The sequence below is a fragment of the Paractinoplanes tereljensis genome (assembly GCF_016862435.1).
In the GTDB taxonomy this organism is placed as follows: Bacteria; Actinomycetota; Actinomycetes; order Mycobacteriales; family Micromonosporaceae; genus Actinoplanes; species Actinoplanes tereljensis.
Genome location: NZ_BOMY01000024.1, coordinates 1 through 113,693, shown reverse-complemented (window position 1 = coordinate 113,693; position 113,693 = coordinate 1). Strand labels below are relative to the sequence as shown.

The window sequence follows — 113,693 nt, the reverse complement described above, 5'->3', positions numbered from 1 at the left end:
CCGGCGGGTCCACTCGCCGTCGTGTGCCACGAGCAACACCGTGGTTTCGGTCACGGTCGTGCGCGGCTCGATGAACGCCTCCACGCCACGCCGACTGCGGACGAACTCCGCCAAATACTCAAGATCGGCACGATCGACCGGCCGCCCCGCCGGTCGTCCCGGCTTGCTGCCCCGCCGAAACCACGCCACCGCCCGCTCCTCACAGTCAATTGCGGCAAGGGTACGACGCGCGGGCACGCTGGTGGGCACCTGACTGCATCGAGCGGTTCCATAAGTGACAAGATGGCTTGGACATACTGTGACCGTTTCCATTGTGTGACCCACATGGCGACGATGCGACCACTGGAGTCAACGTGAGCCAGCCGAACGGCGGAACCTTCGACATCGTCATCCTCGGTGCCGGCAGCGGTGGTTACGCGGCCGCCCTGCGCGCCGCCGAGCTCGACCTCTCCGTAGCGCTGATCGACAAGGCCGAGCTGGGCGGCACCTGCCTGCACCGCGGCTGCGTCCCGACCAAGGCGATGCTGCACGCCGCCGAGATCGCCGATCAGACGCGCGAGGCCGAGCAGTTCGGCATCAAGGCCGAGTTGCTGGGCATCGACATGGCGGCGGTGAACTCGTACAAGGACGGTGTCGTCGCCCGTCTGTACAAGGGTCTGACCGGCCTGCTCACGCACAACAAGAACATCACCGTGGTGGCCGGCGAGGGCAAGCTCGTCGCCAAGGACACGGTCGAGGTGGCCGGCCGGCGCTACACCGGTCGCAACGTCATCCTGGCCAGCGGCTCCTACTCCCGCTCGCTGCCCGGCCTCGAGGTCGACGGCCGGCGGGTCCTGACCAGTGAGCACGCCCTCAAGCTCGACCGGGTGCCCACCTCGGCGATCGTGCTCGGCGGCGGCGTGATCGGCGTCGAGTTCGCCAGCGTGTGGAAGTCGCTGGGCGCCGACGTCACGATCATCGAGGCTCTCCCCCGCCTGGTCGCGCTCGAGGACGAGGACGTCTCGAAGCAGCTCGAGCGCTCGTTCCGGAAGCGGAAGATCAACTTCAAGGTCGGCAAGCCGTTCGAGAAGGTCGAGCCGACCGACGGCGGCGTGAAGGTCACCATCCAGGGCGGCGAGACCGTCGAGGCCGAGATCCTGCTGGTCGCCGTCGGCCGGGGCCCGACCACCGCCAACCTCGGTTACGAGCAGCAGGGCGTCAAGCTCGAGCGCGGCTTCGTGATCACCAACGAGCGGCTGCACACCGGCGTCGGCAACATCTACGCGGTCGGCGACATCGTCCCCGGCCTGCAGCTCGCGCACCGCGGCTTCGCGCAGGGCATCTTCGTCGCCGAGGAGATCGCGGGCCTGCGCCCGCCGGTCATCGACGAGGCCGGCATCCCCCGGGTCACCTACTGCGACCCGGAGATCGCCTCGATGGGCCTGACCGAGGCCAAGGCCAAGGAGAAGTACGGCGACGACAAGGTCGAGACGTACAACTACAACCTCGGCGGCAACGGCAAGAGCCAGATCCTCAAGACGCAGGGCTTCGTGAAGCTGGTGCGCCAGAAGGACGGCCCGGTGATCGGCCTGCACATGATCGGCGCCCGGATGAGCGAGCAGGTCGGCGAGGCCCAGCTCATCTACAACTGGGAAGCCTTCCCGGAAGAGGTCGCCCAGCTGGTGCACGCCCACCCGACGCAGAACGAGGCACTCGGCGAGGCGTTCCTCGCACTCGCCGGCAAGCCCCTGCACACACACGCCTGACCTTTAGAGACGACGCGGTAGAAGGAGTTCTGAGACATGCCGGTATCGGTCACCATGCCGCGGCTGGGTGAGAGCGTCACCGAGGGCACCGTCACTCGCTGGCTCAAGCAGGAGGGCGAGCGCGTCGAGGCCGACGAGCCGCTGCTCGAGGTCTCCACCGACAAGGTCGACACCGAGATCCCGTCGCCGGCCGCGGGCGTGCTCACCCGCATCGTCGTCGGCGAGGACGAGACGGCCGACGTCGGCAGCGAGCTCGCCGTGATCTCCGGCGACGGCGAGGACGCGGGTTCCGCCGCGCCGGCCCCGGCCGCCGAGCCCGAGGCTGAGGCCGAGCCGGAGCCCGAGCCCGCCGCCCCGGCCACTCCGTCGACGGAGAAGCCGGTCGAGGAGGAGGCCCCGGCCCCGCAGACCGCTTCCGCGTCCTCGGGTTCGAGCGAGGGCACCGAGGTCAAGATGCCCGCGCTCGGCGAGAGCGTCACCGAGGGCACCGTGACTCGCTGGCTCAAGCAGGTCGGCGAGGAGATCGAGGCCGACGAGCCGCTGCTCGAGGTCTCCACCGACAAGGTCGACACCGAGATCCCGTCGCCGGTCGCCGGCACGCTGCTGGAGATCAAGGTGCCGGAGGACGAGACGGCCGACGTCGGTGCCGTCCTCGCCGTGATCGGTGCTGCCGGTGCCGCCCCGGCCCCGCAGGCCGAGGCCCCGAAGCCGGCTCCCAAGGCCGAAGAGGCCCCGGCGCCCGCGCCGAAAGCGGAGGCTCCCAAGGCCGAGGCTCCGAAGGCCGAGGCTCCGAAGATCGAGTCGGCTCCGGCTCCGGACATCGCACCGTCTGCCCCGTCGGCTCCCCCGGCCCCGGCTCAGCCGGCCGCCCCGGCCGCCGAGTCGGTTCAGGCCAACGGGGCCGGCGACGCCGGTTACCTGACCCCGCTGGTGCGCAAGCTCGCCGCCGACAAGGGCGTGGACCTGTCCACCCTGACCGGCACCGGCGTGGGTGGCCGCATCCGCAAGCAGGACGTGCTCGACGCGGCCGAGGCCGCCGAGGCGGCCAAGGCCAAGCCGGCACCGGCCCCCGCGGCCGCTCCGGCCGCCGCCGCTGCCCCGAAGGCCACGGCGGCCAAGCCGGCGCCGAGCCCGCTGCGTGGCCGCACCGAGAAGCTGACCCGCACCCGGGCCACCATCGCCCGCCGGATGGTCGAGTCGCTGCAGATCTCGGCCCAGCTCACCACGGTCGTCGAGGTCGACGTCACCAAGGTCGCCCAGCTGCGCACCAAGGCCAAGGCCGACTTCCAGGCCAAGCACGGGGTGAAGCTCACCTTCAACCCGTTCTTCGCCCTGGCCGCCGTCGAGGCGCTGCAGCAGCACCCGGTGGTCAACTCGTCGATCGACCTGGAGGCCGGCACGGTCACCTACCACGACGCCGAGCACCTGGGCGTCGCGGTGGACACCCCGAAGGGCCTGATCGTCCCGGTGATCCGGGACGCCGGCGACCTCAACCTGGCCGGCCTGGCCAAGCGGATCGCGGACGTCGCCGACCGCACCCGCAACAACCGGATCGGCCCGGACGAGATCTCCGGCGGCACGTTCACGCTGACCAATACCGGCAGCCGGGGCGCGCTGTTCGACACCCCGATCATCAACCAGCCGCAGGTCGGCATCCTCGGCACCGGCGCGGTGGTCAAGCGGGCCGTGGTCGTCGAGGACCCCAACCTGGGTGAACTGATCGTGCCGCGCTCGATGGTCTACCTGGCACTCAGCTACGACCACCGGATCGTGGACGGCGCCGACGCCGCCCGCTTCCTGGTGACCCTGAAGGAGCGCCTGCAGGGCGGCCAGTTCGAGTACGAACTCGGCCTGTAAGGCTTTTCACGAAGAAGGGGGCGCGGTTGCGCCCCCTTCTTCGTTTTGAACGGGTTCGAATCCGGGCATCATGGGTGTCATGCGGATTCTCCTGGCCGGTGCTTCCGGCTTCCTCGGCACGCGCCTGACCGACCGGCTCGCGGCCGCCGGCCACGAGATCACCCGGCTCGTCCGGAAGAGCGATCCCGGCCCCGGTGAGGCCGGCTGGCAGCCGTCGCAGGGCCAGCTCGACCCGGCCGTGGTGGCCGGCACCGACGCGGTGATCAACCTGGCCGGGGCGAACATCGGCGACAAGCGCTGGACCGGCCACTACCGCAGCGTGCTGCGCTCGAGCCGGGTCGACACCACCGGCACGCTGGCCCGGGCGATCAAGAACCTGCCGGCCGGCGACCGCCCGCGCACCATGCTGCAGGCCTCCGGCGCCGGGTGGTACGGCGACACCGGGGACACCCCGACCACCGAGGAGGCCCCGGCCGGCAAGACCTTCCTGGCCGACCTGTGCCGGGTCTGGGAGGCTGCCGCCCGCCCGGCCGAGGACGCCGGCACCCGGGTCGTGCTGCTGCGCACCGCCCCGGTCATCGACCGCGAGAGCGAGCTGATCAAGCAGCTGCTGATCCCGTTCAAGCTGGGCGCCGGCGCCAAGCTCGGCGGCGGCAAGCAGTGGATGGCGTGGATCGCCCTGGCCGACTGGCTCGGGGCCGCCGAGTTCCTCCTCGACCACGACGACGTCGCCGGCCCGGTCAACATGGTCAGCGCCGAGCAGTGCACCAACGCCGAGTTCACCCGCGCGTTCGCCCGGGCCCTGCACCGCCCGGCCCTGCTGGCGGTGCCCGGCTTCGCGCTCGACCTGGCGCTGGGTGGCCTGGCCGAGGAGTTGCAGGTGAGTCAGCGGGCGGTCCCGGCGGTGCTGCGGCGGGCCGGTTTCCACTGGGCGTACCCCGATATCGAGGGTGCTCTGCAGGCTGCGGTCGGCCGAGAGGCTGTCGCTCCTAACTGAGCTTGCTAACCTGCGCGTGATGTCCGTCGCAGCTCCCACCTCCGCGTCCGAAGAAGAACAGCCGACGCCGCCCTTCGCGGCCCGCACGGTGGTGCGGAGGCTGCGCTCCCACGCGTTCGTCGCGGTGGCCGCGCTGGCCATGGCGGTCTACGTGACCCACGGGCTGTGGCAGCAGCCATACACCAACGTGATCGCCGACAACGTCGGCGATCAGGCCTTCTTCGAGTGGGTGCTGTCCTACGGCGTGCACCTGCTGCGGGACGGCGGCGACCCGTTCTTCACCACGCTGATGAACACCCCGCTCGGGGTCAACCTGGCGGCGAACACCTCGATCACGGTCTTCGCGATCCTGTTCGCCCCGCTGACCGTGCTGGCCGGCCCGCAGGTCACGTTCGTGACGATCCTGACGCTCAACCTGGCCGGGTCCGCCTTCGCGTGGTACCTGTTCCTCAACCGCTGGCTGACCCACAACCGGGTCTCGGCCGCGGTCGCCGGGCTGTTCTGCGGCTTCGCCCCGGGTTTCGTCTCGCACGCCAACGGCCACCTGAACTGGACGTCCGGCTGGATCGCCCCGGTGGTGCTGTGGCGACTGCTGAAGTTGCGCGAGAAGGGCCACTGGCTGCGCAACGGCGCGATCCTCGGAGTCCTGCTCGGCGGTTTCTTCACGATCGCCGCCGAGGGCCTGTTCTTCACCGCGCTGGCCGGTGGCGTGTTCCTGATCGTCTGGTCGCTGTCCCGCACCACCTGGCCGGAGGCGCGGGCCGCGCTGCCCACCGTGCTGGCCGCGCTCGGGGTGACCGCGGTGGTGGCCGGTGCCCTCCTGGCGTACCCGTTGCACATGCACTTCGCCGGCCCGCAGACGTTCAAGGGCACCGGCTTCAACCAGCGGCACTACGCCGAGGACCTGGGGTCGTACTTCTCGTTCTCGGAGCGCAGCCTGGCGGCCACGGTGGGCCTCGGCAGCGACCTGGCCCCCAACCCGACCGAGGCGACCTCGTTCTTCGGGATGCCGCTGATGGTCCTGGTCATCGCGTCGCTGATCATGCTGTGGCGGCGCGCCGATCCGGGACGCCGGGTCACCCTGCGCGCGGTGACCGTGGTCGGCGTGGCGTTCCTGCTGCTGTCGCTCGGGCCACGGTTGAACTTCATGGGCGACGAGACCGACATTCCCCTCCCGTACGCGTTGATCCAGTCTTGGCCGTTGTTTGATTCGGCTCTGCCGTTGCGTTTCGCGCTGGTGCTGGTCGGGGTGATCGGAATCGTCCTGGCGCTGACCGCCGACACGCTGCTGGACCGCACCGTGGTGCCGCATCCGGCGCACACCGCGTTCGCGACGGCGTTCGCGTTCGCGCTGATCCCGATCTTCCCGCTGCCCCTGGTCTACCGCGAGCGGGCGCCGGAGCCGGCCTTCATCGCCAACGGCACCTGGGAGCAGTACGTGCCGGACGGCGGCACCCTGTCCGCCCTCCCGTTCGCGATCAACGTGGCCGCCGACGGGCAGCGCTGGCAGGCTTACACGATGGCCCGGGGTGGCCGGCAGTTCCTGATCCCGGACGGCTACTTCCTCGGCCCCGACCTGGACGGCGCCGAGGGCAAGGGCCGGATCGGGGCGGTGCCCCGGCGCACCGACTGGCTGTTCCTGCGGGCCGCGCTGTACGGCCACATCACCCAGGTGAGCAACGCCGACCGCGCCTACGCCCGCGCCGACCTGCAGTACTGGGACATCGACGCGCTCTTCCTGCCGCCGACCATCACCGGCCCGACCGGTCCGCTGTACCGGGCGGCCCTGGAGATCGTCGCGACCGATCTGCTCGGCGAGCCCGAGCGGGTCGACGACGTGCTGGTGTGGCGCATCAGGCCCGGCACGGATCCGGTCGACCGGTAAGGGCGGAGTTAGGGTGGAGCACGTGACAACCTCCACGCTCACCGTGCTGCGTTCCGGCCTGGTCGACTACCGCGAGGCCTGGGACGAGCAGCGCCGCCTGCACGACGCCGTGGTGGCGGGCGACCAGCCCGACACCGTCCTGCTGCTGGAGCACCCCAGCGTCTTCACCGCCGGCAAGCGCACCGAGCCGGCCGACCGCCCGATGGACGGCACCCCGGTCGTCGACGTCGACCGCGGCGGCAAGATCACCTGGCACGGGCCGGGCCAGCTGGTCGGTTACCCGATCCTGCGCCTGCCCGACCCGATCGACGTGGTCGCCTACGTGCGGCGCACCGAGCAGATGCTGATCGACGTGTGCGCCGAGTTCGGCGTGACCGCCGCCCGGTCCGAGATCGCCGGTCGCAGCGGCGCCTGGGTGCTGGCCGACGAGCGCGGCCCCGACCGCAAGATCGCGGCGATCGGCATCCGGGTCGCGCGCGGCGTCACCCAGCACGGCTTCGCCCTGAACTGCGACTGCGACCTGACGGCGTACGACCGGTTCGTCCCCTGCGGCATCCGCGACGCCGGCGTCACCTCGCTCAGCGCCGAGTTGGGCCGCGAGGTCACCGTGGCCGAGGTCCTGCCGGTGCTCGAGAAGCACCTGCCGACGCTGCTCTGATGGCCCTCTACCGCGATCCGCGCGACAAGCGGGTGTTCGTGCCCAAGAAGGGCGGCGGGGTGGCCCTCAACTTCGGCCATCCCATCGCCTGGACCATCTTCCTCTGCATGACGGTGATCCCGCTGGCCATCGTCGCGGCGGTGACCATCGCGGTCATCGCCTGACGTTCCACACCGTCACCGTCTGGCCGGCCGTCGAGCAGGCCAGGTAGGGGCCGGCCGTCTCGCACGGGGTCGGGCCGATCAGCGGCAGCACGCCGATGATCTCCCCGTCGGCCAACCGGGTCACCCAGGTGCGATCCCGGTCGTACCGCATGAGCAGGTCGCCGATCACCCCGCCCCGGCCGAGCTTCTCGACGACCCGGCCGGTCGCCGGGTCGAGCCGGACGGCGGTGAAGTCGCCGGCCACCGCGAGGCCGTCCGGGGTGATCGACCGCCACCCCGCATTCGACCAGCCGATCTTGCCGGTCGCCGGCTCGAACGCGATCAGCCCGCGCGGCCCGGCGACGCAGACCATCGGGCCGCAGCCGTCGATGACCTGCGGGTCGTAGACCGGGGCACGCCACAGCGGCTTCAGATCCCGCAGCCGGAAGGCCGCCACGGACGTCTGCGAGTGCACATAGAGGTTGTCCCCGATGATCTCGGTGGTGCTGGCGCCCTGGTCGTCGAGGATCCCCCACTCGTAGGGATCGACTCCCAGGTTCCGCCCGCCGGCCAGGGCATGACCGTCGGCCACGGAGTAGACCGCCCCGATCCCGTCCTGGTCGACCGAGAGCACCAGCTGCCGCCGCTCGTCGACGTCCAGCGCCATCGGCTGCGCCGACTGCTTCCAGAGCACCCGGCCGGTGTCGACCTCCGCCATCCGCACCCACTCCGGCGGCGCCTCGACCCCCTCGGCGATGGCCGGGTCCCAGTAGACGACCCGGTCGCCGAGCAGCTTGGCCACCGCGAAGTCTCCGATGCGCCAGCGCAACTTCCCGGTCCGCGCGTCCAGGAACGTGATCTGACCCTGCTGGCCCGGCCACACCACAAGCGTTGTCCCGGCGTCGTTCAGGGACAGGCTCGGCCGGTCCGCGCCGATCGTCACCCGCCAGCGGGGACCACCCGGGACCAACGGGACGGCCTCGACCACGCTGCGGTCCACCCCGCCCTGCAGATGCGCCGTGTAGAGCGCGGTCGGCGTGAGCAGCTGGGTCGAGACCGACGTGCCGCCGGTATCGGCGACCTTGGCAATCACCCGGGCGTGCGCCGGCGACGCCGCCCCGCCGATGACCAGCAGGAGCAGCGCCGCCAGCGCCGCGGGCTTCAGCAGCCGTCTGACCGGCCACGGCCGCCGTCGGGCCGGGGCCGGTATCGCATCGAGATCGATGAGCACGCCGTCAGTCGATCCCATCCGGCGTCAAACTGCGGTTAAGGCGTGATGCGGTGCAGGTCGCGCGGGAACGCGGTGGCCTCGCGCACGTTGGCGATGCCGAGCAGCCGGGCCACGAAACGCTCCAGGCCGATCGCCCACCCGCCGTGCGGCGGCATCCCGTACCGGAACCCGTCCAGATAACCGCGATAGGGCTCCAACGGCTCGCCGGCCGCCGCCAGGGCCGCGACGTAGTCCTCGTACCGATGCAGCCGCTGTCCGCCGGTCACGATTTCCAAACCCCGAAAGAGCAGGTCAAAGCCGTTTGAGTACGCCGGGGAAGCCGGGTCGGGGTGGGTGTAGAACGGCCGCTTCCGCATCGGGTAGCCGGTCACGTACAGGAATTCGGAGTCGTGCTCGCGCAGCGCCCACTCGCCCAGCGCCCGCTCGTGCGCCGGGGCCAGGTCCTCCTCGCCGTCGGCCGCTCCGGCGATCCGCAGCGCCTCGGCGAACGACACCGCCGGAATCTCCGGCAGCACCTTCGGGGTCGCCACTCCGGTACGGGCCGCGACGGTCGCGATCATCACGCTCAGCGTGCGGGTCAGCGCGGCCATCACGTCGCGGTGGTCGGTCACGAACCCCATCTCGGCGTCCAGCGACGTGTATTGGGCCAGGTGACGGGCGGTGTCGCTGGGTTCGGCGCGGAACACCGGGCCCACCTCGAAGACCCGCTCGAAGACGCCGACCATCAACTGCTTGTAGAACTGCGGCGACTGCGCCAGGTAGGCCGGGCGTCCGAAGTAGTCGATGCCGAACACGCTGGCGCCCGACTCGGTGGACGATCCGACGATCTTGGGCGTCTGGATCTCGACGAACCGTTGTTCGCTCAACGCCGTACGGAAGCCTGCTGTTGCCGCGGCCGCGACCTGGAGGGCGGCGCGCCGCGAAGGGTGACGCAAGGCCAAGGCCGCGTGGTCCAGCTGGGTGGGCAGGCTCGCGCTCAGCGCGGGCCGATGCAATTCGAACGGCAGCGGTACGTCGACCGCAGAGAGAACCCGGATGCTCGGACCGGTCAGCTCGACGCCGCCCGGGGCCTGCTCGTTGCGGGTGACCGTGGCGGTCACCTCGACGACGCTCTCCTCGGTGAGTTCGTCCAGCTGGGTTCGGGTCGCCGGTTCCTCGACGACGACCTGGCTCAGCCCTTCGGCGTCCCGGACGATCAGGAAGGCCACCGACTTGAGCAGCCGGCGGCGATGGATCCAGCCGGCGACCGTCACGGTCTCGCCGATGTGCTGGGCCAGTTGGGTGGAGAGGATGCGTTGCATGGCTTTTCCTCCTCTGGGTCTGCAACGCGGCCCCAGGGAGGTGTGGGCGAGCGGGATCCTCGCGGTGCCACCACACCTTCACGCCCCCGGTTTTTCGGCGGGGGCGCCTCTTTTCGTGCTCGGCTCGGGAGTGTCTTCACGCCCCGGCGCACGGGCCACCTTCACAGCTTGTGGTGGCTCTCTCGGCCGGCGTTGCGGGGCGTTACTCGGTTCCGTCACTGCCGTCGCCGGACGTTAACAGCACGTGTCCCCTGGGAGAAAGCTAATTAGCTCCCGACTCGTGACCGCGGTCACACCAACTGCCACGTGAGCCTCGTCGCCCCTGTCTAGGCGGAGGCCTATTCAGGCGTAATCTCGGGGCTGTGACTATTGCTCCCGAGGGCCGCCGCATGCTGCGCATCGAAGCGCGCAACGCCGAAACTCCCATCGAGCGGAAACCTCCGTGGATCAAGGTCAAAGCCAAGATGGGCCCGGAATATACCCAGATGCGGGGCCTGGTCCAGAAGGAAGGCCTGCACACGGTCTGCCAGGAGGCTGGCTGCCCCAACATCTACGAGTGCTGGGAAGACCGCGAGGCCACCTTCCTGATCGGCGGCGACCAGTGCACCCGGCGCTGCGACTTCTGCCAGATCGACACCGGTAAGCCGGCCGAGTTCGACGCCGACGAGCCCCGCCGGGTCGGCGAGTCGGTCGCCACGATGGGCCTGCGCTACGCGACGGTCACCGGCGTGGCCCGCGACGACCTGCCGGATGGCGGCGCCTGGCTCTACGCCGAGACGGTCCGCCAGATCCACAAGCTCCAGCCCGGTTGCGGCGTCGAGCTGCTGATCCCCGACTTCAACGCCGACCCGACCCAGCTGGCCGAGGTCTTCGGCGCCGCACCCGAGGTGCTGGCGCACAACGTCGAGACGGTCCCGCGCATCTTCAAGCGCATCCGCCCCGGCTTCCGCTACGAACGCTCGCTGGACGTGATCACCCAGGCCCGCGCGGCCGGCTTGGTCACCAAGAGCAACCTGATCCTGGGCATGGGCGAGGAGCGCGCCGAGATCTCCCAGGCCTTGCGCGACCTGCACGGCGCCGGCTGCGAACTGATCACCATCACGCAGTACCTGCGCCCGACCCCGCGGCACCACCCGGTAGAGCGCTGGGTAAAGCCGGAGGAGTTCGTCGAGCTCCGCGAGGAGGCCGAGCAGATCGGCTTCGCCGGCGTAATGAGCGGCCCCCTGGTCCGCTCCTCCTACCGCGCAGGCCGCCTTTACCGCCAGGCGCTGGACGCCCGAGGCTGACCCTCTCGCTCCTTCCACTTTCGCGATGCCCCGGCCCCAGTTGGCCGGGGCATCGCCGCGTCTCGGCCCGGTGACCGGGGAATCGGCCGTGGCCAGGCCTGGCAGCCGTGGCCAGGCCCGGTGGCCGGGGCATCGCCATGGCCAGGCCTGATGGCCGTGGCCAGGCCCACCGTAACCTGACCGTTCCGCCCATTGGCGATGCCTATTTGTCCGCCTTAACCTTGATCAGTCAGGGCAAATCGCCCCGGCGGGGAGATGCAGACCCGGGCCGAGCAACAATCGGTCACCGTCACACGGCCCGGTGAGTCAGTGGTGAGACCGCCCCCAGGCACCATTCTTGGGGGCGCGCCCGTGCGTCGGTTTTTGCTGATCCTGTCCGGCCTGGTCGCCACCACGCTGGGCCTTGCCGCTCCCGCAGCGGCCCTGGCCGCGCCCGCTGCGGCCCTGGCCGCGCCCGCCACTGCCTGCGTCTCCCCTGCCGCTGCTACTTACCGGCACAGCTTCAACGGCGCGGCCGGCACCACGACGATCACCGCTATCCGCCCGCTCTGCTCCGGCCAGTCCCAGACTTTCACCCTGGCCTCCTACACGACCGGCGCCCTCAACTCGGCGTCCGGCCAGTTCATCTACGACAGCGCCCAGGCCACGATCACCGCGACGAACCGCAGCGTGACCCTCAAGGTCGCCGTCCCCGCCTGCTACACCCAGGTCGAGGCATTCTTCGGCAGCACGGTCCAGACCGAGGCGACCAGCACGAAGTCCCTCTACGGCAGCACCAAGCTGGGCGCGTCGGCCCGCTCGACCGGCCCCCTGGCCTGGTACGCCGGCGGCTCCACCACCTGCGCCGCCCGCCCCGCGGTAACCATCACCAACGCCTGCGACGGCACCTTCACGGCCCGGCTGTCCAACACCGGCACCATCCCAGCCGTCTTCGTGACCGACTCCCGCCGGATCCGCCTCTCCCCCGGCGCGACCACCACCCTGACGACGGCCAAGGGCGGCACCCTAACCATCCGCGACAGCAGCTACACGACCCGCATAGCGACCTGGCGCGCCCCCACCACCGACTGCGCGACCGCGGCCCCGACGTCGTCCCCCATCACCGCGGCTCCGCTGCCGACCCAGCCCACCACGCCGACCGCTACCCCGTCCGCCACGGCAGCGACGTCGGCCTCCCCCTCGGCGTCGACCTCGCCCAGCCCCTACGAGTCCCCCAGCCCGGCGTTCTCCACCAACCCCGCCGCCCTGGCCACCGCCGACTCCAACATCTCCGACAAGGGCATGGGCACCACCAGCATCATCGCGATCATCATGGGCCTACTGATGATCGCCACCGGCGCCGCCGCCATCACCTGGCTGGTCCGCCTGAACCGCCAGCCCGCCTGACCAACGCAAGGCCGACCCGCCTCCCCAACCCGACCCGCCTCCCCAACCCGACCCGCCTCCCCAACCCGGCCAGGCGACCGACCCCGGCCAGGCCCGGCGACCAACCCAGCCCAGCGACCAACTTCAGCGCGGCCCGGCGACCAACCCGGGCCCAACGGCCAAACCGGCCAGGCGACCAGCCTCAGCGCGGCCCAGCGACCAACCCGGGCCCAGCGACCAACCCGGCCAGGCCGGGCGACCAACCCCGGCCAGGCGACCAAACCCTCGCTCAGTCCGACAGCAAGCCGAGACGATGGGCTACTGCGGCCGCTTCCGTCCGGTTGGCGACCTCGAGCTTGGCGATGATGCGGGAGACGTGGACGCTGGCGGTCTTCGGGGAGATGTACAGGCTGGTGGCGATCCGGCTGTTGCTCTGGCCCTCCGCCACCAGCCGCAGCACCTCGCGCTCCCGCGCCGTCAGCACCGCCGCGCCGGCCACCGTCGAAACCGCCGCCCGCACCCCCAGCCGCCGCCCCAGCGTGTCGGCCGCCTCCAGCAGCGGCCCGGCACCGAGCGCCTCGGCAAGACTGCTGACCTCGCCGAGCGTCTCGGCCGCGGCCCCCCGATCAGCGGCCTGGGCCTCTGCGAGGCCAAGCAGCGCGAGCGCCAGCTCATACCGATGACCATCGGCCCGCCACGCCTCGACCGCGGCCCGCCACCGCGAGACCCCGCCCTCCAGCACCGCCCGCACATAGGTCGCGTAGGCCAGCTCGGCCGGATGCCGGGCAGGCACCCGCGCGGCCACCGTCAAAATCGACGAAACCAGCTCCGAGTCGCCGGCTGATGCGGCGGCCCGGGCCGCTGACGCCAGCAGCGGCCACGAATATCGAGGCTGCTCGAACACGCACGGCTCGGCCACCGCCGTGCGGGCCACCGTCACCGCCGCGTCCAGGTCGCGTGCAGCCAGCGCGCGCAGAATGTGCAGTTCGAGCAGGTAGAGCCGGTTCTCCGCCTGCAGGTAGGCCTTGCCCAGCCACATCGCGGCCTGCCGCACCAGCGGCTCGGCGCCGTCCTGCCCCCGGGCCAGCCGCAGCCAGGCCCGCTGCCGCACCCACGGCAGGGCGAGCCGGCCCGGCGGATCGTGCCGGGCGGCCTCGGCCAGGCGTGCGTCGGCCTCGTCCCAGCGGCCCAGCGCGATCAGCGCCTCGGCGTGGTTGGCCCGCAGGAACACGCCGGTGGTGCGGCTGACCCCGACCCGGTCGGCGTGCGGCACCCCCTCGGCGGCCGCGGCGGCGGACTCCTCGTAGTGGCCCAGCGCGTACAGCGCGTCGGAGATGGTGACCAGCGCGTAGGTAAGACCGGAGACGTCACCGGCGGCACGGGCGCGGTCGGCGGCCGCCTGAAGGGTCGGCATCGCGTCGGCCGGCGACAGCCGCCCGGAACACACGGCGCCGTGCGCCACCTCGACCGCCACGATCGCCGAAAGGTCGACCGGGGTCTCCGAAACCGCGGCCGCCTGCGCCTCCAGCGCCACCCGGCCGGCCTGCTCCGGGTCGATGCTCGCGTAGACGTACACCAGGTCGGCCAGCAACCGCACCCGCTCGGCCCCGGGCGGCGCGACCCCGAGCAGCCGGTAGGCCTCGGCGCACTCGGGCGCGCCGTCGCTCTTGCCGGCGTTGCGCAGCAGTTTGACCCGGCGCAACAACAGCCGGGCCGCGCGCAGGGGCGAGCCCTCGGCGTCGAGGTCGCCGAGCGCCGCCCGGGTCAGCGACAGCGCCCGATGGTGGTCACCCGAGTCGATCGCGACCAGCGCCGCTTCCTCGAGGAGGTCGAGGTGCTCGATCCCGAGCAGGTCTCCGGCCTGCGGCACGTCTTCCCACAACTCGAGGACCCGCTCAAGAAGGCGAGCCTGTTCCCCGTACGCGAAGGAGCGGCCGGCGGCGTCGGCAGCGAGCTTGGCCGCCGTCAGTGCCTTTGGATGATCGCGGGCGGCGAGCCAGTGGTGGGCCAGCTCGGCGGGGGCGCGGCCGGCCGGCACCAGCTGCGGTTCGGCCTCGATCGCCTCGGCGTAGCGGCCGTGCAGCCGGGCGTGCTCACCGGGCAGCAGGTCGTCGTGCACGGCCTCGCGGACCAGGGCGTGCCGGAACTCGTAGCCCCCGTCGGGGTCGAACACGATCAGCTGGGCCGCGACGATCGTGCGCAGCGCCGACTCGAGCGCACCCTCGTCGATGCCGGCCACCCGGGCGAGGAGTTCGTGCCCGAACCGGGTGCCGCCCACCGCCGCCACCCGCAGCACCCGCTGGGCGGGCTCGGGCAGCAGGTCGACCCGGGACAGCAGCAGGTCGCGCAGGCTGGTCGGGATGTCGCCGCAGGCCGGGTCGGCGGCCGCCGCGAACTGCTCGATGAAGAACGGGTTGCCCTGGGCGCGCTCGTTGACCGCGTCGACCGTGCTGGCGCCCGGCTCGACGCCGAGAAGCTGGGTGAGCAGTTCGGCGGTGCCCTCCCGGTCGAGCCGGTCGAGCTCGTGCCGTTGGACGCCACGAACCCGATCGAGCTCGGCCAGGAACGGCCGCAGCGGATGCCCCCGTTGCAATTCATCCGTGCGGTAGGTGCCGATCAGCAGCAGCTGCGGCACCCGGGCGGAACGGGTCAGGTAGCCGATCAGGTCGCGGGTGGCCCGGTCGGCCCAGTGCAGGTCTTCGAGGACCAGAACGATCGGCTGGTCGGCGCCGACTCGCTCGAACAGCGCGCCGACCGACTCGAAGAGCAGCCCGCGCCGGGCGTCGCCGGGCGGACCCAGCTCGGGCAGCAGCCGGGCGAACTCCCGCTCCCGGCCATCCAGGACGGCCGGGCCCTCGGCGCGGACCAGAGCCCGGACCGCGGCCGCGAACGGCGCGAACGGCAGGCCTTCCTCGCCGAGCTCGAGGCATTGCCCGGTGAGCACCCGGACCTGCTCGCCGGCCAGGGTGCGGCAGAACTCCTCGACCAGGCGGGTCTTGCCGACCCCGGCCTCGCCGCCCACCAGGAGGGTGGACGGCTCGGCGCTGCGTGCCCGTTTCAGCGCATCGCGCAGCAGGGTGAGGTCGGCCTCGCGGCCCACCAGAACCTCGCTGTGCACGTGCGCTGTCATGGGGTCGAGCATGTCACGGGGGTACGACAGAAATCGGCCCCCGTTCATGGGGTGCGGATACCTCTCCAGCGGAACCGGCGATGCCGGCTATGCCGTCCGCCGGACGCGGTGGTGCGGGCCAGCGAGTGCTCACCGGCCTCACGAATCATCTCGGCCACCCGCTGGCGGTGGATATCGAGCTGGATGGACGGGTCGGACATCGGAAACATCTTGGGCACCTTTCGAAGAGCCATTGACGATGACTCTTCGCCCGAAGGCACCCCCGCCACATGGGGAACACTCCTCATCTTGACCCCCAACCCGCCTTACAAGACCCGCCCGCCCCGCGTAAGGCACCGCCGCACCACTACACTTCCGGGTTATGGCAAAACCCCAGGAGAAGGTGTCGTTCGGCGAGCGCCTGAAGCAGATCGGCCAGGTGTTCTCGTTCACGGCGAAGCAGGACAAGTGGTTCATCCCGCTGCTGGTCGCGGCGGTTCTGATCCCGGCCGCGCTCACCGTGCTCGTCGTTCTCCTGACCGGTGGCTACATCTGGATCCCGATCGGGGTCATGCTCACGCTGCTGGCCGCCGTGATCGTGCTCAACCTGCGCTCCAACACCGCGATGATGAACGCGGCCGAGGGCCAGCCCGGCGCCGCCGCCAGCCTGATCGAGAACATGCGCGGTGACTGGCGGGTTCGCCCGGCCGCCAGCTCGACCACCCAGTTCGACATGGTGCACGTGGTGATCGGCCGTCCCGGCGTCATCCTGCTCGGCGAGGGCAACCCGCAGCGGGTGCGCGGCCTGCTCGGCCAGGAGAAGAAGCGCCTGTCGAAGGTCATCGGCAACGCCCCGCTCTACGACTTCGTGATCGGCACCGACGAAAAAGAGCTGTCGATCCGCAAGCTGCGTTCCACCCTGATGCGCCTGCCGCGCAACATGACCGGCAAGGACGTCAACGCCCTCGACAAGCGGCTCGGCGCCCTGATGGCCCGCCCGCAGATGCCAAAAGGCGCGATCCCGAAGAACATGCGGCCGTCCAAGGGCGCGTTCCGCCAGCAGCGTCAACGCTGAAAAAGGACTAACCGCGCGGTACGGCCGCCATGACCGACCCGGCGGCCCGGTCGTGCACTCCACGACCGTCCCCATCGGAGATCACCGCGGGGATCACCAGCGCCAGCAGCACGCCACGCAGCAGCGCGCGGGGGATGCCGATCGCGCCACCGTCCGCGATGGAGACGCACCGGATCCGGGCCACCGCCATGCCCAGCGTCTGTCCGAAGAGTCCGACGAAGAACGCGTGGGCCAGCACGAAGACCCCGAGCTGCGGCCAGGGGTTGGTGCGCAGGTCGTCGACCAGGAAGCTGGCGACAAGCGAGCAGGCCGCCCAGTCGATCAGCAGCCCGATGAACCGTCGCCCGAACGAGGCCACCTCGGCCCGGGCCAGATCGGGGGCCGGCGGCTGGTCGCTGGTCGTTGCCATGGCGTCAGCGTAACCGGGGCGGTTTCGGCGACCGGGCGCGCGGGCACTCGCCACCGCGATAGCCTCGCGTGTGTCGGGGCTTACTCACAGGCGCCGTAACACGAAGGAAACAATGAGGATACGGCTGGGCAACTCCGTACCCATAGCGTCGCGACCAGCCTAGCCACGCGGCGGATCCACGCCGCCCCGGTATCGAAATCATGTGCCAGGAGGACGTGTTGTTCGCCAATCCCGAGGAACTCCTGCGATACCTCAAGGACGAGGACGTCAAATTCGTCGACGTACGGTTCTGTGACCTGCCCGGCGTCATGCAGCACTTCAACATGCCGGTCGAGTCGTTCGACGACAGTGTCGTCACCGACGGTCTCGCCTTCGACGGATCCTCGATCCGCGGGTTCCAGGCCATCCACGAGTCAGACATGATGCTCCTGCCGGACGTCAACACCGCCTTCATCGACCCGTTCCGCGGGCAGAAGACGCTGGCGCTGAACTTCTTCATCCACGACCCGTTCACGCGTGAGGCCTACTCGCGTGACCCGCGCAACGTGGCGAAGAAGGCGGAGACCTACCTGGCCTCCTCCGGCATCGCCGACACCGCGTACTTCGGTGCCGAGGCGGAGTTCTACATCTTCGACTCGATCCGCCACTCCACCGCTGCGAACGAGGCGTTCTACCACATCGACTCGATCGAGGGCGCCTGGAACTCCGGCAAGGAGGAAGAGGGCGGCAACCGCGGTTACAAGACCGCGTACAAGGGCGGCTACTTCCCGGTGGCCCCGCTCGACCACTACAGCGACCTGCGCGACTTCATGGTCCGCCGGCTGCTGGACGCCGGCTTCACCGTCGAGCGCTCGCACCACGAGGTCGGCACCGCCGGTCAGGCCGAGATCAACTACAAGTTCTCGACCCTGCTGCACGCCGGCGACCAGATGCAGATGTTCAAGTACATCATCAAGAACACTGCCTGGGAGCACGGCAAGACCGCGACGTTCATGCCGAAGCCGCTCTTCGGCGACAACGGCTCGGGCATGCACACCCACCAGAGCCTGTGGATGAACGGCGAGCCGCTGTTCTACGACGAGACCGGCTACGCCGGCCTGTCCGACACGGCCCGCTGGTACATCGGTGGCCTGCTGCACCACGCGCCTTCGCTCCTGGCGTTCACCAACCCGACCGTCAACTCGTACCGGCGCCTGGTGCCCGGCTACGAGGCCCCGGTCAACCTGGTCTACAGCCAGCGCAACCGCTCGGCCTGCACCCGCATCCCGGTAACGGGAAGCAACCCGAAGGCCAAGCGCGTCGAGTTCCGCGTACCGGACCCGTCGTCCAACCCGTACCTGTCGTTCGCCGCCCAGCTGATGGCCGGCCTGGACGGCATCAAGAACAAGATCGAGCCCCCGGCCCCGATCGACAAGGACCTGTACGACCTGCCCCCGGAGGAGTGGGGCAGCGTCAAGCAGGTCCCGGGTTCCCTGGACGCAGTGCTCAACTCCCTGGAGTCCGACCACGAGTTCCTGACGGCCGGCGGTGTCTTCACCCCCGACCTGATCGAAACCTGGATCGAGTGGAAGCGCGTAAACGAGATCGACCCGGTCCGCCTGCGCCCCACCCCCCACGAGTTCGAGATGTACTACAACGTCTGACCTGACGTAACTAGAACGGCGGTCGCGCTTGGCGCGGCCGCCGTTTCTTATTGCTGCTGGTAGAGCTTCTGGTCGAAGCCTGTTCGGGCTCGGAAGTCGTCCAGCAGGGCGGCGGCTGGGCGGTTGTCTACCTCGGCGACTATCAGCAGCATCGCGGCGAAGGTTGCGGCGGCGAAAGCGCCCTCGGGCAGCGGGATGCTTACCGCCAGGCCGTTGTCGTCGGTGGTCTGCTCGATCTGCATCGTGGCCAGGCCGGCGGCCCGGACCGCCCGGACCAGGCCCAGCAGCTGGGCGTCGTCGGGGATTAGATCGATGTAGAGGCCGCGGTGGTCGATTCGTGCGCGCATGTCCGCATCCTCCCAGGCGGGCGTTGCGGGCACGGCAAAATGGCTATGCCGGGGACCTAGGCTGGCCTGGTGATCAACCAGACGGCCACGGGGCGGCGCAGCGTGGTCGCGCTGGCGGCTCTGATGCTGGCCGGGTTTGCGTTCTTCACGGTGGAGATGTTGCCGGTCGGGCTGCTGTCGGTGATCGCGGATGACATCGGGGTTTCCGAATCGACCGCGGGGCTGCTGGTCACCGGGTACGGGGTCACCGTGGCGATCGTCTCGCTGCCGCTCACCCACCTGGTTCGCCGGATTCCGCGCCGGCACCTGATCGCCGGACTGCTGGCCGTCTTCGTCGCGGCTACCTGCGTGTCGGTGACCGGCGGCTACTGGACTCTGCTGGGCGGGCGGGTCGTCACCGCGCTGGCGCAGGCGGTGTTCTGGGCGGTCGCCCCGCCGGCCGCGGCCGCGCTGTTCTCGCCGCAGGTGCGGGGACGGGTGACTGCCGCCCTGATCGGCGGCGGGTCGCTGGCCTCGGTCCTCGGCGTACCGACCGCTACCTGGCTCGGCCAGCAAACCAGCTGGCGCACCGCGTTTCTCGCCGTCGCCGGGCTCGGCCTGCTGTCGCTGGCAGGGGTCGCGCTGCTGATGCCGACGTCCTCTCCGGACGGAGGTCACGCGGCCACCGGATCCGCTCCGGACGCCCGTCGTTACTGGACCATCGTGGCCGCCACGGCGGTGGCGATCACCGGCGTGTTCGCCGCGTACACGTACATCTCTCCGTTCCTCACCGAGGTCAGCGGCTTCGGCCCGGAGTCCGTCAGCCTGCTCCTGCTGGTCTACGGGCTGGCCGGCCTGGGTGGGGTGGCCGCCGGCGGCGCCCTGGCCGACCGGGCGCCCCGGGCCGCCATGCTGGCCCCGCTCGCGATCCTGACCGCCACACTGCTGGCCCTCTACCTGTTCGGCACCGGCCAGGCCGCGACGGTGGCCTGCGTCGCCGTGTGGGGCTTCGCCATGCCGCAGATCCCGGCCACCTTCCAGAGCCGGGTGCTGCAGGTCGCCCCGGGCAGCACCGACATGGCCTCGGCGGTCTTCTCGGCCATGTTCAACGTCGGCATCGCCTCCGGCGCCCTGATCGGCAGCATCCTGCTGGCCCACACGGGCGTGCGCAGCACTTTCCTCACGGCCGCTCTGCTGACCGCCGTGGCTCTGCTGATCCTGCTGAGCGAGCCCCGCCGCCGGCCTGGTTAGGCCCGGCCGCGGTCAGCAGGGCGAGCAGGCGCAGGTTGTCGTGCGAGCTGCTGCCCGGGTCGGGGTGGTAGAGGAACAGCACCTGCTCGTCGTCGCCGGGCAGGGCCAGGGCCTCGTATCGCAGGGTGATCGGGCCGACGGCCGGGTGCGTCATACGTTTGGTGCCGTTCGTCCGCTCGTGCACCTGGTGACCGCTCCACCACGTACGGAAATCTGGATTCTTGGTGGTCAGCTCTTCGACCAGCTGATCGAGCCGGTCGTCGTCGGGGTTGCGGCCCGCGTAGAGGCGGAGCGTGCCGACCACCTCGGCCGCCACCGTCGGCCAGTCCAGGAAGATCTCCCGGGCGGCCGGGTCGAGAAAGATCCAGCGGGCGTAGTTGCGCTCCCGAGTCATCAGGGCTCGGGCCAGCGCGTTCGACGCCAGGATGTCGGTGCGGCGGCCCAGGATCAGCGCCGGGTGCTCGGTCAGCGACGCGACCAGCTGCTGCATCGCCGGGCGGACCCGCTGGGCCGGGGCCGGGGAGACACGGCGCCGGGTGGGGTGGGCCAGATCGGCCAGATGGGCCCGGGCGGCCGCGTCGAGCTGGAAGACACGCGCCAGCGCGTCGATCACCGCGGCGGACGGGCTGGTGTGCCGGCCCTGCTCCAACCGGGTGTAGTAGTCGACGCTCACCCCGGCGAGCTGGGCGACCTCCTCCCGGCGCAGCCCGCGGACCCGCCGGCCGGGCTGGTAACCGTCGATGCCGACCGCCGCGGGGCTCAGGTCGGCCCGGCATTTGCGCAGGAAGTCGCCGAGGTTCACACCTCAATGGTCCGCCTGCGGACCGGGCTGCGGGTAGGCGTTGGGTGGGCATGCCGTTCCCCGGTACGGCTGGGCCTGCTCGACCATGTGCCCGGGCAAACTCCGGAAGCAGCATTGACGCATGACATATCCCACCGACCGCCCGGCCACCTGGTTCGTCACCGGCACCTCCCGCGGCCTCGGCCGCGAGCTGGTCGATCAGCTCCGCGAGCGGGGCGACAACGTGGCCGCGACCAGCCGGACCGCGGACCGGCCCGGCACCCTCCAGCTGGATCTCACCGACGAGCAGGCCGTCATCAAGGCAGTCCGCGCGACCGAGGACCGGTACGGCCCGATCGACGTGGTCGTGAACAACGCCGGCTACGGCTTTCTCGGCGCGGTCGAGGAGGTGAGCGACGCCGAGGCCCGGCAGATGTTCGACGTGCAGGTCTTCGGCGTCTGGAACGTGCTGCGCGCCGTCCTGCCGTCGTTCCGGGAACGCCGGAGCGGCCACATCATCAACGTCTCGTCGATCCTCGGTCTGACCGCGTTTCCCGGCTGGGGCCTGTACTGCGCCGCCAAGTACGCCCTGGAAGGACTGACCGAGTCGCTGGCGGCCGAGCTCGACGGCATCCAGGTCAACCTGGTCGAGCCGGGCTACACCCGTACCGACTTCCTGCGCGCCCATTCGCTCGGCCTGCCGGCGAGGACCATCGACGGTTACGGCGCGATCCGCGAGATGACCGAGGCGCACCTGGCCATGCCGGGCACCCAGCTCGGCGACCCGGTGAAGGTCGCGGCCGCGATCATCCAGGTCGCGGTCACCGGCAACGCACCCCTGCACCAGCTGCTCGGCTCGGATTCCTACGGCCTGGCCAAGGCTCGGGTCGACTCCCTGACGGGTGACGTCGAGGCCGGCCGCGAGCTGACCTTTACGACGGACGTCTGATGCGATCTTGCCGGGTGCCCCCGTAGCGTCGGCCGGGTGACCTTGCGGGTGTTTCTGTCGCACACCTCGGAGCTGCGGCGGCTGCCGGAGCCGAAGTCCTTTGTGGCAGCGGCCGAGGCGGCGGTGAACCGGGCGGGCGACGCGATCACCGACATGGCCTACTTCTCCGCGCAGGACCTCCCGCCGGCCCAGGTCTGCCGGGAGGCGGTCGCGGCCGCCGACGTCTATGCGCTGATCGCCGGCTTCCGCTACGGCTCACCGGTGCGCGATCAACCCGAGGTGTCCTACACCGAATTGGAATTTCTCACGGCCGGCGAGCTGGGCAAACCCCGGTTGGTCTTCCTCCTGGCGGAGGACATGCACGGCCCCCGAGACCTTTTCACCGATTTACGGTACGCCGACAAGCAGGAAGCCTTCCGCTCCCGGTTACGCGACAGCGGCATCACCGCAGCCACCGTGAGCAGCCCGGAAGAGCTGGAGACGGCGCTGCTGCACGCGCTGACCAGGATGCCGCGGACCCAGGTGCGGCAGGTGCGAAACGTTCCGGCGCGGTCGGGGTTGTTCACCGGCCGCGCCGGTCTGCTCGCCGCGCTGGAAAAGGCGCTGGGCACGCGGGGCGCGGCGGTCGTGCACGCCATGCACGGCATGGGCGGGGTCGGAAAGACAACCACAGCGATCGAGTACGCCCATCGGCACGCCGATGCCTACGACGTCGCGTGGTGGGTGGCCGCCGAGGACCCGGAGCTGATACCGGAGCAGCTGGCCGGGCTGGCCAAGGCCCTCGGCCTGGCGGGCACCGCGGAGCCGGCCGACACAGCGGTCGCCCGACTACTGGGGACTTTCCAGAGCCGGAATCGGTGGCTGCTGGTGTTCGACAACGCCGAGGACCCCCAGGCGCTGCGCCGCTTCCTTCCCGGCGGCGGCGGGCACGTGCTGATCACCTCGCGAAACCCGGACTGGTCCCGGCTGGCTGTTCCGGTCGAGGTGGATATCTTCGCTCGACCGGAGTCGGTTGCGTTGCTGCAGGCCGGCCTGCCTCAGCTGTCCGATCGGGACGCCGATCGGATCGCCGAGGTCCTCGGCGATCTGCCATTGGCGGTCGACCAGGCGGCCGGGTTGCTGGCCGACACCGGCCTAAATGCCGACACGTACCTGGACCTGGTGGAGCAACGCAGCACCGAAGCGCTCGGACAGGTGCTGGGCAGCTTGTATCCGACGTCGGTAGCGGCCTCCTGGGCGGTGGCGTTCGACCAGTTGGCCATCGATGACCCGGCTGCCCTGCAGTTGGTGACGCTGCTGGCGTGGCTGGCGCCGGAACCGGTGCCCAGGACACTGGTGTCCGAACACGCCGACCTGCTGCCGCCACCGCTGACGGAGGTGGCCGCTGATCCGCTGCGGCTGGCGGCGGTGACCAGGCTGCTGCGTCGCCGCGGGATAGCCGGGGTCAACGCCGACGGCCTGCTGTTGCATCGCGTTCCGGCGACACTGCTGCGCGATGGCTCTCGCGACGACGAGGGTTGGCCGGGGTTGGCGGTACGCCTTGTCACCGCCGGGCGCCCGCCCGACCCGTGGGAAAACCCGCCGACCTGGCCAGCATGGCAGCGCCTGCTTCCGCACGTGCTTGTCGTCACCGACTCCACCCGATCTCTCAATCAGGTAGCCGACGATGTTGTGGCGCTGCTCAACGGGGCCGCTTCATATCTGAACACCCGGGGCGACTCCGGGACCGCACTGCCACTCGCCGAACGCTCATACCAGCTGAGCCAGAACCGCTTCGGCGACAACCATCCCAACACGCTCGTCGCGGGCATCATCCTCGCCAACGTCCTGGGCGAGTTGGAAGAACACGAGCAGGCACGAAACCTGAACGAAGTCATGCTCGCCCGCTATCGACAAACTATGGGCGACGACCATCCCTTTACGCTCACCGCAGCCAACAACGTGGCCGTCGAATTGCGTAAGTTGGGGGAATACGAGCGGGCTCGTAAGTTGGGCGAGGACACGCTAGCCCGTCGTCGACTAATCCTCGGCGACGACCACCCCAGCACACTCCAATCGGCGAACAACGTCGCCAGCCTCCAAAGCTGGATAGGGGAAGACGTGCAAGCACGTGACCTGCACATGGACACCCTCGCCCGTCGCCGACGAATCCTCGGCGACGACCACCCCAGCACACTCTCATCGGCGAACAACTTCGCCGACGCCCTAAGCTGCTTGGGGGAAGATGAGCAAGCACGAGACCTGCACATGGACACCCTCGCCCGTCGCCGACGAATCCTCGGCGACGACCACCCCAGCACACTCTCTTCGGCCGAAGGTCTCGCCATCGTGCTCCGCCGGCTGGGTGAGAACGAGCGGGCGCAAGAACTCGAAGACGAAGTCCGGCGGCGTCAGCGCAAAGAGCCCACCTAGATACCCGCGGCGGGTCGAATCGCGTTCGACAGAGCAGGCAGAATCGTACGGGTGGAGATTGCGGTGCTCGGGACGGTTGAGCTGCGCTCCGGCACCGGAGACTCGGTGCCGGTGGCGGGCGCCCGCCTGCGTACCCTCCTGCTTCTTCTTGCCCTCGACGCCAACCGGGTGGTCACCGCCGGGCGTCTCATCGACGGGGTCTGGGATGACGAGCCGCCGCAGGCGGCCGGGAATGCGCTGCAAGCGCTGGTCTCCCGCCTGCGCCGCACCGCCCCGGAGCTCACCGTCGAGGCCGCCGCGAACGGCTACCGCCTGGTCATCGACGCCGAGAACATCGACGTAAATAGATTCATAAAGCTGGCCCAAGACAGCCCCGAAGAAGCCCTCAAGCTGTGGCGCGGCGACCTCGATTTCCCCGAGGTGGCGCGGGGTGACGCCCGGCGCCTGGAGGAGCTGCGGCTGAATGCGCTGCGCCGCAAGCTGGCCGCCCAGCCCGACGCCGTCCCCGAGCTGGAGGGTCTGGTAGCCCAGCACCCGCTGGACGAGCCGCTGGCGGCGCTGCTGATGCGGGCGCTGCGCGACCAGGGCAACCCGGGCCGAGCGCTGGAGGTCTTCGAAACCGTAAGAAAACGGCTGGCCGACCAGCTCGGCACCGATCCCTCCCCGGAGCTGGCCGAACTCCACCTGGACCTGCTCCGGGCCGCCCCGAAGGGCAATCTGCCGGCCGAGGTGAGCAGCTTCGTCGGCCGGGAGAACGACGTGAAGGCGGTCTGCGCGCTGCTCGCGAACCACCGCCTGGTCACCCTGCTGGGGCCGGGCGGCAACGGCAAGACCCGGCTGTCGGTCGAGGTCGGCTCGCGGGTGCCGGGTGAGGTGTGGCGGGTCGAGCTGGCGCCGGTGACCGACCCGGCCGAGGTGCCGCATGCCGTGCAGACCGCGTTGCGGCTGCGCGGGCAGGTGCTGATCGGGCCGACAAGGCCGGGCCCGGCCCTGTCGGCTAGCGAACGGCTGGCCGAGGCGCTGGCCGGCCGGGAGATGCTGCTGATCCTGGACAACTGCGAGCATCTGATCGGGGCGGCCGCCGAGCTGGCCGACACCCTGCTGCGGGCCGCGCCGGGGCTGCGGCTGCTGACCACCAGCCGGGAACCGCTGGCGATTCCGGGCGAACGACTTCATCCGGTCGAGCCGCTGGCTCTCCCCCCGGTGGGTGCGGATGCCGCGACGGCGATGGCTTTCCCGGCCGTACGCCTTCTGCTGGATCGCGCCCCCGCGACCCTGCTCACCAGCGACAACGTCGAGCCGGTGAGCCGGATCTGCCGGGCCCTGGACGGTATGCCGCTGGCGATCGAGCTGGCCGCGGCCCGCTTGCGTACGCTCCCCGTCACCGTGCTGGCCGACCGCCTGGCCGACCGGTTCCGCCTGCTCACCGGCGGTAGCCGGACCGCACTCCCCCGGCACCAGACGCTGCGGGCCGTGGTCGATTGGAGCTGGGATCTGCTCGGCGAAGCCGAGCGGCGGCTGTGGCGCCGGTTTGCGATGTTCCACGGCGGCGCCGATGTGGCCGCGGCCGAGCAGGTCTGCGACGCCGATCCCGACCTGATCGGCGCGCTGGTGGACAAATCCCTGCTGGTGCTGGGCCCGGACGGCCGCTACCGGATGCTGGAGACGATCCGGGAGTACGGGCTGGAACGGCTGGCCGAGGCGGGCGAGAGCGAGTCCCAGCGGATGGCCCTGGCCGGCTGGTTGCTGGCGCTGGCCACCGCGGCCGAGCCCCGGCTGCGCACCGCCGACCAGCTGGTCTGGTTGCGCCGGATCTCCGACGAGCACGACAACTTCCACGCCTCCACCCGGGCCGCGATCGACGCCGGCGACAAGGCCACCGCGGCCGCGTTCGTGGCCCGGCTGGGCTGGTACTGGTGGTTGCGCGGGCACCGGATGGAGGGCGCGGGCCTGTCCGCCGAGGTGGCCGCCATGACCGGCGAGGCCGACCGGGAGGACGTGGCGCTCACCCACACGTTCGCGTCGATCAACGGGCTGGAGGGTGCCCTGTCGATCGAGGCGGTGCAGGAGCATTTCCGGCTGGCCGAGGCGAGCGGCGCCGGGCCGGACGCCGCACATCCGGCGTTGCGGCTGCTGCGGCCGCTGGCCGCCATCTTCGACAACTTCGATCCGGAGTCCGGGTTCCGCGCGGTCGAGCCGCTGTTCGAGGACCCGGATCCGTGGCTGCGGGCCTCGGCCAAGATGATCGTGGGCCATCTGCGGCTGAACTTCGGGTACAGCGGTGAGTCGGTGATCGCCGAGATGCGGGACGCCCTGGCCGGGTTCCGGTCGGTCGGCGAGCGCTGGGGCATCGGTTTCACGCTGAGCGCGCTCGGCGACCTGGTCTCCGCCGACGGCGACTTCGCCCAGGGGGTGCGGTTGCAGCGGGAGGCGATGGCGCTGGTCCGCGAGGTCGGCATCCGGGAGGACCTGCCGCAGCTGGAGGTGAAGATGGCCCACCAGCTGTATTTGGCGGGCGAACACGACGAGGCGCGGCGGGTGCTGAAGCAGTCCTGGGAGGAGGCCGAGGAGATCGGCCTGCCCGACGTGCTGGCCTCGGTGCAGTACGGCTACGCCACCATCGCCCGGCTGGAGGGCGATCTGGAGGTGGCCCGGGAGATGATCGGGCGGTCGGCCGAGATGCTGTCGAACCCGTCGTTCGCCCCGCAGTTCGGGTCGATGACCCGCAGCACCCAGGGCCTGATCGAGGCCGCGGCCGGCAACCTGGAGCTGGCCGGCCGCTACCACGCGGAGGCGGTGCGGATCGCGGTCGACGCCCGGGACGCCCCGGTGATCGCGATGGCGGTGATCGGGCTGGCTGACCTCGCCATGCGCACGGGTGATCCGGACCGGGCCGCGTTCCTGCTGGGCGCGGCCGACGCGGTGCGCGGCGGGCGGGACCGGACGGTGCCGGACACCGAGCGGATCACGTTCGAGGCCCGCGCCGCACTGGGCGACGCGGGCTACGAGACGGCCTACCGGCGGGCGGCCGGGATCACCCCGGCCGAGGTGAAAGACCTGCTAGACCCGGCGGCGGAAGGCCCAGACGGACAGCGGTCCGAAGGCGACGAGCAGGATCGCCGCCCAGATCAGTGACTGGGTGACCGGGGTGGCGACCGGGCCGCCGTTGAGCAGCCCGCGCACCGCGTCGGCCAGGATCGAAACCGGATTGACCTTGACCCAGGCCTGCAGCCAGCCGGGCATGGTGGCGGTCGGCGCGAACGCGTTGCTGGCGAAGGTGAGCGGGAACAGCAGCACGAACCCGAAGATCTGCACCTTCTCCGGCTCGCTGACCAGCATCGCCACCAGCACCGACATCCAGGACGTGGCGAACGCGAAGACCAGCAGCAGGGCGTACATGACGATTACCTCGGCCGGGCCGGTGGCGATCCGGAAACCGAGGATGGTGCCGACCACCAGCAGCAGGGTGACCGCCCAGGCCTGCTTGATCACGTCGGCCACGATCCGGCCGGCCAGCGGCGACCAGCGGGAGATCGGCAGCGACCGGAGCCGGTCGAAGACGCCCTTGTTGATGTCGGTGTTCAGGCCGACGCCGGTGTTCAGGGTGGCGAACAGCAGGTTCTGCACGATGATGCCGGGCAGGCCGAACGTCAGATAGTCCCCGGTGGAGCCGGAGATGGCACCGCCGAAGACGTAGGTGAACAGCACCAGGAACATGATCGGCTGGACACTGAAGTCGAGCAGCTCGAACGGGTTGTGCTTGATCTGCACGAGGGTGCGCCAGGCGAGCGTGCCGGTGTTGCGCACGGCCACGATCGGGCTGACCCGGGCTTCCACGGTGGCGGTCATGATTCCTCCGTGGTGTGGCCGGTCAGGGTCAGGAAAACCTCGTCGAGGCTGGGGCTGCGCAGCGCGAGCTCGCTGACCGCGAGGCCGCTCTCGTCGAGCCGCCGCACCAGCTTGGCCAGCGACGTCGGGTCGGTGACCGGGGCGCTGATGATCGGGCCGCGGACGTCGACCGGGCCGGCCGCGATGCTGCCGACCAGGGCGGCAACGGCATCAAGATCAAATTCCAAGGCCGGGCGTACGGTGACCGTCTGCGCTCCGGTGCGCGACTTGAGCTCGTCCGATGTACCGGTGGCGATGACCAGGCCGTGGTCGATCACCACGATCTCGTCGGCCAGTTGGTCGGCCTCGTCCAGGTACTGCGTGGTGAGCAGCACGGTGACGCCGTCCCGGACCAGCTCGCGGATGATGTCCCACATGTCGTTGCGGCTGCGCGGGTCGAGGCCGGTGGTCGGCTCGTCCAGGAAGAGCAGTCGCGGGTTGCCGACCAGGCTGGCGGCCAGGTCGAGGCGGCGCCGCATGCCGCCGGAGTATTTGCCGGCCGCGCGGTCGGCGGCGTCGTCCAGGTGGAATTTGCCGAGCAGTTCGTGGGCGCGGGCCCGGGCGTCGCGCCGGGACAGGCCGAGCAGCCGGCCGATGAGCAGCAGATTTTCCACCCCGGTCAGGGTTTCGTCGACCGAGGCGTACTGGCCGGTGAGGCCGATCAGGGTGCGGACCTGATGGGCCTGGCGGACCACGTCGTACCCACCGACGGTGGCGTGCCCGGCATCGGGCCGGATCAGAGTGGCCAGCACGCGGACCGCGGTGGTCTTGCCGGCACCGTTCGGGCCCAGCAGGCCGAGGACGGTCCCCTCGCGTACGGCAAGATCGACGCCGCCGAGGGCGATCGTCTCGCCGAAGCGTTTGACCAGCCCCTCGGCGACAATGGCATTAGTCATGAGGGCAGCGTGCCCCGAGCCGCTGACATGGCGCTGACATTTTCAGCCGCGCCATGTCAGCGACTGTTCAGAGCAGACGACCGAGGCGGAAGAACTGCGTCTCGCCGGTGGCGTCGTCGATGGCGTCGTTGTCGGTCACCGCGTACGTCTGGTGGTTTCCGGCGATCGCGAGGCCCTCGAGCTTGTCCTGCACCCAGCCATGGTCCGACTTGAGTAGCGGCAGCATGTCCTTGACCAGGCGCTTCTGGACCGTCGGGAAGCCGGTCCACTCAGCCGGGACGTCGAACTCGTAGATCTTCTTGAGCGACGCCTGCGGGCCGCGCTGGTTGTCCCGCTCGATCACGGCGAACGTGTTGCCGTCGACCGCGACGATCTCCGACAGCCCGGCCCAGCCGAGCGGCACCGCGTCGACCGGGTAACCCAGCCACGCCCACTCGCCGGTCTTCGTGTTGTAGCGGCCGATCCGGTTGACGGTCTGCGGGTCGGTCTTGAGCGATCGCTGGATCGCCACCCACACGTGGTCACCGACCTCGGCCACGCCCTCGAAACCGTTGGTGGTGACGGCGGCCGCGATCTCGGCGGGCAACGCGATCTCCTGCTGTACAGCACCCTTTGCGTCGAGCCGGACCAGCAGGTTCGGCTTGGTGGCCGACCCTTCCGACGCGATCCAGTAGCCGCCGGCCTTGCGGGCCACCAGCCCTTCGGCGTCGTACCCGACCGGTTTGCCGTCCTTGGTCACCGCGAGCTGCTTGAAGATCTTGGCGGGCGACGAGGCGGTGTCGATCGACAGGATCCGGGTCGGGACATACGCCGCGTCGGTCGAGGCCACCAGCTGCGACGGCCTACCCGGCACGGCCGACAGCGAGGAGAGCGTGCCCCACGGGATCAGGTCCTTCGACACGATCGACGGGAACTGGTCGTGCCCGAGCCGGTAGATGTTGACCGCCCCGCGCAGGTTGACCGACGCGTCCTCGGTCTCGCTGGACACAATGACCAGGCCGCGGGACGGCACCGCGACGACACCCTCGGGCCCGGCCGCGGTCGGCAGGATCTGGGTGAAGCGCGGCTTACGCGGGTTGGACACGTCGTAGACGGCGGTGAAGTTGCCCCGCTCGGCGTTGACGAAGACGTAGGGGACGCCGTTGATCCGGGCATACGCGACGTTCTCCGGCTCGATGCCCTTGGCGTCCGAGCGCCCATCCGGGTAGAGGCCGTACTGCACGGCGATGTGCTCGAGCGAGTTGCCCGCGTCCCAGACAATTTTGCCTTCGCGGGAGACGATGGTCCAGCCGCGCGAGCCGCCCTCGTAGTCACCCTCGTTGGCGCTGGCGAACAGGTCGTCGCTGATCCAGGCGACCCCGTCCGGCTCCCGCTTCGCGGTGATGGTCCCGTCCAGGACGATCTGGTCGTCGTCCTTGGTGTCCACCCCGGACACCGTGACGGAGCCCGCGGAAAAGTCCCGCACGACGCGGCGAGAAGCCAGCGAAACAACCGCGAAGTGGTTGTTCTCCTGCAGCGACACCACAGCCTCGTCACGCGAGTTGATGCTCACATACTCGGGCTCGGGGTCGGTCGGCGCCACCGCCGCGAGGCCGCTGAGGGAGACCGCGGAGGCCTTCCAAGTGCGAGTGTCGATCACCGACAGATAACCGGCCGGCGCCTGCGGAAGAGCACCGTCGTTAAGGTCCTCGTCCCGCTCGTTCTCGATCGCCACCGCGATGTACCGGCCGCTCGGCGCCACCGCCACCGAGTCCGGCTGGCCGCCCAGGTCGATCTCGCGCACCACCGTGCGGGTGCGGTCGTCGATCACCACCAGCTTGCCGGACGGGGAGACGAAGCTGGCCCCGGTGTTGACCCCGGCCAGCAGCAGGTGGCCGAGGTGCGCGACCGACGTGGGCTCGCCACCCACCGCCAGGGTGCCGCCCGGCTTTGGCTTGGCCGGGTCGGTGATGTCGACGAAGCCGAGGCGCTTGCCCGGGCTGTCGGTGTAGACGACCGTCCGGCCGTCCTCGGTCACCGTGGAGATCTCCGCGGCGGCCGTGTCACCGATCGACGAGTTCAGATATGCAGGGAACGTGGCGACACGCTGAAATTCGGTGCGGCCGTGCGCGTCGGCGGAGGACGGAACCGCGACCGCGAGGCCGATCAGGGAAAGAGCCGAGACAGTGGGGCGTAAACGCATGCCCTCTGCCTATGCGACTACCCTGTCCGGTTCCTTGACGACGGACGAACGCCTGGTGCCGATGGGTGTCCAGATCAACAGGGCCAGGCTGAAATAGACATACAGATTGCCTCCGATGAGCTCCAGCGGTGGCCGCGGCCGCTTCTCCCACAGCCAGGTGAGCCGGGACGTCATGACTACGTAGGCGGCACCGGCCAGATAGAGCGGCCGGCGCTCCCGGCCCACCGCCGACCATCCGGTGTCGACACAGCGCACCAGCGCCGGAATCAACCAGACACAGTGGTGGATCCAGGTCACCGGGCTGATCAGGCAGCCGACGATGCCGGTGAGCGCCAGCCCGCCGATGACGTCCTCCCGGGCCCGGACGATGCGCCAGGCCCAGAACGCCAGGGTGAGCAGCACGCAGGCCAGCCACACCTTCGACTCGACCCGGTCGATCGGCAGCCGGGCCAGGAAGCCGCGCTCGGACTGGTTGGACAGGAAGGACAGCACGCCGACCCGGTTGGTGTCCCACAGCGCCGACGTCCAGAACTCCCGGGTCTCGTCCGGGAAGACCGCCCCGGCCACCAGCGTCGCGCCGGCGGCGGTGCCGGCCGCGGTGGCCGCGTCCCGCCACCGCCGGGTGACAAGCAGGTAGACGATGAAGATGCCCGGGGTCAGCTTGATCGCGGTGGCCAGCCCGATCCCGACGCCGGCCCACCGGCGCCCCTTGGCCACCCCGAACAGCATGTCGCCGGCCACCAGGGTGAGCAGCAGCGTGTTGACCTGACCGAAGGTGATCGTCTCGCGGACCGGCTCGAACGAGAGCGCCAGGCAGATCGCCACCCCCAGCGCGAACCAGCGCGGCTGTCCCATCCGCGCGATCAGCGGCCCGGCCAGCCAGTACATCAGCAGCGCGGTGGTGAGCACGGTGGCGATCACCGCGGTCACCACGACGGCCCCGAACGGCAGCACCGACATCGGCGACATGACCAGCCCGGCGAAGGGCGGATAGGTGAAGCCGTACGGCGTGTCCGGCCGCAGCCAGTCGTAGACCATGCCGCCGTCACCGTTGAACCAGTACTGGATCGCGCCGTAGTAGACCTTCGAGTCGAAGTACCCGTTACGGGTCTCGGCGAGATAGTTGATCACCAGCGTGACCAGGCCCAGCAGGCTGAGGATCAGAACTTTTAACCGCATGAATCGCCTTAAAACCGAGATAGCCGAGGAGGACGGTCATCGCGACGGCCCCCTGAGTCTTGACCGCGAGAGCAAGGTTGTAACCGTCCGGCAGGCACAACGCCGAGGCCACCGCCGCCGGCGCGACAAGCCACCGGGTCTCCTCCCGCACGGTCACCGCGAGCAGGGCCAGGGCCCAGGTCAAATACCAGGGATGAAAAACCGGCGAGAGTACGACGGTGGCCGCCATCGCCAACCCGGTGTTCCGCCAGACGTCGCCGCCGCGCAGCGCCCGCCACCACAGCCAGACCAGCACCGCCGCGAGCAGCACGATCCCGGCCACCCGGGTGACCGGCACCGCGTTGATTCCGAACAGCCCGATGGTCATGCCGACGGCGGTAGGCGGCGAGGTCCACTGCACCGACACCCCGCTACCGGTGAGCCCGGTGATCCACCCGAATCCGCGCCCGGACACCAGCGACACCACCGCCAGCGCCGCGACCACCCCACCCAGCAGCGCCGCCGCGGGCCGCCACTTCCGGGGCGCGAACACGAGCAGCACCGCGAAGGGCACCACCACCACGGCCGTCGCCTTGACCCCGATCGCCAGCCCGAACAGGACGCCGGCCAGCAGCGGCCGACGAGCAGCGGCCAGCGCCAGGCCGGCCAGGATCAGGCCGACCATGACCGCGTCGTTGTGGGCGCCGGAGACCAGGTGGATCGGGACCAGCGGGCAGGCCAGCGCCAGCCACACCGCGCGCTTCAGCGGCACGCCGGTGTGCCGGGTGAGCGCGGGAAGTGACACCGCGATCAGCAGCACGCCCAGCACCGCCACGATCCGCAACCCCGCGACGGTCGCGGTGAGTGATCCGCCGCCGACCTTGGCCGCCAGGCCGGCCAGGAGCAGAAACACCGGGCCGTACGGCGCCGGGCTGTCGGTCCAGGTAGGCGCGACGGCGTCGGCCCAGGGACAACCCAGAAGATCGACCCCGCCGGCGTACGGGTCGAGCCCGGCCGACTGCTGCCACCCCTGACACGCGTACGAGTAGACGTCGTAACTGCCCAGCGGAAGAAACGGCAGCAGCGGCAGCACCCACAGCCCCGCCGTCAGGTAGGCCCAGCGAGCCGACGGCACCACCCGGCGTCCCGCCCACCAGGCCCAGATCAGCAGGGTGATCCCGGCCAGCCACGACACCGGCAGCAGCACACCGTCATCGCCCGCGACGATCGTGCCCGGCGTGATGGTCGGCGCCCACGGACGGTTCGCGCCACCGAGATAGGCGGACACGGCGAGCAACAGACTGCCGGCGAACCCCGCGTATCGGACCTGGGCGGGGCTGGGCATGGCGTGCACCCTACCGTGACGCGCTGCAACCTTTCGGCAGCCCGGTAGGGTCGGGCGGGTGTTGACCCGGCATCGGCTCGAGTGGGGCACCGCCGGGATCGCGGCGGTGCTCGGTGCCGTCTACCTCCTGCTCCCGCCGATGGGCTCGGACCTGTCGGCCCAGGTGGCCCGGGCCGAGTTCTTCGCCGCCCACGGTTACACCCCGATCGACCTCCGGTGGTACGCCGGTGTGGACCAGCTCGGCTACAGCCTGACCTCACAGCCCGTGATGGCTCTGCTCGGCGTACGGGTAACCGGGGTCCTGTCGTTGATCTTCGCGGCCACCCTGCTGGCCGTGCTGTTCCGGCGCACCGGCGCCCCGCGTCCGTGGCTGGGCGCGCTGGCCGGCACGGTTTGCGTGGCCGGAAACCTGGCGAGCGGCCGGGTCACGTACGGCCTCGGGGTCGTCTTCGGTCTTGCCGCGCTGACCCTGCTCACCGCGCCCCGGCTGCGTTTTCTCGCCGCCCTGGCGGCGGTCCTGGCCGGCGCGACAAGTCCCGTTGCCGGCCTGTTCCTCGGCCTGGCCGGCGCCGCCCTGCTGCTCTCCGGCCGGGTGGTCAACGGTCTGCTGGTGGCGGTGCCGGCCGCGGTGCCGCTGGCGCTGAGCGCGCTGTGGTTCGGCGACGGTGGCTGGATGAACATCAGCCACACCGACACGCTGAAGGCGGTGGTGGCGAGCCTGGTCGTGGCCCTGCTGGTGCCGCATCGCGCGGTCCGGATCGGCGGCGTCCTGTCGGCGCTGGGCGTGCTGGCGGCGGCGCTGATCCACACCCCGGTGGGCCTGAACGCGACCCGCCTGTCGGTGATGTTCACCCTGCCGCTGCTGGCCGCGTATGCCGCCGAGCCCGGCCGCCGGGAGCCGACCGGCGTGCACGAGAGTGCCGGCCGGCCGCCGGCGCCGCTCTGGGCGGTGCTCCCGCTGCTGGCCCTGGCCTGCTGGTGGCAGCCCCCGGTGGTGACCGGCGACGTGCGCGACATCGGCAATCCCACCGCTTCGCAGTCCTACTTCACTCCCCTGCGATCCCGCCTGAGCCAGGAGACGCTGACCGGCCGGGTGGAGATCCCACCGACCCGCGACTACTGGGAGTCAGCGCATCTCGGTGACGTGCCGCTGGCCCGCGGTTGGCTGCGCCAGGCCGACATCGACCGCAACCCGCTGTTCTTCGCCGACATCCCCGGCACGACGGGCACCGGCGTAGCCCTGACCGCCGACAGCTACCGCACCTGGCTGGCCGACACCGCGGTGCAGTTCGTAGCCGTCCCCGACGCCGACCTGACCTGGTCGGGCCGCCCGGAGGCGGCCCTGGTAACCGGCGGCCTGCCCTACCTGACCGAAATCTGGCAGGACGCCCACTGGCACCTCTACCGAGTGGCCGATCCGCAGCCGATCGTGGCCCCGCCGGCCACCCTGGTCAGCCAGACCGCCACCTCGGTGACGTTCCTGGCCGAGCGCCCCGGCAACCTGGTGATCCGGGTCCGGCACTACCGCTGGCTGAAGGCGTCCGGCGGCGCCGTCGTCTCCAAGAGCGGCCCATGGACCCTGGTCCGAGTCCCCGAAGCCGGCCAATACACCCTGACCAGCTAGTCGAGCGACTCAATGACCGGCTTGCGGTGGTGCTGGTAGATCACCGAGCTGCGGAAGCCGACGATCTCACGGCGCCCGGTGAACTTGTCCATCAGGAACGAGTGCAGCGCGTCCACGCTCGGCACCGCCACGTGCACCAGGAAGTCGTCGCCGCCCGCCACCACGAACACCGACAGGACCTCGGGCAGCCCGGTCACGTACGCCTTGAAACCCTCGATCACGTCCCGGCTCATCGGCCGGAGCTGCACATGCAGGAAGGCCTGCACGTGCCGGTTGAGCGCGGCCAGGCTGATCTCCGCGTGATAGCCGGTGAGCACCCCTCGATCCCGCAGCAGCCGCACCCGCTCGAGACAGGTCGACGGCGCGATCCCGACCGCCCGCGCGAGGTCGCGGTTGGTCTGCCGGGCGTTGCGCTGCAGTTCCCGCACGATCGCCGAATCAACGTCGTCCACGGCCGCTTCTTTCCCCCACTGACCGAACTTCGTTCGGCCGAACCCGGTTTACCTCAGCCAGTCGCTTAGCTTTCGCTCACTACTTCAAGCAACTGTACGGAGGAAAGCGATGTTCTCGCATGAGCGGGTAATCGTGCGCCGCGGCCCGGAGTCCGGCCTGCCCATCGTCGTGGCCGTCCACTCCACCGCCCGAGGCCAGGCAATAGGTGGCTGCCGCCTGGCCACCTACCCCCACTGGCAGGACGCCCTGGCCGACGCTCTACGCCTGTCCGCCGCAATGACCGACAAGTGCGCCCTGGCCGCCCTCCCCAACGGCGGCGGCAAAACGGTGATCGCCCTGCCCCCAGCCGGCGGGACCGCTGCGGAGCCGCTGGGCGCCGCGACCAGTCCGGCCGCTGGGATCGACCCGGAGTTGCGGCGTGCTGCCCTGCGGGACGCCGGGCTGACGATCGCCGAACTCGGCGGTGTCTATGCGACCGGACCGGACGTCGGCACCGGCCCGGACGACATGGCCACCATCGGCGAACGCACCGAGCACGTCTTCTGCCGCCCGACCGAAAACGGCGGCAGCGGCGACTCCTCCCGCGCCACCGCGATCGGCACGGTCGCCGCCCTGAAAGCGGTCTGCGCCGCCCTCTTCGGCTCGCCCGATCTGTCCGGCCGCAGCTTCGCGGTTCTCGGCCTGGGCCGGGTCGGCGCCCACGTCGCCCGCCTGCTGGCCGACGCCGACGCCCGCCTGGTCGTGAGCGACCTCGACGAGTCGAAGCGATCCGTGATCCCCGGCGCCACCTGGACAAACCCGGCCGATTGTCGGCGCGCTCAGGTGGACGTCCTGGTCCCGGCCGCTCTCGGCGGCCTGCTCACCCCGGCGAGCGTCGCGGAACTGCGCTGCCGAGCGATCGCCGGCCCGGCCAACAACCAGCTCGACGCGCCATCAACCGCCGCCCGGCTGCACGAGCGCGGCATCCTCTGGGCCCCCGACCCGGTGGTAAGCGCCGGCGGCATCATCCACGCCACCGGCGTCGAGCTGCGCCACGAGTCCGAGGCCGAGGCCCTAGCCCGGGTGGAGACCATCGGCGACACCCTGACCAGGCTCCTCCGGTCAGCCGCAGCCGAGGGCGCATCCCCAGCCGAGATGGCCGCCCGATCAATCAAGATCTGAACGCCACCGCCCCACGCCGGACCCCGCCAACAAGCCCCGGAGGAACAAGATGGCCGAGCGGATGCTGCGGCAGCACCGCGACCTTGACGGAGCAGATGCTGCGGGCGGGCCGCGATCTTGAGCAACGGATGCTGCGGGCGGGGCCGCGGACCGAGGACGGCACACCGCAACACCCAGGCAGGACCCGGTATACGGGAAACACGGCTGCCGGGCCTGAATCTGATTCCTCAGAGGATCTAAAGTGCGCTGCGTGTTCACGGGGCTGGACGATCTCGACTGGGCCGCGATGCGGCATGCCTACGGCACCGCCGAGGAGGTGCCCGACCTGCTACGCGGGCTGCTCGATCCGGATCCGGCCACCCGCGAGGTAGCGCTCGACGCGATGTACGGCGCCGTCCACCACCAGGGTTCCGTCTACGACTCCACGGTGGCCGCGATCCCGTTCCTGCTGGAGGCATTGCGGACGCCGGGCCTGCCGGGCCGGGCCGGCATCGCCAAATTCCTGGCAAGCGTGGTGGAAAGCTGCAGCCCGGCCGAGGCGGAAGGCCTCGGCCCGGCCAAAGCGGAAGGACCCGGCCCAGCCGACGCGGAAGGCCACGGCCCGGCCAAGGCGGAAGAGCCTGGCCCAGCCGAGGCGGAGGAGCGCGGCACAGCCGAGGCGGAAGGCTTGGGTGCGGCGGGCGACGCGGTCGCGGTGGCTCGGGCTGCGCTTCGGTCGATCGTGCGGGCGGCGCCCGGGTTGATCGGGCTGGTCTCGGACCCGGATCCGCAGGTGCGGGCGGCCGTTTCCCCGCTGCTGGCGCTGCACCGCGACGGCGTCGCCGCGCTGATCGAACGGGCCGCGGCCGAGACCGACCCGGAGGCCCGCAACGGCATGATCGAAGGGCTCGGCCGCAGCGCCGACCCGGTCGTGGCCGAGCACCTGATCGGCGTGGCGGCCGAGGCTCCGCTGGCGTCGGTGTCGGTGGCCGCGCTGATCGCGGCCGCGCACATCGCCCCGGAGCGGGTCCCCACCGGCGGCGTCGTGGATCTGCTGAAACGCGCGTATGCCGAGGGGGCCGAGCCCGCCGAACCGGCCGGGTTCGAGACCGACACCCTGATCGGGGCGATCCGGGTCCGGCGGGAGCGGGATGACCAGGGGCGGCGGAACCCCAATGTGGCCCGCTCGATCGACGGTTTTGCCCGGCTGCTCGGGCCGCGGGTGGCCGAGCGGACCGCGATCCTCACCGAGCTGCTGCGCGATCCGCACCCGGACATCGTGCAGGACGCGCTGTTCGGCGCCGGGCACCTGATCGAGCGGTGGCGCGGCGACTACCGGGAACTGATCCAGCTGGTCGCCGCCCAACTGCCGAACCCGTGGGCCGAACGCGGACTGGACCACTGGGTCCCGCTCTGCGCCCCGGCCGCCGACGCCCTGGCCGCGCACCTCGCGCGGGGCGACGGCCTGGTCCACCACCAGATCGGGCCGCCGAGCCTGTCCCCGGCCCTGTCCGCGCTGATCAGCCTGGGCGACGAGCGGGCGTTCGAGCCGCTTGTCGCGATCGTCGAGCGGGCCGAGCGCCCGAGCGGCGCGGTCCAGCGGTTGCGGCGGTTCCCGCAGCACGCCGAGCGCATCCTGGACCTGCTCCTCGCGTCGGACGCCGCACCGGACGACCTGGCGACCGCGCTGGGCACCTGTGGCGCCGCGGCCCGGCCGGCGGTGCCGCGCATTCTCTCGGCACCGGTGCGGAGCTGGAACGTGCAGGCTCTCGCCCAGATCGGCGGCGACCAGGCGATCGACGCGCTGCGGACCGTCCTGCGCGGCGCGGACGTGCCGTCCGCCGTGGCCGCGGCCGGGGAGCTGGCCCGGCTGGAGTCCAGTTCGGAGGCGATCGAGGTGCTGGGTGCCCACCTCAAGGAGCCGGGCACGCTGCCCAAGGTCGCGGCGGTCGGCCCGGCCGCGGCGAGTCTGCTGCCGAAGATCCGGCGGCTGCTTAAGTCCCCGGACAAGACCCGCTGGACGTCGGTCAACGCGGCGATCGCGGTCTGGCGGCTCGCCGGCGACGCCGAATTGGCCACCCCGGCGCTGGTCGCGGGCTGGCAAGCAAACGAACACACCCGCCGCCGGATCGCCGAGCAGGCGGCCGGCATCCCCGCCCTGACCCCGCTGTTCGAGGCCGAGCTGGCGTCGGTGAAAAGGGCCGGCACCGACGAGTTCAGCTTCTCGACCTCGCAGGTGGCCGACGACGAGAAACTTCAGGACTCCATGACGCGTTCCATCGCGGCCCGGGAGCGACGGGTCAGCCGCAGGTAGCGGTCGACGAACTCGCCCGGGTCGCCGCCGCCGAGCAGCTGCACGGTGCCGGCCAGTTCGACGCCGTGCCTCGGCAGCTGGTCGGTGGGGCGGCCGCGCACCAGGGTCAGCGCGTTACGCACCTGGGCGGCCAGGGTCCAGCCGGCCGCCATCGCGGCCGCGTCGACCTTGTCGACAAGCTTCGCCTTCACCGCGGCGTTCAGCGCCTCCAGGGTGCGCGTCATCCGCAGCGCGGGCAGCGCGTACGCGTGCCGCAGCTGCAACAGCTGCACCGCCCACTCCACGTCGGACAGCCCGCCCCGGCCCAGCTTGGTGTGCGTGTTCGGGTCGGCGCCGCGGGGCATCCGCTCGGTCTCCACCCGGGCCTTGATCCGCCGGATCTCGGTGACCTGCTCGCGGCTGAGCCCGCCGGACGGGTAGCGCATGGTGTCGGCGAGCTGTTCGAACTCGCGGCCCAGCGACTCGTCGCCGCAGACGAACCGGGCCCGCAGCAGCGCCTGCGCCTCCCACACCCGCGACCAGCGGGCATAGTACTGCTGGTAGGCGCCGAGGCTGCGGACCAGCGGCCCCTGCCGGCCCTCGGGGCGCAGGTCGGCGTCGACGCCGAGCGGTGGGTCGGGGGCGGGCGCGGCGAGCATCCGGCGCAGCTCCTCGGCGACGGCGTGCGCGGCCGAGCTCGCCTCGCTGTCGGGACAGTCCACACAGTCATAGACGAACAGCACATCGGCGTCGGACGGGTAGCTCATCTCGTACCCGCCGAGCCGGCCCATCCCGATGATCGCGAAGCGCATCCCGTACGGCCCGGGTTTGGCCTGCCGGGCCACCTGCAGCGCGGCGTTCAGGGTGGCGTCGGTGACGTCGGACAGGGCGATGCCGAGCTTGTCGACGTCGATCGGCTGGGCCGGCGCGAGGTCACCGGCCTTGCTGAGGATGTCGGCGCTGGCCAGCCGGAACAGTTCACGCCGGCGCAGCGCGCGGACCGCGACGGTGGCCTTGACCGGGTCGTCGTAGTGCCGTTCGGCGGCCGACGCGAAGCCGACCATCAGCGATTCCCGGCTGCGCGGCAGCAGTTCGGCGTCGTCGGCGAGCAGGCGCAGCGCTTCCGGGTCGCGGGTCAGCAGGTCGGTCGCGTACCGGGAGAGGCTCAGCACCCGGGCCAGCCGGCGGGCCACCGGGCCGCCGTCGCGCAGCAGCCGCAAATACCACGGCGTGCTGCCCAGCTTGTCGGACACGTGCCGGTAGCTGAGCAGGCCGCGGTCGGGTTCGGGGGCGTCGGCGAACTCCTGCAGCAGCATCGGCAGCAGGGTGCGCTGGATCGCCGCGGTGCGGGTCACCCCGCCGGTGAGGGCCTGCAGGTGCCGGATCGCGGCGGCCGGGTCGGCGAAGCCGAGGATGGTGAGCCGCTTGGCGGCCGACTCGGAGGTCATCCGCAGCGCCTCGGCCGGCACCCGGGCCACCGCTTCCAGCAGCGGCCGGTAGAGCAGTTTCACGTGCAGGCGGCGGACCTGCGCGGCGTGGCCGACCCAGTCGGAGCGGAACGCCTCGACCGCTGCCCGGCCGGGCAGCGCGGTGTAGCCGAGCGAGGCCGCGAGCCAGCGCAGTCCGGCCGGATCGTCCGGCACGGTATGCGTACGCCGCAGCTGTTGAAGTTGCAGTCGGTGTTCGACGCCGCGCAGGAAGCGGTAGCCGCGCAGCAGCGTCTCGCCGTCCTCCCGGCCCACGTAGCCGCCGGCCACCAGGGCGCGCAGCGCCGGCAGGGTGCCGCCGCTGCGCAGCGTCTCGTCGATCCGGCCGTGCACGAGCTGGAGCAGCTGCACCGCGAACTCGATGTCGCGCAGGCCGCCCGGCCCGCGCTTGATCTCCCGGTCCTGCTGGCCGGGCGGGAGGTTGTCGATGATCTTGCGGCGCATGTCGCGCACGTCGGCGACCGCCTCGGGCCGCTCGGCCGCGTGCCACACCAGCGGCGCGAGATCGTCGATCCACTCCTGCGCCAGGACCAGGTCGCCGGCCGCCGGCCGCGCCTTGAGCAGCGCCTGGAACTCCCAGGTGCGGGCCCACCGCCGGTAGTAGGCCTGGTGGCTGGCGAGCGTGCGGACCAGCGGGCCGCGGCTGCCCTCGGGGCGCAGCGCGGCGTCGACCGGCCAGGCCACCTGGCCGCCGATCTCGATCAGCCGGGCCGCCACGGTGGTGCCCGCGCTCAGATCTTCGTCGCCGGCGGCGACGAAGATGACATCCACGTCGGAGACGTAATTGAGCTCGTTACCGCCGCATTTGCCCATCGCGACAACGGCAAGACGCGGTTCGGTCGCGCTTTGCGGCAGGCCGGCCACCGCGATGTCGTACGCCGTGGAAAGCGTCTCGTCGGCCAGGCGGGACAGCGCCGCCATGGTCGGTTCCAGGCCCCGCCCGCCGGTGAGGTCGGCCGCCGCGATCCGGAGAAGCTGGATCCGGTACGCCCGCCGCAGCTCCGGCACGGTCGGTTCGCCCTCGAGCTCCAGGTGCCCCTCGGCGCTCGGTGGCAGCCCGGTCTTGCCGGTGGCCAGGACCTGCCAGTCATCGGGGTTGGCGACCAGGTGATCGCCGAGCGCGGAGGACGCGCCGAGCACCGCGACCAGTCGCCGCCGCAGGCCGTGGTCGCGGTAGACGGCCTCGAACAGCGCGCCGGTCGCCTCGTTGGTGCTGATCTCGCCGCCCGGACCGGTGGCCGGCCCGCCGTTGGCCCGGTCGGCGGCCCGGCCGGCCGCGTCGACGAGCCGGTGCAGCTGGCGCAGCGCGAGATTGGGGTCGGCGGCCCGGGACAGCGAGTGGATCAGCTCGGCCGCGTCGGTGCCGGTCGGGTTCTGCGCCTCGGCGTCCCACAGCCGCAGGCCGGTCGGCCCGAGCAGGTCGGCGGCGCGGGCACCGTTGTCGGCGAAGCCGTACCGGGCGAGCCGGCTGGGCCGCGTCATGTCAGTGTCCTAGCAGTGGCAGGGTGCGGCCGGTGCCCGGGTTGGGTATGTCGGCGTCCGGCAGCGTGCCCAGCGCGAGCGAGGCGAACCGGGCCGCGAACGGCTGCCACACCTCCTCGACGTCGGCCAGGATCTCGGCGACCGCGTAGACCACCGCCTCGGCGTCGTAGCCGAGCTCGTCGAGGGTGGCCGCGTCGCTCGCGGCCCACTTCTCGATCATCTCGACGTCGCACTCGATGTGGAACTGCACCGCCCAGGCCCGGTCGCCGAGCCGGAACGCCTGGTTGGGGTAGCGGCTCGAGGCGGCCAGCAGCACCGCCTTGAGCGGCAGCTCGGTGATCTCGTCGCGGTGCCACTGGATCACGTCGGGGAGCAGCGTCACCCACTTGAACAGCGGGTCGGTGTCGGCCGCGTCGCGCTTGCCGACCAGGCCGGGCCCGATCTCGGGGCCGGACGTGCTGCGCTCGACCAGGCCGCCGTGCGCCTGGGTCAGCAGCTGGGCGCCGAGACAGACCGCGAGGGTGGGCACCCGGTTGCGGACCGCCTTGCGCAGCAGGCCCTCCAGCTGCGGGAACCACGGCGCTCCGGGGGTGCCGTCGGGCGCCGCGTAAGCGTTCTGGTCACCGCCCATCACCACCAGCGCGAGGTAGTCGTCGAGCGTCTCGGGCAGGGCGTCCCCGGCGTGCGGCCGGAGCACGGTCAGCTCGAGGCCGGCCTCGGTCAGCCAGTCCCCCAGCCGGCGCGCGTCGTCGGACGGGTCGTTCTCGATGACAAGTGCGGTTCCCACGCCCCGAGGCTAGTCCCACGTTCGCCCGGAAACACCGACAGGAGGTTGTCGCCACCGCCGGTGAGGGTGGAACCCATCAGCTTTCAGCGAGAGGGAGCAACGCGATGTCCGCAACCAACCAGGTCGACTGGTTCCAGATCGGCACCGACCAGCCCGCCGTGGCCGAGCGTTTCTACGGCGACGTGTTCGGCTGGAGCTTCGGCAACGACGACGACTCGCCCGGCTATCGCCTGGTCAGCACGGACGGCACCGGCCGGCCGGGCGGCGGCCTGGCCGACACCTCGGGCGAAGGCCCGGGCCAGCACGCCGTCTTCTTCGTCCGGGTGGCCGACACCGCCGAGACCTGCCGTCAGGCCGAGGCGGCCGGCGGCAAGATCCTGGTCGCGCCGCGCGACGGTGGTGGCGGCCTGGTCTTCGCCCACGTGCTCGACCCGGCCGGCAACCGGGTCGGCGTCTACACCCCCGCCGACCACTAGACCAGGCTGAGCGCGCTCGCCTCGCCCGGCACCCGGAGGTCGTCCATCAGGTCGCGCTGGGGCGCCTCCTCGGCGGTCACCACGACGGACGCGATCCGGTCGGTGCGGAAGACCCGCACCGACCGGCGCAGCCGGCACCAGGCCACCAGGTACCAATACGTGGGCATGCCGACGAAGGCGAGCGGCTCGATCTCGCGCTCCGAGCCCACGCCGGTCTTGTCGGCATAGCGGATGCGCAGCACCCGCCGGATCGACAGCGCGTCGGCCAGCAGGCGCGGCATCTCGGCCGCGGGCGGCTGCGCGACCAGGCGCACCCGGCCGGCCAGCAGCCGGGCCCGGGCCACGTCGTCGGCGTGCATGGCGGCGACGAGCTTGCGCAGCGCGGCCGCCGCGGCCCCGTGGAACGGCGAGCCGGTCAGCCCGTGCAACCCGACCGCCATCGCCACCGCCTCGCTCGGGGTGAAGTTGACCGGCGGCAGCGTGTGCTGCTTGTCGAGGCAGTAGCCGCCGGTGCGGCCCGGCTCGGCGTAGACCGGCGTGCCGGACTGCTGCAGCGCCGAGATGTCCCGCTCGACGGTGCGCACGCTCACCTCGAACCGCTCGGCCAGCCAGCGCGCGCTGCGCGGCCGCGGCGAGATCGCGCGCAGCTCCTCGACGAGGGCGTAGAGACGGTCAGTCCGATTCACGCTGGCACCGTACGGCGTGGGTACGACAAAATGCCGCCATGTCCGAGCCCACCCCCGCCGTACGGGTGTCGACGTTGGAATTGTTCTTCGACCTCGTCTTCGTTTTCACCATCACCCAGCTGTCCGAGACGCTGGCCGAACAGATGACCTTCGGCACGCTCGGCAACGTGCTGCTGATCCTGGCCCTGGTCTGGTGGATGTACTCGGGTTACGCCTGGCTGACCAACGCGGTGGCGCCCAACTCGACGACCCGGCGCACCCTGCTGCTGACCGGCATGGCCGGGTTCCTGGTGATGGCGCTGGCCGCCCCGGAGGCCTTCGGCGAGTACGGCTGGCTGTTCGGGGTCAGCTATCTCGTGGTCAACGTGGTGCACTCGGCTCTCTTCCGCACCGCCGGCCCGGGCGCGCGCGACGCCATGAAGATCCTCACCCCGCTGAACATCGTGGCCGCGCTGCTGGTGCTGGGCGGCAGCCTGGTCGACGAGCCGTGGCGGCACCTGCTCTGGGTGCTCGCCCCGATTCTGCAGATCGCCGGCGGTTACCTGCACAAGGCCGAGATGCACACGATCGCAGCCGGCCACTTCGCCGAGCGGCACGGCCTGGTCGTGATCATCGCGATCGGCGAGTCGATCCTCTCCATCGGCGCCGGCTTCCACGGCGTGCACCTGGGCGGCGGCGCGGTGCTGACCGCGGTGCTGGCTCTCTGCGTCGCCTACTACCTGTGGTGGTTCTACTTCGCCGGGGACGACGCCCGGGCCGCCCAGGCACTGGCCGCGGTGGCCGAGCCGGCCCGCCGCGCCCGGCTGGCCCTGAACGCGTGGGGTTACGCCCACTACCCGATCCTGCTGGGCATCCTGATCACCGCGGTCGGCATCAAGAAGACGGTCGGGCACGCGTTCGAGGGCATGCACTGGGAGCAGGCCGTCACGCTCAGCGGCGGCGTCGCGATCTACCTGCTCGGCCACGCGGGTTTCCTGGCCCTGCTGCACCTGCGCGGCGTCTACCACCGGCTGGTCACGGCCGCGGTGGTCCTGGCCGTGATCCCGCTGGGCCACCTGGTGGCGATCGCTCAGCTGGGCGCCGTGGTGGTCATCATGATCGCCGCCGCCATCATCGAGGACGTCCCCGAGATGCGCCGCACCGGCGGCACGGCAATCAGCGATTTCGGGCGCACCGGAGGGTGAGCGGCGCGACTGCCCGGACCACCCGCGAAGGCCGGCCGGCCCGGCCGACGGGCCCGCCCGGATGGCGGCGGCAGGGAGGGTGAGTGGGCACTGCCCGGCCCGAAAACCACGGGACCGGGCAATGCCGTACTCAAAAGGGTTTGGTCGTCAGCGCGACCCGACCACCTAGAAAGTGTGTTCCGCGGTGGGGAATTCGCCGCCGCGGACCTCGGCGGCGAATTGCCGCGTGGCCTCGCCGAGGGCGCCGGCCAGATCCGCGTATTGCTTGACGAAGCGCGGCATCTTTCCGGTGCGCAAGCCGGCCATGTCCTGCCAGACCAGCACCTGCGCGTCGGTGTCGGGGCCGGCGCCGATGCCCACGGTGGGGATCGGCAGTTCCTTGGTGACGGTCTTGGCTACCTCGCCGGGGACCATCTCCAGGACCACCGCGAACGCGCCCGCGTCGGTCACCGCGCGGGCGTCGGCCAGCACCTCGGCGCCCTCGTTCTCGCGGCCCTGGACGCGGTATCCGCCCAGCGTGTGCTCGCTCTGCGGGGTGAAGCCGATGTGTGCCATCACCGGGATGCCGGCGCCGGTCAGCGCCTCGATCTGCGGGGCCACCCGGCGGCCGCCCTCGAGCTTGACGGCGTGCGCGCCGCCCTCCTTCATGAACCGGACGGCGGTGCGCAGGGCCTGGGTGGGGCCCTCCTCGTAGCTGCCGAACGGCATGTCGGCGACGACCAGCGCGGTCTTGGTGGCCCGCACGACCGCCCGGACCAGCGGGAGCAGCTCGTCGACGGTGATCGGCAGGGTGGTCTCGTGGCCGAACACGTTGTTGGCGGCGGAGTCGCCGACCAGCAGGACCGGTACGCCGTTCTGGTCGAAGATCGACGCGGTGTACTGGTCGTAGGCGGTCAGCATCGGCCAGCGGTCGCCGCGGGACTTGGCGGCGATGAGATCACGGGTGCGCACGCGTCGCGTGGCCGGCCCGCCATACAGGGTGGGAATCTCCTGCATTGCCTTCTCCTTCCCTCGAGGCCGCTCGGCTGCGGTCCCCGGGTGCCGCAATGGTGGCACCCGGGAAGGGCCGAAGGTCAGGGTTGAGTGGAGGTTTTCACACCTTCTCGAAACCTGTTGGTAATAGGCAGGCGACGATCGCGGCCGAACGCCTTGCCGGAGATCTTGGGCCCGGGCGCGGATTGCCGGCGCTTGTATTCGGCCAGGTCAACCAGCCTGAGCACACGGTCGACCAGGGCCGGGTCGTTGCCCGCCGCGATCAGCTCGGCGCGGCCCAGGTCATCATCCACATACCCCTTGATGATCGGATCAAGCACCGCGTAGTCGGGCAGTGAGTCGGAGTCCTTCTGGTCGGGCCGCAGCTCGGCGCTCGGTGCCTTGGTGATCGAGTTCTCCGGGATCGGCGGGTCGCCCTGGGTGTTCCGCCAGCGGGCCAGCTGCCACACCATCGTCTTGGGTACGTCCTTGAGCGGGTTGAAGCCGCCGACCGAGTCGCCGTACAGCGTCGAATAACCCACCGCGAGCTCACTCTTGTTACCGGTGGTGAGCACGAGGTGGCCCTCCTGGTTCGACAGCGCCATCAGGATGACGCCGCGCACCCGGGCCTGCAGGTTCTCCACCGCGAGCCCGGACAGCGCCATGTTGGCCAGGAAGCCGTCGACCATAGGCTGGATGGCCTCGGTGCGGTAGTCGATCCCGGTCCGTTTCGCGAGCTCGGCGGCGTCGTCCTTGGAGTGGCTGCTGGAGTAGCCGCTCGGCATCGAGACCGCGAAGACCCTTTCCGGCCCGAGAGCGTCGACCGCGATCGCGGCGACGACCGCCGAGTCGATTCCGCCCGACAGTCCGAAAATTACCGATCTGAAACCATTTTTGTTGACATAGTCGCGCAGGCCGAGCACCAGTGCCGACCAGACCTCGGCCTCGTCGGCGATCCGTTCGGCGACACCGCCGTCCCTTTTGTCCCGGCGACTCGGGTGCGGCTCGGAGGCCAGAACCACCCGCTCGATCTCCATCTCGTGGGCGAGATACTGCTCCACGATCGGCAACGGTGCCGCGTCCGTTTTTTCCGCTTTGTTAGGCGTGGCGTCGGCGGCGGGCAGCGACAGGTCGTGGATCAACAGCTCCTCGGTGAACTGCCCGGCCCGGGTCAGCAGCTCCCCGTGCGCCGTCACGATCATCGAGTCGCCGTCGAAGACCAGCTCGTCCTGGGCGCCGACCGCGTTCACGTAGGCCACCGTCGCGCCGGCCTCGGCCGCCCGCCGCATCACCAGCGGCAGCCGCACGTCGTCCTTGTTCAACTCGTACGGCGAGGCGTTGATGTTGAGCACCAGCCCCGCCCCGGCCCGCCGGGCCGCCGTGAACGGCCCGCCGGCCTGCCAGATGTCCTCGCAGACGGTGAGCGCGACGTCGACCCCGCCGAGGCGCACCACGGTCAGTGAGTTGCCCGGTTCGAAGTACCGATCCTCGTCGAAGACCCCGTAGTTGGGCAGGTGGTGCTTGAAGTACTTCGCCGCCACCTTTCCCCCGAAAAGCAGCGCCGAGGCGTCCCGGCGCCCGCGCCCCGGAGTGGCCTCAGCACTGGTGGCGGGCGGCCCGTCCGCGTCGACATATCCCACTACGACCGCCAGATCGCCCAACCCGTCGGCGGCAAGATCGGCCGCGAGACGCTCGAGGGACGACACGGATGCCGCGACGAACGAGTCCCGGAACACCAGATCCTCGATCGGATATCCGGTCAGCATCATCTCGGGAAAGGCGACGAGCTGAGCCCCCGCCTCAGCGGCCTCCCGCGACCAGCGGCGCACCGCGGCCGAGTTGCCGGCGATGTCGCCGACCGTCGAGTTCACCTGAGCCAGGGCGATCCGAAGCGTGGGCATGCCGCTTATTCTTCCCCAGAGTGCCACCCCGGCACCCCGCGGCAGCCCCCGCGCAGCGTAATCTCGGCGTAATGGCGCCGGGTGAGACTGGCTTGTCAAGGCCCCACTACCAGGAGTGAACGTGGACCGACAGCAGGAGTTCGTGCTTCGCACTCTCGAGGAGCGCGACATCCGTTTTGTCCGGCTCTGGTTCACCGATGTGCTGGGCACCCTGAAGAGCGTCTCGGTGGCGCCGGCCGAGCTCGAGTCCGCCTTCGAGGAGGGCATGGGCATCGACGGCTCGGCGATCGAGGGCTTCGCCCGGGTCTACGAGTCGGACATGGTCGCCATGCCCGACCCCACCACGTTCCAGGTCTTCCCGTTCGAGGGCGGCGTCTCCGGCGAGAGCGCCCGGATGTTCTGCGACATCCTGCTGCCCGACGGCAGCGCGGCCTGGGCCGACCCGCGGCACGTGCTGCGCCGCGCGCTGGCCAAGGCGGCCGAGAAGGGCTTCACCTTCTACACCCACCCCGAGGTCGAGTTCTTCCTGATCCAGGACGGCCCGCTGGACGGCAGCCTCCCGGTCCCGGTCGACACCGGCGGCTACTTCGACCACACCACCCACTCGGTGGCCCGCGACTTCCGCCGGCAGGCCGTGCTGGCCCTGGAGCGGATCGGCATCTCGGTCGAGTTCAGCCACCACGAGGTCGCCCCCGGCCAGCAGGAGATCGACCTGCGTTACGCCGACGCGCTGAGCACCGCCGACAACATCATGACGTTCCGGCACGTGGTCAAGGAGGTGGCGCTCTCCCAGGGGGTGCGGGCCACCTTCATGCCGAAGCCGTACACCGACCAGCCCGGCAGCGGCATGCACACGCACCTGTCGCTGTTCGAGGGCGAGCGCAACGCGTTCTACGACAACGACGACCCGCAGAAACTGTCCAAGACGGCCCGCGCGTTCATCGCCGGCCTGCTGGTGCACGCGCGGGAGTACACCGCGGTCACCAACCAGTGGGTCAACTCGTACAAGCGCCTGTTCCCGCTCCAGCTGCCCAACGCGATCACCGAGAGCCCCGCGTTCGTGAGCTGGGGCCACCTCAACCGCAGCGCCCTGGTCCGGGTGCCCGCGTTCGGCAAGCCCAACTCGGCCCGCGTCGAGGTCCGCTCGATCGACTCGGCCACCAACCCCTACCTGGCCTTCGCGGTCATGCTCGGGGCCGGCCTGAAGGGCATCGAGGAGGGCTACGAGCTCCCGCCCGGCGCCGAGGACGACGTCTGGTCGATGTCGCCGGCCGAGCGCAAGGCGATGGGTTACGAGGCGCTCCCGGAAAACCTCTCCGAGGCGATCGACGTGATGAGCAAGTCCGAGCTGGTCGCCGAGGTCCTCGGCGAGCACGTTTTCGACTTCTTCCTGCGTAACAAGCAGGCCGAATGGGAGCAATACCGGCGCGAAGTCACGCCTTACGAGCGGCAACGTTATCTGGGCGCTCTGTAAGCGGGTCGAGTTGTTCTTGTACGGTCTCTCCTGACCTCTGTTAAGGAGAGACCGTGCTGCAAGATCTGCTTGAGGGTGCTGGCCGCAGCATCGTGTTCGGACTAGTCGGTATCGGCCTGATGGCCGTCGGATATGTCTTGATCGACCTGCTCACGCCCGGCAAACTGCGGGACCTGATCTGGACCGATCGCAACCCCAACGCTTCCCTGCTGCTGGCCGCCAACCAGCTGGGCATCGCCCTGATCGTCTTCACAGCGATCTTCACGAGCTACGACTCGTTCGGCCGGGGTCTGGCCTCCACGGTCATCTTCGGCCTGGTCGGCATTGTCGTGATGGGCCTGGCATTCCTGGTTCTCGACTGGATGACCCCAGGAAAGCTAGGCGAAGTCATCTGCACCCCCGACCGCCACGGCGGCGCGATGGTCTCGGCCGCTTCGCATTTCGGCGCCGCGCTCATCATTTGCGCCTGCATTTCCTAAAACCCATACAGGTACGGCGTAGCCCGGTCCCGTAGTGCACGGGCCGGGCACTGCCAACTAACCCTCCGTGCCGCCACCATCCGGCCAGACCCGGCGGCCCACCCAGGCCACCGAGGCGCAACTCACCCCAGTCCCGCCGCCCCCGCCCAACCCACCCCGCCGCAGCGGAGCCCGCCGCGCCGCGGCACGGCCCTGCGCGCACGGCACGGCGCGGCACGGCGCGGCGCGGCGCGGCACGGCGCGGCGCGGCACGGCGCGGCACGGCGCGGCGCGGCCCCGGATCTTGTGGATCTGCTGCTCGGCGCAAACAGCAACCCCACAAGATCGCACTACCCGCGGACACAGCCCGGCCGGGCACGGCACAGCCGTAGACCTTGCGGAACCGCCGCACGGCGCGGACAACAACCCCACAAGATCGCGCTACGCGCGAGCGCAGCCCAGCACCTCACAGCGCAAGCCGTAGACCTTGCGGAACTGCCGCTCACTGCGAACAGCAACCCCACAAGATCGCACTACCCGCGGACACAGCCCGGCCGGGCACGGCGCAGCCGTAGACCTTGCGGAACCGCCGCACGACGCGAACAACAACCCCACAAGATCGCGGTGCGCGCGGGCCCGGCTCGGTGCGGCTCGGCCGGGCACGGCACCGCCGTAGATCTTGTGGATCTGCTGCTCGGCGCGGACCGCAACGCCACAAGATCGCGCTACGCGCGGGCCCAGCCCGGTGCGGCACAGCGCAGCCGTAGACCTTGCGGAACTACCGCACAACGCGAACAGCGACCCCACAAGATTGCGCTACGCGCGAGCGCAGCCAGCACGGCACGGCGCAAGCCGCAGACCTTGCGGAACTACCGCACGACCCGAACAACAACCCCACAAGATCGCGCTACGCGCGGGCCAAGCCCGGTGCGGCACAGCGAAGACGTAGACCTTGCGGAACTACCGCACGACACGGACGGCAACACCACAAGATCGCGGTGCGCGCAGGCCCAGCCGCACGCGGCCCAGCCCCACCCGGCCCAGCCCCACCCGGCCCGGCGCGGCCCAGCCCGGCGCGGCGCGGCCCAGCCCGGCGCGGCGCGGCCCAGCCCGGCGCGGCCCAGCCCGGCGCGGCGCGGCCCAGCCCGGCGCGGCGCAGCCCGGCGCGGCCGTAGATCTTGTGAATCTGCTGCTCGGCGCAAACAACAACTCGACAAGATCGCGCTGCGCGCGGGCCCGGGCCGGCACGGTGCGCACGGCGCGGCCGTGGATCTTGCGGAGCTGGCGCGCGGCGCGGACAGCGACTCGACAAGGTCGGGCTCGGGTGGCGGGACGGCGGCGGATATAGGCGGTTTATCGGGTCTGTTACGCGGGGCCGTCCGGAGTTTGGGAGGGCGGGACCGGGGATCGCCATGCGGGACGGCGGCTTGGGCTTTGGGAGCCCGTGAGCTGCCAGGCGGGATGGCGGCGGGTCAGGCGGTGTGTTCGAACTCGACCTTTCGGGTGGTGGGGTCGGCGACTGTCAGGCGGGCTCGGATGCGTTCGCCCAGGGGCAGTTCGCCCAGGCAGCGGGCGCGGACGGCTGGGTCGTCGAGGGCCACCGTGCCGCCCGGTGGGCGGTTGCGGCCGGGGTCGTCGCGGTCGACCACGCCGGCCTCGAAGGTCTCGCCGACCCGACCGTGCAGAAGCACCGCCTCGGCCAGGTCGATGGCGCCGCGGTTGGCCGCTCCAGCCAGCCGGTCGGTGTCGGCCATCGCCTTGGGCAGCTTCGGCAGCGCCTCCCGGGCCCACTCCGGCACCTCAGAGCCGGCCACCAGCGCCAAGCAAACCTCGGTCGCGTAGCGGTCGGCCAGTCGCCGCAGCGGGGCCGTGACGTGCGCGTAGGGCGCGCCGACCCCGCCGTGCCCGGTCTCGGCCGGGGGCGGCCCGTCGAACGGCGTGTAGGCCGCCCCACGCAGCAGCTCGGCAGCCTGGTCGAGGAAGGCGGCCCCGCGCGGGGTGGCCGGGTCGACGGCCGCCACCACCGAACCCACCGAGGCACCGGCCGGCCACGGCACCCCGAGCGACCCGGCCGCGGCCCGTAGCTTTTCCACCGCCTCCGGCTTCGGTGCCGGCATGGTGCGCAGCAGGCCGACGCCGCCGCGCAGCATCAGATCGGCCGCGGCCATGCCGGTGAGCAGCGAGATCTGCGCGTTGTGCTCCTCGACCGCGAGCGGCGCCCGGAGCATCAGCCGCCAGCCGTCGCCGTCGCGCTCGACCTCCTGCTCGGGCAGCGGCAGGTTGACCGCGCCCCGTTCGCTGGCCCGCCGGGCCAGCAGCGTGCCCAGCTCGGGCAGCAGCGCGAGGGAATCCGGCGCCTGCCCGGCGTCGACCTGACGCTGTACGCCTTCGTAGTTCAGCTTGGCCCGGCTGCGGACCCGTGCCCGCTCCAGCTCGACGGCCACGATCGCACCGTCCGGGTCGAGGTCGATGGTCCACAGGACCGCGGCCCGCTCGACGTCCGGGAGCAGGCTGGCCGCGCCTTCGCTGAGCACCTCCGGATGCAGCGGGATCCGCCCGTCCGGCAGATAGATCGTCTGCCCCCGCACCCAGGTCTCGGCGGCCAGCGCCCCGTCGGGCCGCACGAACGAGGCGACGTCGGCGATCGCGTACCGCACCCGGTAGCCGCTGCCGCTCCGCCGCTCCAGGTGCATCGCCTGGTCGAGATCCTTCGAGGTGGCCGGGTCGATGGTCACGAACGGCACGTCGGTGCGGTCCACCGCCGGCCCTCGAGCCGCCCCGGCCGCGGCTTCCGCCTCGGCAATCGCCTCCGCCGGGAACTCCCCCGGCAGCCGCAGCTCCCGCCGCAGCACCGAGAAGTCAATCTGCGGCGCCCACACCCGTTTGATCGGCACGCCCCATTACTACCACCGGCCGCGCAACGCATACTGCTCCGCCATGGACCTGGACGAGTATCAGCGCGGCGCCCTGCGCACGGCCGCCCCGCGCGACAAGCGGAACGAGCTGCTCCACCTGGTGCTCGGGCTGGTCGGCGAGTCGGGTGAGGTGGCCGAGAAGTTCAAGAAGTGGGTCCGGGACCTGGACAGCGACGAGTCCCGGCTCGATCGGGCCGACATCGCCAAGGAGCTGGGTGACGTGCTCTGGTACCTGGCGGTGCTGGCCGACTATCTCGATCTCTCGCTGGATGACATCGGCGCGGCCAACCTGGCCAAGCTGGCCAGCCGGCAGGGGCGCGGCGTGCTGGGTGGCAGCGGCGACAACCGCTGAGCCGGCCACCGGAAAATGCCGATGGCCACGCCCGGAGGCGTGGCCATCGGAGAACCGCGGATCAGGCGCGCTTGGCCGCCACCTTGCGGGCGGCGGTCTTGCGGGCCGCCGTCGGCGAGTTGCCGGCCGCCGCCTTGCGGGCCGCGGCCGGCGTGGTGGCCTTCGCGACCTTGGCCGCGTTGGTGCCCGAGTTCTTGGCGGTAGCCGCCGCCCGGCCCACGTTCGTCGCCTTGGCGCGGGCGGTCGTCTTGGCCGCCCGGGTGGCCGTGTTGGCTGCCTTGCCCGCCGTCGAGGCCGCCTTCTTGGCCGGAGCCTTCGGCGCGGCCTTGGTCGCCACCTTCTTGGCGGCGGTGGCCTTGGCGGTCCGCGTGGCGGTCGCCCGGGTCGCCTTCGGAGTGGCGATCTTCGTGGCCGCCTCGGTGGCGGCCTGGTTGCCGGCCGACTTCGCGGCCCGCCGGTTGGCCGCGGCCATCTTGGAGGCCGACGAGTTCGCCGACTTGGCCGCGCCCCGGTTGGCCGCCGCCAGCTTGGAGGCCGACGTGTTGGCCGACTTCGCCGCGGCGCGGTTGGCCGAGGCCAGCTTGGACGCGTTGGTACCGGCCGCCGAACGAGCCGCGGCCCGGTTCGCCGACGCCGTCTTGGACGAGTTCGCGCCGGCCGCCGAGCGAGCCGCCGCCCGGTTCGCCGACGCCGTCTTCGAGGACGCCGCGCCGGCCGCCCGAGACGCACCGCGGTTTGCCGACGCCGTCGCGGACCGGCCGCCGGCTGCCTTCGCGGCACCCCGGTTGGCCGCCGCCGTGGTGGACTCGGCCGTCTTGGCCGCCGCCCGCGCCATCGCCGCCGTGGTAGCCGCGGTCGCACTCACCTTCGCGGCCCGGCCGGCCGTCTTGGCCACCGCCGACCGCGCGGCGCCGGCCTTGGCCGGCGCCTTCTTGGCGGCCGACTTGGTGGCCGGAGCCTTCTTTGCCACGGCCTTCTTGGCCGGCGCCTTCTTGGCCGCCACCCGCGCCGCCGCCGCAGCCTTGGTAGCCGCGGCCTTCGTCGCCGTAGCCTTCGCCGCCGCGGTCTTGGCAGCCTTCGCGGCCGCCGCCTTCGTAGCCGTGGCCTTGGTCGCCGTGGCCTTGGTAGCCGTGCTCTTCTTCGCCGCCGTGGACTTCGCCGCAGTGGCCTTGGTCGCGGTCGCCTTGGTCCCGATCGCCTTGGTGGCAGCGGCCTTCGTCGCACCAGTCCGGGTCGCGGTGGTCTTCGTCGCGGTGGCCTTGGTCGCGGCCTTCGTGCTCTTGATGGCGGTGGCCTTCGCTGTCGTCGCCTTGGTGGTGGATCGGGCCGCTGCGGCCGTCCGGGACCCGGCCGCCTTCGTGGCCGACGCGGCCCGGGTGGCGGTCTTCTTGGCCGCCGCCGTACGCGGCCCGGTGCTCTTCGCCGCGGCGGCGGCCTTGCCGGTGGCCGCCGTGGCCCGCGCGGCCGACTTGGCGGCGGTCTTCACCGCGGACTTGGCGGCCGTCTTCTTGGCCGAGTCCGACGTGATCACCGGCATGCCGGAGATCGACCCGATAACGGCCGGCATGTCACTCTCCTTGCTGCGCCGCGCTGTCGACTTCCGGGCCGGCGTGATGCCGGACTCGGTCGCCTCGGACATTGCGGGTTCGGGCGCCAGCGGCATGTCATCGTCCATGTCTGCGGCCGGTGTGGGCTCCGGCGGAATCGTCGCGGTGGTCATGCCCGGCATCGGGCTCAGCGCTGCCGCGGCACGCCGCGGCGTGACCGGCCGGCTCTTACGGGAAGCGGCCCGCCCGGCGGCCGCGGTCTTCACGCCCGCCGTCCGGGTCGAGCCGGCTTTCAGGCCCGCACCGCGAGTCGACGCCGCACCGGTCCGGGACGCGGAGGCGGCGGCCGGCTTCGAGGTGGTGGGCTTGGGGGGAGGCGTCGGCTTCGGCGCCGGCTTGGCCGCTCCGGCCCGCGTGACGGTCGCCTTGCCGGCCGCCGTGCGCCCAACCGCCGCCTTACCGGCGGTCACCCGGCCGGCCGAAGCCTGCCCGGGAACCGCACGCCCGGCGGTCGTGCGTCCGGCAAGGGCCCGCGCGGCGGTCTTGCCGGCGAGCCCGGCCTTCACGGCCGAACCCATACCGCTTTTTCGCGAAATTTCGGACCGGGCCGCGGCGGCGGACTTCGCGGTTTCCACCGACTTCGCGGTCGCGGAGGTCTTGGTCGCAGCGGCCTTGGCGGCGGACGGCTTAGCGGTGGACGCTTTGGCCGCGGATCGCGCCGAAGCGGACTTCACGGCGGGCTTCGTCGCCGTGGCGCGGTTCGGGGTGCTGGGCTTGGGCACCGCGGGGCGGGTCGTGGTCGTCGTGCGTACCGTCGTCGTCTTGGTGGTCCGGGAGGTCGCGGCCGCGACCTTTGTCCCGGCCGTACCGGCGGGCTTGCCGGGAGCTGACGCTCTGGTCGAAGCCTTTTTGGCAGCGGCCATCTGGGTGTTCCTCCTTGCGAATGACTGCGGGCTCGTCTCCGCCTGGAGACTACGAATTCCGGCTTGGACACAGGGGGTCACTAAGCCGGTGTTAGCTTGCCTCCCCGGTCCAGCGGGCATCCTCGGCATCCCACTCGGCATTGCGCTTCTCGACGGTTTCGAGTGCCCGCGTCGCTTCGTCAGCCGTGGCGTAGGGACCGAGCCGGTACTGAGCGGGACACACGTCATCGCCAGTCTCGACACGGCTGTCGCGAAGGCACCAAAAATAGCCGCCTCCGCCGGGCCCACTGTCGTTCATGCAATCACTGTGCACCTCAAACCGACCATCCGCCACCGATTCGGGCAAAAAGTCCCAAATTTCCAATGTGGACTTCACGTTTGAGGTAACGAAAAACGCCCCGGCCGGAAATGGCCGGGGCGGTTTTCGAAAGAAATCAGCGGAGCTCGGCGGCCACCAGCTCGGCTACCTGTACGGCATTGAGCGCCGCACCCTTGCGCAGATTGTCGTTGGACACGAACAGTGCAAGACCGTTCTCCACCGTCTCGTCGGCCCGGATCCGGCCGACGTAGGACGGGTCGCGACCGGCCGCCTCGAGCGGGGTCGGCACGTCGGACAGTTCGACGCCGGGCGCGGTCGCCAGCAACTCCCGGGCACGGGCCGGCGACAACGGCCGGGCGAAGCGCGCGTTGAGCTGCAGCGAGTGACCGGTGAAAACCGGGACCCGCACGCAGGTGCCGGAGACCAGCAGGCCGGGCAGATCGAGAATCTTGCGGCTCTCGTTGCGGAGCTTCTGCTCCTCGTCGGTCTCGTCACGACCGTCGTCGACGATCGAGCCGGCCAGCGGCAGCACGTTGAACGCGATGACCTTGCTGAACGAGCGGGGCGTCGGGAACTCGACGGCCGCGCCGTCGTGGGCGAGTTCGGTGGCCCGGTCGGCGACCTTCTTGATCTGCTCATCGAGTTCGCTCACGCCGGCCAGCCCGGCGCCGGAGACCGCTTGGTAGGTGGTGGCGACGAGCGCGGTCAGGCCGGCCTCGTCGTGCAGCGGGCGCAGCACCGGCATCGCGGCCATGGTGGTGCAGTTCGGGTTGGCGATGATGCCCTTGGGCCGGTTGCGGGCGGCGAGCGGGTTGACCTCGCTGACCACCAGCGGGACGTCGGGATCCATGCGCCAGGCCGACGAGTTGTCGATCACGACCGCCCCGGACGAAGCGACCCGCGGCGCCAGCTCCTTGGAGCTGCCCTTGCCGGCCGAGAAGAGCACGATGTCGAGACCGGAGAAGTCCGCGGTCGCGGCATCTTCGACGGTCACCTCGCCGTCACCCCACGGAAGAGTGCGGCCCGCGCTGCGGGCGGAAGCGAAAAGCCGGAGCTGGTCTACGGGAAACTCGCGCTCGGCCAGGATGCGGCGCATGACGCCACCGACCTGTCCCGTCGCGCCGACGATGCCGATCCTCATGCCGACAAAAGTACGGCCTGATCAGCCCGCAAAGAAATCGACTAATCCACCGCGTACCAAAGAATGGGATTTTTGTTCCAAATAGCAAGACGGCGGGGCTAGCTTCGAAGGCATGGCGACCTACACGCACGGACATCACGAGTCGGTCTTGCGCTCACACCGCTGGCGCACCGCAGAGAATTCGGCGGGCTACCTGTTGCCGCGGCTGAATTCCGGAGTTTCGGTGCTCGACGTCGGTTGTGGTCCCGGCACCATCACCGCCGACCTGGCGACCATCGTCACACCGGGCCGGGTCACCGCCCTCGAGGTCACCGCGGCGGCGCTCGACCTGGCCCGGGCCGAGATCGGCCGGCGCGGGCTGACCAACGTCGACTTCGCGGTCGGCGACGTGCACGCCCTCGACTTCGCCGACGACACCTTCGACGTGGTGCACGCCCACCAGGTGCTGCAGCACGTGACCGACCCGGTGGCCGCGCTGCGCGAGATGCGCCGGGTGGTCAAGCCGGGCGGCGTCGTGGCGGTGCGCGACAGCGACTACGCGGCGTTCACCTGGTTCCCGGCGCGGCCCGAGCTGAGCGAGTGGCTCGATCTCTACCAGCGGGTCGCCCGCGGCAACGGCGGCGAGCCGGACGCCGGACGCCGGTTGCTGGCCTGGGGTCGCGCGGCCGGATTCACCGACGTCACCGCGACCTCGAGCACCTGGTGCTTCGCCAACCAGGAGGACCGGGACTGGTGGGGCGGCATGTGGGCCGACCGGGTGCTGAAGTCGGATATGGCGGCGACCGCGCTGCGAACCGGCGCCGCCACCCAGGAAGACCTGCAGCGCATCTCGGACGGCTGGCGCGCGTGGGCGGCCGACCAGGACGGCTGGCTGTCCCTGCTGCACGGGGAACTGGTGGCTACGAAGTAACGAGTCCGGGGACTTTGTCGGGCTTGAAGCCCCAGTGCCAGCTCTCCCGGGCCGCGGTGTTGTAGAAGCCGTACTTGTCGGCGTTCTCCCGCACCCAGGACAGCGCCTTCGAGTTCAGGTCGAGGTCGGTGGCCATGCCCCAGCCGTGTTCGCTGGTGCCGGGCTTGGCCGCCAGCCCGCCCTGGGAGTACAGCCCCTTGCGCTTGGCCAGGTCGACCTGCTCGGCATAGGGCCGGTACGAGTCGGTGATCCCGATGGTGACGCCGTCCTTCTTGGCGTCCGCGATCATCTGGGTCAGCTTCTCGGCGGCCGGCGCCCACAGCTTGTGCCGGGTGCCGCCGACCTGCTCGAGCGCGGTGGCCGGGATCTTCCCGTTGCCGTACCCGGTCAGTTCGGTCGGAATGCCCTTGGCGTTCAGCTGGTAGGTGCGCCCGGAGGTGGGTGCCTGCTGGACCGCCTGCGACAGATAGCTGGCGAAGTCGTCGCCCGCGCCGGCGGTAGGGGTGCCCTGCGTACCCTGCGTTGTCGTGGTGGTTGCCGTTTTTTGCGTCTGAAGCGCGATAATCCGGCTCTGGATGCTCGCGATCCGCGAGCTCATGCCCTCGATTCCCACGAAGTTCCGTTCGGCGCTCAGCCAAATTTCTGAGCCGGAATCCGGATCGTGTGCCCGGTGTGCTCGACCTTGGCCTGCAGATAACGGACGTTGGCCGCGGAGGCGTACACCCGGGTCGGAAGCACCTCCCGCACTTTCACCCCCAGCGCCGCCAGCTGGGCCGACTTGTCCGGGTTGTTGGTCAGCAGGTCGATCGGGCCGGCGCCCAGCACGTCCAGCATCTGGGCGGCGGCGGTGTAGTCACGTTCGTCATCGAGATGCCCGAGCGCCCGGTTCGCGGCGTAGGTGTCCAGGCCGGAGTCCTGCAGCGCGTAGGCGTCGAGCTTCGCGTACAGCCCGATCCCCCGGCCCTCCTGGCGCAGGTAGAGCAGGTAACCGCCGGTGACCGAGATCCGCTCGACCGCCTCGCGCAGTTGCGGACCGCAGTCGCACCGCTGTGACCCGAAGACGTCCCCGGTCAGGCACTCGGAGTGCAGCCGCACCAGCGGCACCTCGGTGACCGGGCCGAACGCCAGCGTCAGGTGCTCCTTGCCGTCGGCGAGGCCGGTGAACGTGCTCACCCGCGCGAGAGCCTCGAAACCGTCGGGAAAGCGCAGCGGGACCGGGACGCTGGTGCGGATGGCGGCGGACATGCCCGCCACGATCGGTCGCCCGGGGCCATCGGCTTAGAGGTTCACCGGCTCCCGGCGTTCGGCGCCCTCGAGTCGCTCGACGAAGTCCAGCTCGACCTCGGAGGTGCGGTTCTTCCGGTTCGGCAGCATGTTGGTGATCAGCACGATCAGCGCGCCGATGCCCGCGTACAGGCTGAGGACCAGCAGGTGCTGGTGGATCGGGGCGGCCGGGAAGTAGAGATCGTCGCGAACCGCCTGCACGCCGGCCCCGGTCGGCAGGTTCTCGCCGAGATGCTTGCCGAAGGCCGGCAGGAACTCCGGCAGGATGCTGGCCCCGGAGATGACCGTGCCGAGCGTGAAGTACATCGCGCCGATCAGCGCGCCGGCCGGGCCGAACAGGGCGACCGCACCCGCTGTGGAGGCGGTGATGGCCAGTGAGATCAGCGAGAAGATGCCGAGCATCTCGCCCCGGTCGGCGGTCTCCCCCACCCCGAACCAGGTCATCGACCAGAGGATGACGGCGGCCGAGGCCACCGCGTACAGGATCAGGATCGAGACGTGCGCGACGCCGCGCCGCCAGGAGCGGCGGGCCCGCGGGATCAGCCGGCCGAGCCCGAGCGAGGCGATCGTGCCGCCCAGCGCGAGGGCCTGGGTGAGGAAGCCGAGCGATACGCCGTTGACGTCGTCGCTGGGCAGCGGCACCACGTCGGTGATGGTCGGCGGCGTGTTCAGGTCCTGCGCCTCGCTGACCTTCATCGTGTCGCCGGCCTCGGCGGCGATCACGTCGAGCGCCTCGGCGGTCTGCTGCTGCACGACGGTGGTGTAGGTGGTCTTCAGCAGGCTGGCCGCCGCGGTGCCGGCCGCCCCGGCCACGTACAGGTGCGGCTTGCTGGCGGTGATGTCGACGCCGCCGTACACATCCCGGCGCTTGATCGCGATGATCAGGTCGTCGGCGGTGGCGTAGTCGGTGACCTTGAAGTACTCGTTCTGGGTGAGCAGGGTCATCACCGCGGCCCGCTTCGCGGCCGGTGAGACCAGGCCGACCGGCAGGTGGTGCGGCTGCGCCTTGTGGCCCATGCCCAGGTAGTAGGCGGTCAGCCCGAGCTGCACGAGCACCCCGATCAGACAGACCGCCAGCGCGAAACGCCGGAACTGCAACACCGACTCCACCGGTTGGTTCTCTTGCGTCACTCCCTGAGCATTACGGACGAAAACCCATCATGCGGCCGTTTCGCCGATCAGGGCGAGAAGTGCCCGCGCCGCCGCGCTCGGCGCCCGCAGCGCCGACACGGCCACCCCGAGAGGCCAGTCCAGGTCGGCGCCGGTCACGCTTTTCAAGATCAAACCACGCCGATCCGGTACGGCGAACGGCGGCAGAACGGCAATACCGAGCCCTTCCCGTACGAAGCTGGCACCGCTCCCGATATCGATCACCTCGATGCCGACCCGGCGCTGGATCCCGGCCGCCGCGAACGCCCGGTCCACCACCACCCGGTTGCCGTAGCCCTCGGGAAAGTCGACGAACGCCTCGTCGGCCAGGTCGGCGATGGTGACCTCGTCGTTGCCGGCCAGCCGGTGCCCCTCCGGAAGCACCAGGTCGAGCCGCCGCCAGGCCACCTGCCGCACGGTGATGCCGGCCGGCGGCCGCCCCGGCACCGACACCAGCGCCAGGTCGAGGGACCCGTCGGCCAGCCCGTCGAGCAGCCCGACCGAACCCCGCGGCGACACCGTGAGCTGCAGTTTCACCCCCGGGTGGGTGCGGTGGAACGAACCGATCAGGGTCGGCACGTCGATCAGCCCGACCGAGGTGAGGGTGCCGATCCGCAGTGTGCCGCGCAGCCCGCCGCGCACCTCGGCGACCACGTCCCGGGCGGCCTGCGCGGCGTCCAGCGCGGCCCGGGCCCGAGGCAGCAGCGCCTCCCCCGCGTCGGTGAGCGTCACCCGCTTGGAGTTACGTTCCAGCAGGTCGGCTCCGAGATCTCGTTCCAGTGCTTTGATCACCGAGGAGACCCCGGACTGAACCACATGCAGGCGTACGGCCGCGCGGGTGAAGCTGCGCTCCTCGGCGACGGCCACGAAGTATTCGAAGTGCCGTAGTTCCACGTGGCCGATCATCTCATCTGGTGATGCTGATCAGCAGTAATCATCGTTGGACGAGATGCTTGTGTCGGCGCAATCTGAGGTCATGACAGTCCTGACCAGCCCCCGTCCCGTCGCGAAGACCGGTTCGGCCCGGCACGGCATCGCCTTCTGGCTGATCGCCGCGGTGTTCGTGGTGTCGCTGGCGTTCTCCACCGTGCCCGCCCCGCTCTACCCGCTCTACCAGCGGCAGGACGGCTTCTCCTCGTTCACCGTGACGATCGTCTTCGCGGTGTACGCGGTGGGCGTGATCATCAGCCTGCTGCTCGCCGGGCACGTCTCGGACTGGGCCGGCCGGCGCCGGATCCTGCTCCCCGCGCTCAGCCTCGAGATCGTCGCGGCCGTGCTCTTCCTCGCCTGGCCCGCCCTGCCCGGCCTGATCCTGGCCCGGTTCCTGACCGGCCTGGGCGTCGGCATGATCACCGCGACCGCCACCGCGTACCTGCTGGAGCTGCACACCGCGCACCGCCCGGCCGCCGGCCGCACCCGGTTCGAGATCGTCTCGGCCGCCGCCAACCTGGGCGGGCTGGGCGCCGGAACCCTGGTCGCCGGTGCGCTGGCCCAGTTCGCGCCCGCTCCTTTGCGTACCCCGTACGTCGTCTTCCTGATCTTGCTGGCCCTCAGCGTGGTCGCCGTCGCCGCCGTGCCCGAGACGGTGACCGCGCCGGCCGTACGGCCGGCCTATCGGCCGCAACGCATCCGGGTGGCCGGCGGCGACCGGATCGCCTACCTGGTCGCCGCGGCCGGAGCGTTCACCGCGTTCGCCGTGTTCGGCCTGTTCACCTCGCTCGCGCCGGGCTTCGTGGCCGGTTCGCTGCACCACCCGGGCCGGCTGCTGGCCGGCACCACCTCGTTCCTGGTGTTCGCGGCCGGCGCCGCCACCCAGTCGGCGTCCGGCCGGCTGACCCCGCGGCAGCGTTTCCTGACCGGCCTGCTCGCCCAGGCCGCCGGCCTGCTGGTGGTCGCGGCCGCGACCCAGGTCACCTCGCTCGGGCTGTTCCTGGCCGGCGGCGCGCTGGCCGGCGCGGGCGCCGGGATCCTGTTCAAGTCGGGCGTCGGGGTGGTCGCCGCCGCGGCCGCAGCCCACGAACGCGGCGAAACCCTGGCCGGGCTGTTCCTGATCGCCTACCTCGGGCTGGTCGGCCCGGTGCTGGGTCTGGGCATCGCGACCCGCTATGTGCCGGCCACCACGGCGCTGCTCTGGTTCACCGGATTTCTGCTGGCCCTGCTGGCCGGTATCGCGGTTCTCGATCGTTTCCGCCGTTCTTGAAACGATTTGGTGATTACCACCACGGTGCTGGTCGGCAGCGGAATACCGATCAGCACCGTCCGGCTTGGAATTCTCGTCAAAAAATGGCACGCCTGGCCGGAAAACGCGCGACTGATCCGGAACACGCGGCCATCGGCCAAGACCAGAATCACTGTTTCCAGCGATGTCGCATCAAGCGCCAGCAATGCCCGTTTGTTGTTTTTCACCTCGCGGACCTGCTCTTTTGTGGATCAAGCTCGGCCTGTGACGCGCTCCGCGTTGACGTGCAAGTTGCACGACTCTTAGTGTCGGGGGCGTGACGACGGGTGGAACCTGGGGCGGCTGGCCCTGCTCGGCGGCACGCGGCAACGGGGATCACGAGCGGCGTAGGAGCCTTCGATGACAGTCACGATCGGCATCAACGGTTTAGGACGGATCGGCCGAAGCGTCACCAGGATAGTGGCGGGGGCGGGGGAATCCGGAATATCCATTGGGGCCGTGAACGATCTCGCGTCGATCGAGAAAATGGCTTACGGTCTGCGCCGCGACAGTATTCGCGGCTCATTTCCCGGCACCGTGACGGCGCGTACGGATCACCTGGTCGTCAATGACCAAGCTATCCGAGTCTTCCACCACGCCCAACCCGAACGCATTCCCTGGGCGGACGCCGGAGTCGACGTCGTCATCGAGGCCACCGGCCGATTCCGGGCCGGCACCACGGCCCGGACCCACATCACCCACGGCGGTGCCCGCAAGGTCGTGATCAGCGCGTCCGCCGACGACCCGGACGCCTTCCTGGTCTACGGCGCCAACCACCACATCTACGACCCGGACCTGCACGACGTGGTCTCCCCCGGCTCGTGCGGCGTCAACGCACTGACGATCATGGCCAAGGTTCTGCTGGATCGGTTCGGCCTGCGCTCGGTGAACACCTCGGTGGTGCTCGCCACCCAGGGCTGGCAGCGGGCCCAGGACTCGGTGATCGGCACCTCCCGCGACGACCCGCGGCTCGGCCGGGCGTCCGGCGAGAGCATCATCCCGCACAACTACGTCGTCGGGGACCTGGTCCGGGTGGCGCTGCCGGAGATCGGCGAGATGCGCTTCAGCTACTACTGCGTGCCCACCCCGATCGGCTCGCTCGCCGAACTCTCCGGCCAGACCGACCGCCCGGTCAGCGTCGAGGAGGTCAACCGGGCGATGGCCGAGGCGGCCGGCGGCCCGCTGCGCGGCATCCTGGCCTACGACCCCGACCCCACCGTCTCGGTCGACGTGAAGAACAACCCGGCGTCCTGCCTGTTCGACCCGTCCGGCACGCAGACCACCGCCGACGGCGGCGTGAAGGTCCGCGGCTGGTTCGACAACGAGTGGGGCTTCTCCAACCGCCTGCTCGACCTCGCGAGGCTGGTAGGTGAACGCTCACCCGTCTCGTCTCGCCGAGGAATGACCTGGAGCATCGCTTAGAGTCGTAGTGATGATTTCTCAGGTTGAGGTTGCGGCGGCGGCGGAACGAATCGGCGATCGGGTGCGGCGCACCCCGGTCATGCGGGCCGACCGGCAGCTCTGGTTCAAGCTGGAGCAGACCCAGCACGCCGGCAGTTTCAAGACCCGCGGCATGTTCAACCAGATCCTCGCCGCCGACCCGCTGCCGGCCGCCGGGATCGTCACGGCGTCCGGCGGCAACGCCGGCCTTGCCGCCGCCTACGCGGCACGCGAGCTGGGCGTTTCCGCCGAGGTCTACGTGCCGGAGACGGCGCCCACGGTCAAGGTCGCCAAACTGCGCAAGTACGGCGCCCGGGTGGTCCAGGTCGGCCGGGAGTACGCCGAGGCGGCCGCCGCCGCGGTGACCCGGGCGGCGGAGACCGGGGCGCTGTTCTGCCACGCCTACGACGACCCCGACATGGTGGCCGGCAACGGCACGCTCGGCCGGGAGCTGCTCGAGCAGTTGCCGGACGGCTTCGACACCGTGCTGGTGGCGGTCGGCGGTGGCGGTCTGCTCGCCGGGATGATCGCGGCGGTCGGTTCGCGCGCCCGGGTGATCGCGGTGGAGCCGACCACCTCGGCCGCCCTGCACGAGGCGCTGCGCAACGGCGGCCCGGTCGACGTACCCGTCTCCGGGGTGGCGGCCGACTCGCTGGGCGCCCGCCGGGCCGGCCAGATCGCCTACGACCTGGCCGCCGAGGCCGGCATCGCCTCGATCCTGGTCGACGACAAGGCGATCATCGACGCCCGGCGGCGACTGTGGGACGACTACCGCCTGGCGGTCGAGCACGGCACCGCGGCGGCCCACGCCGCCATCACCTCGGGCGCCTACCTCCCGGCCCCCGACGAGCGGGTGGTCGTGCTGCTCTGCGGCGCCAACACCGCGTTAACTGACGGCCTGATATAGCAGGACCATTCCGACCACCGTGCCGAACGTCACGATGATCATCTTGAGCACCCGCGCCGGCAGCCGCCGGGCCACCCGGGCCCCCACGTATCCCCCCACGATGGTGGCCGGCGCCAGGGTGAGCACCGCACCCCAGTGCACCGGCCCGAAGATCGCGAAAACCACCACGGTGACCAGCCCCACCGTCGCGGAGAGCACGTTCTTCAGCGCGTTGATCCGATTCAGCGGCTCATCCAGGATCAAGGCGAGCGCCGCCACATACATGACCCCGAGCGCCGCCCCGAAGTAGCCGCCGTAGATCGCCCCCACGAACACGACAGCCTGCAGCGTGACCTTCTGGTGCGACATTTGCCGCGGATGCCCCACAAGCCCGCGCAGCCGCTCCTGAAAGGCCAGCGTCGCCGCCGCCCCCAGCACCAGAAACGGCACGATGAGCTCAAACGCCCGAGCCGGCGTGAGCAGCAGCAACGCGCAGCCCAGAGCCGCCCCGGCCACGCTCACCGGCAGAATCCCGCGCAGCCGCCGCCCCTGCCCCGCAAGGTCGGCCCGGCTCCCGACAACACTGGACACGTACCCCGGAAAGACCGACACCGAGTTGGTGACGTTCGCGTCGACGCTGGGCAGTCCGGTAGCGATCAGGCTGGGAAAGGTGATCAGCGATCCGCCCCCGGCGACCGCGTTGACCCCGCCCGCGGCAAGCCCCGCAACGACCAGCAGAAGAACATGCGTGAAGTCCATGAGACCGATGAATCTACGTGCCCGCTGCGGACTCCCACGCCGTCGCCCGTAGGATTACGGCGACGGACGAGTCGGCCGGGCGGTCGCGTCGGCGCCCTAGTGGCGTCACCGAGGAACGTCCGGACTCCGAAGAGCAGGGTGGTTGTTAACGGCAACCCGGGGCGACCCGCGGGAAAGTGCCACAGAGAACAGACCGCCGGCCCCGCGCTCAGGCGCGGTGCAGGTAAGGGTGAAACGGTGAGGTAAGAGCTCACCAGCACCCCGGGTGACCGGGGTGGCTCGGTAAACCCCACCCGGAGCAAGGCCAAGAAAGGCCGCCGAAAGGCGACCGGCGCAGGCGTTCGAGGGCTGCTCGCCCAAGCCTGCGGGTAGGCCGCAAGAGCCCACCGGCAACGTTGGGCCGAGATGGATGACCGCCCCAGGCGACTAGTCGCCAGGACAGAATCCGGCGTACAGGCCGACTCGCCCGTCACCCTCCAGGCCAGGGACTGGTCCACTTGATCATCATCACAGGGCCTGGGGCAGGAAGTCGGCTATGAGCGCTAGGCCGGCGACGGCCAGGAGGATGGCGCCGGCTTGCAAGGACCGTCGGTAACCCGCGTCGGTCAGGCGGTTTCGGCCGCCGGCTATCAGGACTGCCAGTAGGGCCTTGGCGCCGATCAGGCTGACGTAGAAGCCGGTGACCAGGGCCGCGCCTGCGGGTGGGGAGCGGTGCCAGGTGGTCAGGGTGAGTGGGCCCATCGCGGTTGCCCAGGTCAGCCATGGGTGTGGGCTCAGCACGTTGATTGTGGCGGCTCGGCGTAGGGCCTGCAGTGCCGAGCCTGCTTCCGCGCCGGTTTCCATCCGGCCGATGCGGGCTTCGCGCCAGGTTTCGAGGCCCGACCAGATCACGTAGCCGCCGCCGATCACCCCCATGATCGGGAGCGCTCGGGCGGGCAGCGCGCTCAGCACCAGGATCACCCCGGCGATCACCACCGCGTCGCTGACCAGCGGGGCAGCCGCCGTCAGCACCCCGGCGCGCCAACCCGAGCGCAAGGTCTGAGTGATCACCAGGACCATCAGCGGGCCCGGACTTATCCCGGCGGCCAGTCCGATTGCCAGCCCGACCCCGATCATCTCCACGTGGGGACCTTAATGAGCGGCTCTGCCTTTTGGCCGAGCGCGGCCGAGGGTGGGCAAGGTCTTTCGGCCGAGGGTGGGCCCGCGGTTTCCGACGTGGGCCGGATACCGGCCGGGGGCCTGATCAGCGACCGTTGTCGATCATGGGGAAGCGCATAGGGCGGCGGGCTTTGTTCCGCGGGGCGGGGTTTGCTATTTCGGGGGCGGCGCTCGGCGCCGTTGGCGCCTCGGAAATTCCGCGGTGGTTCGGCTGGGACCATCCGCCGCTCTCCGGTGGGTACGCGGCGGCAGCGGACGACCAATCGGCGGTCAGGTCGTCGTCGGTCAATGTGCGGTATTTCGTGGAGACGACGCGGCCGCTCGTGGCGTTGACGTTCGATGACGGGCCGGCGCCGCAGTACACGCCGATGTTTCTCGACGTGCTCGAGGACCTCGGGATTCCGGCCACCTTCTTCCTGGTCGGGCGGAACGTGCGCGACCATTCCGGCCTGTTGCGGGATCGGCTCGGACGGCACGAGGTGGGTAACCATTCGTGGGCCCATCGGGATCTGGCCACCATGGACCGGGCGGCGATTCAGGAGGATCTGCGGCGTACGCACGCGGTGATTCAGGACGAACTCGGGCGTACGCCGGTGCTGATGCGGCCGCCGTTCGGGCATCTCGGCGGCTCCACCGTGCTGGCCGCCGATTCGATGGGTTACGACCTGGTGCTGTGGGATCGGCAGATGCACGAGCGGCGGTTCACCGGCGACCCGGCGGGGCAGGCCCGGGATCTGGTGGAAACGGTCCGGCCGGGGTCGATCATTCTGGCCCACGACGTCGGCGACAAACGGCGGCTGGTGGCGTTGCGGGCGCTGGGCGACCTGGTTACCGGGCTGAAGGCGCGCGGCTTCGAGTTCGTCACGGTCTCGGACCTGATCGCGGATGTCTCGGTTAGCGTGAGTTAGTGGACCTCAGGTTGCCGTCGCCGTTGGAACGGCTCGACGACGAGCGGCTCGGCGGCATCGAGGTCTTTCTCAAGCGGGACGACCTGATTCACCCGGACTTCCCGGGGAACAAGTGGCGCAAGCTCAAATACAACCTGCGGGCCGCGCGCGAGCAGAACCACACGACGCTGCTGACCTTCGGTGGCGCTTACTCCAATCACCTGCGGGCGACGGCCGCGGCCGGGCACCATTTCGGGTTCGCGACGATCGGGATCGTCCGGGGTGAACAGCACACGCCGCTCAACCCGATACTGGCGCGGGCCACCGCCCTCGGGATGACTCTCGCCTATGTCGATCGGGCGACCTACCGCGAAAAAACCGAAGAGACCCTCCGGGAACGGTACGGCGATTTCTATCTGATCCCGGAGGGCGGTGCTAACGCGTACGCGTTGGAAGGCTGCGCCGAAATCCCGGCGGAGATCGACCGGGGTTTCGATGTGCTCTGTTGTTCGAGCGGCACCGGAGCCACTCTGGCCGGGGTCGCCACCGCCTTGGGTCCGCACCAGCGAGCGATCGGTTTCTCCGCCCTCAAGGGCGACTTCCTGGCCGCGGACGTGCGCCGGTTGCAGTCCGCATGCGGCCGGACCAGCGAGAACTGGTCGGTCGACAACCGTTTCCACTTCGGCGGCTTCGCGAAGCGGGACGCGACCCTCACCGCCTTTGTCGACGACTTCGAGGCTCGGCACGGGATCGCGCTGGATCCGGTCTACGAGGGCAAGATGATGTACGCGATCCTCACCGGACGCCTCTTCCCGGCCGGCACCACCGTGGTCGCCCTGCTCTGAACAGAATCTAGGGCGTCAGCTGGGTGCTGAGGTGGGCGCCGATCGCGGCGTCCATGTCGACCGAGGTGTCGTCGAGCAGCCACTGGATCTGCAGGCCGTCCATGAGGGCGACCAGTTCGCGCGCGGCGAGTGCCGGTTCCACCTCGGGCCGCAGGTCACCGTCGGCGCACGCCTCGGTGTAGGCCGTCTCCAGATCGCGCACCAGGGTCCGGTAGCGGTTCACGAAGTAGGCGTGCGCGGGATGGTCGGCCGCCGTCGCCTCGGCCGACAGCACGGTGAACAGCTCGACGATGCCCCGCCGGGTGGCGTTGAGCCGCACCAGGTCGACCAGCCGGCGCAGGGCCGCGGCCCCGCGGGGAGCACCGAGCGTGATCCACTCCGCGTCGACCTCGTCGCGGAGTTCGAGCACCGCCAGGAGCAGGGATTGTTTGGTCGGGAAATGGTGCAGCAGGCCGGGATGAGAGATGCCGCAGCGGGCCGCGATCTCGCGCAGGGACGTGCCGCGGTAACCGGCCTCGCCGAACAGCGCGGTCGCCTGATCGAGGATGTCCCGCCGCTTGGCGCGGCCCTTCGCGTAGCCCACCGGTAAATACTTACCAACTGGTCGGGATTCGTCTAGCGTCGGTTCCATGGATGTCACCCACCTCCAGCCCGCACCGGCACTGCGCCGGGCACGGTTCGCCACCTCCACGATCTTCGCTGTCCACGGCGCCGTGACCGGGACTTTCGCCGCGCGTGTCCCGTGGGTGGCCGACCATGTGGGCACCGGGGCGGGTGGTCTGGGCATCGCCCTGCTGATGCCGGGCGTGGGTGCGCTGCTCGCCATGCCGCTCTCCGCGCGGCTGGCGCACCGCTTCGACCTGCGGTGGCTCATCCGGGTGCTGATCGCCTGCTGGGCCGCGGCTCTGATGCTGCCGGCGCTGCCGACCACGCTGCCCGTGCTCTGCGTGGCGCTGGCGGTCTACGGCGCGACGGCCGGCCTGGCCGACGTGGCGATGAACGCGCACGCCGTGGTCGTCGAGGAGCGCTACGAGCGGTCGGTGATGTCCGGCTTCCACGGCTGGTGGAGCGTGGGTGGCCTGGCCGGGTCGGTGGGCGGGGTGTTCGCCGCTCGCGCGGGGCTCGGCGCGCCACTGCACTTCGCGCTGACCTCCGCCGTACTCATCGCCGTCAGCATCTTGGTTTCGTTCTGGCTTTTGTCGCACCGGCCCGAACCGACCCTGGACGAACCGCCCGCGTTCGCCCTGCCGTCGCGCGCGGTGCTGCCGATCGGGCTGATCGGGCTGTGCGCGGTCTTCGCCGAGGGAGCCAGCCTCGACTGGTCGGCGGTCTACATGCGGGACCTGCTGGGCTCGCCGGCCGCGACCGCGGCGGCCACCGTCTCGATCTTCTCGGTCTGTATGGCGGTGGCCCGGTTCGGCGGTGACTGGGTGGTGCGCCGGCTCGGGCCGGTGACGGCCGTGCGGCTGTCCGGCGTGGTGGCCACGATCGGGGCGCTGATCGTGGTGCTGGCCCGGCCGGCCGCCCTGGTGATCGCCGGGTTCGGCCTGCTCGGCATCGGCATCGCGGTGGTGATCCCGCTGGTCTTCGCGGCGGCCGGCCGGCTCCCCGGTCATCCGGGACGCAACATCGCGGGGGTGGCCGGCATCGCGTACGGTAGTGGCCTGATCGCTCCCGGCGTAATCGGCGGCATCGCGCACGTGTCCAGCCTGACCGTGTCGTTCGTGGTGATCGTGGGGTTGGTCGCCATCATGGGACTCGGGGCCGTGGTTCTTCGGCCACACGGGAAGTCGCTGTAACATACAACTATGAGTGACGACGCGGTGCTGGGCACGATCGAGACGCAGGTGGCGATGCTGATGCGGCTCGGTGAGGCCAGCCGCCGCTCCACCGGGGTGCAGCCGCATCGCGCCCTCGACCGGGCCGCCTACGTGATTCTCCGGCAGCTCCAGCAGGACGGCCCGCTCAACGTGTCGGTGCTGGCCGCAGCGCTCAACCTGGACGGCTCGACGGTCACCCGCCAGGTGACCGCGCTGCAGAACGACGGCCTGGTCGAGCGGGAGCGGGATCCGAAGGACGGCCGGGGCACGGTCATCGCGGCTACGCCGCTCGGTCTCCAACAGGTCGAGCAGGTCCGTCAGGCCCGCAAGATTCTGTACGGGACGGTGCTCGCCAAATACACCGAGCAGGAGAAGCGTGAACTGGCCGCGACCCTCGAACGCTTCAACGAGGCGGTGGCCGAGCACATGCGCAGCCGGGTGTAGCGAGGGCGGCATCGGGGAACTTCCATGGCCGTGCAGGCACTGACCCGCCGGGTGTCCCGGCCCACGCTCATCCTGATCGTCGCGCTGGCCGCGGTGCTGATCCTCGGCCTGGCCGCGATCCTGATCGGCCTCACCAACGGCGGCAACGACGGCCCCCGCACCGTGACCGGGGCCCGGGAGGGCGAGCAGAACGCCACGTTCGAGCTGCTGGACGGCGCCACCTCGGTCCGGGTCCGGGCGGATTCCCTGGGTGACGGTCTTTATCGGGTGAGCGTCCCGGACGGTGGCGGGCTGATCCCGCACGTGGACCGGGACGGCGGCACCGTGCGAACCAATCTCAAACCCGGCCCCGAGGCCGGCTCCGGCATCGTCGACGTGGTCCTCAACGCCGACGTCGGCTGGACCGTCCGGATCGCCGGCGGCACCCAGGAGACCTCGATCGACCTGTCCGGCGGCCTCGCCGACGGCGTGCAGCTGGCCGGCGGCTCGAGCCGGATCGACGTGTCCCTGCCCAAGCCGGCCAAGCCGGTCACGGTGGAGATGACCGGCGGGGTCGACCAGTTCCGGGTGCGGCTGGCCACCGGAACGCCGGCCCGGGTGCAGGTCGGCTCGGGCGCCGGCCAGGTCATCCTGGACGGCCAGACCCATCAGGGCATCGCGGCCGGCCAGTCCTTCACCGCGAACGGCTGGCAGCAGGGCGCGGCCGGCGTCGACGTCCAGGCCCGGGCCGGCGTGGGTGCACTGGTGGTCGGCGCGCAGTAGTTCCCCCGGCCGTCGGCCGGAAACGGCCGTTCCATTCACCTGGCCGACTCCCCGCGGCGGTTCGGGACAGTGCGGTTGGGGGCCCCGACGGCGTATCTATAAAAAGCGCGAGAACGCCGCACCGAATGACCGGTGCGGCGTTCTCTCTATCCGGGAGCGAGTCGGGTCTAGGTCGACGAGACGGTGTCGACCGGGGTGGCGCTCTTGTCGATGCGAGGGTCGCCCTCGTCGGCGAAATAGTCGTCGGGAGTGGTGCCGTCGACGCCCTCCGGGGTTTTCAGGGTGCGTAGCAAGAATGTCGCGAGGACCGCCACCACCAGGTTGACCGCCACCGCGACGAAACCGACGTAGATGGTTTTCTTGGTGTCGAAGCCGAACTCGGACAACGGGAACGCGGATCCGCCGAAGTGGGCGCGTTTGGTGACCGCGTTCGGGATCTGCCACAGCATCCAGAACGCCAGGCCCATACCCGCCGCCCAGCCCGCGATAAGCGCGCCGCGGTGCAGCCAGCGGGTGTAAAGACCGATCGCGACCGCGGGTGCGGTCTGCAGGATGATGACGCCGCCGATGAGCTGCAGGTCGATCGAGAATTGCGGGTCGAGGAAGACGATGAACGCGACCGCGCCGACCTTCACGACAAGCGAGGCGATTTTCGAGACCTGCGCCTCCTGGGCGTGGGTGGCGTCCCGCTTCAGGTATTCCTTGTAGATGTTGCGGGTGAAGAGATTGGCCGCGGCGATCGACATGATGGCCGCCGGGACCAGCGCGCCGATGCCGATCGCGGCGAACGCGATGCCGGCGAACCAGGCCGGGAATTTCTGGTCGAACAGCAGCGGCACCACGGTGTTGCTGTCGACCGTGCCCTCTTTCGCGCCGGGCAGCGGTTTCACCCCGGCCGAGATGGCCATGTAACCGAGCAGCGCGATCAGGCCGAGCAGGAAACTGTAGGCCGGTAGGGCCGACATGTTCCGCTTGATGACGTTGCGGTTCTTGCTGGCCAGTACACCGGTGATGCTGTGCGGGTAGAGGAACAGCGCCAGCGCCGAACCCAGGGCCAGCGTGACGTACTGAATCTGGTTATTGGCATTCAGCAGAATGCCGTCGCCGGGCGCCGCCGTACCCTGGAATTTCTTGTCGGCCGCGTCGAAGATGCTGCCCCAGCCGCCCAGTTTGTAGGGCAGGTAGAGCACCGCCACGATGATGACAAGGTAGATCAGCGTGTCTTTCACGAACGCGATGAGCGCGGGTGCGCGCAGCCCGGACTGATAGGTGTAGGCCGCGAGAATCGCGAACGCGATGATGATCGGCGCGTGCCGGGCGAGCAAGCTGTCGCCGGTCACGCCCATCGTCTTGAGCACCGCCTCGATGCCCACCAATTGGAGCGCGATGTACGGCATGGTGGCGACGATGCCGGTGATCGCGATGACCAGCGCGAGCGTCGGCGAATCGAAACGGGTGCGCACGAAATCGGCCGGGGTCACGAAACCGTGCCGGTGCGAAACCGACCAGAGCCGGATCAGAATCAGGAAGAAAATCGGATAGATGATGATGGTGTAGGGCACCGCGAAGAAGCCGGCGGCGCCGGCCCCGAAAATCAGCGCGGGCACGGCCACGAAGGTGTACGCGGTGTAGAGGTCGCCGCCGACCAGGAACCAGGTGACCCACCCGCCGAAGCTGCGCCCGCCCAGGCCCCACTCGTCGAGGTGCGCCATGTCCTTCGGCGCCCGCCACCGCGCTGCCACGAAGCCGATCCCACTGACCAGCAGGAACAGGAACGTGAAGACGACGATCTCGGTGATGTGATCGCTCATCGGGTCACCTCCGGGTCATCCGGTAAACGACGCTGGTGGTGACCACGCCCAGCAGGATGAAGGCGAACTGCAGCCAATAGAACATCGGAAAGCCCCACAACCGCGGCGAGTCGTGGTTGAACAGCGGGGTCAGCAGCGGCACCACGATGGGGATGACAAGCAGCCAGTTCCAGGGGCTGCGGTCGCTGCGGGCTGGAGTCGGGGGTGATTCTGGCTCGGCCATCAGCGCACCTCCTCGGTTGTCTCATAGTCCACAAAGACGCTAACGATGCGGACCGGAGTCAGTCGATCACTGTGCGCCGAACGGGTGTGACGGTGCGCTTAACGGCACCGCCACACCGCGGTAACTTTTCTACTTGAGACCGGCCGAGATCGCCTTGGTCAGCGACGCGTTGTCGTCGTCACCGTCCAGCGACCACATCATCGCCCCGCCCAGGCCTTTCGCCCGGATGTAGAACGTCTTCTGCACCATCTGAGCCGGGTCGTCATAGGTCCAGAACGTGGTGCCGTCGAACAGCCACGAGTTGCCGGCTCGCCAGTCCCGGTAGAGCGTGAAGCCGGGCAGGTTCTTCACCGTCTTGTAGTCCTCGGTGCCGTTCGCGAACACCCCCACGGCCGGGCCGGTGGCGGTCGCGAACCGGCCGTTCCCGCCGCTGGTGATCCCGGTCCAGCCCTGGCTGTAGTAGGGCAGGCCGAGCACGAGCTTCGACTTCGGCGCGCCCACCCGGGTCCAGGCATTGATCGCGTTGTCGGCCGAGAAGTCCGGGTTGTCCGGTGCCCCCTTCGGCACGAAGATCGACGACTGCTGATTGGCCCGCAGTTCCCACGAGCCGTGGAAGTCGTACCCCTGCACGGTCCCGAAATCGAGGTACTTGAAGATCTTGTGCCCCTCGAACCCGGCATCGATCTTCGCCGGCGAGGCCGGCAGGAACGCGGTCAGGTCGTAGTGCTTCCTCTTGCTCAATTTGTCGAGCTGAGCGCGGAACTCGGCGGCCAGCAGGGTGAAGTTCCGCCGATCCTCGGCCCGGATGACATTTCCGGCATTGCCGTCCGACCCCGGCCACTCCCAGTCCAGATCGATGCCATCGAAGATCCCCTTGGCGATGCCGGGTTCCTTGTCCGGCAGATTCCCCTTGATCCAGAGATCAATGCAGGAGCTGACGAGTTTCTTGCGCGAGGCGTCGGTCAGGGCCGCATCCGAGAAGTACGCCGACCCGGTCCAGCCACCCAGCGAGATCAGCACCCGCAGCTTCGGGTTCTTGGCCTTGAGCTCAGCGAGCTGATGGAGGTTGCCGGCCAGCGGCTGCCCCGCGACGTCAGCGACGCCGTCTACGCTGTTCGCGTCCGAGAACGAGGTTCCCCAGTCCGCCCACGGGTCGGCGGAGTCACAGACCCCGGCCGCCGTGACCGGGCCGAACGCGTAGTTGAGGTGGGTGAGCTTGGCCGCGGCGCCGGAGTTCTGCACCTTGGCGAGCGGAAAACCGCGACCGTAGATCCCCCACTGCGTGAAGTAGCCAACCTTGACGTATGACTTGCCGTGCGCCTGGGCCGCACCGGGAGCAGCCGCCACCAGCGTGGCGGCCACAGCGGCCACAGCCACCAGGCGTCGGGTGAGAACACGCATGAGTCCCCCAAGACAGTAAATAAACTTTCCTGATTGAGGAAGCTAAACGTCCACACCCGACTAGGGCAATGCCTGCCCGGACCGGAGTTGCTCGGCTTCGGCGTGCCGGCCGAGCGCCTCCAGATCATCCGCGAGGTTCCGGGCGGACCAGATCGTGTTGGGATGACGGTCACCCAGCTTCCGTCTCCGCCGGGCCAGCGTGTCCTCGTCCAGCTCGCGTGCCCGCTCGTACTCACCCAGCGCACGCAGGTCGATGGCGAGACTGGTGACCGACCTGAGGGTGTCGGAGTGGTCATCACCGAGCACCCGCCGCCGGCCCGCCAGGGTTTCCTCGTCCGCCTCCCGCGCCTGCTCGAACCTTCCCAGCGCGCGCAGATGGTCGGCGAGGTTATGGGCCGACCGGAGGGTGTCGGGATGATCGTTACCCAGGGTTCGCCGTCGCTGGGCCAGCGTGTCCTCGTCCAGGGCCCGCGCGTGTTCGTAATCCTTCAGCGCGCGCAGGGCGCCGGCGAAGTTGTCCGCCGCACCCAGGGTGAGGCCATCGTCATGACCAAGAACGCGGCGGCACCGAGCCAGCATCTCCTCGCCGAGCTCGCGTGCCTGCTCGTGCTCGCCCAGCAGGGTGACGGTGGCGATCAGATTGGTGGCGGATCGGAGGGTGGAACGGTGCTCGTCGCCAAGAAGCCGCCGTTTCCGGGCGAGGGCATCCTCGTGGAGGTCGCGTGCTTCCCGATACCGGCCGAAATGGTTGTACGCGCGGGCCAGGTTGTTGGCGGCTTCGAGCGTCGCATCGTCGTCCGGGCCGTGCCGCTCGGCCCAAGCGGCGTGCAGCTGTTCGGCCAAGGGGAGGGCCGCCCCGGCGTCGCCCCGGGCGAGGAGGAACCACACCGCCTCGTTGGCCACCAGGCGGATGTCCGGGTTGTCGTTGACGGCCGGGTCGAGGGCGAGAATGTGTGGGAGCAGTTGCGCCCAGCGCGGCCACCAGGCGGGCGCGTGACTGTTCTCCGGCCGGGCGGCAATGAGCAGGCCTTCGACCGTGTGGCGGTGGGCCACGGACTCGGGGTCGGTGTCGCGTAGGACGGCCTGAGTCAGCCGATGCAGCAGTGGGCCGCCGTCAACGATCCTGGCCAGTCCGTACTGCCGCAGCTTGGCGACGGTGCGGCCGAACGCGACGGTTCGCCGGGCCAGCTCGGCCAGGGGCGGCTGGAGAAGGTCGGGGCGGCCGGTGAACAGATCGGCAGGAATGGGCTCCGGCCCCAGGTGGGCGCACAGCGCCAGCAGTTGGCCGGCCGCCGGGTCGTCCCCGGCCAGGCGTTGTGCCGCGACCGCAACCGAGGAGGCCAATGGCGCCGGATAGCCGATCGGTGGCCGGCTGTCTCCCAGAAGATCGGCCGCATGCATCCGGAGCGCGGCCAGATAGGCGTCGATGTCGATGTGGGTCTCGGCGAGCAGGTCTGCTGCCTGTCCGATGGCCAGCGGCAGGTCGCCGAGGGCGTCGGCGAGGCGGTCCGCGTTCCGGTCATCGAGGTGCGGCAGATAGGAGTGCAGAAGCGCGGTCGATTCGGAGCGGGTGAACACGTCGACGTCCATCGGCTGCGCGACACCGGTCCAGCCCGGGTTGCGACTGGTGATGATGAGGTGCCCCGGTCCGTCCGGCAGCCACCGGACGAGATCGTCGCGGTCCTCGGCGTTGTCGAAGATCAGCAGCCATCGCGATCGGCCACGCAGATGCTGACCGAGGGCATCGACCGCGTCGGGCGTGGCCGTGCCGGCCACGGCCTGGCCGGCCTTGGTGGCGAGGTCGGCCAGGTGGTCGCCGATGAGTTCGGGTCGTTCCGACGGAATCCACCAGACCAGGTCGTACTCCCCGGCGAACCGGTGTGCGTACTCGAGGGCCAGCTGCGTCTTGCCGACGCCGCCCGTGCCGTGCAGCGCTTGCACCGCTGCCCGCCGGTTGCTGCCCAGCGTGTCGTAGAGCCGGTTGAGCATGGCATCCCGCCCGGTGAACGCCGGGTTCCGGCGAGCCAGATTCCACAGCCGCGGCAGCGACCCGGGCGGCCGCGGCCCGCCGGTCTCCGTCGTGCTCGGGCCTCCGGGGTACGGCGGAGCAACCACCCGGCCGCCGTCCCCCGGCGGGGCGCTCACCTGGCCGACCGAGTCCAGCAGCACGCCCACCGCCCGGTCCGCGGACAGCCCGAACACTTCGGGAACGATGATCGGCGCCCACAGCCCGCCACGAAGATCGACCCGGTCGATCCGCAGGGGAATCAGCTTCGTCTCCGGATCGGCGCGCCGCTGCGCGAGGCGGGCGGTCCACTCATCGGTGGTGAACCGGTCCGGCTCCAGATAGGCGGACGAGAGCAGGATCAGCATGGGGTTCTGCCGACTCAGTGCTCGATGCATCGCCTCGACGAAGTTGGTTCCCGCCGCCCAGTCGACGCTGTCCAACTCGGTTTCGTAGCCGGCCGCGTCCAGATGCCACCGAGCCCACTCCGCCCACGCCCGGTCGCGGCCGGCATGGGAGATGAAGATCCGAGGCACGTGTCCACACTGCATGCACGGGAGCGCGAAGACGACCACCGAACGGGCGGTATCCGCGATGAACTCTATCGATATCTCCTATCGGTTATATAGACTACCGCCCATGCGCCGTACCCTCGCTCTCGCAGCTGCCCTCACCCTCGCCGCGGCCGCCGCGCTCAGCGGATGCGGCGACGACAATGACAACGAAGCCGCCGGTGGCGGCACCCTGCGCATCGGATATCAGCGCTTCGGCGGATTGAGCCTCGTCAAAGCGCGCGGCGACGCTCCCGGCGTCACCTGGTCGCTTTTCGAAAGCGGCCCTGCGCTCACCGAAGCGATCAAGGCGGGAGCGATCGACATCGGGCAGACCGGGGAGGCGCCGCCGATCTTCGCGGCCGCCGCCAAGACGCCGTTCAAGATCGCCGCGGTCGGTGCACCCTCGCCGCAGAGCGAGGCCGTGCTGGTCAAGAAGAGCCGTGGCTTCAAGACCTTCGCCGACCTCAAGGGCAAGACGATCGCCCTGAACAAGGGCTCCAACGTGCACTGGCTGCTGGTCCGGCTCCTGGAGACCAATCATCTGACGCTGAACGACGTCAATGTGAAGTATCTGAAGCCGGCCGAGGGACGCCCCGCCTTCGACAACGACCAGGTCGACGCCTGGATCATCTGGGATCCCTACTTCGCGCTCGCCGAGAAGCCGGACGTGCAGATCCTCGCGGACGCGACCGGCGTCGCCAACAACCGCGAATACATTCTGGTCGCCCAGGACGCGGCCGATAAGAAGACCGAACAGATCAAGAGCTTCCTGACGACGTACGAGAAAACGACGGCCTGGGGAATCGCCCACCCCGACGAACGCGCCGCCGTCCTGGCCCCGGAATTGAAGATCGACGAGCCGACCACCAAGCGAGCCCTGGCCCGGGCCGCGCAGCCGATAGCCCCACTCACGGATGAGATCGGCACCGAATTGCAGGGCATCGCCGACGGCTTCACCAAGCTGGAGCTGATCCCGACCAGCATCGACGCGCGCTCGCTGATCGACATCCGCTTCGCCGGAGCGGCGCAATGACCCTGGTGGCGGCGCGACCTTCCACCGAGGCGGCGCCTGCCCCCGCGAAGAAAACCAGGCGCTGGCGAAGGCTGGTAAGCCCACTGCTGATCCTGGCGGTGTGGGAGATCGCCGCCCAAGCCGGCCTGATCTCATCGGACAAATTGCCCGCGCCCAGCACGGTCCTGCAGACCGGCTGGCGCCTGACCGCCGACGGCACCCTCGGCCACCACCTGCTCGACTCGCTGACCCGGGCCGCCGTCGGCCTGCTGATCGGCGGCACGCTCGCGCTGGTGCTGGGCTCGCTGGCCGGCCTGCTGCGCCTGGGCGACGATGCCATCGACCCACCGGTGCAGATGGCCCGCATGCTGCCCCACCTGGCGCTGGTCCCGCTCCTGATCATCTGGGTGGGCATCGGCGAATCAATGAAGATCACGCTGGTCGCGCTGGGCGCGTTCTTCCCGCTTTACTTCAATACGTACGCCGGAATCCGCGACATCGACGAACGCCTGATCGAGCTGGCCCGAACGTACGGCCTGGGCACCTGGCAGCGCCTGGTGCACGTGGTCCTGCCCGGCGCATTGCCGTCGCTGTTCCTGGGCTTGCGCCTGGCGATAGGCGCGGCCTGGCTGAGCCTGGTGGTAGGCGAACAGACCAACACCCAGAACGGCATCGGTTTCCTGATGATGGAGGCCCGAGAGTTCAGCCAAACCGACGTGGTCGTCCTGGGCCTGTTCGTCTACGCCCTACTGGGCCTATTCTCCGACGTCCTGCTAAGAGCGGCCGAAAAACGAGCCCTCTCCTGGAGGCGAGGCCTGAAAGCCACCTAACCTGTCAGGAGATGGATGGAGGCCCTCACACATCTATAGCCGATCCAGGCGTAGGGAGAGCGGGCTTCCTAGCCACAGCGCATGGTCTGTGTGATCGAGTAGGTCGCTGCCCGTCTCTGGGTGAATCAGAACGGACAAGCCGGCGCGGTTCAGCATCAGCCATTCGACGACGGCACCGAGTTGGACGCTGGTCAACTCCACCTGGACCTGTGGCATCGGCAGAGGTCCGCCGGGTCGGTCAAGCCAGCCTGTGACGCTGACCCCGGCCACCTCGGCCAGCCGAGAACCGACTGCTCGCGCCCGCTCAGCGTCACCCGGCTCGAAGAAGAGGTGAGCGTGGAAATTCAGCATGCTGCAGTATCGCCGACAACCCTTCCCCGACGTATCCCGCTCATCGCAGAGAATGCGGGAACCAGCCCCTGGCTTGGAGGGTGACGGGGCGAGTCGGCAGCTGTGGTGTCGACCTTGCCGAGTTGCTGTGAGCTCCTGACGGCAACTCTCCTAGATCTACACGGATTGGGCGACGAACCGCAGCATCGCCACCGGCCGGCGGTCTGAACCGCCTACCGGTGAGAAACCGGGAGGCAGACCGGAATCCGCCCGTCCGGAAACTCAGCCACTCGCAAGGCGCGCGCTGATCGGCAGATCCGGGCCTCTGCGGCGGGGCCGAATGTCACTCATGGCGAGTCGGGGAGGTTGTTCGCGGCTTGCGTGTCAGGGTCAACTCTGGCGGGCGAATTTCGGTGGCAGGCACCTTGTCCGGCGCATAACGCAGATCAAGACGGCGCGCCACGACCGGCGGCACGCTGCTGGGTGGCAGCGCGCCGCCGGTCATCGGGAGTTCGGCTGGGCTCGGCCGCTGAGGGGTCAGCGCAGGTGGGAGGTCTCGTTTACTGAGCGGACGGCTATGTTGCCGTCCGGCCAGATGTCCATGGTCGAGACTCCTGCCGCGTCCAGGAACATGCGGTGCAAGAAAGCGTCTGACGCCGCCAAAGCATCCTTCAGGATCAGCTTTATCGGGGAGACGTGGGAGACCACTACGACTACGCCGCCGGCGTACTCGTCCTTGATCGTGGCCATTACGCCTCTGGTTCGCTTTGACACCGCTCGGAACGACTCGCCACCGGGGGGCGCTACCGCGGCTGAAGCCAGCCACTCGCGCATCTCGTTCGGCCATCTCTGCTGTACCTCGGCGAAGGTCAGGCCCTCCCAGTCGCCGAAGTCGCACTCGATCAGGTCGGGGACCACCGTCACCGGGATGCCGCCCACCTCAGCGGCGATCAGCTCCGCCGTACGCGTACATCTGCCCAAGGGCGAGCTCAGGACGGCCGTGACATCACGGCTTATGCCGGCCACCCGGCCGCCGGCCGCCATCGCCTGCGCCTGGCCCTCGTCCGACAGGGGTACGTCGCCGCGGCCGGAGTAGCGGCCCTGCTTCGTCAGGGCCGTCTCACCGTGCCGGACCAGGATGATCCGGGTGGCGTTGTCCAGGGACGGGGGCGCCCAGGACGCCGGTGGCGCTTCGGCCTCCTCGGCGACGGAAACCTCGGGTGCCGAGCGCGGGATCTTGCCGGTGGCCTCGTCCATGGCGCGGTTGGCCAGGGCATCCGCCGCCTTGTTGCGTTCCCGGGGGATCCAGTCGAAGGTGACCTTGTCGAAGTGGGTGACCAGCTCGGCCGCGGTGGCCGCCAGCGGGCGCAGGCCGGGGTGTTTGATCTGCCAGCGGCCGGACATCTGCTCGATGACCAGTTTCGAGTCCATCCGGACGTCGACCTCGGTGGCGTTCAGTTCCCGGGCCGCCTTCAGGCCTTCGATCAGGCCGCTGTACTCGGCGACGTTGTTGGTCGTGGTGCCCAGCGAACCGAGGCGTTCCAGCAGGATCTCGCCGGTCGGGTGGGCGCGGACCACCGCGCCGTAACCGGCGGGGCCGGGGTTTCCCCGGGACCCGCCGTCGGCCTCGATCGCTACCCTCACAGGCCGGACTCCGCGGTGCGCACCATGATGCGGCGGCATTCCTCGCAGCGGACCACGTCGTCGGGCGCGGCCGACTTGACCCGGTTCAGGTCGGCGCCGTACAGCTCGATGCGGCAGCCGCCGCAGCGGCCGGAGCGGAACAGGGCCGCGCCGAGGCCCGACTCCGTCCGGATCTTGTCGTAGAGGGCGACCAGGTCGGCCGGCAGGTCGGCGGAGAGCGGGCCGCGGCTGGCGTTCTTGAACTCCGTCTCCTTGGTGATGTCGCTCATCGCCTCGTCGCGGCGGCGCTCGGCCTCCTCGCGGCGGGTGGCCGCGGCGGCCAGCCGGGCCTTGACCTCGGTCAGCGTCGCCTCGGCGGTTTCCTTCTGCTCCATCAGCTCGAGCTCGGCGTCCTCCAGCTCCGACTGCCGCCGGTTGAGGGTGGTCAGCTCGTGCTGGAGGCCCTCGATCTCGCGGAGCGCGCCGCCGCCGTCGAGGCGCTTCTGGTCGCGGTCCTTGCGCTGGCGGACCTGCTCGATGTCCTTCTCGAAGCGGGTGATGTCGCGTTCGATGTCGTCGACCGCGACCTGCGCGCGAACCCGCTCGTCCTCCAGCGCGGACAGCTCCCGCGACACGGTGTCGATCTCGGCGAGCTCGGGCAACGACTTCCGCCGGTGGGCGAGCTGGGCCAGGGCGGTGTCGACTGCCTGCAGGTCGAGCAGGCGGCGCTGGGCTTCCGGGGAGGCCTTCATGGCTGGGTCTCTTTCTCCGAGGAACTGAAAGCATGGACGGTCCAGGGGTCGGTGTCCACGTCGGACACCGTGACCGCGACGTCGAACTCGCCGCGCAGCCATTCGGCCACCTCGTCCAGCCAGGGGCGTTCGGTCGCCCAGTGGGCGACATCGAGCAGGGCGGGGCCGTCCTCGGCGAGATGCTCACTGGCGGGGTGGTGGCGCAGGTCCGCGCAAACGTACGCGTCGACACCCGCTCGCGTCGCATCGGACAGGAACGAGTCACCGGCACCGCCACACACCGCGACGGTGCGGATGGTCCGGGCCGGGTCGCCGGCCGCCCGCACCCCGGCCGCGGTGGCCGGCAGCCGGGACGCCGCGAAGCCGGTGAACTCGGCCAGGTCCATCGGCTCGGGGAGCTCGCCGATGCGGCCGATGCCCCGGCCGCCGCCGGTGGCGGCCGGCACGAGCGGGCGCAGGTCGCCCAGGTCGAGCCGCCGGGCCAGGGCGTCGGAGACGCCGGGGTTGGCCACGTCCGCGTTGGTGTGCGCCGCGTAGAGGGCCACGTCGCCGCGGATGAGCCGGTGGATGATGCGCCCCTTGTAGGTGTCGGGGGCGATCGTCGACACCGGCTTCAGCAGCAGCGGGTGGTGCGCCACGATCAGGTCGGCGCCCTCCGCGAGGGCCTGGTCGACGGTCTCGGGGACGCAGTCGACCACGCAGAGGACCCGGGACACGGCGTGGTCGAGGTCACCGAGCACCAGCCCCACCCGGTCCCAGGACTCCGCCCAGTCCCGGGGATAGCGCCGGTCCAGGGCGTTCACCACGTCCAGGACGGTGGGTGGTGCGGCGTTGTCGGTCACGGCCGACAACTCTATCGGGCTAGCTGACCGCGCCTGGCTCGACTCGGCTGCTCATCGTCACCGGATTGCTGACCGCCTGCAGGGCGCGCCGCCACGGGAACTGACTGCGGAAGCGATCGGTCTGCCCGGGGCCGCCCAGCCGGCACACATCCTCGCCGTACAGGACGTGCACACCCCAGTCGCGGAGCTTGGCGAGACTTTCGTGCAGCGCGGGGTGCAGAGCCATCACCTTGTTGGTGTAGGGGACGACGGCGGTGGCCACGCCGTACCCGTAGCCCTCGACGAGCAGGCCGAGGACCAGCGTGTCGGTGATCCCGGCGGCCCACTTGTTGACCGTGTTGACCGTGGCCGGCGCGACGATCATCGCGTCCGCGGCGGGCAGCATGTCGGGGTCGCCGGGGCTCTTGTAGTAGGTACGTACCGGATGTCCGGTCTGTGCCTGCAGTGCGGCCACGTCGACGAACTTGCGACCGTCCGGCGTCGTGATCACACACACCTCCCAGCCCTCCTGCTGGGCCAGCCCGACCAGAATGCCGACATCACGGGCAATAGGGGATCCACAGACCAGGATGTAGAGCACGCCTGGCGAGTTACCGGTAATCACGCGGGGACCCACCTCATACGCCGACTCCCATCTGCTCAGCCAACTCCGCGATCGGAGCCGGCGGCGTGCCTCGCGTCCGGCGAAGCACGTCGGATAGAACCTCGTGGGCGAGCGGGCGGCAGCGGATCTCCGACGGGGCGAGCCGGTCACCCTCGAGGAGCATCTCGCTGGCCTTCTCGATGTTGCCGATCTGCGTGTACCCGCGGGCGATGTCCAGGTAGTGGTGCGCCCGCCGCTCGGGCAGCATCGCGTTGAAGCCCACCGGGTTGAGCAGTTTCTCGTGGGTCTCCACCGCCATCCGGCCGTCGCCGAGTTCGACCGCCGTGGCGCAGCGGTGCAGCTGCACGTTGGTCGGGCCGAAGCTGGTCCAGTAGTGGTTGAAGTCGCCGCCCAGCTCCAGGGACGCCTGCTCGGCACCGCAGAGCAGGTCGCGCACGGTCGCGCTGTCGCCGATCCGCGCCGCCGCCATGGCGCCGTTGAGCAGCAGCATGCCGTACACCGAGAGCCGGTCGGGGTGGGTCTGGTCGCGGCTGGGCGCGAGCCGGTTGGCGATGTTGACGTTGACCTCGAGCGACGGACGCACCCGGCCGAGAGCCAGCAGCGCGCTGCCGACCCGGTAGCTGGCCAGCCCGGCGAGCAGCTGGTCGCCGGCCCGCTGGGACACCGCGATGGAACGGTCCGCGGCGAGCCAGGAGAGCTCGTGCTCGCCGACCTTGCGCAACGCCGAGGAAGCGATCTGGTAGACCTGCCCGAGCAGGTGGGCCGCGTCCTTGGCCTCGTGCGTGGTGGCGTGGGCACTGTCGGCGGCCTGCGCGTCGCGCAGGAGCTTGGGCAGGGCCCGGGCGAGTACGCCGTACTTGGCGTGCTGGTAGGTCAGCCAGGCGTGGCTGACCGCTTTACGCATTTCCGTCAATGGTGGCGAGTTAGGCACAGCCTGGAAGAACGCGCTCATCTGGTCATACCGCTCCAGAGCCGCGCGAATCTCCTCAACTTCCACCTGGTCGATGCAGTTCTGTGTTTCCGGCCGCCGTTCCACGTCCTTGCCCAGCAGCAGCTGGACATCGACCTGAAGTACGTCGGCGATCTCGTAGACCACGGAGAACTTGTCGAGTCGGCGGACCCCGCGCTCCACCTTGTCAACCCAGCTCTTGGACTTACCCAACCGGTCCGCGAAGACCTGCTGGGACATCTTTCGTCGGCCGCGCCAATAGGCGACGCGGCGGCCGATCGGCAGCTCGTCCACGGTGCCTCCCCCGACTCTCCGACGACCCCCGCCGGCGAGCCCTTGTGTCAACTGCAGTCTGACCACTTCACGCGTACGTGTGTCGCACAGCGTGTGTGATCGCCTGCTCACCGATGCTCGTAGTTTTTGTTGCAACTTGCAAAGGGTGAATCTGCCGAACCCAACGAGGTGTGTCGGGCTTGGATACGGTTCCGGCGGCTGATATGGCCGTCGGTCCACCCGAAAATTCTCCTGGACCGAAGGTTGTGGAGCCATGCAGTGGACTGCCAATCGGCCGTTCGTCCACCTGGAACGGTTGCGTCTGCGCCGGCAAGCGCTGCGTTACGCCGCCCACGGCTGGGCCGTGACGCCGGGCGCCTGGCTGGCCGGGAACCGATTCGCGTGCGGCCGGCCCGGCTGCCCGATCATGATGTGCCATCCGGCCATGGAGTCCTGGGAGGACAGCGCCTCCACCGACACCGGCCTGGTGCACCGGTGGTGGCGGCACCGACCGCACAGCGTGCTGCTCGCCACCGGCCTGCGCTTCGACGCGCTGGAGGTGCCGTCCTCGCTCGGCCTGCGAGTTTTCGGCGCGGCCCGGCTGCACGGCGCGGCCGGCCCGGTCGCGGTCACCGCGGCCGGACGCTGGATGTTCCTGGTGCGGCCGGGCGCACCGCTGCGCGTCGAGTTGGAGCACCGGCTGGACGTGGTGCGGCACGGCCGCGGCTCGTGGATCCCGGCCGCACCGAGCCGGATGCTGGAGGGCCCGGTGCGCTGGGCCGTGCCGCCCGAGCGCACACAGTGGACGCTGCCCGCGCCCGAGGTCGTCCAGAAACTGCTGGTCGAGGCGATCGGTGCGGTCCGGGAACCGCGGATCACCGTGCCGCGGCAGCTGTCCACCAGCCGGCGAGCCGGATAGGCCACCAGCCGGCGAGCCGGACAGGGGCGCTAACGTCCGACCGACCGCCGGATCGTTGACGCTGGTGGCGGACGGTACACGGGCATCGGCGGGGGCACGCATGTCGACAGACAACGTAGTTGCATTCTGGGTGACGGTCGAGTCACACAAAGGAATGAACGTGCGTGATCGCGGTGCCGGCACCCGGCCCCGCGGGTCACGCCCGGTCGGTTCCCGTCCCCCGGGGACTCCGCGACGTAGTTGACGGCCGGGCCCGGACGTGGATCCGGGCGCCCTGCCGGTCGAAGATGGTGAGGAACTCGACCGCCTCACCGGCGCTGCCGAACCAGTGCGGCGTCCGGGTGTCGAACTCGGCCGCCTCGCCGGCCGGCAGGATCAGGTCGTGCGGGCCGAGGATCAGGCGCAGCTTGCCGGTGAGCACGTAGAGCCACTCGTAGCCCTCGTGCGTTTTCGGGTCGGGCTTCTGCCGGGTCTCCCCGGCCGCGATGATGTGCTTGAACGCCTGCGGCCCGCCCGGGTTGCGGCTCAGCGGCAGGATCAGCTGACCGAACCGTTCGATCGGTCGCGCGTACACCCGGGGATCGCCGGTCGGCGGCGCGCCGACCAGCTCGTCCAGCGGCACCCGGTGGGCCTGGGCCAGCGGCAGTAGCAGTTCCAGGGTGGCCTTGCGCTGCCCCGACTCGAGCCGGGACAGGGTGCTGACCGAGATCCCGGTGGTCTCGGCCAGGGCGGCGAGCGTGATCCCCGATTTGCGGCGCAGCGCCCGCAGCCGGGGCCCGACCTCGCGGAGCACGTCATCGGTAGGGGTCACGGCACCAATGATGCGGCAGCGGCCAGCTCCCGGTAGGCGTCCAGCACGACCGTGGTCCGGCTGGCCAGCTCGGGCGCGGACTCGGCGGGCGGGGCGCCCGCGGTGAGCCGGGCCAGCACGTGCTCGGCCTGCCGGGCGGTCGCGCCGATCCGCAGCTCCCGCACGAACGTCTCGCCGGCCTGCGCGGTCTCGTCGATGCTGCGCAGGATGCGGTTCGCCTGCCCGGCCGAGTCGAGCCACAGCTGTTCGGTGCGTTCCCGCTGCTCAGCGAGGGCCAGCGCGGCCGGGCTGTCGGCGGGCACGTCGGCCATCCGTACGCCCAGCAGGCCGGTCCGCAGCGCGCGGATCTCCTGCCGCCGGACCAGCAGGGTGGCCAGGTCGTCGAGGGCGTGGGTCAGGGTGCCGTCGGCAACCTCCGGGTCGATCATGCCGGGCAGCGCCGGCCAGGTCTGCCGGATCCGGCGGGCGACGGCGACGGCCCGGCCGTAGGCCGCGCGCTCCTCGGGCGTACGCAGGACGCGCGCGCCGGAATCGCGGGGAATCGCGAAGGTCGTCCGCTGTGCCCGGCGCCGGTCGTCCCAGCCGGCCAGGCCGACCGTGACCAGGATGATCCCGGCCAGCAACCAGCTCGGCAGGCCGGCCGCGAACATCAGCGTCGAGACGAGCACCAGCGGAAGGCTCAGGCGGGCGAGAAAGGCAACCCGGACCTCGCGGCTTCGCCCGCTCGGGGTCACGGGAAGGAGCTCGGTCACGGTTCCGGTGCGGGTGCGGCGGGCGCGACCGGTCCGGGTCTTCAGCGGGTACGCCGAGACCACGGTCTTCTCGGTATCCGCGCCGATGAACAGCTCCGCCACAACACCCCTCCCCTGATACCTGGGCGGGCCCGATCGCCGAGGGGATCTCCGACCGGGGCCCGCCCACCGGCGGGTACTCCCCGCAGGCAACAGTTGGATCGGCTCCCGGCCGGGTCGAGTTGAATGTTCATCCGTTGCTTCCCGGTTGCCCTCCGGGTGGGGCGCCTCACCCGACGGTGATCGATGTAGCCTCTCCGGGTGACTGCCGTCGATCTGATCCTGCGTAAGTTCGACGGTTCCCCGCACCGCCAGGTCACCGGGCAGTTGCTCGGCGAGGACGCGTACGGCACCTGGCTGGCCACCCCGCGCGGCAGCGTGGTCAGTTACCACTACGGCGACCGGCCGACCGGGCTGACCCGGGCCGACGCGGTCCGGCTGATCCCGGCCGAGGGCTGGTGGATGGCGATGTGCCTGGCCGAGCCGGACGCCCGCGACATGTACTGCGACGTCACCACCCCGGCCCGGTGGACCGGCCCGGCCGAGATCACCGTGATCGACCTCGACATCGACCTGGTCCGCTACCGCGCCGACGGCCGGGTGGAGGTCGAGGACGAGGACGAGTTCGCCGAGCACCGGGTCTCGCTGGGTTACCCCGACGAGATCGTCGCGGGAGCCCTGCAGGCGGTGGCCGAGCTGCGCGAGGCGCTCACCCAGAACGAGGAACCGTTCGCCGACCATTACCGCAAGTGGCTCGGCCAGGTGGGCCGGTCCTGAGCGAGCCGGCCGCCCGCCTCCGCTGACCCCGAAACTGTCAGAGGGTGACCCTAGTGTCACCCCCATGAATGACACCGCGCTCCAGTCGTCCCCCATCACCCTCGACCGCCGCGTGGTCCTCGGCGACACCGACTATCAGGTGACCGCTTTCCCCACCGATGACCACCGCATCGACCTGTGCATCGTGAGCACCGACCCCGACGGCCGGGTGATCAGCGAGCTGAGTGCCGGCCTCTGCCCCGCCGACCTGCCCAACGTGACCGACGTCCTGACCTCGACCCTGGCCGGCCTGATCGCCATGACCCAGCCCCCACCGCCCCCACCCCACTAGCGGCCCCCGCACCCAAGCGACCGCAACCACGACATCGTGGGGCCTCCGGGGGCTCGGCCCCCGGAGTAGATATGACAAGGCCCCCTGTCCGCGCTTTCTGCGGACAGGGGGCCTGCCGGGACTGGTGGGCGCGGTAGGTTTCGAACCTACGACCCCTCGCTTGTAAGGCGAGTGCTCTCCCACTGAGCTACGCGCCCGTTCACGTCATCGTAGCGGCAAGGTCGCTATCGCCGCGTCCCAGGCTGCTCGGTCTCGGGCCACGCCGGGACCGGCCTCCTCGGCGAAGCGGATGACGCCGGCCCGATCGATGAGGAAGGTGCCCCGGTTGGCGAAGCCGGCCGTGTCGTTGAAGACCTGGTAACGACGCGCCACCTCGCCGTGCGGCCAGAAATCGGCCAGCAGCGGGAAGTCGAAACCCTCCTGCAGCGACCAGACCTTGTGGCTGTAGACGGAATCCACGCTGACCGTCAGCACCTGAAGATCATCGGTGGCATAACGGTCGATGTTGTCCCGAATACCGGTCAGTTCGCCCTTGCAGGTCCCTGTGAAAGTCAGGGGGTAGAAGACCAGCAGGATCGCCTTGCGGTCGGTGAAGCCGCCCAGCCGTACCTCTTGGTTGTTCTGATCCTTGAGGGTGAAGTCAGGCGCGACGGCCCCAACCGGCAACGGCATGGGCACATGCTAACCGGACCGGCGCCAACGGACGCCGGCCGGCACGGAGATCACAGCGAGCTACTTCTTCTTGGCACCCCTGGGGGAGACGAGCCGGGCACCCGTCCAGTCCTTGCCGGCGTTGACCGTCGAGGTCTGCTGCAGGCCCGCCGTCTGGGCGGACTCGCTGATCTCGCTCGGTTCGACGTGCCCGTCACGGCCGGCCTTGGGAGCCAGAAGCCAGACCACGCCGTTACCGGCGAGGGGGCCAAGGGCATCGGTAAGCAGTTCGAAGAGGTCACCGTCACCGTCGCGGTACCACAACAGCACCGCGTCGACGACCTCGTCAGTGTCTTCGTCGACCAACTCGCCGACGCGTTCGGTCAGGGTGTCACGGAGGTCCTCGTCGACGTCGTCGTCGTAGCCCATCTCCATGACCACCATGTTCGGCTCGAAGCCGAACCGGTCCGCCAGGCTGCGTACGCCGTCGGCCTGACCAGCGGTCGCGCTCACTGTCTAAGTCCTCCTAGCCAAGAATAATGAAGTTGCCGGAAACCTTGGGGTAGTCCACACACTTGTGGGCTCATGCGCAAGTGGCGCACCGGGTGTGTGGCAATTTACCGTGCCAGCAGCGCATGGGCACCCTGTGTGATCGCATCCTCCCCCACCACCACGTGTTGCGCGGCCGGTCCCAGCGGAATCAGCGAGTCCGCCGATGCTATCCGCCGCGCGGAGCCGACAAAACCGCCATCCACCAGGGCCGCGAGGATGCCCTCGCCGACCCCGCCGGAGCGCCGGGTCTCGTCGACGATCAGCACCCGGCCGGTGGCGGCGGCCTCCCGGACCAGATCGGCGGCCGGCAGCGGGCTGAGCCAGCGAAGGTCCACCACGCGGGATCCGTAGCCCTCCTCGGCCAGCCGGGCGGCGACCCGCAGGGACAGCCGGACGCCGTTGCCGAAGGTCACGATGGTCAGATCGGCGGCGTTGCCCACCGGATAGGTGCGGGCCCGGCCGATCGGCACGTGCTCACCCGACCAGGAGACCGGCCCGGCGTACGGCGAGAGCCACTCGTTGTCGCCGGCCTCGTAGAGGTCGCGGGTGTGGTAGAGCGCGATCGGCTCGAGGTAGACGCAGACGCTGCCGTCCGCGGCGGCGGACGCCAGGCAGGTGCGCAGCATCGGCGCGGCGTCGGCCGGCCGGGACGGCACGGCCAGCACCAGGCCCGGGATGTCGCGCAGGACGGCCACCGAGTTGTCGTTGTGGAAATGCCCGCCGAACGCCTGCTGGTAGGCGAGACCCGCGACACGTACGACCATCGGGTTGCGGTAGGCGCCGGACGAGAAGAACGACATGGTGGCGGCCTCGCCGCGCAACTGGTCCTCGGCATTGTGCAGGTAGGCCAGATATTGGATCTCGGGGATCGGCAGCAGCCCGTCCAGGCCGGTGCCCAGGGCCAGGCCGAGGATCGTGGTCTCGTCGAGCAGGGTGTCGAAGACCCGCTCGGCCCCGAAGCGCTCCTGCAGCTTCTTGGTGACGCCGTAGACGCCGCCCTTACGGCCCACGTCCTCGCCGAACAGCAGCGCGCCCGGGTTGGCCAGCAGCGCGTCGGTGAGCGTCGCGTTGATCGTCTGAGCGAGGGTGAGCGGCCCGGCCTGCTCCGGCAGCTTGCCGTCGAAGGCCTGCATGCGGGTGGCGGCCCCGGGCCCGATGGCCCGGGTGGCCACCTCGGTGATCTCGTGGGCGACGCGCAGCGGCCGGCGCGGGGCGAGCGGGCCGACGACCTCGGTGAGCGAGGTGAGCTTGGGCTCGCCCAGCACCTCCTCGGCCACCTTGCGGACCTGCCAGCCGATCTCGTCGTACCGGGCGATGACCTCCTCGGGGCCGAGCAGGCCGGCCGCGACGATCTCCCGGGCGGTGGCGATGATCGGGTCCCGCTCGAGGTCGCGGTTGATCGCCTCGGTGGACCGGTAGGCGACCTCGGCGTCGGCACCGGCGTGCCCCATCAGCCGCACGGTGGACAGATGCAGCACGGCCGGCCGGCGCTCGCGGCGCACGAACCCGGCCGCCTCGGCCGCGGCGTCGTAGGTGGCGGCCAGGTCGCAGCCGTCCGCCGAGGTGTAGCGCACGCCGGGGCGGGACGACAGCATCGCGGCGAGCCAGCCGTCCGGGCTGGGCACGCTGATCCCGAGCCCGTTGTCCTCGCAGACCAGCAGCAGCGGCAACCGGACGTCGGAGTGTTCGAACCAGCCGGCCGCGTTGAGCGCCGCGGTGGCGGTGGCGTGGTTGGCCGACGCGTCGCCGAAGGTGGCCAGCGCGATCGCGTCGGCCGGCCAGCGCCGGTCGGCCCGGGAGCGGGCCAGTGAGAAGGCGAGACCGACCGCGCGCGGCAGGTGCGAGGCGACGGTCGAGGTGGTCGGCACGATGTTCAGGTCGGCGCTGCCGAAGACCTTGTGCCGGCCGCCCGCGATCGGCTCGTGCGCGCTGGCCACGACGCCGCGCAGGACGTCGCGGGCGGCGTCGGCGAGGCTCTTGGCGCGGGCGCAGAAGAACGCGGCCGAGCGGTAGTGCAGCAGCGCCGGGTCGGTGGGCAGCAGGGCGGCGGCGACGGCGGCGTTGCCCTCGTGGCCGGACGAGCCGATGGTGTAGAAGCCCTCGTTGAAGCTGCGTAACCATCGGGCGGCCAGGTCGAGGTGGCGGCTGGCCAGTTGGGCGTCGAACAGTTCGAGTGCGCGTGCCCCGGTCAGGGTCGAGCCGTCGCGGACGGCGTCGCCCGGCGCGCGGCGCGCGTCGGGGGCCGGCAGCGCGGTCACCGCGTCGCGGAAACGCTCGTCGAGGTTCTGCGGGGTGGTCACGCGATTCAGCATTGCCGACCTGAGCCACGCCCGCCACGTCAGAAGTCAGCAAATTGCATTCATCCGGCTGCGAAGAGTGTTTTACTCGGCTAATGATCTTGAGAGCGGCAACGGTCGTGCTCTGGCTGGGCGCCACGGCGGCCCTGTTCCTGCTGCTGGATCTCTACACATAGGCTGGCCGATAGGCTCGCCCGATGCGTACCGAAGTGATCTCCGTCCGGACCGGCGGGTCGCCGGTTGTCCGCGACATCACATCTGAGGCCGCGGCGTTCGTCCGGTCCGAAGGGGACGGCCTGCTGCACGTCTTCGTGCCGCACGCCACCGCGGGCCTCGCGATCATCGAGACCGGCGCCGGTTCCGACGACGATCTGCTGACCGCGATCGACCAGCTGCTGCCGGCCGAGGACCGGTGGCGGCACCGGCACGGTTCCCGCGGGCACGGCCGTGACCACGTACTTCCGGCCTGGATCCCGCCGTACGCGACACTGCCGGTGATCGGCGGAAAGATCGCGCTGGGCACCTGGCAGTCGATCTGCCTGGTGGACACCAACGGCGACAACCCGACCCGGCAGGTGCGGTTCTCATTTATCAAGGGCTGATGAAGTTACTGGTCAGTACGTGTGTCCCGGATCGCGGACACCCCGGGTAGGCGTGACGATGCCCACCGAGAGGGGGCAGGATGGAGGCATCTCCGAGCGACCCACACAATGCGCCGCTCGGTTCCTACACCCGACCAAGAGGATTGCCTGTGGCCACGGAGCGCAAGCGCCCGGTAATCAGTGATGGCCTGCCGAGCCAGCTTCCGGACATCGACCCCGAAGAAACCAACGAGTGGGTCGAGTCCCTCGACGGAGTCATCGACGAACGCGGCGCCAAGAGAGCCCGTTACGTTATGTTGCGCCTGCTCGAGCGGGCCCGGGAGCGACAGGTCGGCGTTCCGCCGCTGACCTCCACCGATTACATCAACACGATCCCGCCGGAGCAGGAACCCTGGTTCCCCGGCGACGAGTTCGTGGAGCGCCGCATCCGGGCCTACATCCGGTGGAACGCGGCCATGCTGGTGCACCGTGCGCAGCGACCCGAGATCGGCGTCGGTGGTCACATCTCGACGTACGCGTCGAGCGCCAGCCTCTACGAGGTCGGCATGAACCACTTCTTCCGGGGCAAGGACCACCCCGGCGGCGGCGACCACATCTTCTACCAGGGCCACGCCTCCCCCGGCATGTACGCCCGCGCCTTCCTCGAGGGCCGGCTCAGCGAGAACGACCTGGACGGCTTCCGCCAGGAGCTCTCGCACTCCGGCGGTGGCCTGCCGTCCTACCCGCACCCCCGGCTGATGCCGAACTTCTGGGAGTTCCCGACGGTCAGCATGGGCCTCGGCCCGCTGAACGCGATCTACCAGGCGCGCTACAACCGCTACCTGCAGAACCGCGGCATCAAGGACACCAGCCAGCAGCACGTCTGGGCGTTCCTGGGCGACGGCGAGATGGACGAGGTGGAGTCGCTCGGCGCGATCGGCCTGGCCGCCCGCGAGGAACTCGACAACCTCACCTTCGTGATCAACTGCAACCTGCAGCGTCTCGACGGCCCGGTCCGCGGTAACGGCAAGGTCATCCAGGAGCTGGAGTCGTTCTTCCGCGGCGCCGGCTGGAACGTGATCAAGGTCGTCTGGGGCCGCGAGTGGGACCCGCTGCTCGCCGCGGACACCGACGGCGCGCTGGTCAACCTCATGAACGTCACGCCGGACGGCGACTACCAGACGTACAAGGGCGAGTCCGGGGCGTACGTTCGGGAGAACTTCTTCGGCCGTGACCCGCGCACCCGCAAGCTGGTCGAGGGCATGACCGACGACGAGGTCTGGAACCTCAAGCGCGGCGGCCACGACTACAAGAAGCTGTACGCGGCGTACAAGGCGGCCACCGAGCACACCGGCCAGCCGACCGTGATCCTGGCCAAGACGATCAAGGGCTGGACGCTGGGCTCGCACTTCGAGGCCCGCAACGCCACCCACCAGATGAAGAAGCTGACCCTGGACGACCTCAAGGGCTTCCGGGACCGCCTCTACCTGGAGATCAGCGACAAGCAGCTCGAGGAGAACCCGTACCTCCCGCCGTACTTCCACCCCGGTGCGAAGTCCGACGAGATGCAGTACATGCTCGAGCGCCGCCGCGAGCTGGGCGGCTCGATCCCGTCCCGGCGCACCAAGCACAAGTCGCTGGCGATCCCCGACTCCAAGGCGTTCGGCGACGTCAAGCGGGGCAGCGGCAAGCAGAAGGTCGCGACCACGATGGCCTTCGTCCGGTTGCTGAAAGACCTGATGAAGGACAAGGAGTTCGGCCCGCGCTGGGTGCCGATCATCCCGGACGAGGCGCGTACCTTCGGGTTGGACTCGCTCTTCCCGACGAAGAAGATCTACTCCCCGCACGGCCAGACCTACACGTCGGTCGACCGGGAGCTCTTCCTGTCGTACAAGGAGGCGACCAACGGCCAGATCCTGCACGAGGGGATCAACGAGGCCGGGTCGACGGCGAGCTTCATCGCGGCGGGCACGTCCTACGCCACGCACGACGAGCCGATGATCCCGCTGTACATCTTCTACTCGATGTTCGGCTTCCAGCGCACCGCCGACGAGCTGTGGGCCGCCGCCGACCAGATGACCCGGGGCTTCCTGCTCGGTGCCACGGCCGGCCGCACCACGCTGAACGGCGAGGGCCTGCAGCATGAGGACGGCCACTCGCTGCTCATCGCGGCCACCAACCCGGCCGTGGTGTCGTACGACCCGGCGTTCGCGTTCGAGATCGCGCACATCGTCGAGAACGGCCTGCACCGGATGTACGGCGAGAAGCAGGAGAACATCTTCTACTACCTCACCATCTACAACGAGCCGATCCTGCAGCCCGCCGAGCCCGCCAATGTCGACGTGGAGGGCCTGCTCAAGGGCATCTACCGCTACAAGGCAGCCCCCGAGACCACCGGACCGAAGGCACAGATCCTGGCCTCCGGCACCGGCATGCAGTGGGCGCTCAAGGCCCAGGACCTGCTGGCCCAGGACTGGGGCGTGGCCGCCGACGTCTGGTCGGTCACCTCCTGGACCGAGCTGCGGCGCGACGCCGTCACGATCGAGGAGCACAACCTGCTCAACCCGGGTGACCAGCCGCGGAAGCCCTACATCCAGCAGAAGCTGGAGGGCACCGAGGGCCCGGCGGTCGCGGTCAGCGACTTCATGCGGGCGGTGCCCGACCTGATCTCGCGCTGGGTGCCGAACGACTACACGTCGCTGGGCACCGACGGCTTCGGCATGAGCGACACCCGGCACGCGCTGCGCCGGCACTTCCACGTGGACGCCGAGTCGGTGGCCGTGGCCACGCTGCGCCAGCTGGCGCTGCGCGGCAAGGTGCCGGTGCACGTGCCGGCCGAGGCGGCCAAGAAGTACGCGATCGACGACGTCAACGCGGCGCCGGTCGGCGAGACCGGCGGCGACAGCTAAGGAGCACAAAAAACATCGGACAAAAGGCCCTACCCGTACGGGTGGGGCCTTTTGCGCTCAGAGGGTGCGTCCACGTGCCGATGGGTATGAGGTGCGCCTCCAGATAAGCCACCGCCTGCTCGCCCTCGGGCTGGGCGGGGTCCTGAGTACCGCGGTCGTCCTGGTCGGCGTCGGCGCCTGGCAGAGCAGCCGGTCGGCCGACAGCACCGAGGTCGAGGTGGTCCGGCAGAACACCGAGAACCTGGACCGGGCGACCAGCGACATCACCACGCTGGTGAGCTCGGTCGCCGACGAGGTCCAGGACGCGGTGGCGGCCGACATGAAGGCCGCCGACGTGCTGCTCGACCAGCGCGGCGGGGCCCGGCTGTCCGGCCGCACCGCGACCTGGACCGCGACCAACCAGACCACCCAGGCCAAGAAGACCGTCACGCTGCCGCGGCTGACCATCGGCGGCACCTGGCTCGGCCAGAACACCGACACCGGCACCGCCACCCCGTTCGTCGACGACGTGGTGGATCAGCTGGGCGGCGCGGTGACCGTCTTCCAGCGCATGAACGCCGCCGGTGACCTGCTGCGGGTCGGCACCACGGTGAAGGCCACCACCGGCAAACGGGCGATCGGCACGTACATCCCGGCGACCGCGGCGGACGGTACGGCGAACGCGGTGGCCACCGCCATCAAGGCCGGCAAGTCGTACCGGGGCGTGGCCCAGGTGGTCGGCACCTGGTACATCACCGCGTACGACCCGATGAAGGACGCCTCCGGCGCGGTGATCGGCGCCCTGTTCACCGGGGTGCCACAGGCCGACGCGCTGACCAACCTGACCGCCGCGATCGCCGCCGAGAAAGTCGGCGACAACGGCTGGACCTCGGTCTACAGCACGTCGGCCAGCGACGCCGGCCGGGTGATCGCGTCCAGCCTGTCCGACCAGGTCGGCCAGACGGTGCTGGACGCGACCGACGCGAAGGGCGCGAACTACGTCGCGGAGATCGTGGCGAAGGCGCCCACCCTGGGCGAGGACGAGACCTGGCGTACGGCGTACCAGTTACCCGGCGCGTCGAACGGCACGAACGGCGCGACCACCGCGACGGTGGCGTACTACTCGCCGTACAGCTGGGCCATCGTGGTCGCCGGCTACGACGCCGACGCGGCCGGCGCGGTGAACGCGGTCCGCGACGGCCGGCGCGACATGCTTGTCGCGTTCATCGTGGCCGCGCTTCTCCTGGCGGTGGCCGGCGGCCTGGTGGCGGCGCTGCTGGCCCGGCGGATCGCGGGCCGGTTGCGGCTGCTCACCGACGCGCTGTCCCGGCTCGCGCATCGCGACCTGACCGTCTCGGTACACGTCGGCGGCACCGACGAGATCGCGGTGGCCGGCGAGGAGCTGAACACCGCCGTGGCCGAGCTGCGCAACGTGATGACCGAGGTGACCAGCGCGTCCCACCAGGTCTCGGCGGCCGCCCAGGAGGTGGCCGCGAACGGTGGCGACCTGTCCTCCTCGGCGGAGGCCGCGTCGGCCCGGGCCGGGTCGGTGAACCGGGCCGCGGAGGGCGTGTCCAGCGTGGTGCAGACGGTGGCCGCGGGCGCCGAGGAGATGGGTGCCTCGATCTCCGAGATCTCGCACAACGCCCAGGAGGCGGCGCAGGCCGGCCGGGACGGCGTGGCGCTGAGCTCGGCCGCCAGTGGGGTCATCAACGAGCTGCGCGACTCCACCACGGCGATCGCCGACGTGGTGCGGCTGATCGCCGGCATCGCCGAGCAGACCAACCTGCTCGCGCTGAACGCCACCATCGAGGCGGCCCGGGCCGGCGAGACCGGCAAGGGCTTCGCGGTGGTCGCGAACGAGGTCAAGGAGCTGGCCCAGGAGACCGCGCGGGCCACCGAGGACGTGACCTCACGGGTGGCCGCGATCGAGGGCGACACCACCCGGGCGGTCTCCGCGATCGAGGCCATCACCGCCCGGATCGCGCAGGTCAACGACTATCAGACGGCGATCGCGGCGGCGGTCGAACAGCAGGCGGCCACGACCGCGGAGATGGCCCGCAACATCGCCGAGGTGGCGTCGGGCAGCCAGGACATCGCCGAGGGCATCGGGGTGGTCAGCGGCGCGGTGGACGGCACCCGTCAGTCGGTGACCGTCTCGCACCGGGCTGCGGACGAACTGAACGCCACCGCCCGCCGCCTGACCGGCTTGGTGGACCGATTCACTGTTTGAGCCGGTTCGCGTACGCCGCAAGCTTGTCGAATTGCTGATTTGTCCCCAGCAGCATGTAGCTCTGGATCATGTCGGTGAGGTAGCCGGCGTAGTGGTTGGTCATCTCGGTGCGGCCGTCGCCGAGGTCGGTGAAGGTGATCGTCGATTTCCCGCCGCCGATGCCGCGCTGGCCGTCCCATTCGAATTCGAGCACCGACGGTTCGTCGACCTTGGTGAACCGCATGTCCGACGGGTATTCGGTGCCGTCGTCATCGGAGACCATGGTCAGCCGGAAGACGCCGCCCGGGCGCACGTCCATCTCGACCGTCGAGCGCGGCGTGTGCATGCCGGCCGGTCCCCACCACCGGGCGATCTGGTTGGGGTCGGTCCAGGCGCGCCAGACCAGCTCACGCGGCGCTTCGAAGACGCGCACGATGTCGAGCTCGCGGAACGTCATCTCCTCGTCGGTCACTGCTCGGGTCCCTTCAAGATCGTACGGAGGTGGGCATCCAGTTTGTCGAAGCTCGACTCCCAGAACTGGCGATAGCGGCTCATCCACTCGGTCGCCTCGCGCAGCGGCTCGGCCTCGAGCCGGCAGGGCCGCCACTGCTTCTCCCGGCCGCGGGAGATGAGCCCGGCCCGTTCGAGCACCTTGAGGTGCTTGGAGATGGCCGGGAGGGTGATCGCGAACGGCTCGGCGAGCTCGTTGACGGTCGCCGGCCCGTCGGCCAGCCGGGCCAGGATCGCCCGCCGGGTCGGGTCGGCCAAGGCGCCGAAGATGACACTGAGCTGGTCAGTGGCCACCTCAGGCCGGCACGTAGGTGACCACCTCGACGCCGGTCGCGGTCTTCCACGAGTCGGCCAGCGTCAGCGCGATCTTGGTGCCGTCGTCCCAGAGCTTGCGGCCCTCGCCCTGCACCACCGGGAAGATCATGATCCGGTACTCGTCGATCAGGTTGTGCCTGGTCAGGTAGTTCACCAGGCTGGCACTGCCGTTGATCAGCAGGTTGCCGGGCTCGGTGCGCAGCTTGGCCACGGCGTCGGCGACCTCACCGGCGATGAAGCTCGCGTTCCACTCGGGAGTGGTCAGCGTGGTGGTGGCGACGTGCTTGGGCATCGAGTTCATCTTCACGCCGAAGTCGCCGGTCGCCTCCTCCATCTGCGGCCAGGCGGCCTTGAAGCCCTCGTAGGTCTTGCGGCCGAGCAGAAGCGCGTCGGCCTCCCGCAGATTGCCGGCCTGCCAGCCGCTCAGCTCCTCATTGAAGTAGGGCCCGCTCCAGGACGGCTCCTCGAAGACGCCGTCCAGCGTCGTGTACTCCACCGCTACGATCTTTCCCATTTCACCCTCCGGTTAATTAGCTAGTCGGTAAACTACCACGCAAGAGCCTCTCGTCAAGCTGTCTGACATTCCGTAAGCTCCTCACTACGGAGAGGAGGCTCGATGGTGGTCACTCCCAAAGCTCAGGGAAATCCAGCACTGGCCGAGCCCGTCGTCAACGTCCGGCGCACCTGGATCGGTCTGCTCTTCGCCGCCAATCTGGGCCTCTGGATGGCCTACTACACCCCCCTGCAGGTGCTGCTGCCCGAGCAGATCGAAGACCTCGGCATCGCGCACAAAGAGCTCTGGCTGGGCATCGTCACCGGCATCGGCGCGATCGTCGCCGTCGTCGTCAATCCTCTCGCCGGCGCCCTCTCCGACCGCACCCGGCTGCACTTTCTCGGGCGGGCCTGGGGCCGGCGACACATCTGGACGGCCGGCGCCGCGCTGCTGCTCTCGCTCTGCCTGCTGGTGCTCGCGGTCGCGCCCAACCTGTTCTGGATCACCGTGGGCTGGGCTCTGGCCAACATCGGCATCAACGTCATGCTGGCCACCCTCACCTCGGCGGTGCCCGACCGGGTGCCGGTCGCCCAGCGTGGCCTGGTCTCCGGCTGGATCGGCATGCCGGTCGCGCTCGGCCTGGTGGTCGGCGCCATCCTGGTCACCACGGTGGTCACCACCCCGTCGCCGGGCTATCTGATCATCGCGATCGGCCTGCTGCTCCTGGTCGCGCCGTTCGTGCTGCGCACCCCGGACGACCCGCTCGGCGACACCGTCGTCCCCCGCTTCACCTGGCGGGCGTTCCGGGTCGACATGCGCGCCAACCCCGACTTCGCCTGGGCCTGGGTCACCCGTTTCCTGGTCATGCTGGGCAACGCGCTCGGCACGCTCTACCTGCTCTACTTCCTGTCCGACGCGGTCAAGCTGGAAGACGCCGAGACCGGCCTGCTCTACATGATCCTGCTCTACACGGTCGGCATGGTCAGCACGGCGATGCTCGGCGGCTGGCTCTCCGACCGGGCCGGCAAACGCAAGGTCTTCGTGGTCTGGTCCGGCGTGATCATCGCGGTCGCCGCGATCCTGCTGGCCATCTGGCCCACCTGGCCGGTCGCCATGGTGGCGGCGGTGCTGTTCGGCGCGGGCTTCGGCATCTACCTGGCGGTGGACACCGCGGTCGTCACCCAGGTGCTGCCGGCCGCCGCCGACCGGGCCAAGGACATCGGCGTGATCAACATCGCCCCCTCGGTCTCCCAGGCGCTCGGCCCGGTGCTGGCCGCCCCGGTCGTCGCCTTCCTGGGCGGCTATCCGACCCTGTTCGTACTCACCGCGGTCACTTCGCTGGCCGGAGCCCTGGCCGTGCTGAAAATCCGTTCAGTGGCCTAGGTACCCTTAGCGGGTGACTGTTCGCGTACGTTTCGCCCCGTCCCCGACCGGCATGTTCCACGTCGGCGGCGCCCGCTCGGCGCTGCAGAACTGGATCTATGCCCAGCAGCACGAGGGTGTCTTCGTGCTCCGGATCGAGGACACCGACGCCGCCCGGAACCGTCCGGAGTGGACCGAAGGCATCATCGCCGCGCTCGACTGGATCGGCATCGAGCGTGGGGCGTACGAGGGTCCCTACTACCAGTCGTCCTACGCCGCCGACCACACCGCCGCCGCCACCCGGCTGTACGGCGAGGGCAAGGCCTACTACTGCGGCTGCAAGCGGGATGACGTCATCGCCCGCACCGGCAACCAGCACTCCGGCTACGACGGCTTCTGCCGCGACAAGAACCTCGGCCCCGGGGACGGCCGCGCGCTGCGCTTCCGCACCCCCGACGAGGGCGAGACCGTGGTGGAGGACCTGGTCCGCGGCAAGCCCACGTTCGAGAACAAGCTGATCGAAGATTTCGTCATCGCCCGCGGCGACGGCTCCCCGCTGTTCCTGCTGGCCAACGTCGTGGACGACATGACCATGGGGATCACCCATGTGTTCCGGGCCGAGGAGCACCTACCCAACACCCCCAAGCAGCAGCTGCTGTGGGAGGCGCTGGGCCACACCCCGCCGGTCTGGGGTCACGTTCCGGTCATCGTCAACGAGAAGCGGCAGAAGCTGTCAAAGCGCCGCGACAAGGTCGCCCTGGAGTCGTACCGCGACGAGGGTTACCTGGCCGCCGCGATGCGCAACTATCTGATGCTGCTCGGCTGGGCACCGTCCGGCGACCGGGAGATCGTGCCCTGGTCGGTGATCGAGGACGAATACCGGATCGACGAGGTCAACCACGCACCGGCGTTCTTCGACGTCAAGAAGCTGCGCGCGTTCAACGGTGACTACATCCGCGCGCTGGCGCCGGACGAGTTCGCCGCGTGCTGCGCGCCGTGGCTGCAGGGCACCGACACCATCCCGGCCCCGCCGTGGTCGCCGGACGCCTTCGACCTGCAGGTCTTCACCGCCGTCGCGCCGCTCGCGCAGACCCGCATCGCGGTGCTCTCCGAGATCGTGGAGTACGTCGACTTCCTCTTCCTCGACGAGCCGGTCCGCGACGAGGCGTCCTGGGCCAAGGCGATGAAGGGTCCGGCCGCCGAGATCCTGGACGCGACCGCGGACGCGTTCGAGGCGCTCGAGGACTGGTCGGCCGAGCCGCTGAAGGCCGTACTGGAGGACGTCGGCCTGGCCCGCGAGCTCAAGCTGGGCAAGACCCAGGCGCCGGTCCGGGTCGCGGTCACCGGCCGCTCGGTGGGCCTTCCGCTCTTCGAGTCGATCGAGGTATTGGGCCGGGAAAAGACGCTGCGTCGCTTGCGCGCCGCACGGGCCGCACTCTAAAGAATTTCGGGTACGCGGTTCGCGTACCCGAAATTTTTGCCTTTATCGCATTTGCCGCCCACCAGGCCATCGCTTCCCGTCGTTCCGGTAACGAATACCGCTGCGCGGGTGACCTGGACCCCATCTGCTTGCGAGGCATGGGTACTATTCGGCCGCTGATCAACGGCCGTTGTCGTCTCTCCGGTCATCCCCAGATGGCTCCAATTCGTCCGGCTCGAGATGCGCCCGGGCGTCGGTCCGGGGAGGCTGTGTGGGGCTTCGGCCGTGCCGCGATCCACCGTCGCGCCGCGACCAGCCACGCACGAAGCCATGTCCACCACGGGGCGGGGAGGCCGGACCATGGTTCGAGGGGCCATCAAAAGGGTGATCTCTGGGGTCGGGGCGATCGCTATCGCCGCATTGGTCACGATCGGGGTGGCACCGGCGGCGCAGGCCGCACCCAAGCCGGCCGCGAAACCGACAAGTGTCCAGATTGTTGGCAAAGACATCAACGGCACGCTTATCGTCGACCCGACCGACGGCGCCCGCCTCTTCGACACCCTGCTCGCCGAGGTCACCTGGATGGCCACGGCCACCCCGCAGACCACCGCGCCCGCGGCCGACAAGCTCGGCCCGAAATACACGCTGACCGTCATGCTCAAGACGGCTCCGCAGATGGTCTACGAGCTCTACCCGCTCGCGGCCGGCGGCCCGCGCGCGCACCGCCCGGCCAAGCAGCCGGTCATCGGCAAGACGGTGACCGACGGCTGGTTCTACGGCCGGCTCACCATGTCGGAGACGCTGCGGGTCAGCGGCGTCCCGCTGGAGGCCCGGCCCGACGTGGTGGCCGGCGGCATCGGTGGCGGCATCGGCCAGGACCTCAACGCCGACGAGCTCGACCCGGTCACCGGGGTCAACAACTTCCTCGGCGAGATGCGCCAGCTCCTGCTGGTCAACGGCGCGGTCCTGGTGGTCATCGCGTTCGGCCTGGCCGGCATCGCCTTCCTGATCCGCCGGAAGGTCTAAGAGCCCGCTAGGAAATCGGCACCGGCACCCGGAAGGCCGGGCACGCCGCGGAGGACGGGCCGGAGCACTGCTCGTCCGGGCCGAAGGCGTCGAACAGCTTCTGGCCGGTGGTGATCTTCTCGATCTGCGCGCCGGTCAGCCCCGGCTTGCCCTTCGACGCGTTGTCGGTGCCCCGCTCGCCGGTCGCCATCACGGCCAGGGTGCGCCCGTCGGTGATCCGGCGGGCGATCGTCTGGTGCACCTGCCAGTCCCGGTCCTGATCGGCGTCGTAACGCACGTACTCGACCCCGGCCGGCGCCCACTCGGTGCGGGCGCACTTGCCCGGCGCGGCCAGCACCGGGAAGCACAGGTCCTCGGCGACGTGGTAGATCGCGATCTCGACGGTGCCGCGCGGCTTGCCGTCCGGGTCGGTGATCGAGTACTGCCGCCAGCCGTTGCCGCGCTCCGGCGGGCGCGGGACGATGTGCAGCTTCTTCCCGTCCACCACCGGCGCGAGCACCGCCAGCACCGGGTCGGCGACGCTGGACGGCACCGGGACCGCGCTGGCGGTGGCCCGGGCCGGGGCCGGGGCCGGCGGCTGGGCCTGGGTGTCCGGCATCAGCGTCGTGGTGAGCAGGTAACCGGCGATCGCGATCACCGCCACCGCGGCGGCACCGGCGCCGAGCAGCCCGCGGGTGCGCCGGCGCCGGATCCGGTCAGCGTCCCGGAAGATCGCGTCGACCTCGTCGCCCAGGTCCGGCTCGCCCTCCAGCACGCGCTCGAGGAGACGGGTCAGCGGCTCGTTCATCCGGTCAGCGCCGCCTCGGACTCGATGAGCAGCTTCTGCAGGGCGGACAGGCCGGCCCGCTCGTAGGCGGCGACCCGCTCGTCGTCGAGGTCGAGCATGGCGCCGACCGCATCGGTGTCGAAGCCGTCCCAGTGCCGCAGCACCAGCACCGCCCGGCAGCGGGGCGTCAGCTTGTGCAGGGCGTCGAGCAGCAGGATGGACTCGGCCGCCACGCCCTCGGCACCGGCCGCGGCCACGAAGACGTGCTCGCGGCGCCGGTTGCGGCGGCGGCAGGCCTCCATCAGTTCGGCGTACGCGTACACGTCGGGGTCGGCGACCGCGCCGCGGCGGGTGTCCGCCACCACCCGGGCCAGGCAGGCGCGGGTCAGTTCGGTGGCGAGTTCCCAGTCGCCGCACATCAGGAACGCCGATCGGCGCAGGTGCGGCAGGCGGCTGGCTACGAAGTCGTGCAAACCGTCGTCGTCACCGGACATAGCACCTTTATAGGAGAAAGTCGCTTTCGTCGTGACGAAACACCGATCACACCGCCCGAACGGTGACCTCCACCAGGCGTACGAGATCGGCCAGGTTCTCCTCGAACTCCGCCGGCTGGCCCGGCGGCAGGCCGCCGGTCACCTCGCCGGTCGCGTAGCCCAGCAGGAAAGCGCAGATCATCCGGGCCAGGCCCGGCACCCGCGCCGCGTCCACCCCGGCGTCGTGCAGGATGCCGCGCAGCGCGGCGGTCAGCCAGGACGCCGACGCGCCCGCCGCCGAGCGGTTGAGCAGCAGCGGGAACGCGCCCGGATGGTCGAAGGCGAGCTGCCGGACGGCCCGGCCGAGCGCGCGCAGCCGGGTCCGCCAGTCCGGATCCCGGTCACCGGCGACCGACGAGCCCAGTTCCTGGTGCAGCAGGTCGACCAGGCCGTCGAGCAGGGCGTCCTTGCCACCCACGTACGGATAGAGCGCCATCGAGGTGAGCCCGACCCGCTCGGCGACCGCCCGCATCGACATGGCCGCCAGCCCGCGCTCGTCGACCAGCGCGAGCGCCTGGTCCAGGATCAGCCGCCTCTTGTCGTCCACACCCCACCGTGTCGGGCGGACGCGGCCGACCGGTCGTGCCGCGCCCGGCCACTCACCCGAGCGGGTGAGACCTCAGCACCAGCGGCCGGGCGGGCGGCCCCGGCTCGAGGCCCGGCGGCGCGGCCGGACCGCGCCGTGCAGGTGACCTCCGGCCCAGCCGTGCAAATCGGTGCGACAGCTGACCCGGCTCGGCCCTGGCTCGACCTCGACGACCGGTGTAGCCATCGGCGGCATCGGTTGTGCGTCTTCGAGCGCGGGATCGATGTCGGCGTGCAGCGGCCCGTCTTCCCGTTCCGGCATGTCGCCTCCCCCATCCTTCACGCGGTGTCCCATCGGCTACCCCGGCGCCGCCATTACGGTTCCGGAAAGGAGGAACCTTCCGGCCGGGGGAACCGGGCAATGCTAGTGCGACAGAGTGCCAGGTCACCGACCGAAATCGTGGCAGGGGCGCACCGCTATCTCGACAAAACCCCCAAATCGGCACAAAGTTCTTTTGTAATACGCCTAATTGCCCCGTGACCTGCGGTCTTGCAACTTGCAGCAGGAAACTGGGGCAGAAGTAACCGGTCGCCTCGACGTGGCAGTCTGTGTGGCGTGGCAGACACGGCGAAACCCCCGCTCGCCGCCACCCTGCGCCGGATCGAGCGCAGCGCGGGCGCGCTGGCCAGCTCGGCGGTCGCCCGGATGGACGAGACTCTCCCCTGGTTCCGCGCCCTGCCGGCCGACCAGCGCTCCTGGGTCATGCTGGTCGCCCAGGCCGGCGTCCGGTCGCTTGTCGAGTGGCTGCGCTCCGGCGGCGCGGTCGCCACCACCCAGGAGATCTCCGACGAGGTGTTCGCGGCCGCGCCCCGCGCGCTGGCCCGCTCGATCACGCTGACCCAGGCGGTCCAGCTGATCAAGGCGACCATCGATGTGGCCGAGTCCGAGGTCGGCGAACTGGCCGCGGCCGGCGAGGAGAAGGCCCTGCTCGAGGCCATCCTCAAGTTCTCCCGGGAGATCGCCTTCTCGGCCGCCCGGGTCTACGCCCGGGCCGCCGAGTCGCGCGGAGCCTGGGACGCCCGGCTGCAGGCCATGCTGGTCGACGCCCTGCTGCGCGGCGACTCCTCCGACGTGCTGGCCAGCCGGGCCGCCGCGCTGGGCTGGGCCGACGCGCCGCCGGTCGCGGTGGTGGTGGGCCGCTCCCCCGGCGGCGAGATCACCTCGGTGCTGCACGCCGTCTACCGGGCCGCCCGCCGGGCCCGGCTCGAGGTGATCGGCGGCGTGCACGGCGACCGGCTGGTCGTGGTCATGGGCGGGGTGACCGACCTGGCCGCGAGCGCGGCGGCGCTGGCACCCAGCTTCGGCGACGGCCCGATCGTGGTCGGACCGGCGGTGCCCTCGCTCGACCAGGCCACCGAGTCGGCCCGGGCCGCGCTGGCCGGCTTCCGGGCCGCACCCGCCTGGCCGGGCGCGCCGAACCCGGTCGCGGCCGACGACCTGCTCCCCGAGCGGGCGCTGGCCGGCGACGCGGCGGCCCGGCGCGCGCTGCGGCACGACGTCTACGGCTCGCTGTCCCGGGCCGGCGGCGGCCTGCTCGAGACGCTGGACGCCTTCTTCGCCTCCGGCGGGGTGCTGGAAAGCGCGGCCCGCGAGCTGTACGTGCACCCCAACACCGTCCGCTACCGGCTCAAACGAGTCGCCGAGGTGGCCGGCCTGTCGCCGCTCGACGGGCGGGACGCCTTCGCCCTCCGGCTGGCGATGACGTTCGGCCGACTTGACCCTGCGACCTAAATCACGACTCAGGTCAAGAGCTCCGACCAGCAACAAATGGGGCGCAAGTGGGACCCGTTTGTAGGAAACCTACAACGCTGGTCGTAGGGTTTCGTTGCCGCCGTCAACCGCGGATGGCCCCTTCATCCGGAAGAGTCAGTGCCGTGCTCGCCGTACTTTCGCCCGGCCAGGGCTCCCAGAAGCCCGGCTTCCTGACTCCTTGGCTCGCGCTTCCCGGCGCCGAGGCCCGCCTGCGTGAGTGGTCCGCGCTCGCCGACGTCGACCTGCTGCACCTCGGCACCGAGGCCGACGCCGACGAGATCAAGGACACCGCCCGCACCCAGCCACTGCTGGTCGCGGCGACCCTGCTCGCCGCCGAGCAGCTGCCGCTGACCGGGGTGGACGTGGTGGCCGGGCACAGCGTCGGCGAACTCGGCGCTACCGCGCTGGCCGGCGTCCTGTCGGCCGACACCGCGATCACCCTGGCCGGAGTCCGCGGCCGGGAGATGGCCGCCGCCTGCGCCCTCGAACCGACCGGGATGAGCGCGGTCCTCGGCGGCGACCCCGCCGAGGTGCTGGCCGCCATCGAAAGCCACGGCCTCTACCCGGCCAACCGCAACAGCGCCGGCCAGATCGTGGCGGCCGGCAGCCTGGAGGGGCTGGCCAAGCTGGCGGCCGAGCCGCCGGCCAAGGCCCGGATCATCGCCCTGCAGGTGGCCGGCGCCTTCCACACGCCGTTCATGGCCCCGGCCGAGACCGCGCTGGGCGTGGTCGCCGCCGAGGTCACCGCGCACGACCCGGCCCGGGTGCTGCTGTCCGATCTCGACGGCACCTCGGTCACCAGCGGCCGCGAGATGGTCGGCCGCCTGGTTCGCCAGGTCACCGCCCCGGTCCGCTGGGACCTCTGCATGCGCACGCTCAAGGATCTCGGCGTCACCGGCGTCATCGAGTTGCCGCCCGCCGGCACCCTGGCCGGTCTGGTCAAGCGCGAGCTCAAGGGCGAGGGCGCGCCGGAGATCGTCACCCTGAACACACCGGACGACCTGCCGGCGGCACTCGACCTGATCGCCCGGCACGCGACTGAAGGAGCAACACGATGACCGCGGGTTCCCGCATCGTCGCGATGGGCCACTACCAGCCCTCGCGCGTCGTCACCAACGACGACCTGGCCAGCACCATCGACACCAACGACGCGTGGATCAAGGATCGGGTCGGCATCGCCGAGCGGCGCATCGCCGGCTCCGAGACGGTCGCCGACATGGCCACCTACGCGGCCGAGAAGGCCCTGGCCAACTCCGGCCTCAGCGCCGCCGACATCGACATGGTCGTCGTCGCCACCTGCACCTCGATCGACCGCTGCCCGAACGTCGCGACCCGGGTCGCGGCCAAGCTCGGCATCGCCGCCCCGGCCGCGTTCGACCTGAACACCGCCTGCTCCGGCTTCTCCTACGCGGTCGGCACCGCCGACCACGCGATCCGGGCCGGCGCGGCCCGCAACGCCATCGTGATCGGCGCCGAGAAGCTCTCCGACGTCACCGACTGGACCGACCGCAGCACCGCCGTGCTGTTCGGCGACGCGGCCGGCGCGGCCGTGCTCACCGGGGTGCCCGACGGCGAGGAGCCCGGGGTCGGCCCGGTGCTGTGGGGCTCGGCGCCGGACAAGGGCGACGTCCTGAAGATCGAGGGCTGGCAGCCGTACATCCACCAGGAAGGCCAGATCGTCTTCCGCTGGGCGACCACCGCGCTCGCCCCGTTCGCCCGCCAGGCCTGCGAGAAGGCCGGCGTCGACGTCTCCGAGCTGGCCGCCTTCGTTCCGCACCAGGCCAACGCCCGGATCATCGACGGCATCGTGAAGCGGCTCGGCCTCGGCCCCGACGTGGTCGTCCCGAAGGACCTGGCCGTCTCCGGCAACACCTCCGCGGCAAGCATCCCGCTGGCCCTGTCCAAGCTGGTCGAGCGCCGAGAGGTGCCCGCGGGCGCCCCGGTGCTGCTGTTCGGCTTCGGCGGCGGCCTCACCTACGCCGGCCAGGTCGTCCGCTGCCCGTGACGGGCGGAACGACCCGGTCGGAGCACCTCCCCAACTGTTGAGAGGAATCACCAAGAAATGGCAACTCGCGAAGAGATCACCTCTGGCCTCGCCGAGATCCTCGAGGAGGTCGCCGGGGTGAACCCGGACGACGTCGCCGAGGGGAAGTCCTTCACCGACGACCTGGACGTCGACTCGCTGTCGATGGTCGAGGTCGTGGTGGCCGCCGAGGAGAAGTTCGGCGTCAAGATCCCCGACAACGAGGTGCAGAACCTCAAGACCGTCGGCGACGCCGTCTCCTACATCGAGGCGAATCACTGACATGAGCAACGTAGACGTCGTCGTCACCGGGCTCGGCGCGACCACCCCGTTGGGCGGGGACGTCGCGTCCACCTGGGACGCCATGCTCGCCGGCCGCTCCGGGGTGAGGGCTCTCACCCAGGAGTGGGCGGCACAGCTGACCGTCCGCATCGCCGCCGAACTCGCCGTCGAGCCCTCCGAGGTCATCGAGCGGGTCCGGCTGCGCCGCCTGGACCGTTCCGAGGCGATCGCCCTGATCGCCGCGAAGCAGGCCTGGGCCGACGCCGGCCTGGAGGGCACCGGGCTCGACCCGGAACGCCTCGGGGTCAGCTTCGGCAGCGGAATAGGGGGTGCGCAGACGCTCCTCAACCAGGACGACATCCTCGAAGCCCAGGGCCCGCGCAAGGTCAGCCCGCACACCGTGCCGATGCTCATGCCGAACGGGCCGGCCGCCTGGATCGGCATCGACTTCGGCGCGCAGGCCGGCGTGCACGCCATGGCCAGCGCCTGCGCCACCGGCGCCGAGGCCCTCGCCCTGGGTCTCGACATCATCCGCTCCGGGCGCGCCGACGTGGTCATCGCCGGTGGCACCGAGGCGGTCATCCACCCGCTGCCGTTCGCCGGTTTCGCCTCCATGCGGGCCATGTCGACCCGCAACGACGAGCCGGAGAAGGCCTCCCGTCCCTGGGACAAGGGCCGCGACGGCTTCGTCTTCGGTGAGGGCTCGGGCGCGGTCATCCTGGAGCGCGCCGACCACGCCAAGGCCCGTGGGGCCCGGGTGTACGCCCGGCTCGCCGGGGCCGGCATCACCTCCGACGGTTACGACATCGTCCAGCCCGACCCGGAGTGCAAGGGCGGCATCCGCGCGATGACCAAGGCGATCCGCGACGCCGGCCTGACCGGTGCCGACATCGCGCACGTCAACGCGCACGCCACCTCGACGCCCGCGGGCGACATGGGCGAGATCATCGGCATCCGCACCGCGGTGGGCACCCACCCGGTGATCACCTCTACCAAGTCGATGTCCGGCCACCTGCTGGGCGCGGCCGGCGCGGTCGAGTCGATCGCCGCCATCCTGGCCATCCGGGACAGCGTGGTTCCCCCCACGATCAACCTGGACGACCCCGACGAGCGCCTGGACCTCGACGTGGCGGCGCACAAGGCCCGTCCGCTGGAGATCCACGCGGCGATGAACAACTCGTTCGGGTTCGGCGGCCACAACGTGGCCCTCGTCTTCACCCGCCCCTGAAACAGCTAACAGGCCGTCCGGGGAAGTCCGGTCACCGCGACCGGTGACTTCCCCGGCGCCTTGGCCTTTCCGGCGATCACCGCGGCGAGCGCGGTCAGCGACAGCTTGCTCGACGAATACGTGGCGACCAGCACCGGCGACTTCGCCGAGGCCAGCAGGTACGGCGTGTCCATGATGACGGTCACGGCCGCGGCCGGATCCAGGTCGGTGCCGGAGTCTCCGTAACCCACCAGGTGCACGACCTTGCCGCCGGCCGCCAGCACGTTCACCCCGGCCGCCTGCAGCGCCTTCACCAGTGTCACCCGGGCCACCTCGCGGCCGTCGGCGGCGGTCACCGTGACCGGGCCGGCGACCAGCGGGCCGGTGCAGGGGCCCTTCAGCACCGTGATCGACGCCGCGTCCAGGGCCGCCACCGCCTGCTGGTGGGCGGCCGAGCCGACCGTACCGATCTCCGGCGGCCGGGTCTGCGCGGTGCGGAACTTCAGGGTGAGGATCCGGGTGACCGCCTCGACCAGGCGTTCCCGCTTGAGCGAGCCGCTCTTGAGGCCGGCCAGGATGCCGTCCCGGGCCGCGGTGATGTTCGGCGGCATGAGCAGCATGTCGTTGCCCGCGTTCAGCGCCCGCACCGCGGCGTCGCCGGCCGGCCACTTCATGGCCGGCGGCATGTTCATCGCGTCGGTAATCGCGACCCCGGTGAACTTGAGCGACCCGCGCAGCAGGTCCGTCATGATCTTGTGCGAGAACGTGGCCGGCACCCCCTTGTCGACCGCCTGCACGTCCAGGTGGCCGGACATCACCACGCCCGCGCCCGCCGCCACGCCGGCTTGGAACGGCGGCAGGTCCTGGGTCGCCAGCTGCCCGGTCGACTGGGTGATCACCGGCAGGCCCTCGTGGCTGTCCCCGCTGGTGTGCCCGTGCCCCGGGAAGTGTTTGAGGCCGGCCGCCACGCCGCCGGCCCGCAGCCCGCGCACGGCCGCCGCGACCTGACCGCCGTTGACCGCCGGGTCGCTGCCGAACGACCGGGACCCGATCACCGTGTTGGCCGGCGGGCCGAGCGTGTCGGCGACCGGGGCGAAGTCGACGGTGATGCCCATCGCGGCCAGTTCCGCACCGGCCGCGTGCCAGGCGTCCTCGGTGAGCGGCGACTGGCCGGCCGCGCCCGCCCCCATCGCCGACGGCAGCATGGTGACGCCGTTGGTGATCCGGGTGACCACGCCGTACTCCTGGTCGGTGCCGATCATCAGCGGGGCACCGCCGGGCAGCTGCCGGGCCGCCGCCTGCAGGCCGTCGGTGAACCGGCGGACCTGCTGCGGGTTCTCCACGTTGGTCGCCGGGTTGGTGGAGCCGGTCGGGTCCTGGGCGGTGAAGCTGACCAGGATCAGGCCGCCCAGGTGGAACTTCGCCACCATCTGCGCCGGGGTGTCCACACCGGCCAGGTTCTGGTTGCCGGCGGCCGAGGTCTTGTCCACGATGGTCGCGTCGCTGCCGTAGGCGTACGGCATGAGGACCTGACCGGCCAGATCGGAATCGGTCATCGCGGCGATCGCGGTGGCGGCCTGGGCCGCCGGGTCGGCGCTCGCGGACGCGCTCGGCGCGGCCGACGGCAGCGGCGGCGGCGAGACGGCGTCGGCCTCCCCGGTCGGGACCGCGACCGGGGTTTCTTTCTTGCTGCTGCACGCGGCTCCGGCCAGCACTAACGGCACGACCAGGGCGACCCGCAGAATCCGCTTCACATAGGTCATCTCAGCAGGCCGCCGCACCCTGCGCAAATCGCACGAATTTATCCCGATTTATCACCGGTGTCGGATTTCCCGAGCACAGACGCCATCAACTCGGCGTCGCCGACGCTCAGGAGCGGGTCAGCCGACCCGGGTGAGCAGGGTGACCGGCGCGCCGTCGCCCGCGTAGCGATACGGCTCCAGCTCGGCGTCCCACGCCGTGCCGAGCGCCTTCTCGAGGGCATGCGAAAGGGCCTCCGGCGCTCGCGCGGAGGCCATGATCGAGCGCAGGCGGTCCTCGCCCAGCTGAATGTCCCCCGAAGCGCCCATGATCCCGTGGAAGAGCCCGCGGCCCGGCACGTGCATGAAACGCTCGCCGTCCACGCCCGGGCTGGGTTCCTCGGTTACCTCGAAACGGATCATGGGCCACTGCCGGAGGGCAGCAGCCAGCTCGGCGCCGGTCCCACCACGTCCGGTCCAGCTGCATTCGGCCCTGCGCGCGCCGGGATCAACCGGCTGCACGGTCCATTGCAGGTTGACCGGCGCGGTCAGAACGCGCGCGATCGCCCACTCGACGTGCTGGCACACGGCAAGTGGGGTCGAGTGGACGTATACGACGCCACACGTTGGCACGGTGACCTCCCGGAGACCGAGGTGCGTCTTCCCCTACGACCTCGACCGCGGTTGATCGTGTCCCATGATGCCGGTTGGTACGGATGGTGCGCCAGAGAATCGGCAACATCGACATCGGAACTGCCGTAGTGGCACACCCTGCTCAACGGCCGGACCTGCTCCGACGGCACGGTTGAACGGCAATCGTGTAGAGTTGGCGAGGCCTTTTTTCTGCGTTCTCAAGGAGCTCCGCCGTGGCGAGCAACACCTCAAAGACCGCCCGCGCATCAGTCCGCGCCGGCCAAAGCACCGGTGGCGCCCTGAGCGTGCTCGGTGAGTACAAGTACCTGATCCCCCTCGCCAACGGTCGCTTCGCCTACGTGCGCAACCTGACCAATGGCAAGACCGCCCACCTCAAGACCGACTCGGACGCTTTCGTCGAGGAGATCCGCATCCTGGCCGCCGCCGGTCACGGCACCAAGATCCGCGCGGAGCTCGAGTCCCTCGAGTCCACCAACCCGCAGCACGGCTGGGCAGCCACCGAGAAGCGCCTGGTAGACGCCGGCGTCTTCGAAGCAGCCTGACCAAACCGAAAAGGCGCCTCCCGCGGGAGGCGCCTTTTTCGCGCCCACTGATCATCATCCCACCGAGATCATCAGACCCCAATAACCCCCAAACCCTCATAAAGTACGCCTCACTCCAGCCCCACCAAGCAGCGCAAGCCAGCCGCCCTCAAGCCCGAAACGCGCCTTTCGCGCATTGCGCCCCCCAAACAAGCCCCCCGCCAGCCAGCAGCCAACGCCCCGGCACGGCCGGCACGGGCACGGGCACGGGCACGGGCACGGGCACGGGCACGGGCACGGGCACGGGCACGGGCACGGGCACGGGCACGCCCGATCTTGAGGACTTCCCGTTCGGTGCGAACAGCAGACCCACAAGATCGCCGCGCGGGCTGCGCGAACCCGCCCGTCCGCGCCCAA

The 113,693-nt window shown here is 70.4% G+C and carries 102 protein-coding genes, 1 tRNA gene and 1 other RNA gene (1 of these 104 running past the window's edge); 50 read left to right on the top strand and 54 right to left on the bottom strand.

Annotation, left to right across the window (positions count from 1 at the left end):
- A protein-coding gene (locus Ate02nite_RS18915; RefSeq protein WP_203807284.1) for a hypothetical protein crosses the window boundary here: on the bottom strand, positions 1-189 show its 5' portion. Its footprint begins 129 nt before the window's first position; the window shows 189 of its 318 coding nt (coding positions 1-189); its start codon is at positions 187-189; its stop codon lies beyond the left edge, outside the window.
- Between the two features lie 164 nt (positions 190-353).
- Here Ate02nite_RS18915 and lpdA point away from each other — a divergent pair, with 164 nt between their 5' ends.
- From lpdA to Ate02nite_RS18885, 6 genes are all read left to right on the top strand, one after another.
- A complete protein-coding gene (lpdA, locus tag Ate02nite_RS18910) occupies positions 354-1,745 on the top strand; it encodes a dihydrolipoyl dehydrogenase (protein WP_203807282.1) in 1,392 nt (463 codons plus the stop codon).
- Between the two features lie 36 nt (positions 1,746-1,781).
- A complete protein-coding gene (sucB, locus tag Ate02nite_RS18905) occupies positions 1,782-3,602 on the top strand; it encodes a 2-oxoglutarate dehydrogenase, E2 component, dihydrolipoamide succinyltransferase (RefSeq protein WP_203807280.1) in 1,821 nt (606 codons plus the stop codon).
- A 79-nt stretch (positions 3,603-3,681) separates the two neighbouring features.
- Positions 3,682-4,599 (top strand): TIGR01777 family oxidoreductase, encoded by a 918-nt coding sequence (locus tag Ate02nite_RS18900; protein WP_203807278.1) that lies wholly within the window; start codon positions 3,682-3,684, stop codon positions 4,597-4,599.
- Positions 4,600-4,618: 19 nt separating this feature from the next.
- Complete coding sequence (locus Ate02nite_RS18895; protein ID WP_203807276.1) at positions 4,619-6,484, top strand: DUF6311 domain-containing protein; 1,866 nt, start codon at positions 4,619-4,621, stop codon at positions 6,482-6,484.
- 22 nt (positions 6,485-6,506) lie between these two features.
- Positions 6,507-7,142, top strand: coding sequence for a lipoyl(octanoyl) transferase LipB (gene lipB, locus Ate02nite_RS18890; protein WP_203807274.1), 636 nt, complete (start codon positions 6,507-6,509; stop codon positions 7,140-7,142).
- Positions 7,142-7,306, top strand: coding sequence for a peptide ABC transporter substrate-binding protein (locus Ate02nite_RS18885; RefSeq protein WP_203807272.1), 165 nt, complete (start codon positions 7,142-7,144; stop codon positions 7,304-7,306). Before lipB ends, Ate02nite_RS18885 begins: the two co-directional genes overlap by 1 nt.
- Here the strand turns inward: Ate02nite_RS18885 and Ate02nite_RS18880 are convergent.
- On the bottom strand, positions 7,296-8,534 hold the full coding sequence (locus Ate02nite_RS18880) for a PQQ-binding-like beta-propeller repeat protein (protein WP_203807270.1): 1,239 nt from the start codon (positions 8,532-8,534) through the stop codon (positions 7,296-7,298). The two genes, Ate02nite_RS18885 and Ate02nite_RS18880, sit on opposite strands and share 11 nt — an antisense overlap.
- A 17-nt stretch (positions 8,535-8,551) precedes the next feature.
- Entirely contained in the window at positions 8,552-9,817 is a 1,266-nt protein-coding gene (gene aspS, locus Ate02nite_RS18875; protein ID WP_203807268.1) for an aspartate--tRNA(Asn) ligase, read from the bottom strand.
- A 389-nt stretch (positions 9,818-10,206) separates the two neighbouring features.
- Here aspS and lipA point away from each other — a divergent pair, with 389 nt between their 5' ends.
- Both lipA and Ate02nite_RS18865 read left to right on the top strand, forming a co-directional pair.
- The gene (gene lipA / locus Ate02nite_RS18870) at positions 10,207-11,103 is read left to right on the top strand and encodes a lipoyl synthase (RefSeq protein WP_203807317.1); all 897 of its coding nucleotides are present in this window, start codon (positions 10,207-10,209) and stop codon (positions 11,101-11,103) included.
- Positions 11,104-11,454: 351 nt separating this feature from the next.
- On the top strand, positions 11,455-12,489 hold the full coding sequence (locus Ate02nite_RS18865) for a hypothetical protein (RefSeq protein WP_203807266.1): 1,035 nt from the start codon (positions 11,455-11,457) through the stop codon (positions 12,487-12,489).
- Positions 12,490-12,757: 268 nt separating this feature from the next.
- Here Ate02nite_RS18865 and Ate02nite_RS18860 read toward each other — a convergent pair whose 3' ends face one another.
- Together Ate02nite_RS18860 and Ate02nite_RS18855 are read right to left on the bottom strand one after the other, a co-directional pair.
- Positions 12,758-15,598, bottom strand: coding sequence for a helix-turn-helix transcriptional regulator (locus Ate02nite_RS18860; RefSeq protein WP_239147512.1), 2,841 nt, complete (start codon positions 15,596-15,598; stop codon positions 12,758-12,760).
- A 44-nt stretch (positions 15,599-15,642) separates the two neighbouring features.
- Positions 15,643-15,798, bottom strand: coding sequence for a hypothetical protein (locus Ate02nite_RS18855; RefSeq protein WP_203807262.1), 156 nt, complete (start codon positions 15,796-15,798; stop codon positions 15,643-15,645).
- A gap of 161 nt (positions 15,799-15,959) precedes the next feature.
- Here Ate02nite_RS18855 and Ate02nite_RS18850 point away from each other — a divergent pair, with 161 nt between their 5' ends.
- Positions 15,960-16,652: a DUF4191 domain-containing protein gene (locus Ate02nite_RS18850; RefSeq protein WP_203807260.1), complete on the top strand. Its 693-nt coding sequence runs from the start codon at positions 15,960-15,962 to the stop codon at positions 16,650-16,652.
- A 7-nt stretch (positions 16,653-16,659) separates the two neighbouring features.
- Here the strand turns inward: Ate02nite_RS18850 and Ate02nite_RS18845 are convergent, their stop codons facing one another.
- Positions 16,660-17,061, bottom strand: coding sequence for an RDD family protein (locus Ate02nite_RS18845; RefSeq protein WP_203807258.1), 402 nt, complete (start codon positions 17,059-17,061; stop codon positions 16,660-16,662).
- 218 nt (positions 17,062-17,279) lie between these two features.
- Between Ate02nite_RS18845 and glnA the strand changes: the two genes are divergently transcribed.
- The gene (gene glnA, locus Ate02nite_RS18840; protein WP_203807314.1) at positions 17,280-18,704 is read left to right on the top strand and encodes a type I glutamate--ammonia ligase; all 1,425 of its coding nucleotides are present in this window, start codon (positions 17,280-17,282) and stop codon (positions 18,702-18,704) included.
- Positions 18,705-18,751: 47 nt separating this feature from the next.
- Here the strand turns inward: glnA and Ate02nite_RS18835 are convergent, their stop codons facing one another.
- Complete coding sequence (locus Ate02nite_RS18835; RefSeq protein ID WP_203807256.1) at positions 18,752-19,051, bottom strand: hypothetical protein; 300 nt, start codon at positions 19,049-19,051, stop codon at positions 18,752-18,754.
- 69 nt (positions 19,052-19,120) lie between these two features.
- On the opposite strand from Ate02nite_RS18835, the gene Ate02nite_RS18830 reads away from it, so the two are divergent.
- Complete coding sequence (locus Ate02nite_RS18830; protein WP_203807254.1) at positions 19,121-20,281, top strand: MFS transporter; 1,161 nt, start codon at positions 19,121-19,123, stop codon at positions 20,279-20,281.
- Here Ate02nite_RS18830 and Ate02nite_RS18825 read toward each other — a convergent pair.
- Positions 20,211-21,083, bottom strand: a complete 873-nt coding sequence (locus Ate02nite_RS18825; RefSeq protein ID WP_203807252.1) for a helix-turn-helix transcriptional regulator — start codon at positions 21,081-21,083, stop codon at positions 20,211-20,213. The two genes, Ate02nite_RS18830 and Ate02nite_RS18825, sit on opposite strands and share 71 nt — an antisense overlap.
- A gap of 121 nt (positions 21,084-21,204) precedes the next feature.
- Between Ate02nite_RS18825 and Ate02nite_RS18820 the strand changes: the two genes are divergently transcribed.
- The 3 genes from Ate02nite_RS18820 to Ate02nite_RS18810 are packed head-to-tail and all read left to right on the top strand — an operon-like array spanning position 21,205 to position 27,558.
- Complete coding sequence (locus tag Ate02nite_RS18820) at positions 21,205-22,011, top strand: SDR family NAD(P)-dependent oxidoreductase (RefSeq protein ID WP_203807250.1); 807 nt, start codon at positions 21,205-21,207, stop codon at positions 22,009-22,011.
- A gap of 36 nt (positions 22,012-22,047) precedes the next feature.
- Positions 22,048-24,423 (top strand): FxSxx-COOH system tetratricopeptide repeat protein, encoded by a 2,376-nt coding sequence (gene fxsT / locus Ate02nite_RS18815; protein ID WP_203807248.1) that lies wholly within the window; start codon positions 22,048-22,050, stop codon positions 24,421-24,423.
- Positions 24,424-24,474: 51 nt separating this feature from the next.
- Positions 24,475-27,558: an ATP-binding protein gene (locus tag Ate02nite_RS18810; RefSeq protein WP_203807246.1), complete on the top strand. Its 3,084-nt coding sequence runs from the start codon at positions 24,475-24,477 to the stop codon at positions 27,556-27,558.
- Here the strand turns inward: Ate02nite_RS18810 and Ate02nite_RS18805 are convergent.
- From Ate02nite_RS18805 to mptB, 5 genes are all read right to left on the bottom strand, one after another.
- Positions 27,484-28,272 carry an ABC transporter permease gene (locus Ate02nite_RS18805; protein WP_203807244.1) on the bottom strand — a complete coding sequence of 263 codons (789 nt, stop codon included), beginning with the start codon at positions 28,270-28,272 and terminating at the stop codon, positions 27,484-27,486. The two genes, Ate02nite_RS18810 and Ate02nite_RS18805, sit on opposite strands and share 75 nt — an antisense overlap.
- A complete protein-coding gene (locus Ate02nite_RS18800) occupies positions 28,269-29,207 on the bottom strand; it encodes an ATP-binding cassette domain-containing protein (RefSeq protein WP_203807242.1) in 939 nt (312 codons plus the stop codon). Before Ate02nite_RS18800 ends, Ate02nite_RS18805 begins: the two co-directional genes overlap by 4 nt.
- A gap of 67 nt (positions 29,208-29,274) precedes the next feature.
- On the bottom strand, positions 29,275-31,389 hold the full coding sequence (locus tag Ate02nite_RS18795; RefSeq protein ID WP_203807240.1) for an esterase-like activity of phytase family protein: 2,115 nt from the start codon (positions 31,387-31,389) through the stop codon (positions 29,275-29,277).
- Positions 31,390-31,398: 9 nt separating this feature from the next.
- Positions 31,399-32,568, bottom strand: a complete 1,170-nt coding sequence (locus Ate02nite_RS18790; RefSeq protein ID WP_203807238.1) for a glycosyltransferase 87 family protein — start codon at positions 32,566-32,568, stop codon at positions 31,399-31,401.
- A complete protein-coding gene (mptB, locus tag Ate02nite_RS18785) occupies positions 32,492-33,892 on the bottom strand; it encodes a polyprenol phosphomannose-dependent alpha 1,6 mannosyltransferase MptB (protein WP_203807236.1) in 1,401 nt (466 codons plus the stop codon). The genes Ate02nite_RS18790 and mptB overlap by 77 nt, the downstream gene beginning before the upstream one ends.
- Positions 33,893-34,031: 139 nt before the next feature.
- Between mptB and Ate02nite_RS18780 the strand changes: the two genes are divergently transcribed.
- Positions 34,032-35,516, top strand: a complete 1,485-nt coding sequence (locus tag Ate02nite_RS18780) for a hypothetical protein (RefSeq protein WP_239147515.1) — start codon at positions 34,032-34,034, stop codon at positions 35,514-35,516.
- On the opposite strand, the gene Ate02nite_RS18775 is transcribed toward Ate02nite_RS18780, so the two are convergent.
- Entirely contained in the window at positions 35,513-35,968 is a 456-nt protein-coding gene (locus Ate02nite_RS18775; RefSeq protein WP_203807232.1) for an Lrp/AsnC family transcriptional regulator, read from the bottom strand. The genes Ate02nite_RS18780 and Ate02nite_RS18775 overlap by 4 nt on opposite strands.
- 109 nt (positions 35,969-36,077) lie before the next feature.
- Between Ate02nite_RS18775 and Ate02nite_RS18770 the strand changes: the two genes are divergently transcribed.
- Both Ate02nite_RS18770 and Ate02nite_RS18765 read left to right on the top strand, forming a co-directional pair.
- The gene (locus tag Ate02nite_RS18770) at positions 36,078-37,130 is read left to right on the top strand and encodes a Glu/Leu/Phe/Val dehydrogenase dimerization domain-containing protein (protein WP_203807230.1); all 1,053 of its coding nucleotides are present in this window, start codon (positions 36,078-36,080) and stop codon (positions 37,128-37,130) included.
- A gap of 250 nt (positions 37,131-37,380) precedes the next feature.
- Positions 37,381-39,423: a hypothetical protein gene (locus Ate02nite_RS18765; RefSeq protein ID WP_203807228.1), complete on the top strand. Its 2,043-nt coding sequence runs from the start codon at positions 37,381-37,383 to the stop codon at positions 39,421-39,423.
- Here Ate02nite_RS18765 and Ate02nite_RS18760 read toward each other — a convergent pair.
- Entirely contained in the window at positions 39,366-42,371 is a 3,006-nt protein-coding gene (locus Ate02nite_RS18760; RefSeq protein ID WP_203807226.1) for a bifunctional [glutamine synthetase] adenylyltransferase/[glutamine synthetase]-adenylyl-L-tyrosine phosphorylase, read from the bottom strand. The genes Ate02nite_RS18765 and Ate02nite_RS18760 overlap by 58 nt on opposite strands.
- 1 nt (position 42,372) lies before the next feature.
- Positions 42,373-43,158 (bottom strand): type 1 glutamine amidotransferase, encoded by a 786-nt coding sequence (locus Ate02nite_RS18755; protein WP_203807224.1) that lies wholly within the window; start codon positions 43,156-43,158, stop codon positions 42,373-42,375.
- A gap of 104 nt (positions 43,159-43,262) precedes the next feature.
- Here Ate02nite_RS18755 and Ate02nite_RS18750 point away from each other — a divergent pair, with 104 nt between their 5' ends.
- Entirely contained in the window at positions 43,263-43,634 is a 372-nt protein-coding gene (locus Ate02nite_RS18750) for a VOC family protein (RefSeq protein ID WP_203807223.1), read from the top strand.
- On the opposite strand, the gene Ate02nite_RS18745 is transcribed toward Ate02nite_RS18750, so the two are convergent.
- Positions 43,631-44,320: a helix-turn-helix transcriptional regulator gene (locus Ate02nite_RS18745; protein WP_203807221.1), complete on the bottom strand. Its 690-nt coding sequence runs from the start codon at positions 44,318-44,320 to the stop codon at positions 43,631-43,633. The genes Ate02nite_RS18750 and Ate02nite_RS18745 overlap by 4 nt on opposite strands.
- 38 nt (positions 44,321-44,358) lie before the next feature.
- Between Ate02nite_RS18745 and Ate02nite_RS18740 the strand changes: the two genes are divergently transcribed.
- Positions 44,359-45,504: a low temperature requirement protein A gene (locus tag Ate02nite_RS18740; protein WP_203807219.1), complete on the top strand. Its 1,146-nt coding sequence runs from the start codon at positions 44,359-44,361 to the stop codon at positions 45,502-45,504.
- A gap of 165 nt (positions 45,505-45,669) precedes the next feature.
- Here the strand turns inward: Ate02nite_RS18740 and panB are convergent, their stop codons facing one another.
- Complete coding sequence (panB, locus tag Ate02nite_RS18735; RefSeq protein ID WP_203807217.1) at positions 45,670-46,500, bottom strand: 3-methyl-2-oxobutanoate hydroxymethyltransferase; 831 nt, start codon at positions 46,498-46,500, stop codon at positions 45,670-45,672.
- A gap of 77 nt (positions 46,501-46,577) precedes the next feature.
- Positions 46,578-48,377 (bottom strand): NAD+ synthase, encoded by a 1,800-nt coding sequence (locus Ate02nite_RS18730; RefSeq protein WP_203807215.1) that lies wholly within the window; start codon positions 48,375-48,377, stop codon positions 46,578-46,580.
- Between the two features lie 121 nt (positions 48,378-48,498).
- Between Ate02nite_RS18730 and Ate02nite_RS18725 the strand changes: the two genes are divergently transcribed.
- Positions 48,499-49,851, top strand: coding sequence for a glutamine synthetase family protein (locus Ate02nite_RS18725; protein WP_203807213.1), 1,353 nt, complete (start codon positions 48,499-48,501; stop codon positions 49,849-49,851).
- Positions 49,852-49,904: 53 nt separating this feature from the next.
- Positions 49,905-50,330 (top strand): DUF350 domain-containing protein, encoded by a 426-nt coding sequence (locus tag Ate02nite_RS18720; protein WP_203807211.1) that lies wholly within the window; start codon positions 49,905-49,907, stop codon positions 50,328-50,330.
- 1,451 nt (positions 50,331-51,781) lie between these two features.
- On the opposite strand, the gene Ate02nite_RS18715 is transcribed toward Ate02nite_RS18720, so the two are convergent.
- Positions 51,782-53,203, bottom strand: coding sequence for an RNB domain-containing ribonuclease (locus Ate02nite_RS18715; RefSeq protein ID WP_203807209.1), 1,422 nt, complete (start codon positions 53,201-53,203; stop codon positions 51,782-51,784).
- A 43-nt stretch (positions 53,204-53,246) separates the two neighbouring features.
- Here Ate02nite_RS18715 and Ate02nite_RS18710 point away from each other — a divergent pair, with 43 nt between their 5' ends.
- Positions 53,247-53,576: a nucleoside triphosphate pyrophosphohydrolase family protein gene (locus tag Ate02nite_RS18710; protein WP_203807208.1), complete on the top strand. Its 330-nt coding sequence runs from the start codon at positions 53,247-53,249 to the stop codon at positions 53,574-53,576.
- Between the two features lie 61 nt (positions 53,577-53,637).
- Here Ate02nite_RS18710 and Ate02nite_RS18705 read toward each other — a convergent pair whose 3' ends face one another.
- Positions 53,638-55,143 (bottom strand): hypothetical protein, encoded by a 1,506-nt coding sequence (locus Ate02nite_RS18705; RefSeq protein WP_203807206.1) that lies wholly within the window; start codon positions 55,141-55,143, stop codon positions 53,638-53,640.
- Here Ate02nite_RS18705 and Ate02nite_RS18700 point away from each other — a divergent pair.
- Positions 55,112-56,428 (top strand): hypothetical protein, encoded by a 1,317-nt coding sequence (locus Ate02nite_RS18700; RefSeq protein WP_203807204.1) that lies wholly within the window; start codon positions 55,112-55,114, stop codon positions 56,426-56,428. The genes Ate02nite_RS18705 and Ate02nite_RS18700 overlap by 32 nt on opposite strands.
- Positions 56,429-56,480: 52 nt before the next feature.
- Here Ate02nite_RS18700 and Ate02nite_RS18695 read toward each other — a convergent pair whose 3' ends face one another.
- Positions 56,481-57,506 (bottom strand): aspartate-semialdehyde dehydrogenase, encoded by a 1,026-nt coding sequence (locus Ate02nite_RS18695; RefSeq protein WP_203807202.1) that lies wholly within the window; start codon positions 57,504-57,506, stop codon positions 56,481-56,483.
- Positions 57,507-57,618: 112 nt separating this feature from the next.
- Here Ate02nite_RS18695 and Ate02nite_RS18690 point away from each other — a divergent pair, with 112 nt between their 5' ends.
- Positions 57,619-58,416 (top strand): class I SAM-dependent methyltransferase, encoded by a 798-nt coding sequence (locus Ate02nite_RS18690; RefSeq protein WP_203807200.1) that lies wholly within the window; start codon positions 57,619-57,621, stop codon positions 58,414-58,416.
- On the opposite strand, the gene Ate02nite_RS18685 is transcribed toward Ate02nite_RS18690, so the two are convergent.
- The 4 genes from Ate02nite_RS18685 to Ate02nite_RS18670 are packed head-to-tail and all read right to left on the bottom strand — an operon-like array spanning position 58,406 to position 61,743.
- Positions 58,406-59,014, bottom strand: a complete 609-nt coding sequence (locus tag Ate02nite_RS18685) for a M15 family metallopeptidase (RefSeq protein WP_239147511.1) — start codon at positions 59,012-59,014, stop codon at positions 58,406-58,408. The genes Ate02nite_RS18690 and Ate02nite_RS18685 overlap by 11 nt on opposite strands.
- Positions 59,015-59,046: 32 nt before the next feature.
- A complete protein-coding gene (locus Ate02nite_RS18680) occupies positions 59,047-59,661 on the bottom strand; it encodes a GTP cyclohydrolase II (RefSeq protein WP_203807196.1) in 615 nt (204 codons plus the stop codon).
- A 33-nt stretch (positions 59,662-59,694) separates the two neighbouring features.
- Positions 59,695-60,831, bottom strand: a complete 1,137-nt coding sequence (locus tag Ate02nite_RS18675) for an MFS transporter (RefSeq protein WP_203807194.1) — start codon at positions 60,829-60,831, stop codon at positions 59,695-59,697.
- 27 nt (positions 60,832-60,858) lie between these two features.
- Positions 60,859-61,743: a LysR family transcriptional regulator gene (locus Ate02nite_RS18670; RefSeq protein WP_203807192.1), complete on the bottom strand. Its 885-nt coding sequence runs from the start codon at positions 61,741-61,743 to the stop codon at positions 60,859-60,861.
- A gap of 82 nt (positions 61,744-61,825) precedes the next feature.
- Here Ate02nite_RS18670 and Ate02nite_RS18665 point away from each other — a divergent pair, with 82 nt between their 5' ends.
- The 3 genes from Ate02nite_RS18665 (at position 61,826) to Ate02nite_RS18655 (ending at position 65,414) form a co-directional block, all read left to right on the top strand.
- Positions 61,826-63,049 (top strand): MFS transporter, encoded by a 1,224-nt coding sequence (locus Ate02nite_RS18665; RefSeq protein ID WP_203807189.1) that lies wholly within the window; start codon positions 61,826-61,828, stop codon positions 63,047-63,049.
- Between the two features lie 378 nt (positions 63,050-63,427).
- The gene (locus Ate02nite_RS18660; protein WP_203807187.1) at positions 63,428-64,489 is read left to right on the top strand and encodes a type I glyceraldehyde-3-phosphate dehydrogenase; all 1,062 of its coding nucleotides are present in this window, start codon (positions 63,428-63,430) and stop codon (positions 64,487-64,489) included.
- A 10-nt stretch (positions 64,490-64,499) separates the two neighbouring features.
- On the top strand, positions 64,500-65,414 hold the full coding sequence (locus tag Ate02nite_RS18655; protein ID WP_203807185.1) for a serine/threonine dehydratase: 915 nt from the start codon (positions 64,500-64,502) through the stop codon (positions 65,412-65,414).
- Here Ate02nite_RS18655 and Ate02nite_RS18650 read toward each other — a convergent pair.
- Complete coding sequence (locus Ate02nite_RS18650; protein WP_203807183.1) at positions 65,394-66,152, bottom strand: sulfite exporter TauE/SafE family protein; 759 nt, start codon at positions 66,150-66,152, stop codon at positions 65,394-65,396. The genes Ate02nite_RS18655 and Ate02nite_RS18650 overlap by 21 nt on opposite strands.
- A 67-nt stretch (positions 66,153-66,219) precedes the next feature.
- Here Ate02nite_RS18650 and rnpB point away from each other — a divergent pair.
- An RNA gene (rnpB, locus tag Ate02nite_RS18645) (RNase P RNA component class A) lies at positions 66,220-66,621 on the top strand.
- A gap of 38 nt (positions 66,622-66,659) precedes the next feature.
- Here rnpB and Ate02nite_RS18640 read toward each other — a convergent pair.
- Positions 66,660-67,268: a LysE family translocator gene (locus Ate02nite_RS18640; RefSeq protein WP_239147514.1), complete on the bottom strand. Its 609-nt coding sequence runs from the start codon at positions 67,266-67,268 to the stop codon at positions 66,660-66,662.
- A gap of 146 nt (positions 67,269-67,414) precedes the next feature.
- Between Ate02nite_RS18640 and Ate02nite_RS18635 the strand changes: the two genes are divergently transcribed.
- Positions 67,415-68,218 carry a polysaccharide deacetylase family protein gene (locus tag Ate02nite_RS18635; protein ID WP_203807180.1) on the top strand — a complete coding sequence of 268 codons (804 nt, stop codon included), beginning with the start codon at positions 67,415-67,417 and terminating at the stop codon, positions 68,216-68,218.
- Positions 68,218-69,042, top strand: coding sequence for a 1-aminocyclopropane-1-carboxylate deaminase/D-cysteine desulfhydrase (locus Ate02nite_RS18630; protein ID WP_203807178.1), 825 nt, complete (start codon positions 68,218-68,220; stop codon positions 69,040-69,042). The genes Ate02nite_RS18635 and Ate02nite_RS18630 overlap by 1 nt, the downstream gene beginning before the upstream one ends.
- A 7-nt stretch (positions 69,043-69,049) precedes the next feature.
- On the opposite strand, the gene Ate02nite_RS18625 is transcribed toward Ate02nite_RS18630, so the two are convergent.
- The gene (locus tag Ate02nite_RS18625) at positions 69,050-69,625 is read right to left on the bottom strand and encodes a TetR/AcrR family transcriptional regulator (RefSeq protein ID WP_203807176.1); all 576 of its coding nucleotides are present in this window, start codon (positions 69,623-69,625) and stop codon (positions 69,050-69,052) included.
- Between the two features lie 46 nt (positions 69,626-69,671).
- Here Ate02nite_RS18625 and Ate02nite_RS18620 point away from each other — a divergent pair, with 46 nt between their 5' ends.
- From Ate02nite_RS18620 to Ate02nite_RS18610, 3 genes are read left to right on the top strand one after another with little or no spacing between them, the layout of a single operon-like run.
- Positions 69,672-70,841, top strand: coding sequence for an MFS transporter (locus tag Ate02nite_RS18620; RefSeq protein WP_203807174.1), 1,170 nt, complete (start codon positions 69,672-69,674; stop codon positions 70,839-70,841).
- A gap of 9 nt (positions 70,842-70,850) precedes the next feature.
- Positions 70,851-71,306: a MarR family winged helix-turn-helix transcriptional regulator gene (locus tag Ate02nite_RS18615; protein ID WP_203807172.1), complete on the top strand. Its 456-nt coding sequence runs from the start codon at positions 70,851-70,853 to the stop codon at positions 71,304-71,306.
- A 24-nt stretch (positions 71,307-71,330) separates the two neighbouring features.
- On the top strand, positions 71,331-72,068 hold the full coding sequence (locus Ate02nite_RS18610) for a hypothetical protein (protein WP_203807170.1): 738 nt from the start codon (positions 71,331-71,333) through the stop codon (positions 72,066-72,068).
- A 167-nt stretch (positions 72,069-72,235) separates the two neighbouring features.
- On the opposite strand, the gene mctP is transcribed toward Ate02nite_RS18610, so the two are convergent.
- From mctP to fxsT (Ate02nite_RS18590), 4 genes are all read right to left on the bottom strand, one after another.
- Positions 72,236-73,879 carry a monocarboxylate uptake permease MctP gene (gene mctP / locus Ate02nite_RS18605; RefSeq protein ID WP_203807168.1) on the bottom strand — a complete coding sequence of 548 codons (1,644 nt, stop codon included), beginning with the start codon at positions 73,877-73,879 and terminating at the stop codon, positions 72,236-72,238.
- A 4-nt stretch (positions 73,880-73,883) separates the two neighbouring features.
- Positions 73,884-74,102, bottom strand: coding sequence for a DUF3311 domain-containing protein (locus Ate02nite_RS18600; RefSeq protein ID WP_203807167.1), 219 nt, complete (start codon positions 74,100-74,102; stop codon positions 73,884-73,886).
- A gap of 129 nt (positions 74,103-74,231) precedes the next feature.
- Entirely contained in the window at positions 74,232-75,503 is a 1,272-nt protein-coding gene (locus Ate02nite_RS18595; RefSeq protein WP_203807165.1) for a glycoside hydrolase family 18 protein, read from the bottom strand.
- Positions 75,504-75,563: 60 nt separating this feature from the next.
- Positions 75,564-78,044 (bottom strand): FxSxx-COOH system tetratricopeptide repeat protein, encoded by a 2,481-nt coding sequence (gene fxsT, locus Ate02nite_RS18590; protein ID WP_203807163.1) that lies wholly within the window; start codon positions 78,042-78,044, stop codon positions 75,564-75,566.
- A 13-nt stretch (positions 78,045-78,057) separates the two neighbouring features.
- Between fxsT (Ate02nite_RS18590) and Ate02nite_RS18585 the strand changes: the two genes are divergently transcribed.
- Both Ate02nite_RS18585 and Ate02nite_RS18580 read left to right on the top strand, forming a co-directional pair.
- Positions 78,058-79,095 (top strand): aliphatic sulfonate ABC transporter substrate-binding protein, encoded by a 1,038-nt coding sequence (locus tag Ate02nite_RS18585; RefSeq protein WP_239147510.1) that lies wholly within the window; start codon positions 78,058-78,060, stop codon positions 79,093-79,095.
- The gene (locus tag Ate02nite_RS18580) at positions 79,092-79,904 is read left to right on the top strand and encodes an ABC transporter permease (protein ID WP_203807161.1); all 813 of its coding nucleotides are present in this window, start codon (positions 79,092-79,094) and stop codon (positions 79,902-79,904) included. The genes Ate02nite_RS18585 and Ate02nite_RS18580 overlap by 4 nt, the downstream gene beginning before the upstream one ends.
- A 33-nt stretch (positions 79,905-79,937) precedes the next feature.
- On the opposite strand, the gene Ate02nite_RS49835 is transcribed toward Ate02nite_RS18580, so the two are convergent.
- The 6 genes from Ate02nite_RS49835 to Ate02nite_RS18550 all read right to left on the bottom strand — a co-directional run bounded on the left by Ate02nite_RS49835 (position 79,938) and on the right by Ate02nite_RS18550 (position 85,298).
- A complete protein-coding gene (locus Ate02nite_RS49835) occupies positions 79,938-80,255 on the bottom strand; it encodes a DOPA 4,5-dioxygenase family protein (RefSeq protein ID WP_203807159.1) in 318 nt (105 codons plus the stop codon).
- Positions 80,256-80,771: 516 nt separating this feature from the next.
- Positions 80,772-81,917: a bifunctional RNase H/acid phosphatase gene (locus Ate02nite_RS18570; RefSeq protein WP_203807157.1), complete on the bottom strand. Its 1,146-nt coding sequence runs from the start codon at positions 81,915-81,917 to the stop codon at positions 80,772-80,774.
- Positions 81,875-82,609 (bottom strand): zinc ribbon domain-containing protein, encoded by a 735-nt coding sequence (locus tag Ate02nite_RS18565; protein WP_203807155.1) that lies wholly within the window; start codon positions 82,607-82,609, stop codon positions 81,875-81,877. Before Ate02nite_RS18565 ends, Ate02nite_RS18570 begins: the two co-directional genes overlap by 43 nt.
- A complete protein-coding gene (locus Ate02nite_RS18560) occupies positions 82,606-83,460 on the bottom strand; it encodes a Nif3-like dinuclear metal center hexameric protein (protein ID WP_438871221.1) in 855 nt (284 codons plus the stop codon). The genes Ate02nite_RS18565 and Ate02nite_RS18560 overlap by 4 nt, the downstream gene beginning before the upstream one ends.
- A 10-nt stretch (positions 83,461-83,470) precedes the next feature.
- On the bottom strand, positions 83,471-84,055 hold the full coding sequence (locus Ate02nite_RS18555; protein WP_203807151.1) for a flavoprotein: 585 nt from the start codon (positions 84,053-84,055) through the stop codon (positions 83,471-83,473).
- 13 nt (positions 84,056-84,068) lie between these two features.
- A complete protein-coding gene (locus tag Ate02nite_RS18550) occupies positions 84,069-85,298 on the bottom strand; it encodes a helix-turn-helix domain-containing protein (RefSeq protein ID WP_203807149.1) in 1,230 nt (409 codons plus the stop codon).
- A gap of 253 nt (positions 85,299-85,551) precedes the next feature.
- On the opposite strand from Ate02nite_RS18550, the gene Ate02nite_RS18545 reads away from it, so the two are divergent.
- Positions 85,552-86,196 (top strand): bifunctional DNA primase/polymerase, encoded by a 645-nt coding sequence (locus tag Ate02nite_RS18545; RefSeq protein WP_203807147.1) that lies wholly within the window; start codon positions 85,552-85,554, stop codon positions 86,194-86,196.
- 196 nt (positions 86,197-86,392) lie between these two features.
- Here Ate02nite_RS18545 and Ate02nite_RS18540 read toward each other — a convergent pair whose 3' ends face one another.
- Complete coding sequence (locus tag Ate02nite_RS18540; RefSeq protein ID WP_203807145.1) at positions 86,393-87,007, bottom strand: helix-turn-helix domain-containing protein; 615 nt, start codon at positions 87,005-87,007, stop codon at positions 86,393-86,395.
- The gene (locus Ate02nite_RS18535; protein ID WP_203807143.1) at positions 87,004-87,861 is read right to left on the bottom strand and encodes a hypothetical protein; all 858 of its coding nucleotides are present in this window, start codon (positions 87,859-87,861) and stop codon (positions 87,004-87,006) included. The genes Ate02nite_RS18540 and Ate02nite_RS18535 overlap by 4 nt, the downstream gene beginning before the upstream one ends.
- Before the next feature lie 198 nt (positions 87,862-88,059).
- Between Ate02nite_RS18535 and Ate02nite_RS18530 the strand changes: the two genes are divergently transcribed.
- A complete protein-coding gene (locus tag Ate02nite_RS18530; protein WP_203807141.1) occupies positions 88,060-88,575 on the top strand; it encodes a ribonuclease FAU-1 family protein in 516 nt (171 codons plus the stop codon).
- Positions 88,576-88,639: 64 nt separating this feature from the next.
- Positions 88,640-88,906: a hypothetical protein gene (locus tag Ate02nite_RS18525; protein ID WP_239147509.1), complete on the top strand. Its 267-nt coding sequence runs from the start codon at positions 88,640-88,642 to the stop codon at positions 88,904-88,906.
- A 122-nt stretch (positions 88,907-89,028) separates the two neighbouring features.
- Here the strand turns inward: Ate02nite_RS18525 and Ate02nite_RS18520 are convergent.
- The 4 genes from Ate02nite_RS18520 to Ate02nite_RS18505 form a co-directional block, all read right to left on the bottom strand.
- A tRNA-Val gene (locus Ate02nite_RS18520) sits at positions 89,029-89,103 on the bottom strand.
- A 7-nt stretch (positions 89,104-89,110) separates the two neighbouring features.
- On the bottom strand, positions 89,111-89,578 hold the full coding sequence (locus Ate02nite_RS18515) for a peroxiredoxin (protein ID WP_203807139.1): 468 nt from the start codon (positions 89,576-89,578) through the stop codon (positions 89,111-89,113).
- Positions 89,579-89,638: 60 nt separating this feature from the next.
- Entirely contained in the window at positions 89,639-90,070 is a 432-nt protein-coding gene (locus Ate02nite_RS18510) for a DUF3052 domain-containing protein (protein WP_203807137.1), read from the bottom strand.
- Between the two features lie 104 nt (positions 90,071-90,174).
- Positions 90,175-92,421: a thiamine pyrophosphate-dependent enzyme gene (locus tag Ate02nite_RS18505; protein ID WP_203807135.1), complete on the bottom strand. Its 2,247-nt coding sequence runs from the start codon at positions 92,419-92,421 to the stop codon at positions 90,175-90,177.
- Between the two features lie 182 nt (positions 92,422-92,603).
- On the opposite strand from Ate02nite_RS18505, the gene Ate02nite_RS18500 reads away from it, so the two are divergent.
- From Ate02nite_RS18500 to Ate02nite_RS18490, 3 genes are all read left to right on the top strand, one after another.
- A complete protein-coding gene (locus Ate02nite_RS18500) occupies positions 92,604-93,008 on the top strand; it encodes a YjbQ family protein (RefSeq protein WP_203807133.1) in 405 nt (134 codons plus the stop codon).
- Between the two features lie 149 nt (positions 93,009-93,157).
- Positions 93,158-95,896, top strand: coding sequence for a pyruvate dehydrogenase (acetyl-transferring), homodimeric type (gene aceE / locus Ate02nite_RS18495; protein WP_203807131.1), 2,739 nt, complete (start codon positions 93,158-93,160; stop codon positions 95,894-95,896).
- 91 nt (positions 95,897-95,987) lie between these two features.
- Complete coding sequence (locus Ate02nite_RS18490; protein WP_203807129.1) at positions 95,988-98,108, top strand: methyl-accepting chemotaxis protein; 2,121 nt, start codon at positions 95,988-95,990, stop codon at positions 98,106-98,108.
- On the opposite strand, the gene Ate02nite_RS18485 is transcribed toward Ate02nite_RS18490, so the two are convergent.
- The 3 genes from Ate02nite_RS18485 to Ate02nite_RS18475 are packed head-to-tail and all read right to left on the bottom strand — an operon-like array spanning position 98,098 to position 99,426.
- Positions 98,098-98,559, bottom strand: a complete 462-nt coding sequence (locus Ate02nite_RS18485) for an SRPBCC domain-containing protein (protein ID WP_203807127.1) — start codon at positions 98,557-98,559, stop codon at positions 98,098-98,100. The two genes, Ate02nite_RS18490 and Ate02nite_RS18485, sit on opposite strands and share 11 nt — an antisense overlap.
- Entirely contained in the window at positions 98,556-98,891 is a 336-nt protein-coding gene (locus Ate02nite_RS18480; protein WP_203807125.1) for an ArsR/SmtB family transcription factor, read from the bottom strand. The genes Ate02nite_RS18485 and Ate02nite_RS18480 overlap by 4 nt, the downstream gene beginning before the upstream one ends.
- 1 nt (position 98,892) lies before the next feature.
- Positions 98,893-99,426, bottom strand: coding sequence for a dihydrofolate reductase family protein (locus Ate02nite_RS18475; RefSeq protein WP_203807123.1), 534 nt, complete (start codon positions 99,424-99,426; stop codon positions 98,893-98,895).
- Between the two features lie 102 nt (positions 99,427-99,528).
- Here Ate02nite_RS18475 and Ate02nite_RS18470 point away from each other — a divergent pair, with 102 nt between their 5' ends.
- The 3 genes from Ate02nite_RS18470 (at position 99,529) to Ate02nite_RS18460 (ending at position 103,213) form a co-directional block, all read left to right on the top strand.
- Positions 99,529-100,788 carry an MFS transporter gene (locus tag Ate02nite_RS18470; RefSeq protein WP_203807121.1) on the top strand — a complete coding sequence of 420 codons (1,260 nt, stop codon included), beginning with the start codon at positions 99,529-99,531 and terminating at the stop codon, positions 100,786-100,788.
- A gap of 13 nt (positions 100,789-100,801) precedes the next feature.
- Entirely contained in the window at positions 100,802-102,208 is a 1,407-nt protein-coding gene (gene gltX, locus Ate02nite_RS18465) for a glutamate--tRNA ligase (RefSeq protein ID WP_203807119.1), read from the top strand.
- Positions 102,209-102,547: 339 nt separating this feature from the next.
- Positions 102,548-103,213, top strand: a complete 666-nt coding sequence (locus tag Ate02nite_RS18460; RefSeq protein WP_239147508.1) for a hypothetical protein — start codon at positions 102,548-102,550, stop codon at positions 103,211-103,213.
- A gap of 7 nt (positions 103,214-103,220) precedes the next feature.
- Here the strand turns inward: Ate02nite_RS18460 and Ate02nite_RS18455 are convergent, their stop codons facing one another.
- From Ate02nite_RS18455 to Ate02nite_RS18440, 4 genes are all read right to left on the bottom strand, one after another.
- Complete coding sequence (locus Ate02nite_RS18455; RefSeq protein ID WP_203807117.1) at positions 103,221-104,000, bottom strand: hypothetical protein; 780 nt, start codon at positions 103,998-104,000, stop codon at positions 103,221-103,223.
- Positions 103,997-104,473 (bottom strand): RNA polymerase sigma factor, encoded by a 477-nt coding sequence (locus Ate02nite_RS18450; RefSeq protein ID WP_203807115.1) that lies wholly within the window; start codon positions 104,471-104,473, stop codon positions 103,997-103,999. The genes Ate02nite_RS18455 and Ate02nite_RS18450 overlap by 4 nt, the downstream gene beginning before the upstream one ends.
- A gap of 46 nt (positions 104,474-104,519) precedes the next feature.
- Complete coding sequence (locus Ate02nite_RS18445; protein WP_203807113.1) at positions 104,520-105,059, bottom strand: TetR/AcrR family transcriptional regulator; 540 nt, start codon at positions 105,057-105,059, stop codon at positions 104,520-104,522.
- A 72-nt stretch (positions 105,060-105,131) separates the two neighbouring features.
- Entirely contained in the window at positions 105,132-105,359 is a 228-nt protein-coding gene (locus Ate02nite_RS18440; RefSeq protein WP_203807111.1) for a hypothetical protein, read from the bottom strand.
- A 294-nt stretch (positions 105,360-105,653) separates the two neighbouring features.
- On the opposite strand from Ate02nite_RS18440, the gene Ate02nite_RS18435 reads away from it, so the two are divergent.
- From Ate02nite_RS18435 to fabF, 5 genes are all read left to right on the top strand, one after another.
- Positions 105,654-106,829, top strand: coding sequence for a PucR family transcriptional regulator (locus Ate02nite_RS18435; RefSeq protein WP_203807109.1), 1,176 nt, complete (start codon positions 105,654-105,656; stop codon positions 106,827-106,829).
- Positions 106,830-106,972: 143 nt separating this feature from the next.
- On the top strand, positions 106,973-107,908 hold the full coding sequence (locus Ate02nite_RS18430; protein WP_203807107.1) for an ACP S-malonyltransferase: 936 nt from the start codon (positions 106,973-106,975) through the stop codon (positions 107,906-107,908).
- Entirely contained in the window at positions 107,905-108,855 is a 951-nt protein-coding gene (locus Ate02nite_RS18425; protein ID WP_203807105.1) for a beta-ketoacyl-ACP synthase III, read from the top strand. The genes Ate02nite_RS18430 and Ate02nite_RS18425 overlap by 4 nt, the downstream gene beginning before the upstream one ends.
- Before the next feature lie 57 nt (positions 108,856-108,912).
- On the top strand, positions 108,913-109,155 hold the full coding sequence (locus Ate02nite_RS18420) for an acyl carrier protein (RefSeq protein WP_184953034.1): 243 nt from the start codon (positions 108,913-108,915) through the stop codon (positions 109,153-109,155).
- Between the two features lies 1 nt (position 109,156).
- Positions 109,157-110,383, top strand: a complete 1,227-nt coding sequence (gene fabF, locus Ate02nite_RS18415; RefSeq protein ID WP_203807103.1) for a beta-ketoacyl-ACP synthase II — start codon at positions 109,157-109,159, stop codon at positions 110,381-110,383.
- Positions 110,384-110,388: 5 nt separating this feature from the next.
- Here fabF and Ate02nite_RS18410 read toward each other — a convergent pair whose 3' ends face one another.
- The gene (locus Ate02nite_RS18410; protein WP_203807101.1) at positions 110,389-112,125 is read right to left on the bottom strand and encodes a glycoside hydrolase family 3 protein; all 1,737 of its coding nucleotides are present in this window, start codon (positions 112,123-112,125) and stop codon (positions 110,389-110,391) included.
- Between the two features lie 117 nt (positions 112,126-112,242).
- Entirely contained in the window at positions 112,243-112,734 is a 492-nt protein-coding gene (locus tag Ate02nite_RS18405; RefSeq protein ID WP_203807099.1) for a DUF3145 domain-containing protein, read from the bottom strand.
- Between the two features lie 233 nt (positions 112,735-112,967).
- Here Ate02nite_RS18405 and Ate02nite_RS18400 point away from each other — a divergent pair, with 233 nt between their 5' ends.
- Complete coding sequence (locus Ate02nite_RS18400) at positions 112,968-113,297, top strand: hypothetical protein (protein ID WP_203807097.1); 330 nt, start codon at positions 112,968-112,970, stop codon at positions 113,295-113,297.
- The last annotated feature ends 396 nt before the right edge of the window (positions 113,298-113,693 follow it).

Excerpts from the sequence above, each read along its gene's own strand:
- sucB (WP_203807280.1), top strand. The coding sequence starts at position 1,782 with ATGCCGGTATCGGTCACCATGCCGCGGCTGGGTGAGAGCGTCACCGAG.
- Ate02nite_RS18900 (WP_203807278.1), top strand. The coding sequence starts at position 3,682 with ATGCGGATTCTCCTGGCCGGTGCTTCCGGCTTCCTCGGCACGCGCCTG.
- Ate02nite_RS18895 (WP_203807276.1), top strand. The coding sequence starts at position 4,619 with ATGTCCGTCGCAGCTCCCACCTCCGCGTCCGAAGAAGAACAGCCGACG.
- Ate02nite_RS18885 (WP_203807272.1), top strand. The coding sequence starts at position 7,142 with ATGGCCCTCTACCGCGATCCGCGCGACAAGCGGGTGTTCGTGCCCAAG.
- Ate02nite_RS18880 (WP_203807270.1), bottom strand. The coding sequence starts at position 8,534 with ATGGGATCGACTGACGGCGTGCTCATCGATCTCGATGCGATACCGGCC.
- aspS (WP_203807268.1), bottom strand. The coding sequence starts at position 9,817 with ATGCAACGCATCCTCTCCACCCAACTGGCCCAGCACATCGGCGAGACC.
- lipA (WP_203807317.1), top strand. The coding sequence starts at position 10,207 with ATGCTGCGCATCGAAGCGCGCAACGCCGAAACTCCCATCGAGCGGAAA.
- Ate02nite_RS18860 (WP_239147512.1), bottom strand. The coding sequence starts at position 15,598 with ATGACAGCGCACGTGCACAGCGAGGTTCTGGTGGGCCGCGAGGCCGAC.
- Ate02nite_RS18855 (WP_203807262.1), bottom strand. The coding sequence starts at position 15,798 with ATGTCCGACCCGTCCATCCAGCTCGATATCCACCGCCAGCGGGTGGCC.
- Ate02nite_RS18850 (WP_203807260.1), top strand. The coding sequence starts at position 15,960 with ATGGCAAAACCCCAGGAGAAGGTGTCGTTCGGCGAGCGCCTGAAGCAG.
- Ate02nite_RS18845 (WP_203807258.1), bottom strand. The coding sequence starts at position 17,061 with ATGGCAACGACCAGCGACCAGCCGCCGGCCCCCGATCTGGCCCGGGCC.
- Ate02nite_RS18835 (WP_203807256.1), bottom strand. The coding sequence starts at position 19,051 with ATGCGCGCACGAATCGACCACCGCGGCCTCTACATCGATCTAATCCCC.
- Ate02nite_RS18820 (WP_203807250.1), top strand. The coding sequence starts at position 21,205 with ATGACATATCCCACCGACCGCCCGGCCACCTGGTTCGTCACCGGCACC.
- Ate02nite_RS18805 (WP_203807244.1), bottom strand. The coding sequence starts at position 28,272 with ATGACCGCCACCGTGGAAGCCCGGGTCAGCCCGATCGTGGCCGTGCGC.
- Ate02nite_RS18800 (WP_203807242.1), bottom strand. The coding sequence starts at position 29,207 with ATGACTAATGCCATTGTCGCCGAGGGGCTGGTCAAACGCTTCGGCGAG.
- Ate02nite_RS18795 (WP_203807240.1), bottom strand. The coding sequence starts at position 31,389 with ATGCGTTTACGCCCCACTGTCTCGGCTCTTTCCCTGATCGGCCTCGCG.
- Ate02nite_RS18790 (WP_203807238.1), bottom strand. The coding sequence starts at position 32,568 with ATGCGGTTAAAAGTTCTGATCCTCAGCCTGCTGGGCCTGGTCACGCTG.
- mptB (WP_203807236.1), bottom strand. The coding sequence starts at position 33,892 with ATGCCCAGCCCCGCCCAGGTCCGATACGCGGGGTTCGCCGGCAGTCTG.
- Ate02nite_RS18780 (WP_239147515.1), top strand. The coding sequence starts at position 34,032 with ATGGGCTCGGACCTGTCGGCCCAGGTGGCCCGGGCCGAGTTCTTCGCC.
- Ate02nite_RS18770 (WP_203807230.1), top strand. The coding sequence starts at position 36,078 with ATGTTCTCGCATGAGCGGGTAATCGTGCGCCGCGGCCCGGAGTCCGGC.
- Ate02nite_RS18760 (WP_203807226.1), bottom strand. The coding sequence starts at position 42,371 with ATGACGCGGCCCAGCCGGCTCGCCCGGTACGGCTTCGCCGACAACGGT.
- Ate02nite_RS18750 (WP_203807223.1), top strand. The coding sequence starts at position 43,263 with ATGTCCGCAACCAACCAGGTCGACTGGTTCCAGATCGGCACCGACCAG.
- Ate02nite_RS18740 (WP_203807219.1), top strand. The coding sequence starts at position 44,359 with ATGTCCGAGCCCACCCCCGCCGTACGGGTGTCGACGTTGGAATTGTTC.
- panB (WP_203807217.1), bottom strand. The coding sequence starts at position 46,500 with ATGCAGGAGATTCCCACCCTGTATGGCGGGCCGGCCACGCGACGCGTG.
- Ate02nite_RS18730 (WP_203807215.1), bottom strand. The coding sequence starts at position 48,377 with ATGCCCACGCTTCGGATCGCCCTGGCTCAGGTGAACTCGACGGTCGGC.
- Ate02nite_RS18710 (WP_203807208.1), top strand. The coding sequence starts at position 53,247 with ATGGACCTGGACGAGTATCAGCGCGGCGCCCTGCGCACGGCCGCCCCG.
- Ate02nite_RS18700 (WP_203807204.1), top strand. The coding sequence starts at position 55,112 with ATGCCGGAGATCGACCCGATAACGGCCGGCATGTCACTCTCCTTGCTG.
- Ate02nite_RS18705 (WP_203807206.1), bottom strand. The coding sequence starts at position 55,143 with ATGCCGGCCGTTATCGGGTCGATCTCCGGCATGCCGGTGATCACGTCG.
- Ate02nite_RS18695 (WP_203807202.1), bottom strand. The coding sequence starts at position 57,506 with ATGAGGATCGGCATCGTCGGCGCGACGGGACAGGTCGGTGGCGTCATG.
- Ate02nite_RS18690 (WP_203807200.1), top strand. The coding sequence starts at position 57,619 with ATGGCGACCTACACGCACGGACATCACGAGTCGGTCTTGCGCTCACAC.
- Ate02nite_RS18685 (WP_239147511.1), bottom strand. The coding sequence starts at position 59,014 with ATGAGCTCGCGGATCGCGAGCATCCAGAGCCGGATTATCGCGCTTCAG.
- Ate02nite_RS18680 (WP_203807196.1), bottom strand. The coding sequence starts at position 59,661 with ATGTCCGCCGCCATCCGCACCAGCGTCCCGGTCCCGCTGCGCTTTCCC.
- Ate02nite_RS18665 (WP_203807189.1), top strand. The coding sequence starts at position 61,826 with ATGACAGTCCTGACCAGCCCCCGTCCCGTCGCGAAGACCGGTTCGGCC.
- Ate02nite_RS18660 (WP_203807187.1), top strand. The coding sequence starts at position 63,428 with ATGACAGTCACGATCGGCATCAACGGTTTAGGACGGATCGGCCGAAGC.
- Ate02nite_RS18655 (WP_203807185.1), top strand. The coding sequence starts at position 64,500 with ATGATTTCTCAGGTTGAGGTTGCGGCGGCGGCGGAACGAATCGGCGAT.
- Ate02nite_RS18650 (WP_203807183.1), bottom strand. The coding sequence starts at position 66,152 with ATGGACTTCACGCATGTTCTTCTGCTGGTCGTTGCGGGGCTTGCCGCG.
- Ate02nite_RS18640 (WP_239147514.1), bottom strand. The coding sequence starts at position 67,268 with ATGATCGGGGTCGGGCTGGCAATCGGACTGGCCGCCGGGATAAGTCCG.
- Ate02nite_RS18635 (WP_203807180.1), top strand. The coding sequence starts at position 67,415 with ATGGGGAAGCGCATAGGGCGGCGGGCTTTGTTCCGCGGGGCGGGGTTT.
- Ate02nite_RS18620 (WP_203807174.1), top strand. The coding sequence starts at position 69,672 with ATGGATGTCACCCACCTCCAGCCCGCACCGGCACTGCGCCGGGCACGG.
- Ate02nite_RS18615 (WP_203807172.1), top strand. The coding sequence starts at position 70,851 with ATGAGTGACGACGCGGTGCTGGGCACGATCGAGACGCAGGTGGCGATG.
- Ate02nite_RS18610 (WP_203807170.1), top strand. The coding sequence starts at position 71,331 with ATGGCCGTGCAGGCACTGACCCGCCGGGTGTCCCGGCCCACGCTCATC.
- mctP (WP_203807168.1), bottom strand. The coding sequence starts at position 73,879 with ATGAGCGATCACATCACCGAGATCGTCGTCTTCACGTTCCTGTTCCTG.
- Ate02nite_RS18600 (WP_203807167.1), bottom strand. The coding sequence starts at position 74,102 with ATGGCCGAGCCAGAATCACCCCCGACTCCAGCCCGCAGCGACCGCAGC.
- Ate02nite_RS18595 (WP_203807165.1), bottom strand. The coding sequence starts at position 75,503 with ATGCGTGTTCTCACCCGACGCCTGGTGGCTGTGGCCGCTGTGGCCGCC.
- Ate02nite_RS18585 (WP_239147510.1), top strand. The coding sequence starts at position 78,058 with ATGCACGGGAGCGCGAAGACGACCACCGAACGGGCGGTATCCGCGATG.
- Ate02nite_RS18580 (WP_203807161.1), top strand. The coding sequence starts at position 79,092 with ATGACCCTGGTGGCGGCGCGACCTTCCACCGAGGCGGCGCCTGCCCCC.
- Ate02nite_RS49835 (WP_203807159.1), bottom strand. The coding sequence starts at position 80,255 with ATGCTGAATTTCCACGCTCACCTCTTCTTCGAGCCGGGTGACGCTGAG.
- Ate02nite_RS18570 (WP_203807157.1), bottom strand. The coding sequence starts at position 81,917 with ATGCCGCCGCATCATGGTGCGCACCGCGGAGTCCGGCCTGTGAGGGTA.
- Ate02nite_RS18565 (WP_203807155.1), bottom strand. The coding sequence starts at position 82,609 with ATGAAGGCCTCCCCGGAAGCCCAGCGCCGCCTGCTCGACCTGCAGGCA.
- Ate02nite_RS18545 (WP_203807147.1), top strand. The coding sequence starts at position 85,552 with ATGCAGTGGACTGCCAATCGGCCGTTCGTCCACCTGGAACGGTTGCGT.
- Ate02nite_RS18525 (WP_239147509.1), top strand. The coding sequence starts at position 88,640 with ATGAATGACACCGCGCTCCAGTCGTCCCCCATCACCCTCGACCGCCGC.
- Ate02nite_RS18515 (WP_203807139.1), bottom strand. The coding sequence starts at position 89,578 with ATGCCGTTGCCGGTTGGGGCCGTCGCGCCTGACTTCACCCTCAAGGAT.
- Ate02nite_RS18505 (WP_203807135.1), bottom strand. The coding sequence starts at position 92,421 with ATGCTGAATCGCGTGACCACCCCGCAGAACCTCGACGAGCGTTTCCGC.
- Ate02nite_RS18500 (WP_203807133.1), top strand. The coding sequence starts at position 92,604 with ATGCGTACCGAAGTGATCTCCGTCCGGACCGGCGGGTCGCCGGTTGTC.
- Ate02nite_RS18475 (WP_203807123.1), bottom strand. The coding sequence starts at position 99,426 with ATGGGAAAGATCGTAGCGGTGGAGTACACGACGCTGGACGGCGTCTTC.
- Ate02nite_RS18470 (WP_203807121.1), top strand. The coding sequence starts at position 99,529 with ATGGTGGTCACTCCCAAAGCTCAGGGAAATCCAGCACTGGCCGAGCCC.
- Ate02nite_RS18460 (WP_239147508.1), top strand. The coding sequence starts at position 102,548 with ATGGTTCGAGGGGCCATCAAAAGGGTGATCTCTGGGGTCGGGGCGATC.
- Ate02nite_RS18455 (WP_203807117.1), bottom strand. The coding sequence starts at position 104,000 with ATGAACGAGCCGCTGACCCGTCTCCTCGAGCGCGTGCTGGAGGGCGAG.
- Ate02nite_RS18450 (WP_203807115.1), bottom strand. The coding sequence starts at position 104,473 with ATGTCCGGTGACGACGACGGTTTGCACGACTTCGTAGCCAGCCGCCTG.
- Ate02nite_RS18440 (WP_203807111.1), bottom strand. The coding sequence starts at position 105,359 with ATGCCGGAACGGGAAGACGGGCCGCTGCACGCCGACATCGATCCCGCG.
- Ate02nite_RS18425 (WP_203807105.1), top strand. The coding sequence starts at position 107,905 with ATGACCGCGGGTTCCCGCATCGTCGCGATGGGCCACTACCAGCCCTCG.
- Ate02nite_RS18420 (WP_184953034.1), top strand. The coding sequence starts at position 108,913 with ATGGCAACTCGCGAAGAGATCACCTCTGGCCTCGCCGAGATCCTCGAG.
- fabF (WP_203807103.1), top strand. The coding sequence starts at position 109,157 with ATGAGCAACGTAGACGTCGTCGTCACCGGGCTCGGCGCGACCACCCCG.
- Ate02nite_RS18410 (WP_203807101.1), bottom strand. The coding sequence starts at position 112,125 with ATGACCTATGTGAAGCGGATTCTGCGGGTCGCCCTGGTCGTGCCGTTA.